Below are 115,343 nucleotides of genomic sequence, written 5' to 3' on the forward strand. Positions count from 1 at the left end.
CTAATGGAAGACTCCCTCCCATAAAGCTCACTCCCCAGCAAGCTGATCAATCAGCTGTTTGGCTCCCATTCGAATCATGCGACGAGCTACTTCTTCCCCCACTTGTTCGGGATTTTTACCTGCCGCCATTTCTTTGTAAACGGTTTTCCCATCTGGTGAGGCAACAAGTGCAGTCAATGCTACTTCTTCTCCTTTTACATGAGCGTAGCCGGCAATCGGCACTTGGCATCCGCCGTCCATTTTTTGAAGAAAAGCTCGTTCAGCAGCGACTGATTGGGCGGTATCTATGCTGTTTAATCCTTGGAGAAGGGACAAAAGCTCTTCATCGTCTTTCCGGCATTCAACGGCTAGCGCCCCTTGTCCAACAGCCGGAAGGCAAATATCCGGATCTAAAAATTGTGTCACGACATCTTTTGTCCAGCCCATGCGCGACAAGCCGGCAGCGGCCAAAACAATCGCATCATAGTCGTCGGTTTCCAGTTTTTTCAGACGTGTGTCAATATTTCCGCGGATCCATTGAATTTTCACATCCGGTCTGTGCGCCAAGATTTGAGCTCCGCGCCGCAAACTGCTTGTCCCAATTTTCGCCCCAGCCGGCAATTGGTCCATCGTGAGCCCGTCTTTAGAAATCAAGACATCACGGTGATCTTCCCGTTCAGGAATACAGCCGATCGTAAGCCCTTCTGGCAAATATGCAGGCATATCTTTCATGCTATGTACTGCCATGTCAATTTCTTTGTTCAGCATGGCCTGCTCGATCTCTTTGACAAACAATCCTTTCCCGCCCACTTTGGATAAGGTAACGTCAAGAATCTTATCGCCTTTTGTCACGATCTCTTTTATTTCGAATTCATAGGAAGGATTTAGCCTTTTTAATTGTTGAATGACCCATTTGGTTTGTGTCAGCGCCAATTTGCTTCTACGCGACCCTACGATAATTTTTCTCATAACGGCCTCCTTCAATCACATATACCAAAAATGAAATGCCGATAAGCGGCTGACTAAAAAGAAGTTGATAAGTACAATGAGAAACGCAGCTGTATTGAATAAAGCGAGCGCTTTTCCTTGCTTGTTTTTCCGAACTTTAAAGTAAAGGAACATGCTGTAAACAATCAATAAAATAAAAGAACTGATAATTTTTGGATCATACCATTCCACATTAGGGAGTTTTGTGAATTTCCATTGCAGCCCTAAAATCAACGACAATAGAAGCATTGGCACGCCAATTGCATTTAATACATAGGACAGCTGCTCAAGCTTCGTCAAATCGCCAATCCGCCACAACCACTGACTCCACTTTTTTTCTTTCAAAAGCCGATACTCCAGCAAATATAACAACGAAAAAATAAAGGACAGTGAAAAAGCCCCGTAAGAAAGCAGCGCCATTATAATATGAATCAGCAAAAGCTCAGAGACTAATCTTTCTGCCATTGCGTCCGATTGCATTTGCATAGGCGCAAATGTATGAATCGCCATAATGGCAAACCCAAGTATATTGGTGAAAAACACCAAAAAATCCATTCGTAAAAACCGATTGATCAATAATGAAAATGTGATCAACACCCATGCATAAAAATAAAGCCCTTCAAAAATGGTCAGGACCGGAAACCTTCCTGTCTTGAACATATAAAGAAACAAAAAAATTGTTTGAAGCACCCAAACAATCGCTAAAGTCCAGAAGGCGAACGAATTCGCCTTCCGATTTCGATGAAGAAAATCGATGAAGTAGAGCAAAATACTGACCGCATACAATAGAATCATGAGTTCATGCAATCTTGTCATACCGTGTACAAAAGCCATAAATGAACCCCTTACACTTGATAAGAAGAAGCCACGATGGCCCCCGTTTTTACGTCTTCTGCTTTCTGCTGATTTTCTGCTATCACTTGTTCCTCAATATTAAAGATTTTTGTGAAAAACTCCAATTTCTCTTTAGCGCCCTTTTGTCCTGCCAATTCTTTCGCTTGCAGGATTGGATCTTTTAACAACTGGTTAATAATGCTTTTTGTATGTTTATTAATAATCTTCCGTTCACGGTCGGTCAAATCGGGTAGCTTTCTATCCAAGCTTTTCATCGTTTCTGCTTGTATGGCAAGCGCCTTTTTCCGAAGCGCCGCAATAACAGGCACCACACCAAGCATATTCAGCCACTCATGAAATTCCGAAATTTCTTCTTCTATCATGATCATGATTTTTTCAGCTGCTTTTTTCCGCTCTGCCATATTCGCTTCTACAATGCCTTCCAAATCATCAATATCATACAAAAAGACATTTTCAAGCTCATGAATTTCCGGATCGATATCCCGCGGAACCGCTATATCGACCATGAAGAGAGGCCGTCCTTTTCTCAAATTAACGACTCCGGACATCATATCCTTCGAAATAACAAAGTCATTTGATCCGGTTGAACTGATGAGGATATCCGCTTCTAAAAGAGCACATTGCAATTCCCGCAGTTCTTTCGCCGTCCCCGAAAATCGCTCCGCTAACGAGGCAGCTTTTTCGAACGTACGGTTGATGACCGTTACTTTCGTCGCTCCGCTTCCTTGCAGATTTTTAAGGGCCAATTCCCCCATCTTTCCCGCACCGAGAATTAATACATGTTTGCCGTTTAAGTTTCCAAATATTTTTTTCGCCAGTTCCACGGCGGCATAACTGACGGAAACGGCATTCGCTCCAATTTCTGTTTTAGAATGAGCTTTTTTAGCCAATGTAACCGCTTGTTTAAATAATTGATTAAAAATCGTTCCAGTCGCTTCAGAACGCTGTGCTTGCAGAAAACTATCGCGTACCTGTCCGAGAATCTGCGTTTCCCCGACAATCATAGAATCTAAACCGCACGTTACTTTAAAAAGATGTTCAACCGCGTCCGCTTCTTCATAAACAAAGAGAAACGGCGCGAATTCATCCATTTCGATATGAAACCATTCGGAAAGGAATTCCTTTATATAATAGCGTCCAGTATGAATTTGATCTACGACCGCATAAATCTCCGTCCGGTTGCAAGTAGAAAGAATGACGCTTTCCAGAATGCTTTTTTTGTTTTTCAGCGTGCGAAGCGCTTCATCCAGATCATTTGCGTCAAAAGTAAGCCGTTCTCTTATTTCGACTGGGGCCGTTTTATAGTGAAGTCCTGCTACTATGATATGCATGGCCGACAGTGACACCCCCAAAAATCAATACTATTTTTATTATACCATGTTCAAAAATTACTGAATCAAAAAATTATGAACATATGGTAACATAGATATTAGTTTTACCCTTAAAATGGCTAAATGGAAAGACATCCATTTTTATAATAATTATCATATTATATTTATTTTTAATTCCAAGTTTACAATACCAAACTATCCCGAAAGAATCAAATCATTGACCTTTTCGAAAGGAATGGATTTACGAATGAAACAACAGCGTTTTTTCCCAGGGATCATTTTAATGGGATTTGGAGCTTATTTTTATCTGCAAAAATCCAATATCCTATTATTCGATGGCTTTTTTACTTGGCCGACCATTCTCTTAATTGTTGGATTGGCTTTTCTTTTTCAAGCTTATGGCGGACAAGACTATCAGTTTATTCTGCCTGGCGTTATTTTGACAGGTTTTGGCATCCATTTTCATCTTGTTCGTCAGTTTCCAAATTGGCCTGATCAGATCGGAATTTTTGTTTTGATCATCGCCATCGGTTTCTTTCTTCAATCTCAAAAAACAAAAGAGGGCTTCCTATACAGTATGTTATTTTTCATTCTTGCCCTATTGTCGCTCTTTTATCAAAATGTCATTGCTTGGCTTGGATTACTGAGGAGCGGGCAAGAAGATTTATGGCATTTTTGGCCAATACTGCTCATTCTAGTAGGAGCTTACTTATTATTTGTAAAACGAAAATAAGGAGGCAATGCATGCCTCCTTATTGACATTTTGAAACCTTTAAACAGAAACACAGCAATGCTAAAATCGCAAGACGCTGCTTATAACGACTCCGAATTAACGCAAATAGGCTTCAAGAAGATTCCAAGTCTTATCTTTTCCTTCTCCGGTCTCCGAAGAAAAAATGATGATTTCATCAGCCGGATCGAATTTCAATGTCTGTTTGACTTGCTTCACATGTTTTTGCCATTTTCCTCTTGGAATTTTGTCCGCCTTTGTGGCAATGACCATGCATGGGATATCATAGTATTTTAAAAAATCGTACATCATGACATCATCATTTGTCGGTGGGTGGCGCAAATCCACTAAAAGCAACACCAATTTCAATTGTTTTCTCGTCGTCAAATAAGTTTCAATCATTTGCCCCCATGCTTCTCTCTCTTTTTTGGAAACCCTTGCATATCCGTAGCCCGGAACATCCACAAAATAAAGCTTGTTTTCGATTCGATAAAAATTAAGCGTTTGTGTTTTTCCCGGATTGGATGACGTTCTGGCTAAACTTTTGCGATTGACCATTTTGTTAATAAAAGAGGATTTCCCCACATTTGAACGACCCGCAAGCGCAAATTCCGGAAGATCCTCTTTCGGATATTGTTCGGGCTTGACAGCACTGATCACTAATTCGGCTTCATGAACGTTCATTGGTTATCACCCGCCAACGCCGTTTTTAGCACTTCATCCATTTGAGAAACAAGCACAAAATGCAAATCTTTCCGAATGCTTGTCGGAATATCATCTAAATCTTTTTCGTTTTCTTGAGGAACGATAATCGTTTTTAATCCCGCTCTATGAGCTCCCAACGATTTTTCTTTCAGTCCGCCAATCGGGAGTACTCTGCCACGAAGCGTTATTTCTCCCGTCATTCCCACTTCTTTATGAACGGGGCGATTCGTCAATGCAGAAACAAGAGCAGTTGCCATCGTAATTCCTGCCGAAGGTCCGTCTTTTGGAACGGCGCCTTCCGGTACGTGTATGTGAATATCATATTTTTCATGGAAATCTTCTTCAATGCCCAGTTCTTTCGCATTGGAGCGGACATAGCTAAAAGCAGCTTGGGCCGACTCTTTCATCACATCTCCTAGTTTTCCTGTTAAAACTAGCTTTCCTTTTCCCGGCGCCAAAGAAACCTCGATTTGCAGTGTATCGCCACCAACAGGGGTGTAAGCAAGTCCGTTGGCTACGCCAATCTGATCCACTTTTTCCGCTGATCCATAACGGAATATCTTTTTCCCTAAAAATTCTTCCAGATTATTTTCTGTCACGATCACACGCCTTTTCTCTCCGGCTACAATCATTTTGGCCGTTTTCCGGCATATGGCCGCCAACTGCCGTTCAAGTCCGCGAACACCCGCTTCTCTTGTATAATAGCGAACAATGTCTTGAATGGCATCGTTTCGAATTTGCAGCTGTCCCTTCTTCAATCCGTTTTCTTTCAATTGTTTAGGAAGAAGATGGTCTTTTGCAATATGAATCTTTTCCAATTCCGTATAACCAGGAATGCTGATAATTTCCATACGGTCTCTCAATGGTCCTGGAATCGTTGATAAATCATTCGCTGTCGCAATAAACATCACGTTCGACAAATCATATGGTTCTTCAATAAAATGATCGCTGAAAGCATGATTTTGTTCCGGATCGAGTACTTCGAGCATGGCCGCGGATGGATCGCCGCGAAAATCGCTCGACATCTTGTCAATTTCATCCAGCAGAAATACCGGATTGATTGTCCCCGCTTTTTGCATCCCTCTTATAATTCGTCCTGGCATGGCCCCCACATAAGTTCGGCGATGCCCGCGAATTTCAGATTCATCCCGTACACCGCCTAAGGAGACGCGGACAAATTTACGATTAAGCGACTCTGCGATGGAACGAGCGAGACTTGTTTTTCCTACACCCGGCGGTCCTACAAGGCATAATATCGGCCCCTTAACGGATCGTGTCAGTTTTCGGACAGCTAAGTATTCTAAAACCCGTTCTTTTACTTTTTCTAAGCCGTAATGTTCCCTGTTTAATATACGTTCGGCCTTTTTTATGTTTAAGTCATCTTTGGTTGCTTTGGACCAAGGAATCGTAATAAGCCATTCTAGATAATTTCTGATCACTGCGCTTTCCGCCGAACTGGTCGGAATGCTTTCATAGCGGCCGAGTTCTTTCATGGCTGTTTCTTTTACATGTTCAGGCATTCCGGCTTCTTCAATTCGTTTCGTAAGCTCTTCGACTTCTCCGGTTTTCCCTTCTTTGTCGCCCAACTCTTTTTGAATAGCTTTCATTTGTTCCCGCAAATAATATTCTTTTTGCGTGCGTTCCATAGATTGCTTTACGCGCTGTCCAATTTTTTTCTCAAGATTTAATATTTCTTTTTCGTTATGGAGAATGTCGATTAATTTTTGCAGCCGTTCCTTGATCGCCACTGTTTCCAATATTTCTTGTTTTTGATGGATTTTAATCGGCAAATGGGAAGCGATTATATCAGCAAGCCTTCCCGGTTCTCCAATGTCTGAAACGGTCGTGAACGTTTCAGCCGTAATTTTTTTTGACATCTTTATGTACTGTTCAAAAGAATCCAGCAACGTTCGCATCAAAGCTTGTGTTTCGATATCTTTCATTTTTTCTTCTTCAAAGGTTTCAACGACGACGTGAAAATACTTTTCTTCATGATAAAACTCTTTAATTCTGCCCCGTCGAAGACCTTCCACAAGCACGCGGATCGTTCCGTTCGGAAGCTTTAACATTTGCTTGACTTTTGTCAACGTTCCTATCCTATATAAGTCCTCTTCAGAGGGATTATCTATATTCATATCTTTTTGGGTCGTTAAAAAAATCAAATGATTATCCATCAAGGCACGCTCCAGCGCTTCAATCGAACGCTCGCGGCCAACATCCAAATGCAAAACCATTGTAGGATAAACCAATAATCCTCTTAACGGAAGGAGGGGGATGGAATAGACCGTTTGTTCACTCATATTGGCACCTCCGTAATCTCTATGTTACTTTCGTATGATCTTTGTACAATTCTAACTTATTTATAAACACCTGTCCATTTGGAATTCTTTCTGATCAAATGCAGCTGAATCAGAAAAATCCAATAGAACCCTTTGGAGGTCTTGAAACTGAATGATCGCTTGCCGAAAACGGATGTTTCTTTCTTCATGCAAGCAGACTTCCCCGCTCCATTTATAGAAATTTTCTTTCCGCCATGCAAAAAGAACAAGATTTCCGAAAAGAGTGCCATTCCGCCTCCTCGTTCGGGATAGCCCATACAATGACACAGATCCTGCCATTATATCTTCACATAAGTACGGATATTCGATTGTATTCCAAAAGCTAAGCCGTTTTCAGAAGGCCATACGAACGACCTAAACAAATTCAGAGCATTTCCTGATTATTTTGCCAATGCCTAATAGTTCCTTCTGCATCCGCTTTCTTTTCAATCGCCTGTTCAATGACTTCGCTAATATGTTCCACAGGAATAATCGTAATACCATCGAATTCTTTGATGATTTCCTGCATGTTCGCTTTCGGAATAAGCACTTTCTCGACACCCGCCAGTTTGGCAGCCCTTATTTTCGGCATAACGCCTCCAATTGGCTTTACTGTCCCGTGAACGCTGATCTCTCCAGTCATAGCAATCTTATGAGAAACGGGCATCTTGTAAATGGCAGAATAAATAGCGGTGGCTATGGCAATTCCTGCGGACGGTCCATCCACCGGAATTCCGCCCGGAAAATTCACATGAATGTCATATTGATGGCAAGGCACACCTATTGATCGTAAAACCGTGAGTACAGTTTCAATTGAGCCTCTTGCCATGCTTTTTCGTCGTATGGATTTTCCTTGACCGCCGATACTCTCTTCTTCGACAATGCCAGTAATCGTCAGTGTCCCTTTTTTGGCTGCCGGGATGACAGCCACTTCAATTTCCAACAAAGCCCCGCTGTTCGATCCCGTGACGGCCAAACCATTCACAATGCCGACTGCAGAATGATCTTTAATTTTTTGCTCATAACGGGGCGTCATTTGGCTAGACTGAACGATCCATTGGATATCCTTGTCCTTAATGGTCCTCCTGCCTTCCGTTATCGCCAAGCCGGCCGCAATTTGAACAATGTTAACGGCTTCGCGGCCGTTTCGTGCATAAGAGCTCAAAATTTTCAATCCACTGTCGCTCATGCTCATTTTGACTTTTGCTGCAGCTTTTTTGGCCACTTGGATGATCTCATCTTGTTCTAATCCTCGAAAAAACACTTCCATACAACGAGAACGAATCGCCGGCGGTATTTCCTCAGGCGATCTGGTCGTCGCTCCAATTAATCGAAAGTCAGCAGGCAAGCCATTTTTAAAAATATCATGGATATGGGCAGGAATTTGTGTATTTTCTTCATTATAATAGGCGCTTTCCAAAAAAACTTTCCTGTCCTCCAACACTTTTAACAATTTATTCATTTGAATAGGATGCAACTCACCGATTTCATCTATAAAAAGGACGCCGCCGTGAGCGTTGGTTACAGCTCCTTGTTTCGGTTGGGGAATGCCTGCTTGTCCCATGGCTCCGGCTCCTTGATAAATGGGATCATGGACAGACCCTATAAGTGGATCAGCTATTCCCCGTTCATCAAACCGGGCAGTAGTCGCATCCATCTCCACAAATACGGCCGATGGAGAAAATGGCGTTTTCGGGTTTTTTTTCGCTTCTTCCAACACCAAACGGGCTGCCGCTGTTTTTCCGACCCCGGGAGGACCATAAATAATGACATGTTGAGGATTGGGGCCGCATATGGCTGCCTTTAAAGCTTTTATACCATCTTCTTGTCCGATGATATCAGAAAAAGAAGTAGGCCTGACTCTTTCCGACAAAGGCTCCGTTAAGGAAATCGACCGCATTTTCCGAAGCTGTTCCATTTCCTTTCTTGATTCACGGTCAATGGATATTTTTTGGGTGCGTTGATTTTTCAACAAATTCCAAAAATACAGCCCTATGACAACACCAAAAAACATTTGAATCATTAAAGCAATACCTGTCCAATTCATATTACATCCCCCTCCTGATTAACCATCGATATACGGCTAGTATCTCCTGGACACGAGGGGAATAAACATAAATAAAAAGCGCCTAGCGCCGACCATTTTCACCGTTTTCACGGTTCAATCGTCGAACAGTTAACAGGTTTGATCAAGTGAAGCGGGGAAGTTTATCTTTTTCACATAAATAGGGGAAAAAGGAGCCGAACATATCGGCTCCTTCGTTATGCAGACGTTTTTCGTTCTTCTGTTTCTTGAATAATTCTTCCGTCCGTCCCGATTAACTTTGGCATGCTGTTATTTAAAACAGTATCTTTTGTAATGATACACTTTGAAATATCTTCTCTTGAAGGCAAATCGAACATTACATCCAGCATAATGCTTTCGATGATGGAACGCAATCCACGTGCACCCGTTTTTCTTTCGATTGCTTTTTTTGCGATTTCAACAAGTGCTTCTTGTTCAAATTCTAATTCAACATGATCAAGTTCCATCATTTTTTGATATTGTTTGACGAGCGCATTTTTCGGCTTCGTCAAAATTTGAATTAACGCTTCTTCGTCAAGAGGTTCCAGACTTGCGATAACCGGTAAACGGCCGATGAATTCCGGAATTAATCCGAACTTCAGCAAATCTTCCGGAACCACTTTGGAAAGCAGATCTTTTTCTTCGATTTCTCCTTTCGTTGGATCCGATCCGAAACCGATCACTTTTTGACCGAGACGGCGTTTGATAATTTGTTCAATGCCGTCAAAGGCCCCGCCGCAAATAAACAAAATATTGGTCGTATCAATTTGGATAAATTCTTGATGAGGATGTTTTCTTCCTCCTTGAGGCGGAACACTTGCCACTGTTCCTTCCAAAATCTTTAATAAAGCCTGTTGAACTCCTTCACCGGAAACATCCCTGGTGATGGACGGATTTTCCGATTTTCTGGCGACTTTATCGATCTCATCAATATAAATAATTCCTTTTTCCGCTTTTTCTACATCATAGTCGGCGGCTTGAATCAGTTTCAAAAGAATATTTTCTACATCTTCTCCGACATACCCTGCTTCCGTAAGAGAAGTCGCATCGGCAATCGCAAAAGGAACATTTAAGATGCGCGCTAATGTTTGCGCTAACAAAGTCTTGCCGCTCCCAGTAGGACCGATTAAACAAATATTACTCTTTGCCAGTTCTACATCGTCGACTTTACTGTTGGAGTTGATCCGCTTATAGTGGTTATAGACAGCAACAGCCAAAGATTTCTTCGCTTGGTCTTGCCCAATGACGTATTCATCGAGAATTTCACGGATTTCACGCGGCTTCGGCACATCCTTAAACTCTACTTCTTCCTCGGTTCCCAATTCTTCTTCCACAATTTCCGTACACAATTCGATGCATTCATCACATATATAAACACCCGGTCCGGCGACCAGCTTACGGACCTGGTCTTGTGTTTTGCCACAGAAAGAACATTTCAGTTGTCCTTTCTCATCACTGAATTTAAACAATTTACTTCACCCCTCAATTCTTCTTAAACCAATTATTGCCGAGTCTTCGCTTTGCCACGTTCCGTTGTTTCAAAGCCCTCAAAGAGTTATGTACAGCATTTTAACACATTTTACACAAGACACGAAATAAAAAGCTTAGTGTTATATATAATGTGCAATATGCCGAGCTCATTACCAAAATATTTTAAAAATATTTTATGTATTGGTGTATAAAACAAGGCACGTATAACCCGCGCCTTGTTTTATACCGTTTTACTACTATTATGCAACAACTTTTGCATTTTCTACAAGAAATTCAACTGCTTTATTGATTCTTAAATCTGCTTTTAAGTTTTCCAGATCGCCGAGTACTTTCTTAATGTCTTCTACTGATAGGTTAAATTGATCGGCCATTCTTTGCAATTCTTTTTCTACATCTTCTTCGCTAGCTTCGATATTTTCTGCTTTCGCAATGGCTTCAAGCGTCAAGCTTGTCCGAACACGAGTTTCAGCATTTTCTTTCATTTGATTGCGAAGATCTTCTTCCGTTTGACCGGAGAATTGATAATACAATTCAAGGTTCATTCCTTGAGCGGAAAGGTTTTGAGAAAACTCTTGCATCATCCGGTCAATTTCATTTTCGATCATGACTTCAGGAATATCGATTTCTGCATTGGCTGTTGCTTTTTCAACCACTGCATCTTGCAATGCATGTTCCGCTTCATGTTCTTTTTGATGTTTCAAACGATCTTTTATTTTTGCTTTCAAATCTTCCAACGTTTCTGCTTCTTCATCCACATCTTTTGCAAATTCATCATCAAGCTCAGGTAATACTTTCGCTTTTACTTCATGAACTTTCACTTTAAACACGGCAGGTTTTCCAGCAAGCTCTTCAGCATGGTATTCTTCAGGGAATGTGACTTCCACATCTTTTTCATCCCCTGCTTTCGTTCCGATTAATTGATCTTCAAAGCCAGGAATGAAAGAGCCGGAACCTAGTTCAAGCGAATAATTTTCCGCTTTACCGCCTTCAAACGGCTCGCCGTCAACAAACCCTTCGAAATCAATAACAACCGTATCTCCTTCTTCTGCTTTGCCGTCTTCTTTTACGACAAGTTCAGCATAGCGTTCTTGCAATGCTTTTAATTCATTTTCAACATCTTCGTCTGTTACTTCTGTATCTACTTTTTCCACTTCTAAGTTTTTATACTCGCCCAGTTTTACTTCCGGTTTAACTGTGACAGTTGCTTTAAAAATTAACTCTTTTCCTTTTTCCAGTTGTTCGATGTCGATTTCCGGACGATCAACCGGTTCAATTCCGGATTCTTCAACCGCTTTTGCATAAGCTTCCGGCAAGATATAATCGAGCGCGTCTTGGTAAAGCGATTCTACTCCGAATCGTTTTTCAAACAGAGGACGCGGTATTTTTCCTTTGCGGAAACCAGGGACATTGATCGTTTTGACGACTTTTTTGAAAGCATAGTCCAATCCCTCATTCACTTTGTCGGCATCCACCGTTACAGTAAGGACACCTTGGTTTCCTTCTAGTTTTTCCCATTTCACTGACATACAATTCCCTCCACAACAAATCTATAAGTTGATAGTTGAAAAATGAATCATTTATCAATTTCGTACTTTTAGTGTACAAAAAGAAAGCCAAGCAGAAAAGTACATATTATAACCATTACATTATAACATACGAACTAAGTCTTTCAATAAAAAGCTAAGAGACGGGAGCAGAAAATTCATCTAACTCTTTCAAATAAGCCATGCATTTTTCTCGACCAGCATCGTCATGAGAGAAGAGCTGCGGACACAAAATTTCAGCTTCTTCCGCTTTCCCGTAATATTCACAGGCCAATTGGAGCGTACAGGCAGCCCAAGTGTCCACGCTGAACTCAGGTTCGAATGGATAAAGAAGAAAAAAGTGGCAATTCACCAATTCTGTTAATTGGGAAAACAATACGGGATTAGATTGAGAAACGGCTTCCCCTAATTTGGTTAAAACTTGTTTGTAATAGGACATTTGAAAAACTTCTTCCAACTGATTTGGAATCAATCGTTTTGAAAAATGAAGCTTTCGAACGGAAATTTCTTTATCCACTCCCTTCTCCCTCAATATATTGAGGAGAAGAGTTTTCAAAAATGGATGGGAATGTGCATCCCCGATGATATCAATCAACTCGTCTAGATACGGAGCAATATTTCGTTGAACTAGTTCCGCCGCTTTTAACGTTTGCTGCTCAATTGATTCATCTTCGTAAAACAATTTAGGTGCACGGTCAGAATCAGACTGATAGTCGTTTTCCTCTGACGTAGAAGCCATTTTCCGGCTTATTTGCAGAAGTTTCTCAAAATGATCTTTTTTATCGGAAGGAATTTGGTTTTCCTCACAGAGAGCAGATAGCGTAATGTAAGCTCGCTGATATTCCTTCATTTGAAAGAGAATTGATATGTATAAATCCATTACATCGTAATAATCGCCGTTTCCCAATTGAAGCATTTCTTCGCACAATTCTTTCGCCTCATCATATTGACCACATTCATAAAGGGCAAGCAACAAGGCCATTTGAATCTCATCGTCACCGGGATCCTCAGAAAAATGCAAAGCCTTTATAAGAAAATCAGAAGCTTCTTCATAATTTTTTTCCTGCAAAGCTTGGATTCCCTTTTCAACCAATCTTTCCCGTGTACCAGGCAATACAACAACATTATCAAATCTTTGGAGATTTTTCTTTCTTCTGCCCATTCTTATATGAACCGCCTTTTTCAAATGGAGTTGCCATAAGTTTAGCACGGAAACGCAGAAAAAACAAAAGAAATCGTTTTCGCAATCGCTTTGGCAAGTTTTCCCCAGCACATTCGACTAAAGCTGACTTTATCAACAAAAGCTTAATGACTTCCATGATCATCCATCCAGTATCTCGCTCTCATATTTATCATACTTTTCTTGTGAATCGGCCACTTTCTTTCGCGTTGTTCATGCCGATAATGATTTTACTTTGAATATGCCCGACCTTGTTTTTCTTAATGCCTGCCAGCTGCACTTTTCTTTCGGATATGATTTTATATAAATTCATATATTTTATCAAAACGAAAAATGGCGTGAAGTCAACAGTGTTTGTCCAACGCCAATCAAAAGTCTAATTTTACCTATGACATTAATGACCCTCTATGTTTGTCCTATATCATTTCATCTTTTCATCATAGGATAAGACTAGCCTTTAAAACGATATGTGTTCATATGCCTATACTTACGGAGATATGACATTTCGAAAAGAGAGGGATCATAATTTGGATTGGTTCACACTTTTTATAATTATCAATCTCATTGGAATCAGTTCTAATTTGGATAACACGACTGTAGGAATAGCGTATGGTCTAAAAAAAATTCGATTTCCTTTTTGGATTAACTTCATTGTCAATTTGATTGGATTTGTCACTGCATTAGTTGGTGTATATTTAGGATCATTTATTTCTAGATATATTTCTTCGGAGGAGGCTGCGTGGGTTTCATTCAGTGTCTTATGCAGCATTGGTCTATTTATTGTTTATAGTGAATACGGTCATCAATTGATTTTCGGTAAAAAACAACATATAAAGATTCAAAATCTTGGAATCCGTCAAGGCATCTTTCTCGGATTCATTCTTTCCTTTTCAAATATTATCACTGGTTTCGGGGCGGCCATTTCCAATCATTTATTTATCTGGCCCACAGTAATCAGCATCACCATATGGGGAATTATCACGATTTGGCTTGGTAATAAAATCGGAAAGGGAACGATCTCCAAACTATTAGGTAAATACTCATCTCTTGTTTCCGGGCTTCTTTTTATCTTGGTGGCATTTTATCAAATTTTGTAATCATGCCGCATCACTTCACTTCCGATTTTGCTCTAATCAATCATTCAAACACTCCAGCCGAAGTTAAATCTTTGTTTCCTTTTATTTTGGTCGCTTCTTTATTATCCGCCGTTTTCCCGGCATACAAAAAACGCCTTGCCATTGTGTGTAGCCTCCTTTAACGGCTACCGTCGAACGATACGTTACATATCGTCCAACGTTCACTAGGCAAGACGTTCATCGTCTCGGCAGCATTTAGCGTTATTTTAACGCTTATGTAAACGTCACAATACCGCATGAATACTGCGTTTATACAATTTTAGCGTCCCAGGAGAGATTCGAACTCCCGACCGACGGCTTAGAAGGCCGCTGCTCTATCCAGCTGAGCTACTGGGACATTTTTTCAATTTCATCAAGGACATTTTTAATTATATTAACATCCAAAATAAATGTCAATCATTTTTTTGTACAAACCGAAAAAATTTTTTCCCGTTTTTATAAAAAGTTGAAAAAGAACATTCGATTATTTTTTCAGATAAAGAAGAACAAAAGGCAAAACCATTGCCAGTTTGTTCTTCTCTATGTATTAAATGCCGCTTGTCAATCCGTTAACAGCTGATGTTGTTCGTTATAAAAATAAACAACCGAATCGTCTCCATCCAATTCCACGATTGCATAGGTTCTTTCTTTTCTACCTCGCGGCAAGAGAATGCTCCCTGGGTTCAAAAACAACGTTTCGCCTATTTTTTCCGCTACCGCTTGATGAGAATGACCGAAAAACACAAAATCAGCTTTGTTTGCTTTTGCTTTCTGTTTCAGTTTCGAGAAAGACGCTTTGACATCGTAGCGGTGCCCATGTGTCATGAATATTCTCTTACCCTTTATCTCTTCCACGATATCATAAGGATAGCGATCATCCATATCGCAATTTCCTCTAACCACAATATAGCCTTTCATTACTTCACTGTCTGCCGGAAGTTCAGAATCACCACAATGAAACATGGCATCCATCTCTTGCTCGTAGCGTGCTTTTAAATCTTTTAAAATTTCCGTGTCCCCATGACTGTCACTTACAACTAGAAGCTTCATAGTACTCTTTCCCTTTCCAATTGTTCCAATATCGTTCTCATTTTTGCCAACGCTTTAGCGCGGTGGCTGATTTTATTTTTTTCATTTGGAAGCAATTCCGCCATCGTACGCTCATAACCTTGGACAAAGAAAATAGGGTCATATCCGAACCCATTTGTCCCTTTTTTCTCAAAGGTGATGAATCCTTCACATGTCCCGTTCACTGTTATGGTTTCTCGTCCCGGAATTGCAAGAGCCAGAGCACAATAAAAACGAGCTGTCCGTTTCGAAAGAGGAACTCCTTCCAATTCCCTTAACACCTTTTGTTTATTGGCTTCATCATCTTTTTCAGGACCTGCGTATCTGGCCGAATACACGCCCGGCCGGCCGTCTAACGCGTCAATCACCAAACCTGAATCATCTGCCATAACCATGGCTTTTGTCTCTTTCATGACCGATTCCGCTTTGATGATCGCATTTTCTTCAAATGTCGCACCCGTTTCCTCGATTTCCGGGAATTCAGGAAAATCAAGAAGCGTTTTTACCTGAATCTGAAACGGTTGAAACATTTGCTCAAATTCAAGCGCTTTCCCCTTATTTTTCGTGGCGATCACAATTTCTCGCATCATCGATTTGCTTCTCCAACTTTTGACATATTTCTTTCTATCTTCACTGCTATTTCGCTTAGCGCTTGCTTTTGAATGTCGATCAATTCTTGCAACCCTTTTTCTGCCAATGTCAATAATTCTTGAAGCTGCGAATGGGAAAATGTGGACTCTTCTCCTGTTCCTTGAATTTCTACAAAATCTCCGGATCCAGTCATGACCACATTCATATCCACCATTGCTTCACTATCTTCTTTATAATTTAAATCTAATACAGCTCCCTCTCCTTGTAAAATGCCTACGCTAGTAGCAGCCAGAAAATTGGTTACCGGAAAAGTCGACATTTCTTTTTGAATAGATAATTGATGCAACGCCATTGCCATCGCTACAAAGGCGCCGGTAATCGAAGCGGTGCGTGTTCCGCCATCTGCTTGTATGACATCGCAATCGATCCATACCGTTCTTTCGCCAATGGATTCCAAATCGACAACCGCCCGAAGAGCTCTCCCAATTAATCGTTGAATTTCCATTGTTCTTCCTGATACTTTTCCCTTGGAAGATTCTCTTATATTTCTTTGCTCAGTTGCCCGTGGCAGCATGGAATATTCCGCTGTAATCCATCCTTTACCGGACCCTCTCATAAAAGGGGGAACACGGTCTTCGATACTAGCGGTGCAAATGACCCGTGTATCTCCAACGGTGATAAGCACGGAGCCTTCCGGATGTTTTAAAAAATCCGTATCGATCTTAACCGCTCTTAATTCATTTTTTTGTCTTCCATCTACTCGCACCATAGATCCTCCTTTTAAGCTGCAGCTCCTGTCCCACGGCAAAATCCCCGCAAGGCCGAAACTTCCACCATTACCGTGAGAACGATTTTTTATTGACTCTTCAGTCGCTTCGCTTTTTCGATATGTCCAATAAAAATGAGGTGGCATTTGCCAACCTCTGTTTTGATCTATTATATAATATACCAAAAAAATTTTTTTAGAAACTACCGGTGTTTACATGCTCGGGCCTTGAAACGGTTTCGCTGATGGGTTTTCCTTTGTCGTCTACTAAGTTCGTCTTGCCATCCACTTCAACGGTTACACTTTTAATCCCTTTCTGTTCTGTCAAAGAAAGCACAAGAGGATTTAATGTATTTTTGGAGATCATTTTTTCCTCGAAACTGCCTAAAATCGATTTATTAAAATTTAATGTGACTTTTCCATCCTTCACCACCGGAGCACTAATCAGTTTCACATCCGGCATAAATTCGCTTACCAGTTCAGACGAAGGGCTTGGTCCTTTGATGAGCTCATTGACGACCGCCGTAACATTATCTTTATTATTGTTGCTCACTCTTTTTGTGACGGGGACGTAATAATAATTCTCTCCGTCTTGAGCTAAATAATAAACGGTGATCGGTCTTGTATTCGTGATGTCGACCACGTTTTCAACATCCCAATTAATTCCGATGTTTCTGGATAATCCATTTGGATCAATCGCTGTCCCATCCACTGGCATTTCTTTTAATGGCTGGCCGTTCACTCTCAGTTCGACTTTTTTCACCGCGTCAAACTGCGTCAACGTCCAAGTAATAGCCTGCAAAATTTTCTTTTCGTCTTCCGCTTTGTACTCTTTAAATTCAGGAGAAAAGTCCGCGATGGCCTTTCCATCTTTAATTTGAACGCTTCGTACTTCCGTGCCGGCCGGCAGCACCGCCCTGAACCCGTTCGGAAGCATATTTGACACCGGCCCGTCGTCTACCAGATATTCAAGCGCTTCTTTGGCGATGCTTTTCGTTTTGGGAAGCGGCAGCGTCTGCGATACTACATAACCGTTTTTATCTATCAGATACAAATCTGTCATCATTACGTCTTCTTTTTTCATGTCCTGAGCAGATTGATGTTGCAATTCTTTTAAGGACCCGTCCTCTTTTAAATAAGTTACTTTTTGCGGTGGATCAATGTTCTCTTTCTTTTCATTGCTGCCGAGCAATCCGCATCCTGTCAAATAAATAGACGATAAAATGACAGCCGCCGCGACGAGAGTTTTCTTTTTGACCATCATGAAACCTCCTCACACAGTTTGTACTACATGTATACGAGCTGGTGAGGAAAATTAGACCGTTTTCCAAAAGAAATTCGCCGCAGTTTAAAAAACGAGTTCATTTTCATCTAAACGAATCGTAGAAACATCTATCGTTGGATCTTGGAGCCAATCGGAAGCGATCTTATAAAACAGCTCTTTAGATCCAGTTGTAAAGAATCGATTAGGGAGACAAGATTTCTCCATGTTTAAAAGTTCTTTATAATGCAATATGGCGCTCACTTCTCTTGCTGTTTCTTCTCCTGAACTAATCACCGCAACATTTTCGCCCATGAATGACGAAATAATGGGTTCAAGAAGCGGATAATGAGTGCAGCCTAATATCAACGTATCCAATTGTTTATCTTTGAGCGGCAGCAATGTTTCCGCTACAATTTTTTTGGCCATGGCACTATGATATTCCCCGCTTTCTACCAAAGGAACAAACTTAGGACATGCAAGCGGAAAGATCTTTACATTCTTATTGATAGAATGAAGAGCTTTTTCATACGCACGGCTTTTAATGGTGCCGATCGTACCTAGAACCCCAATACGAAAATGTTTTGACATTTTAATAGCCGCTCTCGCTCCGGGATGAATGACTCCAATAACCGGAATGTCGAGTGCTTCTCTAATCTCGTCGAGAACAGCAGCCGTTGCTGTATTGCAAGCGATCACGAGCATCTTGATATCATAACGAAGCAAATAGCGGGTCATTTCCCAAGTAAATTGTTTGACCTCTTCCACGGGTCTAGGTCCATAAGGACATCTGGCTGTGTCACCAATATAATATATCGTTTCATGAGGGAGCTGCCTCATGATCTCAATAGCAACTGTAAGACCCCCAACTCCGGAATCTATTACACCTATTGGCCTGTTTATCAATGTATCTCGCCTCATTCTTTTGTATTTTCTGGTTGCATCTTTCTGATCATGTCATCCGTTTTAGATGATCACTCTCTAAATATGCGATAAAAACCATTGCTGCTGAAACACTTTTTTCATTTTTTCTGCCTTAAACGGCACGAACGGATCTTCCGCAATATTTTCTTATTGGCAAATGGCAGCGCCGTTTTACAAACGTTTCGTTCGTTTTTTCAATTTCTGAAAAGAAATGCTTCAAAACTCAAAGACTAAATCCTTTATCTCCATGAGCCATTGAGAATGCCTCTTTGTTCTATTTCTTTATGTATATATGAAAATTTTCATTCCTAAACCGACATTCTTTTCGCTCTAAAAGTTTCCTAGTTTCTTCATTTCTTAACGAACTCTATGAGAAAAGAAGCTTCAGCAGTCTATCAAACATTTTCTCGTTTTTTACTTTGTTTTTCAAGAGTGAAGATTCGCCTATTTTTTCACGGAACAATGCGGGAATATCCTTATTTTTCAAAAAACAACAGACAAGAAACTCACTCTTATGGTTAAAAGCCATCCCGGTTTCTTCCAGATGTGTACAACTTTCTTCCATTTTTAATCACTCATCCGTTCCTCAATCGTTGAGGGACTTCCTTTTGTTAAAAGCGTCTTTACATGACCTTTTTGCTTATTAGAAAAACAGCTGTCAAGATATATCCACATGCTTAAACACAACTTTATGGATTATCCAAAGCAAAAGGCCGATCAGCAAACTAGCCCATGCAGGTATTGGAATGACAGGCAGAATATCTTTTAAGAAAAAATAGATGACGAGCGGTAAAAAATAGGCGATCGTAATAGGAAAAACATATCCTAATAATACGCGGACGCTAAATTTCTTAAACGTGGATTCCCTCAGAAACAAAAAAATAATGTCGGTGACAAGACACATAAAAATAGGTGTAAAGAAATAATCAACAGAAAACCCTTTTACCGGAGGCAGATCGGTAAATTGGTTTAACAAAGGATAAATGATCAATCGGGAAATGCCGTCTATGAAAAAAACAATATACAAGCCGATCCCAAAGATGAAGGCAAAACGACTGAACCTGAAATACGATTGTTTGCCCATTGTTTGCACGACTTCTTTGCAATAGGATTCCGGATTTTTGCCAAATACGTCTTCCGCCGACCGCCCTTCTTCTTGGGCGATCAGCAAATGGTCCAGCATTTCCAGCAGCAGTTCCTCCGTCTTTTTTTCCGGAATGGAACTGAGCCGCAAATAAACAAGCATGTTTTCATAATACTTCCTGTTTTCCTCGTTCAATTGCTTCCGTCGTTCATTGTTTACTTGGATCATCTCTTCTGCTGTCATAGTTCTCACTCCTTTGATTCAAAATATGATCGACTGCAACCTTCAGGTCCATCCAATTTTCTTTAAATTCTTCCAACTGTTGTCGCCCTGAATCGGTCAACCGGTAATATTTTCGTTTTGGACCGTTCGGAGAATCTTTCAGAGTTCCAGAAATAAGATTCTCTTTTTGCATGCGCAGAAGCACCGGATAAATGCTTCCTTCACTCACAAACGTCAATCCATACTCGACCAGCTTCATGCTTAATTCATACCCATAAATTTCTTCACGGGCAATCACCGCCAAAATACATCCTTCTAAAACTCCTTTCAGCAATTGACTTTTTAATGACAAAGATCATTCACCACACATTCCTCTATCTTGCCAAAACTTAGGAAGATCAGAACCATGATCAAACACGGTATCTTGTTAAACAAGTTACCTAACCAAAAAAAGATACTGACTTGCAAAACAAGGTAGTAACTTGAGTATACCAACACAAACGTAAGAAATCAAGATTCATTTTTATTAAATCGGAAAAATTTGTAATCACATGGTTGGATAGTCGGTACCGTCAAGAATTTTGTGTTATGTAAGATAGATAGGGTATCTCTGAAATGGATTTGGAATGGATAGGGGTTCGATTTCCTCCACACAGGAGACTGAATATTCAGTCTCCTGTGTGGAAAGGGAGAATCCCTTTATTTTGTTCGTTTACAATATTTGGTTAGTTATAACGTTTTTCAAACATTTGTTGAAGGGTTTCATAGGCTTCAGCAAAAGTACAGAGTCTTATGCTTACATATCTACTAATTTTTAACAGAAATGATTTTTTGTTAGCGATTACATGCTTATTATTATCAAATAGTTTATATATTTTGAATGCTTCTTAAAAGATGGAGAATGGATAAAATTTCTATCTAATTACCTATGCTTTTATTACTTATTCAGCCAGAAAAATGGAAAAAAATACTGTTAAAATATTGTTAAATATTTGTGTATTTTGTTGAAAATTGGTTATTCAAATGAACAACAGGTCTCAAATTTAACCAAAAAGCCTTACTTTGCAGGGGTTTCTGTCATAAGAGTTATAAATACCCATTTTCACTTTCTATAGGAATATAATGATTTCGATTTCTTATGATGAGCATTTTGCATATTTTTTGACCCAAGAGCCATAAGGATTTCAAAGACATAAAAAAGGACTTCACCCCTAAAATGTAGAATTTTTGAAGTGACGAAACAACAAAAAATTCAAAAGGAGGAAGTCACTTTGTATATTCTACAAGAAAGCCTATTTTCCTTTGAAGAACTGCAAAAATTAGAGTCAAAAGAGAAATTACCTATCTTTTTTAGCTCGCTTGATTTACGCCCTTATGCTAAACAGTTGAGAAGTTCTTCACCCCGAGGGGCTGACGGTCATTCCAGAGAAGGGATTCTAAGGGCTCTCATCGCTGCCCCACTCGAAGGCATCGACACCTTTACCGCCCTTCATCATCGATTGGATAAAGACCTTCGTTTCCGTTATCAATGCGGTTTATCGATTGATCGCCCCGCACCGTCTATCTCCACTCTCAGCCGGGTTTTTGCGGCACTTACCAAAAAAAAGCTGGCTGAAAAGATCTTCCTTGACTTGGTACAGTTAGCTCAGGAGGAAGGAATAATTGACGGCAGCCACCAGGCCATCGACAGTGCCGCCATTGATGCCTATGAAAAGAAACAGCCCAAAAAGCGTAGTGAACAAACGGGTAATGCCAATTGGGGCGCAAAATATGATTCCTTCGGCAATAAAATTACCTGGTTTGGCTATAAGATGCATCTTTCAGTCGATACCGCAAGCGAACTGCCAATGGCCATAAAAGTAACCCCTGCCCATGTGAACGATGGAGAAGTCGCACCAGAATTAATAGAGCAAGTGGCAGAGCGTACCAAATCCAAAATTGAATTTCTGATCATGGATGGCGGATATGACCAACTAAAAAACTATGAATCAGCCAAAAACATTGGAGCGCAAGCCATTATCCCGCTCAATTTGCGCAACGAAAAAGAGCCTCCTGAAGGGATTTCTTCCAATGGAACTCCGCGTTGTTCCATGGGTTATGAAATGACTTATTGGGGAGCTGATAAGGACCAGCTCAAGTTCAGATGTCCTCACGCAACCGGCAAAGTGGATTGCCCATTAGGAATGGCAGCCTGTTCATCTTCCAACTATGGAATGGTGGTAAAAGTCGACATCAAAAAGGATGTGCGCCGATATTCCAATCCGCACCGTGATACAAAACGTTGGAAAGAGCTTTACAACGAGAGGACAAGTGTAGAACGCTGTAATTCAAGAATGAAAAGCTACCTTACGGCGAACTCCCTACATGTATGGGGAATTGAGAAAGTAAAGAGCCATATTTACCTGAACGCTATTGTATTACTTGTTTCAGCGCTAGCGATGGCAAAGGAAAATAAAGGGAAGAAAGCCGCTTAAAAAAATTCAATGTGAAAAATTCTGCAGGTATGCCCAAAAACAGGATTATTGTAATATTTTGTAAAATAACATGCTGGTAGCTATTTGTCGAGTGCTTTATTTTTTATACTTTTATCCAAAAAATCTAATTTTGCAAAATGCTCATGATATTTCTCGTAATTTTTCTCTTGTTTACAAAAAAGCTTTTGAATAAAAATGAATTAACATTTTACGTTTTAATCCGATAAACACAGATCAAATTGGATCGAGAAAGAAGTTTTCTGAATACCAAAGACGATCCTGTTATTTCTGCTTTTACTAATTTGTTTCCATTCATCACAACATCGGGGATTTTAAAACATAGCCAAATCTTATTGAAATTATATAAGTAAGTAACCGCGCAAAAACAAGAGATTGCCCCAAAAGGAAATCCCACCATTTCGAAGCAATCTCTTCATTCTATTTAGGAGACTATATATTCTTTTTAAACAAATCGAGCTGAATGGTTAGACTGATAGCCGCTTACAATTTTGCCATCCACCATCTCAAGCCACAGATCGATTGAAAACGTGATTTGAACATGTGTTTTCCGATCTACGTCACAAATTTCTCCTTCAGTTGTCCCCTTCGCTCTATCCTTTTTCAACCATTCCTCCGTTGTAAGATGGGCTTTTCCTTCAAAAAAATGCACACCTAAACAAAAAGATAGGACTGGAAGTGTTAAAAAATTCCACATAGGCCAGTCCATTGTTCCTCTTCGAAAAAACAGCTGCCATCAGATGCACGGCAAATGAATTCTAAAAGGCTACAGCATCTGAAAGAACTGATTTACTTGAATGCTCCATTCTGTTCACCGGCTCTCAACATCTTTCTAACAAATGTTGATAAAAGGTTCATTTATATTATCCTTATCAACGAAAAGCAGCTGTCCCTCATTTAAATGCAAGTCCTTTGGTGCTTGGATTAAAGCATTGATGTCTAATAAAGATCCAAGATTCATAAAAAGGTATTTGCTAATATTTGGCCTTGTTTGAAATCATTCATCCATGATAAACTCAAAAATTTATGGAATAAACAGCTTCAAAAACTGCGCATTCAATAATCGTTGGTTGTACAGTGTTAAAATCGTTGGGATCATACAGATAGATGAAAGCACAATAATGAACTTATCTGTTAATGATCCGAAAAATCACCTATAGTCGTCCATTGACGCATTTAAGTATGGACAGACAGACAACCGGCATGCCCATTGACACGCCGGTCGCCGCTATAGTTTTAATTCACCCATACGTAGGAGTTCGACTACTGCTTGAGAACGACCTCTGACACCTAATTTTTGCATGGCATTCGAAATATGGTTCCGGACAGTTTTCTCGCTGATGAATAGTTCTTTGGCGATTTCTTTTGTTGTTTTATCTTGAACCAATAGCTCGAAAACTTCTTTTTCTCTTTTGGTCAGCAATGGTTTATGTGAAAATTCGCGATCCTTCAACTATAATTACCCTCCTTGCCTTCGCCAGCTTTAAAACAAAAGGGATGGGTCTAGCGTCGTCATGATATCATATGAAAAATCCAACATATCAGTGACTTCACAAAGGCAAGGGTTGCGAAATAGGCGAAAAATAGTTTTTTCTCCTAAGACATTCGCTTCAGTCTGCCATCATCGTTCTTTTTTAAGAACAGCATGATCGATCACTGTCCGACAAAAATAATACAATCCCCCACCTGACCATTTTTCTTTCATTGTATTCTTATATGCTCATACTGCGTTTTTATGATTCACTTCTAAAATGTGGATTCCATGTAAGGTATTGTTTTAGCTCAAGTGATTAAATATGGTATAAAATCCTTTCCGAAAAATTCTCATCATCAAAAGAAAAGGGCATTCTCATCTCACCATATAAAATTCACATATGAATCTGACTAACTGTCGCTCATTAAGGCAATATGATCTATTCTGGACTTTAGGTCTGTAAAAAAAGCCTCCAACACTTGGTTGAAGGCTTTTGGAAGGATATTACACCATATAATCGCTTCCGAAGAATTTTTTAAAGGAATGGATGGTCGTTTCTCTATTTAGCGCCGCAATGGAAGTTGTAAGCGGGATGCCTTTCGGGCATGCTTGTACACAGTTTTGCGCATTTCCGCAGTTTGCAAGACCGCCATCCCCCATGATAGCATCAAGACGTTCGTCTTTGTGCATAGCACCTGTTGGATGCGCGTTGAATAACCGCACTTGAGATAGCGGGGCAGGTCCCATAAAGTTTGAATGGCTGTTTACATTTGGGCACGCCTCCAAGCATACACCGCAAGTCATACATTTGGATAGTTCATAAGCCCATTGACGTTTTTTCTCCGGCATCCGCGGACCAGGTCCTAGATCCCAAGTTCCATCAATCGGAATCCACGCTTTTACTTTTTTCAACGAATCAAACATACGGCTGCGATCGATTTGCAAATCGCGAATAACCGGAAATGTTTTCATCGGCGCAAGACGAACGGGTTGTTCCAATTTGTCGATCAAAGCAGCACATGCTTGACGCGGTTTTCCATTGATCACCATCGAACAAGCTCCGCATACTTCTTCCAGACAGTTCATATCCCAAGCAACCGGAGTTGTTTTTTCCCCTTTAGCATTGACCGGATTGCGGCGAATTTCCATCAAGCAGGAAATTACATTCAAATTGGGACGGTAAGGGATTTCAAACTCTTCTTCATAAGGGGCTGAGTCCGGATTGTCTTGACGAGTTACAATTAAGCGGATCGTTTTCTTTTCACTCATCACTATGTCGCCTCTTTCTCAATAGATTAGTGTTTTTTCGTGTAGTCGCGAACACGCGGTTTAATCAAAGAAATGTCTACATCTTCATAGTGGAAAGCTGGAGCACTGTCTTCTCCTGTAAATTTCGCCATTGTTGTTTTCAGCCATTCCTCGTCGTTACGATCAGGGAATTCTGGTTTATAATGAGCACCGCGGCTTTCATTGCGGTTATATGCTCCAATCGTAATCACTCGTGCAAGATGAAGCATGTTCTTCAATTGGCGCGTAAAGCTGGCCCCTTGGTTGCTCCACTTAGCTGTATCGTTAATGTTAATGTTTTTCCAACGTTCCATCAGTTCGACAATTTTTTCATCCGTTTTGAGCAATTTATCGTTGTAACGAACAACTGTAACGTTTGCCGTCATCCATTCACCGAGTTCTTTATGGAGAACGTAAGCATTTTCCGTTCCGTCCATCTTCATAATTTGATTCCATTTTTCTTCTTCTCGTTTTCTGTAACGATCAAATACAGTAGAAGAAATAGCATCAGAGCTTTTTTCCAATCCGTTGATGTATTTTACGGCATTTGGTCCGGCCACCATTCCACCGTAAATGGCGGATAGTAAAGAATTGGCTCCTAAGCGGTTCGCTCCGTGTTGTGAGTAATCGCATTCTCCTGCTGCAAATACCCCCGGAATATTCGTTTGTTGTTCATAGTCCACCCATAGTCCACCCATTGAATAGTGAACGGCCGGGAATACTTTCATTGGAACTTTATGTGGATCTTCTCCCATGAATTTTTCGTAGATTTCGATAATACCGCCCAGTTTTACATCCAGTTCATGCGGGTCTTTGTGGGAAAGATCGAGGTATACCATGTTTTCCCCATTGATTCCTAGTTTCAAATCAACACAGACGTGGAAAATTTCACGTGTCGCTATATCACGCGGAACGAGGTTTCCATAAGCCGGATATTTTTCTTCAAGGAAATACCACGGTTTTCCATCTTTATATGTCCATACACGTCCGCCTTCACCACGGGCCGATTCGCTCATTAGACGAAGTTTATCATCGCCCGGTATGGCGGTCGGGTGGATTTGTATAAATTCACCGTTCGCATAATATGCGCCTTGTTGATAAACGATTGATGCAGCAGAACCAGTGTTGATCATGGAGTTCGTCGATTTCCCGAAAATGATTCCCGGTCCCCCGGAAGCCATAATAACGGCATCAGCAGGGAATGATTGAATTTCCATCGTCGTCAAGTTTTGTGCAACGATGCCTCGGCAAATTCCTTCATCATCCAAGACAAGACCAAGAAATTCCCATCCTTCATATTTCGTTACCAATCCCGCCACTTCATGTCGACGAACTTGTTCATCAAGAGCGTATAATAGTTGTTGTCCCGTTGTAGCACCGGCATAAGCTGTGCGGTGATGTTGAGTTCCTCCGAAACGGCGGAAATCAAGCAATCCTTCCGGTGTCCGGTTAAACATAACGCCCATGCGGTCAAACAGCGAGATAATTCCAGGCGCCGCTTCACACATTGCTTTTACAGGAGGCTGATTGGCTAAAAAGTCTCCTCCGTAAATCGTGTCATCAAAATGAATCCATGGCGAATCTCCTTCACCTTTTGTATTGACAGCTCCGTTAATGCCACCTTGAGCACAAACAGAGTGAGAACGCTTTACCGGAACTAATGAAAATATATCCACCGGAGTTCCTAACTCCGCTATTTTCACTGTTGCCATTAAGCCGGCTAAGCCGCCTCCAACTACGATGATCTTTCCTTTACTCATGGACACTCACTCCTTTTTTACCTAATGATGTACATCATCCATCTGCCTATCTCATACAAAAGCGAACAAAGCAGAAAGGCCGACATACGAAAGCAATACGAATACCAACAGTGAAACATACGTGAAAACGCGTTGAGAACGAGGCGTCACAATGATTCCCCAACTTACGCAGAAAGACCATAAGCCGTTCGAAAAATGGAAAATGGCCGATACAACCCCTACTATGTAAAAAGCTAGCATATATGGATTTGATAGAATATTAGCTACCATATCATAGTTAACTTCTTCCCCCATGGCTGCTTGAACGCGTGTTTCCCAAACGTGCCATACAACAAAGATGAGCGTGAAAATTCCTGTTAAACGCTGCAAGAAAAACATCCAATTTCGGAAATAACCGAAATTTCCCAAATTATTTTTCGCCGTAAACGCAATATATAAGCCGTAAATTGCGTGATATAAGAGCGGCAAAAAGATTAACACGATCTCCAATAAATAAAGCAACGGCAAGCTTTCCATAAACTTCGCCGCACGGTTAAAAGATTCCGCTCCCCTAGTGGCAAAATGGTTCACAATCAAGTGTTCAGTCAGGAATAATCCTATCGGAATTACACCTAGTAAAGAATGAAGCCTTCGATTAAAAAATTCACGATTTCCTGCCATACGGTACCCCCCTTGGTTATGAGCCGCCAATCAACATTTCTACAAAAAGAAATGTTTTCTGGCAACTGCCATCATTTTGTAACAATTATTTGACAAGTTCATTGTAACCCCATCACTGGAAAGCGTCAAGAAAACGTCTACATATTTTTCTATATTAATAAAATGACCAATTATAAAAAAAGTCGATCAATTCAACAGAATGTATTTTAGCAGAATATAAATATTTTTCAGCTTAGAGACAAATATTCCACACCTATAAAAAATCGATCGTGGAATGAAAAAAAGTTTTTTCATCTCCATCAGTCTTGTATATAATGGATACAGAAAGTAGGGATTTCAAATGGAGAATCATAAAGACATTATTCCACAAGAGCCGCAATCTGTTTCGATGTTCGCCTATGAGCTGTACCGGGATATTTTGTTACCGGAAATATTCGGCAAAGACACGGCGGACATTTTCTATTGGGCAGGAAAACAGCTTGCAAGAAAATTTCCTCTTCTATCTATAGATGAAATCTGCTCTTTTTTTGAAGAAGCTTGCTGGGGAACGCTCCAGGTGATAAAAGAAGAAAAAAAAGAGTTGCTGTTTGAATTATCAGGTCCTATTGTATTACGAAAATTTGACATATATTCTGAACCATTTTTTTCGTTGGAAGCAGGTTTTTTAGCGGAACAAATTCAAACGCAGAAAAACGTGACTGCCGAAGCGATAGAAGAGGTACATAAACGTTCCAAAAAAGTCCGTCTTCTCGTGAAATGGGAATAACGGCATCTTTTCTCGTCTATTTGCATTAAAATAGTTGTCTTAGAAACTATGGTTTCGAGAATCTGCTTTCCCCAGCTTCTTTCTTTTTTCTACATAAGCCAAAAAGACGGATGGGCAATAAAACATCCGTCTTTTAATCATTTGACAACGATCAGATCGTCGCTTTTGTTTTTTGTTGAGCCAGCCCAAAACCGTCATGAAGGACTTGAGCGGCTTTTTCCATATCTTTTTGATCTATGACTGTAGACACTTTAATCTCCGAAGTGCTGACCATTTTGACAGAGATATGGTTTTCAGCCAAAATGGCAAACATTTCAGCGGCAACTCCTGGGTTGGAAATCATTCCGGATCCCACAATCGATACTTTTGCCAGTCCTTCCTCATATGTAATCGAATCAAATCCAAGCTTTTCTTTATTTCGTTCCAATACATGGATGGTGTCATGCAAATCATCCGTTTTGATAGAGAACGACACACTGCCAGTTTGATCATGGATGCGGCTTTGAATAATAATATCGACGTTAATGCCATGATCCGCCAGAACTCCGAAAATGGAGGATAAGCTGTTGATTTCATCCTTTAAGCCTTCTACGGTAATTCTCGTAATGTCATCTTCAAATGCTACGCCTCTTACCACCAAATTCTGTTCCATCGATATTTCCTCCTCAATGATCGTTCCATTTTCCCTTTCCATGCTCGATCTTACAACAAGCGGGATGCTGTAATTTTTTGCAAATTCGACCGCGCGCGGATGCAAAACACCTGCTCCTAAATTGGCTAACTCCAACATTTCATCATAAGAAATGGAAGAAAGTTTTCTCGCCCCTTTGATATATCTTGGATCTGAGGTGAACACGCCAGTCACATCGGTATAAATGTCGCAGCGTTCCGCTTTCAACGCCGCCGCCAGCGCCACCGCCGTTGTATCCGATCCTCCTCGCCCGAGAGTCGTAATTTCACCGTCTTCTGTGACGCCTTGAAAACCGGCTACGACCACTATCTTTCCTTCCTCAAGCAAACTAGTCAGCTTTTTTGTTTCAATCTTGAGTATACGCGCATTCCCGTGAAGTTTTTCCGTCTGAATGCCGGCTTGCCATCCAGTGAATGAAATGGCCTCAAACCCTTTTTTGATCAAAGCAGTTGTCAAGAGCGAAATCGTCACCTGTTCTCCAGTCGACAGCAACATATCCATTTCCCTTTTGGGAGGATGATCATCGATGGCCTTAGCGAGTTGGACAAGCTGGTCGGTCGTTTTCCCCATTGCGGAAACGACTACCACCACATCATTTCCTCTCTTTTTTTCTTCGATTACACGATTGGCCACATTGAAAATTCTGTCTATATCACCGACAGATGTTCCTCCAAATTTTTGAACAATGAGTCCCAACAAAGATCCCCTGCCTTTTCATTGATTCACTTCTAAAACGCAAACAGGCAATGAGAACCAAATCTCATTGCCTGTGAAGATGTAATAAGAAAATACATCAAGCGTGAGATAGCTCTCCAAGACGATTCCATCTTGACAGTTCTGCATTTCTTAAACACAGAACCAGCAGAAAAAGGAATGAGCCTTTCACTGCTTCGGCGGCCGTCCCCTTTCCAAACTTTTCATGGAAGCTCATTCTTCTCCAAGCTTGTACTCTTGAACTCCGCGCCTCTATCATCACTTTTACGTATGAAAGTGATTTTATTTAATTTTAGGATATTATAGCATAATGGGATTTTTATGACAACGCGCTATTTCAACTTTTCCTTAATGTTGCGGGCGATCTTTTCGGGAATACCGATTTTCGTAAACTCTTCTAATTCTGCTTCTTTCATTCTTTTTAATGATCCGAAATGTTTTAGCAGAAGTTTTTTCCTTTTCGGTCCGACTCCCTCAATATCATCAAGTGCGGATCGAAAAGCTGTTTTTCCCCTCAGCTGCCGATGAAAGGTAATGGCAAAACGATGCACTTCATCCTGAATTCTTTGCAGCAAATAAAACTCTTGACTGTTCCGCTTTAATGGGACAATCTGCAGAGGATCGCCAAATAATAACTCTGATGTGCGGTGTTTTTCATCTTTGGCAAGCCCTGCAACCGGAATCGACAAATTGAGTTCATTTTCCAATACATCTTTTGCGGCTTCGACTTGCCCTTTTCCACCATCGATCAAAATTAAATCGGGAAGCGGCAATTGTTCCTTTAATACCCTTGTATATCGTCTTCGAACCACTTCTCTCATCGATTCATAATCGTCCGGACCTTGAACGGATTTAATCTTATATTTGCGATACTCCTTCTTTTCAGGTTTTCCATCGATAAAAACAACCATGGCGGAAACAGGATCCGTGCCTTGAATATTCGAATTATCAAATGCTTCAATTCGCAATGGGGTGGATATTCCCATCGCTGCCCCTAGTTTTTCAACCGCTTTGATCGTTCTTTCTTCGTCTCTTTCGATAAGCGAGAATTTTTCTTGAAGAGCGATCGCCGCATTTTTTACCGCCATCTTAACTAATTCTTTTTTTTGCCCTTTTTTCGGCTGAATCATTTTGACTTGGATCAGTTGTTCCGCCAACTCGATGTCCACGTTTTCAGGCAGCAAAATTTCTTTCGGCTTAATATGATGGGCTTTGGAATAAAATTGTCCGAGAAAGGTTAAAAATTCTTCCTCATCTTCATTGTAAATGGGGAACATCGAAACATCTCTTTCGATCAGCTTCCCCTGTCTGACAAAAAAGACTTGAACACACATCCAACCTTTGTCAACGGCATAACCGAATACATCACGGTCCGTAAAGTCGTTCGTTGTTATTTTTTGTTTTTCCATCGTCGCCTCGATATGGGCAATTTGATCCCGATATTCTTTTGCTCGTTCAAATTCGAGATTTTCCGCCGCTTCAGACATCTTTTTCATCAATTCATCTTTAATCTCTTGATAGCCGCCATTTAAGAAACGGGTAATTTCCTCCGTCATTTTTTTGTACGTTTCTTCCGGGACATGATTGACACAAGGAGCTAAACATTGGCCTAAATGATAATATAAGCAGACTCGATCGGGAAGAGTGGAACATTTTCGCAAAGGGTATAGCCTATCGAGCAGCTTTTTCGTATCATTCGCCGCTCCCACATTCGGATAGGGTCCGAAATATTTGCCTTTATCTTTTTTTACCTTTCTTGTTGTAATCAGGCGAGGATGCCGTTCCGCTGTCAATTTTATATAAGGATAGCTTTTGTCATCCTTGAGCATGACATTATATTTCGGATCATGCTTCTTTATTAAATTCATTTCCAATATTAACGCTTCAATGTTAGAAGAGGTTACAATATATTCAAAGTCTTCAATCTCGTTGACCAGCCGCTGGGTTTTCCCGTCATGAGACCCGGTGAAATAAGAACGAACCCGATTTTTCAACACTTTTGCTTTTCCGACGTAAATGATCGTTCCATGACGGTCTTTCATTAAATAGCAGCCAGGCTGGTCGGGAAGAAGAGCTAATTTATGCTTGATTATATCGTTCATGATCGCCACCTCCTGGACCACCTGGTGAACCAATTTCACTTTCATCTGTTTGTAGTGAGAGCTTCTTTAAAGACTCGTATATTTTAGCTGAACGATTGCCTATATACAAGAACCATTTTATGTTTTCCCATGTTCAAAAACGTTCATGTTCATACATTGGATCGCCAACACCATTTTCGTTTCTTCTGTATTGATTCGTTTCACCGTGAAAATGGGAGACTTCTCGCAAACGAATGGAGAAAACAATCACGCACCCGCTTTTTTCTTGCTTTGGCTGTTTTGGCATGCATACTCGGCGATTCACCCGCCATTCTTCTCATTTTAAGAAGGCTACCCTTTCCAAATGAAACGGGTCACCCTATTCCATTTGGAAAAAGCAAAACAGCCATTTTCAAGAAAACGGTTGTCATCGTCCTGTTGAGACACTCGTTAATATTCCTTTCATTGAAAAAAGTTAAGTCTTTTCCATTTCATGAAAAACCAAAATCATGCTGATCCAAAATAAAAAGGCAAGCCCTCAACTCAATAACATTGAGATGCTTACCTTCGATTTTACCGCATTCCTCGAAATGACGGAGAATTATGAGTGCGGCAACATTCATTAAGCGTGTTTATTAATGAGTTCAGTTAACGCTTCTTTCGGTTGATATCCGATGACTTTATCCACTATTTCTCCATCTTTAAACAAGAATAAAGTCGGGATACTCATAACACCGAATTTTCTGGCCGTTTCTTGGTTTTCATCCACGTCCAGTTTCACGATCTTTAATTTATCATTCATTTCTGCATCAATTTCTTCCAAAACTGGAGCAATCATTTTACAAGGTCCGCACCACGGAGCCCAAAAATCGGCTAAAACAAGACCGCTGCTTGTTTCAGAATCAAATGTTTGATCAGTAGCTTTAACAATAGCCATTATTACCAATCCTCCTTATTTCCTTTCAGGTACTAGGGACAGTATACCATCCTTTAAATTGGAATGCTAATTTTTTGTTTGCAATTTGCATTTTCCCCGATCTACTTGAATTCTATTCTTTATCTCTATTACAAAAGCAGCGGACGAACGTTTTTAATCAAACATCCAATCAAAAAACGGCCTCGACAAATCCATGGCCGTTTTTTGATTGGCTTACGAAGAAGCTATCTTTAATTTTTTGAATTCTTCTGTCAATATCGGCACTACTTGGAATAAGTCTCCAACGATTCCGTAGTCGGCTACGCTAAAAATATTTGCTTCCGGATCTTTATTAATGGCTACAATCACTTTTGAATTGGACATCCCGGCCAAATGCTGAATGGCTCCCGATATGCCGCAAGCAATATAAAGATCAGGCGTAACCACTTTTCCCGTTTGTCCAATTTGCATAGAGTAGTCGCAATATCCCGCATCACACGCTCCTCGAGAAGCTCCCACCGCACCGCCAAGGACATCCGCCAGTTCTTTCAGCACTTTAAAGCCCTCTGCGCTTTTTACGCCGCGTCCCCCGGAAACAATCACTTTAGCTTCCGTTAAATCTACTCCTTCGCTCGCTTTCCGCACCACTTCTTTTACCACGGTGCGTATGTCTTTAATATCGGCTTGAACAGATGTGACTTCGCCGGTCCGGGATTCATCTTTTTCAAGAGGTATAATATTATTCGGGCGGACTGTAGCAAAAACGATTCCATCCGTGACTATTTTCTTTTCAAACGCTTTTCCCGAATATATCGGGCGAGTAAAGACGATGTTTCCCCCTGCAATTTCGACCGCCGTCGCGTCGGAAATCAGCCCTGTATTCAGTTTGCTGGCGATCTTGGGGGACAAATCTTTCCCCAGTGCCGTATGACCAAAGACAATGCCATCTGGCTTTTCGGATTCGACCACTGCCAAAAAAGCTTGAGCATATCCATCTGGTGTATATTGTTTTAATTGTTCATTCTCAACCACAACCACTCGATCCGCTCCGTAATGGATGAGCTGTTTCCCTAAGCTGTTTACTGAATCACCTATGATGACGCCAACTACTTCTCCGCCTTCCGCTATTGTTTTACCCGCAGACAAAGCTTCAAACGAAATGTTTCTGAGTGCTCCTTCACGAACTTCTCCTAATACCAACACTTTTCGTGCCATATTCGACCCTCCTGTTTCTTGTTCCCTTTCCATTACACTACTTTTGCTTCCGTATGCAGCAATTGAACCAGCTCTTTTACTTGATCACTTAAATCGCCTTCCAATATTTTTCCTGTTTCTTTTTTTGGAGGCAGAAACACTTCAATCGTTTTCGTTTTTGGTTCAACATCCTCTTCTTCAAGATCCAAATCATCCAGTTCTAATTCATCAAGCGGCTTTTTCTTCGCTTTCATGATTCCGGGAAGCGACGGATAACGAGGTTCGTTTAATCCTTGCTGTGCCGTTACGAGCAACGGCAGGAAAGTTTCAATGACTTCCGAATCCCCTTCCACATCACGGATCAATTTTGCTTGCGTCCCCTTTATTTCAATCTCTGTGATCGTTGTCACATATGGAATACCTAATAGTTCTGCTACACGCGGCCCCACTTGCCCGCTGCCGCCGTCTATCGCCACATTCCCCGCTAAAATCACATCCGCCTCTTTATCTTTTAAAAATTCAGCCAAAATTTTCGCCGTTGTAAATTGGTCCCCGTCTTCTAAATCGTCTTCAACATTGATTAAAACCGCTTTGTCAGCTCCCATTGCAAGAGCAGTGCGCAGTTGTTTTTCACTTTCTTCACCTCCGACGGTTACAACAGTCACTTCTCCGCCGTGAGCATCACGGATTTGAATAGCTTCTTCAACGGCGTATTCATCATATGGATTGATGATGAATTCCGCACCCTCTTCATCAATGGATCCATTGGTAATCGTGATTTTTTCTTCCGTGTCAAACGTTCTTTTTAACAACACAAAGATGTTCATTCGTCTCCCTCCTGTATCATAATATTCATCCTTTTAATAATGTTCAGATAATTAAACGGACAAAATGTCTACTCTCCTTTAAAAACAGGAGCTCGTTTTTCGATAAAAGCTTTTATCCCCTCTTGCCCATCTTTCGATTCAAAAACTTTGCCGAACCATTCAGCTTCTTTCTCCATCCCTTTTTGAAAATCGCCTTGCTTGGAATAATTTAATAGTTCAATAGCCGCTTTCAGTGAAAGCGGACTCTTCTTTGCAATTTTTGCTGCTAATTCCCGTGCCCGCGGTAGAAGTTCTTCCTCCTTGCAAACATCGTTGGCAAGCCCCCATTGAACCGCTTCACTTCCCGAAATCGGTTCACTTGTAAAGAGCATCTCGGCTGCCTTTCCGGTACCGACATAACGAGGCAGCCGCTGGGAGCCGGCAAAACCAGGGACTAACCCAAGGCTAAGCTCCGGTAAACCTAATTTGCTATTTTCCGTCACAAGGCGAATGTGGCAGCTCATGGCTAATTCCAAACCTCCGCCCAATGCCGCTCCATGAATAGCGGCAATTACAGGTTTGGAGAAATGTTCAATGCGATTAAACACTTGCTGCCCATGAGAAGCGAGAGAAGAAAATTTTTTGCCATCTTTGACAGTTGCAAATTCCTTAATATCCGCTCCCGCGGAAAAAAATCTCCCTTTTCCGTAAATAAGTACCACTCGGACATTCTGCTCGTTCTCCAATTCATCCAAGAGCAAATCCAATTCTGAAATGACCTCATTCGCTAAAGCGTTTGCAGGCGGGCGATCCAAGATCACTTCCGCCACATTTCCTTGTCGTTGCCATGAAAGATATTCCATTTCTTTACCATCCCCTTATACAACGGAAAATCATTTTTCTCCTAAAAACCCCTTTAATAACAGTTTGGCTACAGTTGGTGCGAGAGCCACAAGGTCATATTTTTGTTTGTTCATGACCCATGTTGTAGCGATTTCATCGATCGTCCCAAACAGCATTTGACGAGCTATGCGAGTATCAAGATCAGGAGAAAATTCCCCGCTTTCCACTCCTTCGCGAAGAATTTGCTCTATAAAATCTAAATATTCTTTCAACACATTATTGATGCGTCGGCGTAATTCTTGATTGGACTGCCTTAGTTCCAGCTGCGTTACTACTGCCAATTTCGGGTTCTGAGAAAGAATTCGAAAATGATTTTCTATCATCATGAATATTTTCTCTGCAGCCGTTTGTTTCCCTGCTATGACTTCTTTAATTTTTTCGATGAAATTCGCCATTTTTTCTTGAAACAATGAAATTAAAATGTCTTCTTTATTTTTAAAATACAAGTAAATGGTGCCGTCGGCTATTCCCGCCTGCTTGGCGATCTTTGAAACTTGTGTTTGATGATAGCCGTTTTCGGCAATCGTAATCACGGCCGCGTCAATGATTTGATGGTATTTCGGTTTGTTTCTTCTCAAGACAATCCCCTTTCAAACTACACATCATCATTTATGAATGATCATTCATTCATAAATGAATCTTATCTTTTTTCTCCCATACTGTCAATAGAAAGGTTCATCATTATTTTTTCTTATTCAGCTTTCTTTTTCGTTTTTGCCTAAATTTTCTTTTTCTTCTTCTGTAAGAGCACGCCGCAATATTTTTCCCATTGCGGTTTTCGGCAATTCTTCCCGAAACTCGTAAATTCGTGGTACTTTGTAGGCTGCCAAACGTTTTCGGACAAAAGCATCCAACTCTTTTTCCGTTGCAACCGCGCCTTTTTTCAGTACAACATAGGCCTTGACAGTTTCCCCACGGTAAGAATCCGGAACCCCGGCTACGACAACTTCCTGAACCGCTTCATGTTCGTACAGAACTTCTTCCACCTCGCGAGGATAAATATTATAGCCTCCTGCAATAATGATATCTTTCTTGCGGTCGACGATGTAAAAAAATCCTTCTTCGTCCATGTAACCGATATCCCCTGTCAAAAGCCAGCCGTTTCGCAAAACAGCCGCTGTCTCGTCGGGACGATTCCAGTACCCTTTCATCACTTGCGGCCCCTTTACAGCCAACTCGCCGATTTCATGAGGGGGAAGCGGATCTCCTGTTTCCAGCGATAAAATAGCTGCGTCTGTATCCGGCCAAGGGAGCCCTATGCTTCCTTCCACCTTTCTGCCCCACAGTAAATTGGCATGGGTAACAGGAGAAGATTCGCTTAATCCGTAACCTTCCACTAATTTTCCGCCTGTCGCTTCTTCAAATTTTTTCTGGACTTCTAACGGCAATGGAGCCGATCCGCTAATGCAGCATTTAATGGAGGAAAGATCATATTTGCTGATATCAGGATGGTTGAGCAAACCAATGTACATCGTTGGCGCACCGGGAAACAAAGTGGGACGTTCTTTTTCAATCGTCTTTAGTGTTGTTTTGACATTAAATTTCGGCAATATAATCATTTTATAAGCTTGCATAACGGATAAAATCATGACAGCCGTCATTCCATAAACATGGAAAAATGGAAGCAGCGCCAATACCGATTCTTCCCCTTTGCGGCACTTGTACAGCCAAGCGTCACACATGGAAGCGTTTGCAACAAGGTTTTTATGAGTCAGCATGACCCCTTTTGGAAATCCCGTCGTTCCCCCCGTGTACTGCAAAAGAGCAAGATCTTCTTCAAAATCGAAATCTTCATCGATTTCGTTCGCTGTTTCGTTTTTTAAAATCACATCAAATAAATGAATGTTCCCTCTATGATGCACTTTTACCAATAGTCCTGTTTGTTTTTTTTGCATTTGAGAATAGATAGTATTTTTAGGAAAGGGTAAATAATCTTTGATAGCTGTGACAATGACATGTTCAATGTCCGTCTTGTCCATGATCTTCGCCACTCGAGGGTAAAGAACATCCAGCGTAAAAATCACTTTTGCACCGGAATCCTCCATTTGGTATGCCAGTTCTCTTTCCATATAGAGCGGATTTGTCTGTACGACGACGCCACCAGCGTATAGTACACCGAAGTATCCGATCACGCTTTGGGGACAATTAGGAAGCATGATCGCCACTCTATCTCCTTTTTGCACACCAATTTTGCGCAAATATCCCGCTAACTTCAAAGCAGATTCATACACTTCTAGAAAGGTCATTTTCTTTCCCATAAACTGAATGGCCGTGTTCCCGGCATATTCTTCGGCTGCTCGAGTTAAATAGGATTGAATCGGAATAGGCTCATATGAAAGTGTAGCAGGAATTTCCTCCGGATAATGTTTAAGCCATGGTTTATCCGTCATCGAACTCCCCCTTCGATATTTTTTGGAAAATTTAAAATATTATATACGAATTATACAATATATTTATCCTATTTACAATCAAAGAAAAAAGATCGAACCTCCCTCCAAAATCGAAAGAGGTTCGACCTTTTTAAGCAAAAAAGACTAAATATATGATTCCAAGAATAAAAAATGCTCCGCAGCAAACAAGCAGCACTTTGGCCAATTTTTCCATTGTTTCATCTCCCCAATACGTTGTGGAGCTTGTTTAAAGAGAAGGAAAAAGGCGAAGACTTGCCAATATGGATTTTACTTCAGTTCAACCACTGTGACGCCGCTGCCGCCTTCCCCCGCTTCTCCGAGACGGATGCTTTTCACTGATCGATGACGCTTCAACAGCTCTTGTACTCCTTTTCTTAAAGCCCCTGTTCCTTTCCCGTGAATAATGGAAACACGCGGATATCCGGCCAATACGGCATCGTCAATGTATTTTTCCACTTTTATCAAAGCATCTTCATAGCGTTCCCCGCGCAAATCCAGTTCTAAGCCCACATGATAATCTTTTCCCTTTACGGTAGCCAACGGTTTCGGATCGACCTTTTTTTGCGAAGGAATGTATTCAAGATCCGATTCATTGACATTCATTTTTAAAATGCCGACTTGAACGAGCCATTCGTTCCCGTCGACTTTTTCGAGTATCGTTCCTTTTTGACCGAAGGACAACACTTTTACTTCGTCTCCCGGCATGAAGGAACGAGTCTTTTTCGCTTTTGGTTGCGGTGTTTTTTTCTCTATCTCCGGCACGGCATCAGATAACCGCTTTCTCGCTTCGATCAATTCATGCTCTTTTACTTCTGCATTCTTTTCCAGGCGCAGTTTTCTTAAATGGCGAATGATTTCTTCCGCTTCTTCTTTCGCCTTTTCGACAATCCTTGAAGCTTCTCTTTCAGCGCGGCTGTACATTTCTTCTTTTTTCTCATAAAACTCTTGCATCTGGTTTTGCAAATCTTTTAAAAGTTTTTCAGCCGATTTTAAATAATCTCTTGCCTCTTGTTCTTCTTTTTCGGCCAATTTTCTGCTTCTCTCTAAAGAAGCAATCATATTTTCTACTTCGTTAGTATCGGCACCCGTATATTGTCTTGCCCGTTCAATGATCTTGTGATTTAATCCTAAACGCTCGGAAATTTCAAAAGCGTTGCTGCGTCCGGGAACGCCGATGAGCAAACGATAAGTTGGGCTTAATGTTTCCACATTAAACTCAACACTGGCATTGATTACTCCATCTCGGTTGTATCCATAGGCTTTCAATTCAGGATAGTGGGTGGTTGCCACTACTCTGGCCCCTACTTCAAGCACTTCATCCAGGATCGAAATGGCCAGAGCCGCTCCTTCCTGCGGATCAGTTCCTGCCCCGAGTTCATCAAACAGAACCAAGCTCTCCCCCGTCACTTCCTTTAAAATATCTACAATATTCACCATATGGGAAGAAAACGTACTTAAGCTCTGTTCAATGGATTGTTCATCCCCGATATCGGCAAATACGGAATGAAAAACGGCCATTTCCGAACCTTCCTGAGCCGGTATTTGCAGACCAGATTGTGCCATTAACGTTAAAAGACCGATGGTTTTCAGCGTAACGGTTTTTCCTCCGGTATTCGGTCCGGTAATGACGATCGCTGTATAATCTTTCCCCAGTTCAATATCGTTGGGTACAGCTTCCTCTATCGGCAGCAAGGGATGACGCGCTTGATGAATCCTTATATATCCTTCTCGATTCATCAACGGTTTAGAGGCTTTCATGCTCTTGGCCAATTTCGCTTTGGCAAAAATAAAATCCAAATCACCCATCACTTGAACAATGACCAGCAGTTCATCGGCATTTTCCTGTACTTTCGCCGACAACTCTCTTAAAATTTTTTCGATTTCTTCCTGTTCTTTCAGCTTCAATTGCTTTAATTGGTTATTTAATTGAACAATCGATTCCGGTTCAATAAAGAGAGTTTGTCCTGAAGATGACTGATCATGGACAATCCCGCCATAGTGGTGGCGATATTCTTGTTTCACCGGGATGACGTAGCGATCATTCCGAATCGTAACGATGGCATCCGAAAGCATTTTCTGCGCATTTTTGGATCGAATCATGCTTTCCAGACGTTCGCGAATTCTTCCTTCATGAATCCTGATTTGACTACGGACCTCTCTTAATGTCGAACTGGCAGAATCCAAGATCTCTCCGTTTTCATCGACAGCGCGTTTAATGTCATGCTCCAGCTCCGTCAACACAGGGATCTGTTCTGTTTGTTCTGATAAAATCGGTAACTTTTCCCCGTTTTCAACCAGTTCGGCGATAAACTTTTTCATCATCCGTCCTGAGTATATCGTTCCAGCAATTTGAATCAATTCTTCGCCATTGAGCAATCCCCCGATTTTGGCTCTTTTCACGTGTGGACGGATATTATGCAGCCCATCTAAAGGAGCATGTCCTGCTACTCGTAAAACGGTTGCCGCTTCATCCGTTTCCTCCTGCCAATGAACCACTTCAGAAAAATCAGCAGAAGGAAAGAGAGCGTCGATTTTTTCAATTCCCAATGAAGAAGAGGCGTGCTGTTCCAATTGTTGCTTAATTTTATCAAATTCTAACGTTGCCAATACTTTCTTATTCAATGAGCAATCTCTCCCATCAAGCATCATTCGATTTGTATAAAGCTATGCTGAAAAAGGTTGATGGATCTCATACCATAAGTATTCTCCAAAATGAACCATCCAAATGACCATATTAAGGGATCTGTAAAAAACGTTTCATCTGTTTTGCATCCAATGTATTCAATATATTTTTCCGTTTGATCCAGCCCTTTCTTGCCGCTTTCACTCCGATTTCCATAAACCTCAATTGATCAACGGCATGGGCATCCGTGTTGATAAAAAATTTTACACCTGCTTCTTGAGCTTTTCGCAAATGATCCACAGATAAATCCAAACGGTGCGGATTGGCATTCAATTCTAAGGCCGTATTCGTTTCTTTCGCCCATTCAATCAATAAATCGATGTCAACATCATAGCCTTGTCTTCTGCCAATCAGCCGGCCAGTCGGATGAGCAATTAATCGGACATACGGATTTTCCAAAGCCGTCCGCAGCCTTTTCATAATAGTAGAACGGGATTGGGAAAAATGCGAATGAATGGATGCAATGACGAAATCCAGCTGCGATAATAATTCATCGTCGAAATCTAGCGTTCCATCGGGTAAAATATCCATTTCAATACCGGAAAAAATTTCAATATCCGAATATTTTTCGTTTAATTTTTTGATTTCTTCTATTTGTCTCTTGAGCCGATCAGGCGTTAAACCGTTTGCCACTTTTAAATATTGGGAATGGTCGGTAATGGCCATATATTGATACCCTTTTTTTCTGCACGCTTCCACCATTTCCTCCAAGGAATAAGCCCCGTCCGACCACGTAGTGTGCATATGCATATCGCCTTTTAAATCTTCCATTCTCACTAGATCCAAGCTTTCACGATAATGGTCGACTTCGGTTCCGTCCTCTCGAATTTCAGGAGGAATCCAAGGCAAGCCAAAATGGCGGTAGAAGTCCTCTTCTGTAGAAAAGGTCACAATTTCTCCTGTTTCCTTGTTTTCGATGCCATATTCGCTAATTCGTTCTCCTCGTTGTTTGGCAAGCTGTCTCATCCGAACGTTGTGATCTTTTGAACCTGTAAAGTGATGAAGCGCCGTGGCAAATTGTTCCGGTTCCACAATTCGGAAATCAACCGAAACACCATATGAATCCTCAAGCACAACCGACACTTTCGTTTTTCCGGCTGCTGTTACTTCTTTGATTCCCGGAAGATGGATCAGCGCATCCGCAACCTTTTGTGGATCAGCCGCAGCGATGATAAAATCCAAATCTTTCACCATTTCCCGTAACCTGCGAATGCTTCCGGCACGGGCAAACTGTAGGATTCCATCGATGTTTGCAAGGTTCTTCTCGATATGTTCGCACAGTTCAAGCATATGCCAGATGGGTAGTCGTTCCGGTCGATCGCCAACTTGCTTTATGGCTGCTAAAATTTTTTCTTCCGTTTTTTTCCCGAATCCAGGAAGATTTTGCACCTCTCCTTTTTCACAAGCGGCCTTTAGTTCTTCTGCATTCGTAATCCCAAGTTCTTGATAAAGTTTGGAAATTTTTTTGCCTCCAAGACCCGGAATCTGCAAAAGAGGAATTAAACCTTTCGGCACTTCCTGCTGCAATTGTTCCAAAACAGAGGAGGTTCCCGTTTCTATAAATTCCTCGATGACACTGGAAGTAGCCTTTCCAATGCCGGGGATTGATGTAAAGTCTTTTATCTCATTTAAACTACGTTCATCTTTTTCAAGGGCGGCCGCGGCCTTTCGAAAAGCGGACACTTTAAAGGAATTTTCCCCTTTCAGCTCCATATAGATCGCAATATTTTCCAGAAGCCGAACAACGCTTTTTTTATTGTTGATCATCCATTCTCACCCGCAATTTTGAAAAAATCGATAAAGATTTCATCTGTCGCCTGTACATATCATGCCATTATGTCTATTGAAAACTTGGTATTCTTCCTATATACTATCAGAAACACAGGAAATGAAAAACTTCTCCTATTCAGAGAAGTTTTTACAACGTTGTTGGGTTGAATGCAATCAGCTGTTTCACATAGTCCGACACAATCGGCGTATGGTTGATCATCGCTCCGGCAATGACAGATTGCTGCAGCTGAGCTTGAATACTGTCAACCGGGAGGAATGTGCCTAGAACGATGAGCACAAGCAAAACAACATATATTTCTAAAAAACCGAGGATTCCCCCGCCGATCATGTTGAACTGACGAATAACGGGCAGATTGGCCACAATGCTGAGCATGGAAGCTAAAAAGGAAAGAGCGATTTTGACAGCAACAAAAATAATCACAAAGGCAATGGCTCCATAAAATAATTTATCCACGTTGACAGCATGGGCAAAAAAGAGAAGGCCGCTGCTGCCGTTTCCATCCAATGAAGGAGCAGGAAATAATCCGGAAAGCCTTGCTGCGACAGCATCATGCGCAGCATAAGCCGCGATTAGAGCGAGAATCGAACTGGTCATATGGAAAAGCTGGCTAATCAAACCTCGTTTTAAGCCGATCACAATACCGCTGATGAGAAAAAGCGCCAGAAGCAAATCAAGCATTGTCATCACCCTTTAACTTATTGAATTTTTCTTCCAAACGGAGATATTCTTCTTGGAGTTTTACATAATCATGTATGGCATTAACGGCTGTTAAAACCGCTAATTTACTAGTGTCAAGGGAAGGATTCTTAGAGTTGATTTCACGCATTTTTTCATCGACCAGCTCTGCGACATGCCGAATATGACTGGCTGATTCCTCGCCAACAATGACGTACTGCTGTCCATATATGTCAACGGTAATTCGGTTTTTTTTCCTTTCAGACAATGTAGAATGCCTCCATTCTAAAAGAATCCTAACCTTTATATTAACATCAACATTCATCATTTGAAAAGAAAAAGGAGAATTATGTTGTCGAATATAGTACTGAAAGTATCTCATTCTGTTCTTTCGTCCATGAAAACACACTATGCGGACGATTTAACTGCGAAACTGCCGACGGGTGCTGTTTTTTGCGCTAAACGAAATGGGTGCACAATCACCGCTTACAAAAGCGGAAAAGTCCTTTTTCAAGGAAACAGCGCCGAGCAAGAATCCAAAAAGTGGGAACAAGACTCCCTTCCATCTGAAAAAAAATCATCCATGAGCAAAGGTTCTGTCTTACCTTCCGGTTTTTCATCGCTTTCCGTTATCGGCAGTGATGAAGTCGGTACAGGGGACTATTTTGGCCCGATCACTGTTGTTGCGGCCTTTGTCCGAAAAGATAAGATCCTTGATCTAAAACATTTAGGTGTGCAAGATTCGAAACAGCTCAGCGATCAGCGTATTATCGATATCGCAAAACAATTGGTCCACACCATTCCATACAGTTTATTGGTGCTGCATAACGAAAAATATAATGAGCTTCAGAAAAACGGAATGTCCCAAGGCAAAATGAAAGCTCTTCTTCACAATCGCGCCCTTTTAAATGTATTGCACAAAATTTCTCCTGAAAAACCGGACGCCATACTGGTCGATCAATTTGCGGAAGAGCCTCTTTACTTCCGATATTTAGAAAAAGAAAAAGAGATTTGCAAGGAAAACGTCTATTTTCAAACGAAAGGTGAAAGCGTCCATATTGCTGTGGCTGCCGCTTCCATTCTCGCCCGCTTTGCATTTTTAAGAGAAATGGAAAAATTATCTAAGAAAGCTGGCTTCACCCTTCCAAAAGGCGCCGGTTCCATCGTCGATGAAGCAGCCGCTCGACTCATCGCCGAAAAAGGCGAAGAAAGCTTGAATTTTTTTGCCAAAAGGCATTTTGCGAATACGGAAAAGGCTTTGCGGTTGATAAAATAAGCGAAACTTCTGTCACCGATAAGAGAATATCCGCTAATAGAAGTTCGCTTTTTTATTTTTCAGGCTGTTGTTTTTCTCGGCGGTGAAATCTTAACCCCTCCGCTTTCAATGCATGATTTTACGCTAACAAGAGAAAATCCTTCCTTAATAAAAGCAGACTCAACATCCAAAGAAACGGTGATGTTGAGTCTGTTTTCATGTAATGATCCTTTTAACTTCTTAATTCTGCTCCTGTTTTTTCTTTTACGGCAGCAAGCACCTTTTCATGGACATTCATGACTTCTTCATCTGTTAACGTTTTATCCGGATCATAGTATTTAAGAGAAAAAGCGATCGACTTCTTGCCTGGTTGTAAATGTTCCCCTTCATATAAGTCAAAAATGCGGACTTCCTTCAGCAGTTTTCCACCTGCTTGCCAAATGATTTGTTGCAATTTTCCAGCTTCCGTGTCTTTGTCCACCACTAAGGCAATATCGCGTGTAATCGAAGGGAAGCGAGGGATCGGATCGTATTGCAGTTCCAGCGCTTGTTCATTTAACAAGATGCTCGCTTTTAATTCAAAAACATAGGTTTCTTTTAAGTCTAATTGTTTTTGCTTTTGAGGATGCACTTGACCAATAAAACCTAGTCTTTTGCCATTTAAAAAGATTTCAGCAGTCCGTCCCGGATGCATATCAGGGAGTTCTGCTTTTTTCCATTCAACGGCATCGCCAAGACCAAGTTTTGCGAACAGCCCTTCTAATATTCCTTTTAAAACAAAAAAGTCTGCCAGTTTTTGTTCTCCTTGCCACTCGTTCGCTTCCCACACACCGGTAATGGCTCCGGCAATATGTTCATCTTCCTGCGGCAGTTCTTGGCCGATTTGTTTCAGAAAAACCGACCCGATCTCATATAACCCGATTGAATCATTTTGGCGAGCGACATTATAGGATACTGCTTCCAACAAATGAGGAACCAAGCTTTGGCGAAGAAGACTTCTTTCCTCGCTCATAGGCATGGCGATTTCGACCGGTTCCGTTTTATCCAGTACAAATTGATGAACCATATCCCGACTGGTCAAAGAATAAGTGATGGCCTGATACAGCCCCGCTCCTTCCAGAAACTTGCGCACGACGCGACGCTTCTGTTGATAAGGGGTTAAACCTCCCGGAGAGGCAGCTCCTACCGGCAACGTTTTTGGCAATTCGTCATATCCATATAAACGAGCTACTTCTTCGATCAAATCTTCTTCAATCGTAATGTCCCCTCTTCGAGTCGGAACGGTGACAGTGAACAAGTCGTCGCTAGTTTCGACAGTGAAACGGAGTCTCCGGAAAATATCGACAACATCTTGACTCGAAAGATTGGTGCCCAAAACGCGGTTGATTTTGGAAAGCGATATCGTTATTTTTTTCGGTTCTGCCTCTAAATCTCCGGCGACAACCGTTTCTCGCAGCACTTCCGCACCAGCATATTTTTCCAGAAGTTCAACAGCTCTTTCCGCCGCAGCTTTGACCCTGTTTGGATCGACACCTTTTTCGTAGCGGGCGCTCGCTTCACTGCGCAAGCTGTGATCCTTAGATGCCTTTCGAATAGTTGTTCCGTTGAAGTAAGCAGATTCGATTAAGACGGTTGTCGTATCCTGCTGAACTTCGGAATTGGCTCCCCCCATCACTCCAGCCAATGCTACGGGTTTGGAACCGTTCGTGATCACGAGATGTTCCGGCGTCAAAGTACGTTTTACATCATCTAATGTCACGATTTCTTCTCCATCATAAGCGCGTCTTACCAGAATTTCTTTAGAACCAAGGCGATCGTAGTCAAACGCATGGAGAGGCTGTCCGTATTCCAGCATGATATAGTTCGTAATATCTACCACATTGTTGTGTGGACGAATACCAGCTGCCATAAGCCGTGCCTGCATCCATAACGGAGAAGGGCCTATTTTTACGTTTTTAACCACTTTGGCGACATAGAACGGATTATCTTCTTTTGCTTCCACTGTCACTTTTATGTAATCACTGGCTTTTTCTGTACTTTCATGGTAAACGGGATGAGGCAGTTTCACATCACGATCCAAAATGGCCGCCACTTCGTAAGCGACACCGAGCATGCTTAAGCAGTCGGAGCGGTTCGGCGTTAATCCTAGTTCGATGATACAATCGTCCAAGTTCAACGCTGCGATCGCATCCGCCCCCACTTCAGCATCATCCGGAAACACAAAGATCCCTTCGGCAAATTCTTTTGGCACCAATTTTCCTTCAATACCGAGTTCTTGTAGAGAACAAATCATGCCGTTCGATTCTTCGCTGCGCAGTTTGGCCTTTTTAATTTTTATGCCTCCCGGAAGGCGAGCACCTGGTTTGGCTACTGCCACTTTTTGGCCTGCAGCTACATTCGGTGCACCGCAAATAATTTGAACCGGTTCTCCTTCACCGATATCTACCAAACATTTGTTCAATTTGTCGGCAGCCGGGTGTTTTTCGCATTTTAATACATGGCCGATCACTACATTTTTAATATGTTCTCCCGGTATTTCCACGCTTTCTACCTCAATGCCGGATCGGGTTATTTTTTCCGCCAGATCCTTCGCGGAAATTCCCGAAAGATCCACGTAATCTTGAAGCCATTTCAGTGAAACCAACATATTCAGAAAACCTCCTTTTCTCAATGAACCATGTTGCCTTTTTACAGGCAATCGTTATCCGTTTATGTACAAGTGCTTTTAAAGCAACAGCACCTTTCGTTAAGATTCATGAATGGAAAATTGTTTTAAAAAGCGAATATCGTTCGTATAGAAATGACGAATATCATCTATTCCGTATTTAAGCATAGCAATTCTTTCCGGACCCATTCCGAAAGCAAAGCCCGTATATTTTTTCGAATCGAAACCGGCCATTTCCAACACATTTGGGTGAACCATACCGGCTCCTAATATTTCAATCCATCCAGTGCCTTTACATACGCTGCATCCTTTGCCATGGCAAATTTTACAGGAAATATCCATTTCCACAGAAGGTTCGGTAAACGGGAAAAAGCTCGGACGCAAACGAATTTCCCGATCCTCGCCGAAAAACCGTTTAGCAAACACTTCAAGCGTTCCTTTTAAATCACTCATGCGTATGTTTTCATCGACCACAAGACCTTCAATTTGAGTAAATTGATGAGAATGCGTCGCATCGTCGTTATCGCGGCGGTATACTTTTCCTGGACAAATAATTTTAACCGGACCTTTTCCTTTGTGTTTTTCCATTGTCCGTGCTTGAATAGGGGAAGTATGCGTGCGAAGCAAAATTTCCTCCGTTATATAAAACGAATCCTGCATATCGCGGGCTGGGTGATCCTTCGGCAAATTAAGCGCTTCAAAGTTATAGTAGTCTGTTTCCACTTCTTGTCCTTCCGCTACTTGATACCCCATGCTGATAAACAAATCTTCTATTTCTTCTATTATTTTAGTCAATGGATGGGCATTGCCGTTTTTGACAGGACGTCCCGGCAATGTAACATCGATCGCTTCTTCTTTTAATTGCTTTTCTATGGCCGCTTCTTCCAGCTGTTTTTGCTTTTTCTCGATTTGCTCGGCAATTTCAGCCCTCACTTGGTTGGCCAAAGCCCCGATTTTTGGACGTTCTTCTGCAGACAGCTTCCCCATTCCACGCAAAACCTCTGTAATGGGGCCTTTTTTACCTAAATAGCTGACACGAATGTCATTTAATTCTTTTAAGTCTTGAGCACTTGCCACTTTTGACAACGCTTCTTGAGCCAATTCTTTTAACTTCTGCTCCACTGTCATGCTCCTCCTTTTACATTATTTTTCCAAACGAAAACCTCGCCCCAAAGGAAAGGGACGAGGTTGGATCGCGGTACCACCCTTTTTAGCATGCCGAACCGTTCGCGGCATACTCTCTTCATACAAATAACGGCTATTGAACCGGGGCGTCTTTACATTTCCTCGGAAATGGTCCAAACGCCGACTCGAGAGGTGAACTTCGTTTGCTCTTCACATAAAAATGCTTTCAGTCACGGCATTTTCTCCCTGAATGGAAGGAAGCAAACTACTTTTCTCTGTCATTGTCTTTAACCCTATTTAAATTTGATTGGTTTCTTTAGAATGAAGTCCTTTAAAAGGATTCGTCTCTCAAAAAAGCGTTATTTTCTCTCCGCCCATTTAAGCTAAGTTCGTATTATAGGTATCATTATAGCAATTTCATTGGCAATTTCAAACCCCTTTTGTCGAATCGAGTCAGTCAAGACTTTGTGGGAATTTTTTTGGTTCGCTGAAAATAGATGTAAGTCATAGGTTAGCGAACCATTTTTTTGAATTTCATCCGTAAGCGCTTTCGGACTCTCATCCCTTGCCATGACAGACGAATATGTATACCTTTTTTTACCATCCCTTGAATTCAGACAGGGCATGATAGATCGGAGTCCCGGACGATTGCTGTAAATATGGCACGTTATTCCGCGTGATCTCCGGCCAAAGACGGCGGACGCGTTGTTTCGCCTTGTTCACGATCGTCTGTTTGGTGGATGCCGTCGACACCGTTTCCTCCGCCGGATGCGACGATTCTTCTCCTAAACGATGTCCGAAAAGACGAATCCCATCCATCCGGGCAATCATTGCCTTGAAAAACGCCCTGAGTCCCTTGTCTGTCCAACTGCGGCGGTATTTCACCCGATACGCCAGCTGGCTCATCACGCTTTCAGCCCTCCCCATCGGATACATGCCCGTTGTGTCCACTCCTTGCTCCTTCAGCCATTCCCGGTAATCACGGATGCATCCCGGCATCGATTCGATCCGGTGGATCAAGGCAGCCAGCTGTTGTTCTTTCGCTTCGTCCCCCAGCGTGCCGAGGGCGCTGTTCAGTTCCACAAGCAGCTTCTCTTCATCCTGCTTCGCCAGCTTTTGCCGAATCGCCTGCCACCGTGGATGGCCCGAGAGGCATTGGCGCAACTCACGCGCCACGTGGAATCGATCCAATTGGAAGCAGACCCGTCCTTTGAAATACTCCCGGCACGCGGTAATCCATGGAGCGCCGTCCCCGTTGATGACAAGAAGATCCCGACACGGATCATAGGCATATTCGTTCATCAAAAATTCCTCGAAGCCTTCCCACACCTCCCCCTTGCCCTCATGGACGTAATGGCGCTGATTCACGAATTCGATCCGTGAGCCGTTGCGCTTCCATCCTTCGTGAACGGTCAGGATTTTGTCTTCCTTGGCCCGTTTTCCCTTCCCTTGGCGAGAGACAAACAGTCCATCGGCCTCCACAAACAGCACCCGTCCATATCGCTGGTCAACCGGGCAGTGCAGCGGAACTTCAGCCTCGAGCACCAACTGGCGGATCGTCTCATGGCTCATCACCGGATACCCGACCATCTGGGCAAGCGTATGAGCCGCTTTGCGATAGGAAGAGCACTCCACAGCCAATCCCATCGCCGTTTCTTCTAGACAAGGGCTGATTGACTGCGATCCATCAAACGCTAAAAAGGAATCAAGCAAAAACGTGTAACGGTTTTGTTCTCGGTCTAAATAGTAGTTTCGCTCAAAGGTAACTTCGCCAAACAAGGTTTGAATCGTGGTGCGTCGTTTGTCTTTCAAGTGGTACCGGCGCTTGTCCCGGGTTTCCGCCAATTGTCGGTCGATGTCCTCCAACAGAGCCGTAAACAGCTCGGTGAAGGCGTTTTGCAAGGCTCGAAACAAATCAAGTTCGATCTCTTTCCATGTCAACGAATTTGTGGTAAGATGTTGTTGAATATTCATAGGACTCTCTCCTCCTGTTTGATGGTGTGAACAATGATCATCTTACCAGGGAGAGAGTCCTTTTTTCATGTTTCCTGCTTGGGATCCTACCGCGCTTTGCTTGGTGGCCCCGATGAGGGGGATTGCGAACCTACGTTCCCAACCCCCTCATCGGGGAATTCTAAGAATTTCTCCCACAAACATTTTACTCACACTGTCGAATCCAAAAAGTGATACAGCAAAATGCCGGCTGCAACTGCTACGTTTAGCGATTCGCTTTTCCCGTAAATCGGTACATATACATTGTGATCGGTTAATGATAATAACTCTTGCGAAACGCCGCTGCCTTCGTTGCCGACCAATACAGCAAATCCTTTAGAAGGCTGGATATCCCGATAATTTTCTGCATTTTGCAAAGCCGTCCCATAAACAGGTACACCCTTTTTTTGAATCAAGCTGATCGCTTCTTCTAAAGGTGACTGTACGATGTCGACATGAAAATGGCTTCCTTGGGCAGCTCTTAATACCTTCGGATTATAGGGATCGGCGCTTCCTTTTCCTAGTACGACCGCATCGATTCCCGCCGCATCCGCTGTCCGTATCATCGTCCCGATATTTCCGGGATCTTGAACACGGTCAATCAGCAAAAAGGTCGTACCTTGTTCAAGAGCGTTTTTCGAATCCCGTTTTTTGCAAACGGCAAAAATCCCTTGCGTCGTTTCCGTCTCAGCCAGAGATTTCGCCACTTCTGCTGTCACAATCGTGATCGGAATACCGTCCATATTCCATTTTGCAGGCAAAACAATGTTTTCCTCCATAATGATTTCTTCTATCTCATTTTTATAGGAAAGTGCCTCTTCAACTAAATGGAATCCTTCCATCATATATCGCCCGGTTTTATCTCGTTCTTTTCTCGTCGCCAGCTTCCTCCACTGCTTGACTTGTGGATTTTTAACGGATTGGATCACTTTCACTTTTTTCTCACCTTTCGACCATAGAATTCAATTACATCATTATAGCATAATGTCCGCGACGCCGCGCATGATCCACGATCAGCTAGATATGATTTTTGCCAATCAACCGCTTTGAAAAGAGAGGACTCCCTTCTTTTCCTATAATCAAATGAAAAGGAACTTACCTTTCAAATGGGCTTTTGGCAGAATGATTTATTTTTCTTACATAGCCTAAGCAATGAAGGGGAAAATAGACATGAAAGTATGTGAAAGGAGAGGAAATGCATGAATTTGGATTTGCGAAAGGCCATCCTTCATAATGTTTCCGGCAATACGCCTGATCAGTTGGAAGATACCATCGTGGATGCCATTCAAAGCGGAGAGGAAAAAATGCTCCCCGGACTCGGTGTACTATTTGAAGTCATTTGGAAAAACGCCAGTGAAAAAGAAAAGCAGATGATGCTCGATACTTTATCCGCGGGACTGAAATAAAACAAAGCTTGAATAAAAAAACTTTACGGGATTTTCCTTACGGCTCATGATCGCCAATCATTCCCAGGGATCCATCTCACTATATTATTCGCTCATTTTCATTGGAACTTAAACATTCTTCTTTTGTGTTCATACTTGGCTTCCAATTGAATCTGAATCGTCTTATCCTTTCATCGCTTATTTCATGATGAAAGCAGCCACCTTTCTAGCAGAAAGGTGGCTGTTTTGCCACTTATACGATCATTTTCTGTCAAATTGATAAAAAGATTAATCAAATGTGATTTTATTGACAGCCTCGCGGTCGAGACGAAGAATCACTTCTCCAATCAACTTCACAGCATTTTCATAATCATCGCGATGCAGAAGCGCGGCATGGGAATGAATATAACGGGTCGCGATCGTAACCGATAACGTCGGTACTCCTTGTCCGGTCAGATGAATCGATCCGGAATCAGTGCCGCCGCCGGCAATGGCATCAAATTGATAAGGGATATTTAATTCATCTGCTACATTGGTGACAAAATCGCGCAATCCTTTATGGGAGACCATGGAAGCATCGTATAAAATGATTTGCGGTCCTTTTCCCATTTTGCTTTGTGCTTCTTTTTCCGAAACGCCCGGAGTGTCTCCGGCAATGCCGACATCAACACCGAAAGCAATATCGGGCTGGATTTTTTGAGCGGCTGTTTTCGCGCCGCGCAAACCTACTTCTTCTTGTACCGTACCTACTCCATACACGATATTTTCATGTTTTTTATCTTTTAAATATTTTAGCACTCCTATGGCAATGGCAAGGCCGATGCGATTATCCCAAGCTTTGGCAAGAAGCATTTTTTCATTGTTCATCACGGTGAATTCAAAATAAGGAACCACCATATCTCCGGGGCGAACCCCCCACTCCATTGCTTCTTCGCGGCTTGAGGCGCCAATATCAATAAACATGTCTTTGATTTCGACCGGTTTTTTCCTCGCTTCCGGCGATAAAATATGCGGCGGTTTGGACCCGATAATGCCGGTAATGTCGCCTTTGTTTGTCACTACCGTCACCCGTTGGGCAAGCATGACTTGGGACCACCAGCCACCGACTGTTTGAAAGCGCAAAAAACCTTTCTCGTCAATTTGCGTCACCATAAAACCGACTTCATCTAAGTGGCCCGCAACCATAATTTTAGGGCCTTTCTCGTTTCCCACTTTTTTCGCAATTAAGCTTCCAAGATGATCAGTGGTAATTTCATCCGATAATGGCTCTATGTATTTTCTCATGACTTCGCGTACTTCCCGTTCATTTCCCGGGATCCCTTTCGCGTCAGTCAACTCTTTTAGCATAATTAACGTTTCATCCAATTTCGGCATGGGACGCCCTCCTTTTTCATAAGCTTTATTCTTTAAATTATATAGAAAAATGGAAAACAATACAAAACTTTTACCTAATATCCTTCGCGCTGCCTTTTATAATTTACTTCATTTTTCTCAATGTATGCACGTTCTATATCTTCTGTTGAAAAGCCTAACATGTTTGCCAACAGAACGTATTCCTCCCACGCTTTTTCATAAGAAGACAATGTTTTTTCCTTTTTCAGATGATGGAAAGCTTCGTAAACTGCCAGAAATTGGTCCGTTAAATCATTGGAAGTAGAAGTGGGATCCTTGATTTGTGTAAAAGAATCAAACTTGAGCTCCAAGCCGATCGATAGCAGAAAATGAATCCCGTCTACATATTCTTCTAAAATGATCTCTTTTTCACTCGGCCCTTTTTTGCTCCAAAATTTAAAACATCTCGTCTCATTTGCAAGCTCTCCCAATTCGACTAAAAGGGCAAGCAGTTTGTGGCTGAGCAAGTTTTCATTCGCGACATGATTTTCTTGTTCAATGTATTCGTCCAGAGCTCTTTGCATGTCATATAATTTTGACAGGTTCATCGTCTGACCCCTTTCTTTTTGTCTTCTTCGCCATTATATCAAAGAAGTGAGTATGACAGCATTTTCGTTTCCAAGCGGAAAGATTGTCTTCTATCCATAGAACAAACGAAAAAGGCTTCATGAAGGGCAACATTCGACATTTTGTCGGTAAAAACAATAACAATAAACAAAACACCCATTCTTTTTTCAGAATGGGTGTTGAATGTTTTTTTCTTATTTTTGAAGTTGTGCTTTAGCAGTATCCGCTAATTGAGCAAATGCTTTTTCATCGTTTACTGCAAGGTCAGCTAGCATTTTGCGGTTTACTTCAATGCCGGCAAGTTTTAAGCCATGCATTAAACGGCTGTAAGAAAGTCCGTTCAATCTTGCAGCAGCGTTGATACGCGTAATCCATAGCTTACGGAAGTCGCGTTTTCTTTGACGACGATCCCGGTAAGCATACATATAGGATTTCATTACTTGTTGATTAGCAACTTTATATAAAGTGTGCTTTGCACCATAATAACCTTTTGCCAGTTTTAGAATTTTTTTGCGACGTTTGCGAGTTACTGTACCGCCTTTTACGCGTGCCATATTATTTCCCTCCTAAAAATTCTTGTCAATCTTATTTAAGGTTGTCAAGCATATGACGAATCCGTTTAAAATCTCCGCTTGATACAATAGCAGATTTGCGAAGTTTCCGTTTTTGTTTCGTAGATTTATTTGCAAATAAGTGGCTAGTGTAAGCATGAGAACGTTTTAATTTCCCAGAACCAGTCTTTTTGAAACGCTTTGCAGCGCCGCGGTGAGTTTTCATTTTTGGCATTGTGAATTCCTCCTATCAAGTTGTTACTTTTCAGATTTTGGCGCCAGAACAATAAACATGCTTCTGCCGTCCATTTTCGGCTTAGTTTCGACTGTCGCCACATCATCGCAGGCTTCAGCAAAACGATCAAGCACCTTTTGTCCCAGCTCTTTATGCGTGATGGCGCGCCCTTTAAAACGAATGGACGCTTTCACTTTATCGCCCTTTTCTAAAAACTTGCGGGCATTACGAAGCTTCGTATTAAAATCATGTTCTTCAATCGTCGGGCTTAGGCGCACTTCCTTGACGTTGATAACCTTTTGTTTCTTACGGGCTTCTTTCTCTTTTTTCTGCTGCTCAAATTTGTACTTGCCGTAATCCATAATTCGGGCAACAGGCGGTTTGGCATTAGGGGCAACCAAGACTAAGTCGAGATTGGCGCGGGCCGCAATTTCCAAAGCTTCATTTTTTGATTTAATGCCCAATTGCTCGCCGTTTTGGTCGATGAGACGGACTTCACGAGAACGAATGCCCTCGTTTACGATCATGTCTTTGCTAATAATGAGCCACCTCCAAAAATTTTTCAGGGAATACACCTTGTAAAAACAAGCTACAGAAAGGGCTTAGGAGTCGGGAAAGCATAAAAAAATGCGGGTATACAGAAAACCCGCATAAAAATGGATCAAGCCATATGATTTCGATTGACTCCGTTTAACCTGCCAACAGCTTATAGGCGTCAGTTCAGGTGAGAAGCGGGCTTGCTTCTGCTTGTTCTTCACGTGTATTCTATTCCATTGTCGCTTCAAAATATATCATATCTTTAAATATTGGTCAAATTATTTACAAATCAATCACGAACTCCATAATAACAAAGACCTTTCACAAAAGCAAGCTTTTTTCAAACAAACAAGAAAAAACGCTCAACTAGAGCTTATGTCGAAGCGGAGGATGCTCCGCTTCGTTTGATGCCATTATTTAGCTGAACGTCGGCTAACTTCTTCTTTAATCATTTGAACAAATTGCTCAAACGGGATGGTTTCAGATTGTTTTTCACCGTACTTGCGGACGTTAACGGTTTTGTTTTCGATTTCTTGATCGCCGACTACGAGCATATACGGAATTTTATGGACTTGCGCTTCCCGAATTTTATAGCCTACTTTTTCATCACGGTCGTCTATTTCCGCACGAATTCCTTCTGCCCGAAGTTTTTCTTGAATGGTTTTAGCATATTCAAAATGCGCATCAGCCGCAACCGGAATCACTTTTACTTGGACAGGTGCGAGCCAAGTTGGGAATGCCCCTTTGTATTCTTCTATTAAAAAGGCGACAAAGCGCTCCATCGTTGAAACGACGCCGCGGTGGATGACAACAGGTCGATGCGGCTTGCCGTCTTCCCCGACATATGTTAAATCAAAGCGTTCCGGCAGCAAGAAATCGAGCTGAACAGTAGAAAGAGTTTCATCTTTGCCTAGTGCAGTTCGAACTTGGACATCCAATTTCGGACCATAGAAAGCAGCTTCTCCTTCTGCTTCATAATAATCCAGACCAAGCTCATCCATTGCTTCCTTCAGCATGCCTTGGGCTTTTTCCCACATTTCGTCATCATCATAATATTTTTCTGTATCCTCAGGGTCGCGGTACGACAGCCGGAAAGAATACTCATTCAGGCCGAAATCTTTATAAACTTCAAGAATGAGGCGAACGACACGTTTAAATTCATCTTTAATTTGATCAGGACGGACGAAAATATGAGCGTCATTCAATGTCATTCCGCGCACGCGCTGTAAACCGCTCAGCGCACCTGAAAGTTCATAGCGATGCATCGTTCCAAGTTCCGCAATCCGGATCGGCAACTCTCGATAACTGTGAATGCCGTTTTTGAAAATCATCATATGATGAGGACAGTTCATCGGACGAAGGACTAACTCTTCATTGTCCATTTTCATGACAGGAAACATATTTTCTTGATAATGATCCCAGTGGCCGCTTGTTTTATAAAGATCCACACTGCCTAACACAGGAGTGTATACATGCTGGTAGCCCAGACTTTCTTCCTTGTCTACAATATAGCGCTCTATTACGCGTCGGATCGTCGCACCGTTAGGAAGCCACAACGGTAAGCCTTGTCCCACTTTTTGGGAATTCATAAACAGATCCAATTCTTTACCTAGCTTGCGGTGATCGCGTTCTTTCGCTTCTTCCAACATTTGAAGATGATGTTCCAAATCTTCTTTTTTGAAAAAGGCGATTCCATAAATCCGCTGCAGCATTTTATTGTTGCTGTCACCGCGCCAGTACGCTCCGGCAATGCTTAAAAGCTTAAATTCTTTGATCTTTCCGGTGGAAGGAACATGGACACCGCGACAGAGATCAAAAAATTCCCCTTGTTCATAAATGGTAACCGTTTCCCCTTCCGGAATGGCATCAATTAACTCTAGTTTATACTCATCGCCAATTTCTTCGTAAATTCGTTTCGCTTCTTCCCGTGTGACTTCTTTGCGGACAATCTCCAAGTTTTCTTTCACAATTTTCTTCATTTCTTTTTCAATTTTTGGCAAGTCTTCAGGAGTCAGCGGCTCTTCCAAATCGACATCGTAATAGAATCCGTCTTCGATAACAGGGCCAACGCCTAATTTCACATTTTTATATAGTCGTTTAATCGCTTGCGCCATTAAGTGTGCTGTGCTATGGCGAAGAATATCCAGCGCTTCCTTCTGATCAGGAGTAATGATTTCAATAGCACCGCTCGTTTTGATCGGTGTACGCAAATCCAAATGCTTCCCGTTCAGCTTGCCGGCGATGGCTTTCTTTTTGAGTCCAGGGCTGATGGAAGCGGCGATCTCTTCCGTTGTAATTCCTTCTGGAAACTCCTTTACAGCCCCATCAGGAAATGTAATTTTCAACATGTTTGACATTTGTCCATTCACTCCTTATTCCCATGATATTTTTTACTAGGATGATTCCATATACCGTATTCATTCTCGTTCATACGGGACGAATGAACGGAGAACATCGGCTTGCTCCTACATTCATTATCCGCGATTTGACTTTTATCCATACCAAGCCGGTGAAAAACGTTCGTCATCAGGCTCAAGCGCCAAAAGATTTTTTTGGCCAACAAAAAACCCCGTCCCTCTCATGAGGGGCGAGGTTGTTCATCGCGGTTCCACCCTGCTTTCCCGAATTTTTGCCGTTATGACTGCAAAAATTCGGCTCCAGATCAGATAACGGCTGCGGCCGTCAAGCCAATACTGAGCAATCTTATTGCCGTTCCTGGCTGCGGTTTAAAGGCGGTAAGCATTCCATTCGTGTTGGAAAAGTTTCAGCCTCGCTTTTCCTCTCTGATAAACCGTAATAGAACGCTCATGTCCTTATCATTACCTTGTGCAGTATGTTCTTGTATGTACAATATTATAGGGGTTTTTCCCGACAAAATCAAGATCTGGATGGTAAATTATTAATTGGCGGCATCTTTTGATCCAATCTTCCATTGCTCTTCCCAAAATTGACGAGCAGGAAGCAAGGTCACTCTCTCTTCAAAAATATTTTGAATCGTTCTGGAAAGCCCTGATTCCCCTTCATCCGTATACAGTCGGATGTGGCCGGGGGCAAGCGATAATAACGGCACCAATGTAAAGCAATCTACCGTCAGCGGACGGTTCACTAATAACCGTTTATCCAAAACTCTTAATAAATCATCTTGATGGAGCCTTTGAAAGCTTTCATCGTAAAAGATCGGTTCGTTTTCGTGTAAATACACTCTTAACATGGGGATTTGTTGTTCTTTCTTCCACAAAAATTCTCGTTGCATATGAATGAATACTTGATATTCCTGCTCCATTTTAAATTCATCAATAGCCAGTTCCACGTATTTGCCCACTCGATCCCAAAACGGTTTAAGCCGAAATTTAGCGAATCCATCAAAATGAACATGGGACTCATTCTCCGGCAAAGAAAGAAAAGAATCCCGCAAGAACGGTACTTCAGGAAACTCTTCCAGCAGTTGGATCAGTTCCTTTCTTTCACCGGAAAACATCTCGCAAATAATCTCCAGAATTCGTTGGCTTTCTTCTTTATCCTTGTACCAATAAGACGTTTCTAATAATTGTTTTGCCCATTGGATTCGTTTCCATTCCAACATAAATTCTATAAACACCGTGCAAATCGAACTCGAATTCCATGTCTTTTGCGGATGGCGAACGAAATACGGAGCGGTTGAAAATCGCTTTTGTTGCAGCTCAACTTTCACATGATTCTTTTTCGAGAACTCGCTCCATTTGAAAGCATCAAGCTGGTTGGAAAATAAAATTTCAATCAAGATGGCCCCCCCTTGTCCGTAAATTTTATATTTCATATATATGGGGGACCCAATGGTTTTAGAATAGACTTTCTTGCTTTGATGTTAGTACCAAATAGACAGAGCTTTGTTTTGGACATTCATTCCTTTCATAAGCATATCTAGCGAGGGGTATTGTTCATTTAGAAAAAAAGAAACCACAAGAAGGAAAGCTCCTTTGCAGCTTGTGGCTTTAAGAAGATGATTATTTGAGAGAGGAAACAAAGCTTGCATCGTTTCTTTTAAAGAGAGATGCCTACGCTTGTCAAAAAATCGTTCCTACCTTTCTCTTCTATTAGGACCATCCAATTTTACAGCGATGGTCAAAAATTTGATTCGTTCCATAATTCTGGCGGCCTTCAACTTCTCTTCTTCTCCTCTTTGCGAATGAGAAAAATGAAACTCCAGTTCATCATAATCAAAATTGGAGCTGAAAAAAGTAGGCAGTCTTTCCAAGCTGCGGTATTGAAGAATGGGGCCCAGAATATCATCTCGCATCCAGCTGGACACGGATTCTGCCCCGACATCGTCCAGCATAAGAACCGGTGTTTTTTTAATCATATCGAGTTTTTCATTGATGGAATGGTCGTTTAATGACTGCTTCATTTCTCTTACAAACTCAGGGAAATAAACAATATACGAGGGAACACCGACATTTGCCAACTCGTTGGCGATTGCTCCTAATAAATAAGATTTTCCAACGCCAAAATGCCCGTACAAATATAAACCCCTCTGTTGCTTTTGAGTATGATAGCCCGCAACAAATTCTTCGGCATATTTTAACGCTTTAATTCTCCCAGGAGTATTGAAATCGAACGTCTCAAATGAAGCCTTCAACACTTCTTTCGGAACATAGATGCTTTGAATCAATTTTTCTGTTTTCCGCTGCTCATCAAAGATGATTTTTCTTTGGCAGCGTCTGTATTCGATATCAATACTGCCCTTTCGCATGACCAGCACAGGTTCATACCCCTGCATCATATTTCTGCAATGGCTTAAATCGGGGCAGCCTTGACAACCTTTACTTTGGGTTATATATTCATACAATTTTCCTAAACTTTTATCCAAAACTTCCGAGTCCACTTCGTCTCGATGCTTTTCCAAAAAGTCGGAAACATCCGGATTTCCCAAGATATCCTTGCGCACCGCCTGGTATCTTTTGTGAAAATCGGGCGAACTGAGCCGTTTTAGCGAATCTTGGATACGTTTCATTTATGTTCACCTCCCGCCGTTTTTCTTTTCTTTAATTTTTCTTCCAGCTTCCGTTTTTCCGCCTCAAAGTCAAAATCTTCGTCCTCTTCCTTCGAGGCCGATTTTTTCGATTCGTATTCTTGAAACCAATCAGGCAGCTTTTCGATACGGACGGGCTTTTTTTTCATTTGGTTCGTTTGGTTCGTTGTCTTTTTCTGATTCGCCCACTCCAAATATTGGCGATGTTCTTTTTTGGCCAATTCCAACGCTTCTTTTACCGTCTTTATCTTCTTTCGCGCCCAATGTGCGGCCACTTTCTCCAAATAAGCCTTTGACAATTTCATATCTGTTTTTAACAATACGTACTGGATCAAAACATTAACGACACCTGGCGAGAGCTTTTGCTGGAACATAATCTCTTCAATCGCCTGCAAATCAGCTTTAGAAGGCATACTTCCCGATATGTCAATCAACAGCTGTCGTGGAGAAGTCGTTTCCAAGTATGCAATCAGCTCATCTTCAGGGCCGTCTCCTTTTGTTTCGGTCCGCAATACGGGAGGCTGCACTAAATCCACTAGTTCCGGAAGTTCAGGATTTACCCTCAACTGGTACCAATCTCTGGCTGATTTTCGTAATTGATCAATATCCACCTCATCGTTCTCATCCAATGCGCTTAAAAGAATATTCTTCATTTCCAATTCATTTATGCCATATAGATGGGATAACTTCAAAATCGTCTCTTTCACTTGCGGAGTAAGCGTTTGTTTCGGCACCATGACACTTTTCAATCCGCTTTCCAAAAGCTGAAAATCGAATTGTTCGTCATTCAGTGTAAGTCCGGGATTTTCCGGTCTTTTTAAAAATTCTTCCCCCGTTTCAGATTGGCTATCGGAAAGTGCTTCCGAATCCATAACGGCAGACGGCGAAGAAGAAAACACTTCCGGCCATGATCTTGTCACTTCTTTATAAGATTCATGTTCAATCGTTTCATTTGAAAAAAATTTCTTCAATCGCAAAAATTGAGAACGGCCAATTTTGCGATATAAAAAGACGTTCAGCATCCCATCTTGAAAAAACTGTTCAGGCGTCAGCGGCGGCAATAACTCATAAATATAGCTTCGGGAGTCTCCCATTTCTTTTACATATGTTTTTAACAATCCGATTCCTTCTAATTTTAATCGTTCATGATAAATCGTTTTTAAATTCATATTTAAAAAATTCATCAAGCCATAATGATTGGAAGTTTTGGACCAAAGCCGATTTTCCTCTGCTTGGGCCCAAAGCGTCATATATAAACTAAAACAAGCAGAGCCGATTAACGGTTGATACAGAAAGGTAAGAATTTTTCGATCGGTGTCATGAAGGATTCCGCTTAATTTGACCGAATACTCATCCACTGGTTGCAATTCATTCCAAAACGGTTTCATTTTAATCGAACCTTTCTAAACTCATTCATGTTTACGTACAGGAATTATGCGTATCTGGGGTCTCTTTTAGCTGCAGGTCGAAACGGAATGTATGCACGAGGCTAGAAGAAAAAAAGCCAGAGATTTGTTCAAACTCCAGCTTTTTATTTTTCTTTTTTGATCAGTTCTTTCAATTCTTCTAAAAATACATTTATATCCTTGAATTGGCGATAAACGGAAGCAAAGCGGACATATGAGACTTCATCCACTTTCGCCAAACGATCCATCACCATTTCACCGATTTTCTCTGAATGAACTTCTGATACACCTTCATTTCGGATTTCTTTTTCGATATCGAGCGTGATCTGTTCCAGCTGCTCAAGAGAGACCGGACGCTTCTCGCAAGCTTTAATGAGACCGCGTAATATTTTTTCTCGGCTGAATTCTTCCCGAGTATTTTCTTTTTTGATCACGATCAGCGGCAGCTCTTCCACACGTTCAAACGTGGTAAATCGATAGGAACAGCTTTCGCATTCGCGCCTTCTGCGTATCGCTCTTCCTTCATCGACCGGCCTTGAATCCACCACGCGGGTGCCGTTGTGCTGACATGCTGGACATCTCATAAAATCACTCCGTCTCATCTCAATATTCCCGCATTCTACCTAGAATGATTATATAATAATGGAGTTTTTGAACGCAATTTTTCTTTCAAAAGAAGCGACATTGCCAGAGATAAGTAAAAGGGTGCATGATTGCCATGCACCCTTGAATTTTACAATGCTTTTATATTTTGAGACTTCACTTGTACCGGGCCCATCCCTCTCGGCAATTCAATGGTTTCACGAGTCTGGGCACCTAATGCTTCAGCTATATAATCAGCAGCAATATTCGGATTCAAATCGCCGCATGTATAAACGTCAATGCTTGCATATCCGTGCTCTGGGAAGCTATGAATCGTTAAATGTGATTCTGATATAATCACTACCCCGCTTACGCCTTGAGGAGCAAATTTGTGAAATGCTACCTCTCTGATTTCTGCACCAGATTTCAATGCGGCTTCCACGAAGATTTTTTCAATTTGTTCCACATCGTTCAGTTTTTCAAATTCACAGCCCCAAAGTTCAGAAATGACATGACGACCCATTGTTTCCATTGATCGTTTCCCCCTTTTACAAAATTTTTTTCGATCAAAAGAATATTTTTAAAAGTTTTATAACTACCACGGGGGAAAGTTAGTCCGAAGAGGTCCTAACCCTTTAAGTAGTTATGATTCCATTATAAGAAGTTCACGAATCATAGTATACTTGGTTTAATATCTTTTTGCAATAATGTTTTTGTCGAATGCAGGCAAAAATCGTTTGTACCGTTAAGAAGGACCAACCCGGTTAAATAAAAAAGCTCCATATGGCATGATTTTCGGTCTCAATGGGATAGAACCTTTAGCTGGATTAAGCAAAAAACGGACTCATCCATATCATAATAAAGCTAAACGTATCCCATAAAAAAAGAGGCTGACTTTATAGGTCGCCGCCCCCTCTCCAAAGCACAAAGAGGGAGCCTGGCCCAGTCAACCCCTGTAAAACAACAGTTTCTAGCTGGAAAACATAACGAAGCTATGGTGCATCTTGTTAAACACGAAAACTAGCTTTTTTCAGTTTTTACGTTTCAACCAATTTTCATTTCAGCTTTTTTTTCCATTTCTTGCGCGACAAAAGTGGCCAACTCCACTACACGGCAGGAATAACCCCATTCATTGTCATACCAAGCCAACACTTTTGCCTTTTTTCCGCCGATGACGATCGTGGATAATCCATCGATTATGGCAGAACGTGAATCGGTATTAAAATCGATGGAAACAAGCGGTTCGGTAGTGAATCCAAGTTTTCCTTTTAAAGGACCTTGGCTGGCGGCAATAAACGCTTGATTAATTTCATCGGCCGTAACTTCCCGGCGCAAATCCACCACTAAATCCACTAAAGACACGTTCGGAGTCGGCACGCGCAGCGCCATCCCATGCAGTTTTCCTTTCAATTGCGGCAGCACAAGCGCCAGCGCTTTAGCCGCCCCTGTAGTGGTCGGTATGATGGACTGGCCGCAGCTGCGGGCTCTTCGCAAATCTTTGTGAGGATTATCAATATTTTTCTGATCATTTGTATAAGCATGAACGGTTGTCATCAACCCATTTTCGATGCCGAATTCTTCATCCAGCACTTTCGCTACCGGCGCCAGACAGTTGGTGGTACAAGAAGCATTGGAAATAATATGATGCTTTTCTATGTTTAAATCGCTTTCATTCACGCCCATGACAATCGTAACATCCTCATTTTTGCCGGGCGCCGTCAAAATGACTTTTTTCGCTCCGGCCTCAAGGTGAAGAGACGCTTTTTCACGGGAATTAAATTTGCCAGTTGCTTCAATCACGATATCTATTTGAAGATCTCCCCAAGGAAGCTCTGCTGGATTTCGGTTGTTTAATAATTGGATTTTTTTGTTGTTGACAATAATGGCGTTGTCTTCTGCTTCGACCTCTCCTTCAAACTTTCCATGATTGGAGTCATATTTAATGAGATGAGCTAAAGTAGCAGCAGGGTAGCTTGCATTAATGGCTACAATATCTAATTTTTCTTCTAAAATGGCTCTTCGTAAAAACATCCTTCCTATGCGGCCAAAGCCATTGATTGCTATTCTCGCCTTCATCATTCCGGCTCCTCCTATATGTTATACTTTTGAGGGAATTAACTAAAATTAGTATAACATATTTCATCTTTAATGGAATGATTATTTTGCATATTTTTTTGACCATCCCTTTTTATACCATCACAAAAGTTCACCATGCTATCCATAAAACAAAAAGGCAGTTCATCTTAAGACAGCCTTTTGTTTACGGGCGGAGGGCCCATATTTCGATGATATGTTCTAACTGTTTTTTTGTTTCGGTAATGGTCCCATTGTTATTGATCACTGCATCCGCTTTGCTGGCTTTTTCTTCAAGAGGCATTTGTGCCAAGATTCGAATCTCGGCAGCCTCTTTATCTAAACCGTTTCGTTTCATCAGTCGTTGAAGCTGTATGTTTTCATCTACATAAACCACGATGGTTTTATCCACCATCCATGTCAGTCCGCTTTCAAAAAGAAGCGGAATATCTAAAAAAATCGTTTGCTTACCATTCCGAATGGCCTGCTCTTTTTCCAAAAGCATCTGTTTTCGAACAGCCGGATGTACAATAGAGTTCAGTTGAAGTCTTTTCTGCTCGTCGCGAAATACGAGGTCGCCAAGCTTAGGTCGGTTAATTTCCCCATTCTCCAACAGAATGTCTTTTCCGAATGTCTCCACTATTTTTTTATAAGCCTCTTCTCCAGGTTGAACGACAATCCTTGCGGCTACGTCGGCATCAATCACTGTAAAGCCCTTTTCTTTCAAAAGACTTGATACCGTGCTTTTTCCACTGGCGATGCCGCCGGTTAAACCGATGATGGCAGCCATTTGCGTCCCCCCTTTTCCATTCTTGTCATCGTATAAAAGATATTAGGTCTCTTTTAACCAATTTTCCAAAATCCAATTAACATTAACAGCAATCCGGGGAGATACGTTAATCTTTGCACCCATTGTCTTTTGGAAAATACGGACCCCATCTTCAGCCCGGCAGAAACAAATATTAGACTCATAATGGCAACGGATGCGGATAATAAAACGGGAGAATAGCCAAGCATGGCCGCTCCCAATCCGACTCCGAAAGCATCAAGGGATAAAGCAATTCCAAGCATGACCGCTTCCAGGCCCGTAATCGTTCCCGATCGATCAAAATCCGCTTTTGTCGGCGTCTTTAAAATACTAATCACTAAACCGACGGACTTTAATTCCAACTTAAAAATCGTCTTTTCATGCGGAAGCTCTTCTTCATCTTTTTGATGGCTGCGAAAAAGCGGAAAAAGCGCCCATGCTCCCAAACCGATCAAAATAATGCCGCCAATCAGCGATGCCAAATGCGGGGACAATATCTGGCCGAATAAGCGGCCGATCATCATTGCCAGCAGCAAAGCCACACCTGAACAGCAAGAAAGAATCACGACAGACTTCAAAGGGAGTTTCATTTGTTTGATGCCGTAGGCAAGTCCCGTACTGAAATTATCAAGACTAACCGCAAACGCAAGTAAGAGTAAAGAAAAGAATGATCCCATTTGTGCAATCTCCTTCCTATCTGCCTGAAAATAATATATGGAAGGAGCTCGCCCATTGTTCATTCGTTTTCAAACGGTCGGCAATGTCAATGCTGACAGTTTGAGCAAAAATGTGTGCCGCGGCCAGCGACTTTTATTTTTTCGATAGGACGCCCACAGATCCGGCAAGGCTCCCCGTTTCTCGCATACACGAACAGTTGCAGCTGGTACGTCCCTTTCTTCCCTTGTGAATTCACATACGAGCGGACCGTGCTTCCGCCTTTATCGATGGCCTCTTTCAACGTAGTGATGATCTCCGCTCTTAGCTTTTCTATTTCCTTATCATTCAAATCCTGTGCTTTCCGCTCCGGATGAATCCCGGAACGAAATAACACTTCATCGACATAAATATTGCCGAGTCCAACCACTACTTTTTGATCCAGCAGAACAGCTTTAATCAATCTGCTGGTTTTTTTCAGTTGTTCTTTTAAAAAGGCGAATGTGAATGCATCAGAAAAAGGCTCCGGACCTAAGTGAGATAAAGGAGGAGCAAAAAATTCTTCTCCCTTTGGAAACAAATGAAACGTTCCAAATTTCCGTACATCTCTGTACAACAGATGCGTACCGTCAGTAAAGTGGAACACTAAATGGGTATGAGGATCCGGCTCTATCTTTTCTTCCACACGATAGCGACCTTCCATCCGCAAATGCGATACAACAGAATAGTCATCAAAATGGAAAATCAAGAATTTTCCTCGTCTGGATATATCATGGATCGTCTGTCCGTTCAACGTTTTTCGAAAAGTGTCTGCGTCTGTATTTTGAATCATTTTCGGCCAACGGATCGTCACGTCTTTTATCGTTTTCCTCGTGGTTAAAGGAAGCAATGTTCGCCGAACGATTTCTACTTCCGGCATTTCAGGCAAAACCTATCACCTCCAAACCGCCTATTTAGCATCATACCAAGTGGGACCATAGGCATAATCCACTTTTAGCGGAACTTTCAATTCAACCGCATGTTCCATTACATCTGGTACGATTTTTTTCATCGTTTCTATCTCATCGGGAGGAACTTCAAAAATCAATTCATCATGCACTTGAAGAAGCATTCTCGATTTAAGCTGTTCTTTCTTCAATCGTTCTGCCATATCAATCATTGCTTTTTTAATAATATCAGCAGCGCTTCCTTGTATTGGCGTATTCATGGCCGTCCGCTCTGCAAAGCTGCGTACATTGAAATTTCGGCTTGTAATTTCCGGCAAATATCGTCTTCTATGAAGCAATGTGGTTACATAACCTTTTCGTTTCGCTTCTCTAACAATCTCATCCATATATTCTTTTACATCCGGATAAGAAGCAAAATAACGTTCAATAAACTGACCGGCTTCCTTTCTCGTAATCCCTAAATTTTGTGAGAGTCCATAATCGCTGATTCCATAGACAATCCCAAAATTAACGGCTTTCGCCTGTCTCCTCATATTGGATGTCACTTCTTCTTTTTGTACATGAAAAACATCCATGGCCGTTTTGGTGTGGATATCCATATCCTCTCGGAAGGCTTCAATAAGCTTTTGATCACCGGATATATGAGCGAGGACCCGCAATTCGATTTGTGAATAATCCGCTGAAAAGATGACCCAATCTTTTTCAGACGGGACAAAAGCTTGGCGGATTTTCCTTCCTTCTTCGAGTCTGATCGGGATGTTTTGCAAATTAGGATCTGCGGAACTCAGTCTGCCTGTCTGTGTAAGAGCTTGATTAAAGCGAGTATGCACTTTATGAGTGTCTTGGTGAACTACTTTCAACAGCCCATCTATATAAGTGGATTGCAATTTTCCTAGCTGGCGGTACTCCAAAATGTAGCGAACGATTTCATGACTGCTTTCCAATTTTTCCAATACATCAGCGGATGTGGAATAACCTGTTTTCGTTTTCTTTATCACCGGCAGCCCCATTTTTTCAAATAAAATATGCCCTAATTGTTTAGGAGAGTTAATGTTAAACTCTTGTCCGGCCAATTCATAGATTTCCTTTTCGATTTCCTGCAGCCTGTTGTGAAGTTCGTCACCCATTTCTGTCAACCGATCCACGTCCACCTTTACGCCTGTCCATTCCATATCGGCCAAAATCAAAGCAAGCGGCATTTCTAAATCGTAAAAAAGAGAGAGCTGATCATTTTCTTTCAGAACATCTCGACATGTTTCCACCAATTTAGTAAGCCCCACCGCTTTTCTTGCAATATGCTCCTCATAAATTTCTCTGTCCGGGAGCTTTAATTTCGCCCCTTTTCCGTAGACCGCTTCGTCGGATTGCACTTCATTAAAACCATGAAGCTTAGCTACATCGGCAAAATCGGAAGGGGATTCAGACGGGTTAATCAAATAAGAAGCTAGCAGTAAATCAAATTCAATCCCTTTCAGCTCAATTCCATGCCTCCGCAAGGCAATGACCGTACGCTTAGCATCAAACACCGTTTTCTTTTTCGTTTCGTCTTCAGCCCATTTTTTAAAAACAGGAGATTTTAAAGTTGATTCTGTCGGCAAATAAAAAATTCCTTTTTCATTTTGAACAGCCATACCGACAATGTCGCTAATGAAATAATTTTCACCAATCATCTCTAAATAAAAAGAATTTTCCTGTTCGAATAAATCCTCCGTGATTTCTTCGACAGTTTGATACTCCAATTTTTCTAATGGCTGCACTTCTGTTTCCTGAGTTTGATCTATTTTCTCCAGCAGAGACTGGAATCCAAGTTCCTTATAAATACTCTGAACTTTTTCCCAGTCCGGTCCTTGATACTCAAGTTCGTCAACCGTAATCCCTAAAGGAGCATCTCTTTTAATGGTTGCTAGTTCTTTGCTCATTAAAGCTTGTTGTTTATGTTCTTGAAGCCGTTCTTTTAGCTTTTTTCCGCTGATTTCATCAATAGAATCGACTACCTTTTCAACGGTTTCAAATTCTTTTAACAGTTTAATCGCCGTTTTTTCGCCGATTCCAGGGACTCCAGGAATATTATCCGAAGAGTCTCCCATCAAACCTTTCATGTCGATAATTTGTTGAGGGGTAAGACCGTATTTTTCTTTTACATGTTCCGGAGTGTATTCTTCAATATCGGTAATTCCCTTTCGACAGAGACAAACCGTTGTTTTCTCCGAAGCCAATTGGGTCAAATCTTTGTCTCCGCTGTAAATTTTGATTTCAAAATCTTTTTTCTCCGCTTCTAATGAAAGGGTACCAATGATATCATCCGCTTCATAATTTTCCAGTTCAAATTGCGGAATGTGAAAAGACTTTAATAAATCGCGGATAAACGGAAATTGCTCCGATAGTTCCGGAGGCGTTTTTTGCCTGCCGCCTTTATATTCCTTGAATGTTTCATGTCGAAAAGTCGTTTTGCCGGCATCAAATGCCACCAACATATGGGTTGGCTTTTCTTCCTCTAATATTTTGTTCAGCATCATCGTAAAGCCGTAAATCGCATTGGTGTGAATACCTTTTTCATTATTTAATAACGGAAGGGCGAAAAAAGCACGGTATGCAATGTTGTTTCCATCTATCAAAATCAGTTTCTTCTTCACTAGGCAACCTCCCTTTGTCTTCTCCTACTTGTTATTCTACCATGCAAAGAACCGAAAAGAAAAAAGCGGTTTTCCATCCGCTTTTTCTTTATGGAGGCCCCTTCGATCATGAAAATGCGCCATTTCTCACTAACCGGGCACCAAGGACGTTCCACCATTAACAAAATTATTTTATATGACAAAAGCTTGTTTTCCAATTGGATTCAATGAGCTGATTTCAAGCGGAGAGATCTATCAGAGGGCGATAAGCGGCCGTCCATCCTTTTTACGATCTTTATGACTTTTATAATGAAATCCGGATAGCAGCTTTTGTTAAACCAATTGTTTATTTTGGCTCTTCAAATTTATAGCCGATTCCTCTGATGGTCTTAATATATTGGGGTTTTTTCGTATTATTTTCGATTTTTTCACGCAAATGGCTAATATGAACATCTACAATTCGCGTATCGCCGGCAAAATCATAATTCCAAACCGCATTTAGAAGCTGGTCTCTTGATAAAACTCGGCCTTTGTTTTTAATTAAATATAGGAGCAGCTCAAATTCTTTTGGCGTCAATTCCAAAAGTTGATCTTTATAATAAGCCTCGTACAGATGTTGATAAATGGTCACATCGCCGACTTGCAGAAAATCAGGCTCTTGCGACTGTTCACTTTGTGGTTCCGTAAGAAACTGCTGTCTTCTTAAGATCGCTTTCACCCTGGCCATCAATTCACGAGGGCTGAATGGCTTCGTCATATAATCATCAGCACCAAGTTCCAATCCAAGAACTTTATCCACTTCTTCATCTTTGGCGGTCAACATCAAAATGGGGGTCATGATTTTTTGCTGTCGAAGCTGTTTGCAAACCTCCATGCCATCCAATTTTGGAAGCATCCAATCCAATATAATCAAATCCGGTTTCTCATTGAATACTTTTTGCAGAGCCTCTTCACCGTCATACGCAGAACTTGTTTGGAACCCCGCTTGCTCTAAATTATATTGGATCAATGTAACGATAGATGATTCATCATCGACAATCAAAATGTTTTTTTTCATGGATATGAATCCCGCCCTCTTTTCATTTTTGCTTCTTCTCTTCCATTATATTAGTAATCGTTCGCTGTCAAAAGCTCTTTTCACGATTATTTGCAAGAGATAAAGGGATTGATTGAAAAAAGGCAAAAAGAAAAGCTCTATGAGAACGATTCGGTAAACGATCGCGCTTCATAGAGCTTTTCCTAACGAATGAAAGTTTATACTAAAGAAGCCATGACGTTGCGTACGGAATCTGCCGATTTAGCTAGTGCAGCTTTTTCTTCTTCCGTCAGCTCCAATTCGATCACTTTTTCAATTCCGTTTGCGCCAAGAATGGTCGGAACTCCAAGATAGATTCCTTCAAATCCGTATTCACCCTCTAAATAGGCAATGGCCGGAAGAATGCGGCGTTGGTCTTTCACGATGGCTTCCACCATTTCTACCAAAGAGGCTGCAGGTGCGTAATAAGCAGACCCATTGCCAAGGAGATTGACAATTTCACCGCCGCCTTTGCGAGTGCGTTCCACAATGGCATCTAAGCGATCTTTCGGAATTAACGTTTCAAGCGGAATTCCCCCGGCATAAGAGTAGCGCACAAGCGGAACCATATCGTCGCCATGCCCGCCCAGAACAAAACCAGTGACATCTTTTACGGAAACATTCAATTCCTGCGCGACAAAAGTACGGAAACGAGCAGTATCGAGCACCCCTGATTGACCAATGACACGGTTTTTAGGGAATCCGGATTCTTTAAAAACCGTATATGTCATGGCATCGACAGGATTTGTCAGCACAATGATGTAGCAGTTTGGAGAATATTTCACCACTTCTTTCGTAACGGCTTTCATTATCTTTTGGTTTGTTTGTACAAGATCATCGCGGCTCATACCAGGCTTACGGGCAATTCCAGCTGTGATGACCACAACGTCTGAATCTTTTGTTTCTTCGTAATTGGAAGTACCCGTAATATTGGCATCGAACCCTTGGACAGGACTAGCTTCCAGCATATCTAAAGCTTTCCCTTTTGTAGGATTTTCCATGTTAGGAATATCGACCAAAACGACATCTCCAAGTTCTTTTTGAGCAAGTAAAAACGCTGTAGTTGCTCCCGTAAAACCGCCACCGATTACAGAGATTTTTTTACGCTTCAACGCCAAGAGAAGTTCCTCCTTATTATGGATTTATATAAAGAAGCAGGCTCTCAACGATTTAAGAGCCCGACTTCTATCCAACAAATGGACATTATTCCATATTCGCAATTAATTGTGACCCAAATTCGGATGTTTTGACTTCTTTAGCCCCTTCCATCAAGCGCGCAAAATCATATGTGACCACTTTGGAAGCAATGGTCTTTTCCATCGATTTGACAATTAAGTTGGCCGCTTCATTCCAACCTAAATGTTCAAGCATTAATACGCCGGACAAAATAACGGATGATGGATTCACCTTGTCCAAATTAGCATATTTTGGAGCCGTACCATGTGTTGCTTCAAAAATAGCATGTCCAGTTTCATAGTTAATATTAGCCCCTGGAGCAATACCGATTCCGCCTACTTGAGCAGCAAGAGCATCAGAAATGTAGTCTCCATTTAAATTCATAGTGGCCACTACATCAAATTCACGCGGACGTGTTAAAATTTGTTGCAAGAAAATATCCGCAATCGCATCTTTTACAATAATTTTTCCGGCTGCTTCTGCCTCTTGTTGAGCTTTATTGGCAGCTTCTGTTCCTTGTTCTTCTTTGATGCGGTCATATTGAGCCCACGTGAATACTTTATCGCCGAATTCTTCTTCCGCCAATTCGTATCCCCAATTTTTGAAGGCACCTTCTGTAAACTTCATAATATTTCCTTTATGTACTAATGTAACAGATTTTCTGCCTTCTTTAATTGCATAGTTAATAGCCGCTCTTATAAGACGCTTAGATCCTTCTTCCGAAACCGGTTTAATGCCGATTCCAGAAGTTTCTGGGAAGCGGATTTTTTTGACGCCCATTTCATTTTGAAGAAAATCAATGACTTTTTTCACTTCAGGAGTGCCTTTTTGATATTCAATTCCAGCGTAAATATCTTCCGTATTTTCACGGAAAATGACCATATCGGTATCTTGCGGGCGTTTTACCGGTGAAGGTACTCCTTCAAAATAACGTACTGGACGCAGGCACACAAAAAGATCGAGTTCTTGTCGTAAAGCAACATTTAAAGAACGAATTCCACCGCCTACCGGAGTTGTTAAAGGCCCTTTAATCGCAATGAGATATTCTCGGATGACATCCAATGTTTCTTGCGGAAGCCATTCACCTGTTTTTTTGAAAGCTTTTTCGCCGGCATATACTTCTTTCCAAACGATTTTTCTTTCGCCTTTATAAGCTTTTTCCACCGCCGCATCTAAAACGCGTGAAGCTGCTCTCCAAATATCAGGGCCTGTTCCATCCCCTTCAATAAATGGAATAATCGGATTATTAGGTACTTTTAAAACTCCGTTCTGTACTGTGATTTTTTCCCCTTGTGACATGCTCTTATACCTCCAATTTCAGAATCAAAGGTTAGAAGCCATCTGCATCTAACCTTTGTGCAACTATTCTTATTACACCAATAATTCACGCATTTGTAAACAATAGATTCACGAACTTGCTTTTCCAAGCAAGCGCTACCAATCGTTCAACGAACGACATTAAACCACTTATAGCCTGTTATCAACGATCTTCCAGCGGAACATACACTTGTTTGGAAGGACCGATGTATTCAGCCCGCGGACGAATTAAACGGTTGTTGTCATACTGTTCTAAAATATGGGCAATCCATCCTGAAACACGGCTGACGGCAAAGATTGGCGTGAAAAGATCATGATCAATTCCCAAGCTGTGGTAAACAGATGCAGAATAGAAATCGACATTCGGCGGCAAACCTTTTTCAGACGTCACAATTTCTTCAATTCGAGTAGAGATTTCAAACCACTTTGGTTCTCCTCTGAGAGCTGTTAATTTTCGGGACATTTCTTTCAAATGTTTTGCACGAGGGTCGCCTTTGCGGTATACTCTGTGACCAAATCCCATTATCTTTTCTTTGTTGGCCAGTTTTTTCCGAATATATGGTTCCACGTTTTCAACGGAATCGATTTCCGTCAACATTTTCATTACTTGCTCGTTTGCACCGCCATGAAGAGGTCCTTTTAAAGCACCGATCGCTGAGGTAATACCAGAATAAATATCTGACAAGGTGGCTACACATACACGCGCAGTAAAAGTAGAAGCATTCAATTCATGGTCGGCATGTAAAATCAATGCTTTATTAAATGCTTCTTCTTCAATACTTTCCGGTTCTTTTCCGTTCAGCATATAAAGAAAATTCGCTGCAAAGCTTAAATTTTTGTTTGGCGCAATTGGTTCAAGCCCTTTACGAATGCGGGCAAATGTTGTGACCAATGCAGGCATTTTTGCTTGCAGACGGATTGCTTTTCGATAATTCGCTTCCTCGCTCATATCGTCAGCTTCTTCGTCATACAATCCTAAGAAAGATACTGCAGTGCGAAGCGCAGCCATGGGATGAACTTTATCAATTGGATACATTTTAAAATGGTCAATAATTTTTTGAGGAATTTCGTAGTTATCAGAAAGCTGATTTTTTAATTCGTCTAATTCCGTTTTTGTCGGCAAACGGCGATGCCACAGCAGATATATCACTTCTTCAAACGAAGCATTTTCCGCTAAGTCATCAATGTTATAACCCACATATGTAAGGGTATCATCAATAATAGAACTTACAGAAGTAGAAGCGGCAACTACTCCTTCCAGACCACGAGTTGCAGTCATACCCATCTCTCCTTTGTCTTAAATTTCCCCATTACCCATTTTTTCGCAAATAATGAATAAATAGTAAAAAAATTTCTTATTCGCTCGCTCAACTAGCGGACAAATTCCTTTATATTCAATCCATACTAAAGGATGCGCTTACACGTCTTATTATAACTAATTATCTGACTTTTGTGAACCAAAAGCGTTTAAAATTAAAAAAATTATTTTTTTAGAAAAATGACTTTCTTTATTAAGCTTTCTTTATTAAAAATGACTTTCTTTATTAAGCTTTCTTTATTAAAAATAGTCGGATATTTTTTTCTAATGAAAAAAACTAAAGATTCTCATTGCCGTATAAGCTATTCCCGCCCCAATAAGAGGACCGACAGCCACTCCTTTAAAGAGAGCAATCGCCAAAACCGTCCCCAACACAAGTGACGTCGTGATATGAGGAGATTCGGACAGTAAAGATACCCCATGCTTTCCTAAAATGGCAACGATAATACCGGAAATTAACGCAATCCATGCATAAGGAGATTTTAAGGATTCCGTTAAATCTTTGAAACCGATCTCGCCTGTTGCAATAGGCACCAGGACAGCCACTGTAATGATGGTCACTCCCCAATTGATCCCTTTTGAGTGGATCAATGAAAAAATTTTATCATCCGTACCGATGACTTTTAAAACTAATAATACAGCTATCGCCACCATTAAAGATTGGTTTTTGGAAATAAAACCGATCGCTAATAGCAGCAGTAAAAATAAAAAAGGTTGTTGTGACATCATGATGCATTCCTTTCTTTAAGATTTAATTCAGGATAAGAATATCATTTTCCATGCCCATATGGAATGAATGGTATTCTGCCATCCTCTCTTTGATTAAAAAATCGACTGTTATTCATCCGAATCATGCAAAGGGGCCTTTATGGATTCTAACACGCTATAAAAAAAGATAACACTTTTATTCTCACGGGGTAACTGCTACAATACAAATAGATTGCAAGATCTTATTTGGTATAAGGAGAGAAAAGTCGATTGAATCCTGAAAAGCTATATCGTGTTTTGCGCTTTTTTATTGTGGTTGGAGCTGTTTTGCTGTTGTTGTACGCGCTCTTTGTCGTGTCAAAAGTAACTTATCCGTTCATTATTGCGCTGGCGATCGCTTTTTTGATTAACCCACTCGTGAATGTCCTCGAAAAGCGCCTGAAGTTTCCGAGACCCGTTGCGGTAATTGCCTCAATCCTTATTATTTTTGCTATTTTTATCGGCATCATTTCCTTGCTGATAACAGAAATTGTAGCGGGCGCGAATTATTTGGCAAACGTAGTCCCGGGACATGTGGAAACGATTGTCAAGTACACGGAAAATTTTATTGCCGGCCAAATCATCCCATTATATGATCAAGCTTCAAAACTGTTCAAAAATTTGGGCGCCAACCAACAAGAAACCATTTTGAACAATATTCAAAATGTCGGCCAAAAAATTGCTACAAGTGCCGGAGAGTTTTTAAAAAATTTCTTCTTAAAGCTTCCTGATCTAATTTCTTGGATTCCTAATGCAGCTACTGTTCTAATCTTTTCATTACTAGCCACTTTTTTTATCAGCAAAGATTTGGACAGACTAAAAGATCGATTTGAAAAATATATGCCCAAAAAGGCACGTTCAAGCAGCGAGCAGGTATTTGTGGACCTCAAAAAAGCACTTTTTGGTTTTGTCCGTGCTCAACTCACACTCATTTCGATGACGGCCGTGATCGTGTTAATTGGATTGCTTATTTTGAGGGTTAAATACGCCATCACGATTGCATTAGTCACAGGACTCGTGGATCTTATGCCATACCTTGGAACGGGAGTCGTTTTTGTCCCGTGGATTATTTATGAATTTATTTCCGGGGAAGTTTCGCTCGGAATCGGTCTTTCGGTTCTTTATATAATCGTCATTGCGCAGCGACAATTCATGGAACCAAAAGTTCTTTCTTCCAGCATTGGCTTGGATCCTTTAGCCACATTGATCGCCTTATTTGTCGGCTTCAAAGTCGTCGGATTTCTTGGCCTCATATTAGGGCCGGTCGTTCTTGTCATCATCAAGACCCTCCACCAAGCCAATGTATTTCAAGATTTATGGAACTATATCATCAAAGGAAGCTCCTCAGATAAAAATGTCAGCTGATAAAGCTGACATTTTTTTATGATAGGACGGATCGTTCCATCTTTCTTCTATTCACAAAAGACGATTCTTAACATTTTCCCGCTAAAAACGAAATGAAAACTTGAACGTAATTCACCAAGAGCGAAGCGTCACCAGAGAAACGAAAAATTCATTGGTTTTTTAAGGACTCCAATCCAAAAACCTTTCTGCATCACGTTCATCTGTGACTTTATCCCATGATCATATAAGAAGAGAAGAAGCTGGGAACCCAGCTTCTTCTTATTCGTTAAAGCACGCTGGCACGTCCGTTATAAACCACACCGCAGGCGGCATCGACGGTGACTTCCTGTCCTTCTTTTAAATTTTTCATGGCATCTTCTACTCCCACTATAACAGGAATCCCTAAATTCAATCCTACAACAGCCCCGTGGCTGGTTATTCCGCCTTCTTCCGTTATAAGAGCCGCACATTTTTCAATAGCTGGAACCATGTCTTTATCCGTTCCTATTGTGACTAAAATGGAATTCTCTTGCACTTTTTCTAATGCTTCTTTTGCATTTTTGGCGATGACTACTTTCCCTACAGATGATTTTCTTCCTATTCCTTGCCCTTTTACAAGGATATCTCCCACAACGTGAATTTTCATTAAATTGGTCGTACCGGATTCACCTACAGGAACCCCAGCCGTAATCACAACCAAGTCTCCTTGTTTGATCATGCCGGAATCTAATCCTGCAAGAACGGCCAACTCCAACATTTCATCAGTGGATTCAGCTGCTTTACTTTTTTGCGGATAAACTCCCCACACAAGGGCAAGACTGCGGCAAACTTGCTCACTAGAAGTAACCGCAATAATCGGCGCTTTCGTTCTGTAGCGTGAAATCATTTTGGCTGTATGGCCGCTTACGGTTGGTGCGATAATCGCATGAACATCTAAATTAAGAGCCGTATAGGCAACGGACTGTCCAATGGCATTGGTCATATTATGTCCTGTGTTCTTGCTTCTTTCGGTCAAGATCGCAGGATAGTTCAGAGCTTTTTCCGCTCGTGAAGCAATCCGGTGCATCGTTTGTACAGCCTCAAGCGGATACGCTCCCGCTGCGGTTTCTCCTGACAACATGATCGCATCGGTACCATCAAAGATGGCATTGGCCACGTCACTCGCTTCCGCACGGGTAGGACGCGGATTTCTTTGCATGGAATCCAGCATCTGTGTCGCAGTAATAACCGGTTTCCCCATCTCGTTGCATTTTTTGATCAGTTCTTTTTGGACAAGCGGAACTTCTTCAGCTGGAATTTCCACTCCCAAATCGCCTCGTGCCACCATTAACCCATCGGATACTTCCAAGATTTCATCGATGTTTTCAACGCCCTCTTGGTTTTCGATTTTAGGAATGATTTGAATATGTGTCGCATTATGTTCCTCAAGAATTTGTCGGATTTCCAAGACATCGGACGCTCTTCTTACAAAGGAAGCAGCAATGAAATCAATCCCTTGCTGGATTCCAAAAATGATATCTTTTGCATCCTTTTCGGTAATACCAGGCAAATTAACCGAAACGCCAGGAACATTTACTCCTTTTTTATTCTTAAGAATACCGCTGTTTAATACTTTCGTATGAATTTCTCCGTTTTCTTTGTCGATTGAAACAACTTCCAATCCTATCAAACCGTCATCCAGCAAGATTCTCGATCCTATTTCTACATCATCGATTAAGTTTGGGTAAGTAACAGAAAATTTTTCTGCCGTTCCTGTTACTTCTTTCATTGAAACAATGACGTTTGTGCCTTTTTTCAGTTCGACAGCACCGTTCTCCATATTATGTGTGCGAATTTCCGGTCCTTTTGTATCCAGCAAAATGCCTACCGTTTTGCCGGTTTGTTTAGCAGCCTCACGAATATTTCGAATCCGAACAGCATGTTCTTCATGATCTCCATGAGAGAAATTTAATCGTGCGACGTTCATTCCTGCTTCCATTAATTTTGCCAACATTTCTACGCTTTCGCTTGCTGGCCCAATCGTACATACAATTTTCGTTTTTCTCACGGTTTGCCACCCCATATCCACAAATTAAATAGAAAGTTCTTTTGAAAGCTTGTACATGTTTAGATCCAATTGATGCTTTCTGCCAAGTGCTTCTATAATGTCATAATCGACAAGTTGATTTTTTTCAATACCGACAGCTCGTCCGCCTTTTCCTTCGATCAACAATTCCACTGCTCTGGCTCCTAGGCGGCTTGCCAACACACGGTCTGTAGCTGTCGGCGATCCTCCACGCTGAATGTGCCCAAGCACAGAAACCCTAACTTCTATATCACATTCTTTTTGGATCAATTTCGCAAACTCTGTCCCGCTCATAACACCTTCCGCTACTACGATAATACTATGCTTTTTGTCGCGTTTTTGACCATTCTTTAACCGTTCGATGATTTCATCCATATTGAAAGGTTCTTCCGGAATCACAATCGTTTCAGCTCCGCCGGCCAATCCAGCCCACAACGCTAAATCACCGGCATCTCTTCCCATTACTTCAATAATAAAGGTTCTTTCATGGGAACTTGCCGTATCTCTGATTTTGTCAATAGCATCAATCACTGTATTGAGAGCCGTGTCAAAACCGATCGTAAATTCCGTTCCCGGGATATCATTGTCAATCGTTCCCGGAACTCCGATGCATGGAAAACCAAGTTCCGTTAAAGCTTTTGCCCCGCGATAAGAACCGTCTCCGCCAATCACGACCAAACCGTCGATCCCATGTTTTCTTAACTGTTCCACCCCTTTTTGCTGACCTTCCGGGGTTTTAAATTCCGGGCAGCGTGCTGATCGTAAAATCGTTCCTCCGCGATGAACAATATCACCAACAGAACCTAATTCAAGTTTTTCAATATGTCCGTTAATTAAACCAGTATAGCCTTGATAAATCCCAAAAACTTCTAAATTATGAAAAATTCCCTTCCTTACGACCGCCCGAATCGCGGCATTCATTCCCGGAGCATCGCCCCCGCTTGTTAAAACGCCGATTCTTTTCATCATCATCACCTCTACAAAGTAATTTGCACTGCCACTCATTTTATTCTGTTTTCTAAAGTCCAAGTGTAGAAATCCTGTTTCCTCATGCGGGCAATCCTCTATTTTTGATCGAGGTCTACAGCATTTCTACAGTTCTGCTAGCAATATCCCTCTTTAAAATACCACGAAGGAAAGGTGTTCACAATATACCTAACAATCCTTTCAAAAAGACAAAATTGTCGGTGAACTGGAAGCGTTTTTTATTCTCTTCGACAAACAAAATCATTTCAATTTATTTCCTAATAAAGGACTTAAGATACATAATGTGAAAAAATTACCATACCATCGAATGTTTATTCTTTCCAATTTCAGAAACAATTCCAAACGCTGATCTGATCATACCTGCAAAAATCGAGCGGCCAATCATAGAAAGGTTCATGCTCAGGAGGATGACGCCAAAAGGAAAATCCGAGGATGGATGTATATGAAAAAACGCGCTCCGTTAAGAGAAGCGCGTTATTTATGAGTTCCTATATATTCGTTTAAAACGGTATATTCACCAATAGCTCTATATTTTTCGTAGCGCTGATTCACCAATTCTTCCTCGCTCAACGAAATGAGCTGTTTTAAAGAACGTTTCAGCGTTTCGTCAATAAATTCGGCTTGTTTTTTAGGATCGCGATGCGCGCCGCCGCGCACTTCTTTAATCACATCATCAATAACTCCCAATTCTTTCAAATCAGGAGCCGTAATTTTCATCGTTTCGGCCGCCAATTTTGCTTTTGAAGCATCCTTCCATAAAAGAGCTGCTGCTCCTTCAGGCGAGATGACAGAATACGTAGAGTTCTCAAGCATAAATAAATGATTGCCGATCCCTAAAGCTAGAGCCCCCCCGCTTCCGCCTTCACCGATCACGATGCAGACAATCGGCACTCTTAATCCGGCCATTTCAAACAAATTTCTGGCTATCGCTTCGCTTTGTCCGCGTTCCTCTGCCGCTTTACCCGGATAAGCACCTTTTGTATCAATAAAACAAATAATGGGACGGTGAAATTTTTCCGCTTGCTTCATAAGACGAAGGGCCTTTCGGTATCCTTCCGGATGAGGCATGCCAAAATTCCGACGGATGTTTTCTTTCGTATCTTTTCCGCGTTGGTGTCCAATTACCGTAACCGGCAAACCGTAATATTTGGCCACTCCGCCGACAATGGCTTCATCCTCCCCAAAAAGGCGGTCTCCATGAAGCTCGATAAAATCTGTAAATAAATGTTCAATATAATCAAGGGTAGTTGGCCGTTGCGGGTGTCTGGCCATTTGCACACGATCCCAAGGTTTTAAATTGTCATAAATATGCTTTTCCAATTTTTCCAGCCGATTCTCCAACGTTTCAATTTCATCTGATAAATCCACATCCGATTTGGCCGTGAATTCTTTCAATTCCGCGATTTTCTCCCGTAGTTCAATAATCGGCTTTTCAAATTCAAGACTGTTTACCACGCCAGCTCACCCCTTGGCTGATGAATATCTAAAAGGACAGTTAATTTATCCTTCAGTTCATTTCTTGGAATGACGTCATCCAGTTGTCCATGTTTCAACAAAAACTCCGCTGTTTGAAAATCTTCCGGAAGCTCTTCCCGAATGGTTTGCTCGATGATTCGGCGTCCGGCAAATCCAATCAGCGCACCAGGTTCCGCAAAATTATAATCTCCTAAGGAAGCGAAACTAGCAGAAACCCCTCCTGTCGTTGGATGGGTCATCACGGAAATGAAAAGCCCACCGTTGTCACTGAATCGCTTCAAGGCAGCACTCGTCTTCGCCATTTGCATAAGAGATACTATACCTTCTTGCATTCGTGCACCGCCAGAAGCAGTGAAGATGATAAACGGAATCCCTAAACGATCGGCTTCCTCTACCGTTCTGACGATTTTTTCCCCGACAACGGATCCCATGCTTCCCATGCGAAATTTAGCATCCATTACCGCAATGGCAGTCTTATATCCGTTTATTTCTCCAATACCCGTCACAACAGCCTCATTTAATTTTGATTTTTGGCGGTCTTTTTCAATTTTTTCCAGGTAATGAGGAAAGTTCAAAGGATTTTCTGTCATAAGTTCGGCATTGATTTCTGTAAAAGTTCCCTCATCTATCAACGACTCAATCCGTTCATAAGCAGACATTTGATGATGATATCCGCAATGAAGGCATATATGGAGATTTTTTTTCAACTCTTTCGTATACATAATTTTCTTGCACTGGGGGCATTTTGTCATAATTCCTTCCGGTACGTCATGCTTCGGTGCATCAGAAGGAACGGTGACATATTTTCGCTTCTTTGGCTTATTAAAGAAATCTTTAATCAAGGTGAATCCTCCCTTGTTAGGCTTCGCTTCTAAAGATTGTCTCCACTTTACACAAATTTTTTTAAAAAATACGCAAAAGTTTGTCACCTTCCATTCGACAACTTTTGAATTTCTTGATAAACACGATAGCAAGCAAAGAAATCTTGTTTTTCCATTGCTTCTAAAAGCTTTAAATAATAGGGTTTGTATTTTTCAATTGTCCAATGTTGATTTTGAATGGAAGTTGCATAGTCTGAGACAATCAGCCAAATCTTTTTTAATAAATGATTTTCTCCTAAATCCAAAATAAAAGAAAAAAAGTCATATTCCGACCATTCTTCCTTTTCAAGACTTTCCCGAGCCTTTTTTATCTTTTCATGGAGAGATCGATGTTGAAGAGCCAATGACAGCCCTCCGACTTCCATGATTTCTTTTGCTTTCACGACATCGTCTTGTATCTTTGGATCTTGCAAAATAAACATGCCAAGAAGTTCAACAAGACGATGGTCATGGAAATGACGCAAAAAAGTTCCCTCTCCTCTTCTTGTTTCAATCAATCCCAGAAGTTCGAGGGCTCTCAGCGCTTCCCGGACGGAGGAACGCCCAACGTCCAGGTGTTCCGACAATTCCCGTTCAGATGGAATTTTGTCTCCGGGAAGCAGACCATCTTTTTCAATCATCTTTCTAATTTCTTGTACGATTTCCACAAACTTGGATTTTGGAAGAGCGTCTTTCACAGCTCGTTTCACTCACCTTTTCCAATAGCCGCCAATCTCATGGTCCGTTCATATACTTCTTCAGGATCTACCTTTCTTCTTGCCACTCCTGTTTCCATCGCCGCTTTGGCGACCGCCGCCGCTACCCGCGGTGCAACTCTCGGATCAAAAGGGCCGGGGATACAATAGCTTGTATCAAGTTCTTCATCTGAAATGAGACTCGCAATGGCTTCCACCGCTGCTTGTTTCATCTTTTCATTAATATGAGTTGCTCGCACATCCAACGCTCCCCGAAAAATACCCGGGAAAGCCAACACATTATTCACTTGGTTTGGAAAATCGGATCGGCCTGTCCCGACAACCATCGCTCCGGCCTCTTTCGCTTCATCCGGCATAATTTCCGGAACAGGATTCGCCATCGCAAAAATAATCGGTTGATCGTTCATGGAACGAACCATTTCTTTTGTCAGTGCACCGGCAACGGAAACTCCTATAAATACATCAGCGCCTTTTATCACATCTGCCAAACTTCCCTTTTTGTGCTCGCGGTTGGTGTACTTGGCTACCTCTTCTTTTACCTTATTCATGCCTTCCGGACGGCCTTCATAGATGGCTCCTTTGGAATCGCACATGATAATGTCCCTTACACCATAATGATACAAAAGTTTAATAATAGCAATTCCAGCAGCTCCCGCACCGTTTGCCACTACTTTAATCTCTGTCATTTTTTTATTGACAATTTTAAGGGCATTCAGCAAGCCGGCAACGGTCACGATCGCCGTTCCATGTTGATCATCATGAAATACCGGAATATTGGTCTCTTTTTTCAGTCGTTCTTCAATGATAAAACAATTCGGGGCCGCAATATCTTCTAAATTAACGCCCCCAAATGTTGGCTCCAATAGCTTCACTGTCTCGACAATTTTTTCCACATCATTCGTATGTGAACTACCCTCCACTTATCAACCTTACGGTTTGATTGAAGTGGGGGCTTCTCGGGTAATCCCGTCTAATGACAGAAAATTGACCGAGCTAACCCTCTCGTTCCGAAAGTTATTATTCTTTATGCTAATAAGCGTAATCCCTCATTTTTGATATTGATTGCTGAATTGTGATCGCGATCTAATACAAAGCCGCAAGAACATTTATATACACGTTCAGATAATGGCATTTCTTTTTCCTTGCCGCAACATGAACACTTCTTAGTGGAGGGAAACCACTTATCAATTTTCACAAGTTGTTTCCCCTGTTCTTTTAGCTTATACGCTAAGAAAGTAGTGAACATCCCCCAGCCGTTATCATGAACGCTTTTTCCAAAGTTGAGGGCTTGAGACATGCCTTTCATGTCTAAGTCCTCAATAATCACAGCGTCATAGTTTGTTGCTAATTCTTTTGACTTATGATGAAGAAAGTTTCTGCGCTGATTCGCTGTCTTTTCATGTAGCTTAGCCACTTTCAGGTGTTGTTTTTCCCATCTTGCAGAACCTTTCTTTCTTCGAGAAAGAATTCGTTGTGCTTTTGCTAATTTATCTAAGGCTTGCCGATAGTAACGTGGGTAATTGGCTTTCTTACCCTGTTCACTCTCGACATATAGACCATCCATAGCAAAATCCAAACCAACAACTTTCTGTATTTTAACTGGACGAATATCTTTCTCATATTCTGTCAAAATTGAAATGTAGTATTTGCCTGTCTTTGTTTTAGAAATAGTGCAAGATTTGATTTTATAATCAGCAGGTATCTCTCTATGCTGTTTCATTTTTATTGGCTTTTTGATTTTTGGCAGTTTGATATGACCATTTTCTAGCTTAATATTTCCGTTGACCATATTAGTTGTATAGGATTGTTTTGCTTTACGATTTTTGAACTTTGGAAAATCCGCATTTCCTTCAAAGAAATTCTTATAAGCAGTCTGTAAGTTCATTTGTGCATTTGCCAAAGCTAAAGAATCCACTTCTTTTAGGAATGGAAATTCACTTTTATATTTTGCAGGGGTCGGAAACTTTTGCTTTTTAAGCAATTCTTTATCATCCTTGAACTTTTCATACGTTTCTTTGCGTTCAGCTAACATCTTATTGTAGACAAAGCGAACACAACCAAATGTCTTAGCTAATAATGCGGATTGTTCTTTGTTTGGTAACAAACGAAACTTGAAAGCTTTGTTTTGCTTGGCCATATCAATTCACCTCACTTTGTGCGGAAAAATTTCGTATATATTGATTATACCGTAAAAAATCCGTACAATCAATATGAGGTGATAATCATGAGAGAAGAGAAAGAACGTGTAGAAATTCGTATGCCTAAGACGATATTAGAAAAATTGGAGCAATATCAAAAAGAAAATGGGATTCCAACTAGAACAGCCGCAATCTTAGAATTGTTGAGAAAGGGATTGGAAAAATAACTTTGGCTAAAGCCAACCGAAATTCATCTCCCACCTACTCATTGGTGCTATTCACACCTTCACATTCCTAGAGGATGGGAGACTTCTTTCGGAAAGACGTTAAACAAATTGGAAAAGCATCAACGCCGGCAAAACTTTTAAACAGCACTGCTTTTCCTTCCATTACGGGAAGAGCCGCCTCCGGACCAATATTTCCTAATCCAAGAACCGCCGTTCCATCGGAAACGACGGCTACTGTGTTCCCTTTCATTGTGTAATCATAAACCGTTTCCGGCTTTTCGTAGATCTCTTTACACGGCTCAGCCACTCCAGGAGAATAGGCAAGACTTAAGTCTTTTTGATTCATGACCTGAACTTTTGCCACGGTTTCCAATTTTCCTTGATTCAACTTATGCATGTGCAAAGCTTCTTCTCTTAATGACAAAATATTCACTCCTTCATCCGTACTACGCCGGCATTCCATCGATTGGAGAAAAAGGGTTCGTCATTTGTATTCTCTCGGCTGTTGAACCTTCGTTGAACCGTCTCCTTCTTTTCCGCCTGGCCGTGACTTCTTTTCCGAAGCGCCATCTCCATTCTGGCAAGGCCAGCTATAAACGATGGCGCTATCGTCTGTATTGTCTAACCTTTTGTTCCATGATCTGTCCTAAACAACGAACTAGCTCTTATTCTTTAAACCAATGTTGTGATTCTCAAATGCATGATTTTTTGTGGTCAGACCAATTTTCAATGTCTATTTACCACTATACCATAAGTCAGTTGGTTGGAAAACTATATTCTTTTTAATACAACGTTTTCGCTTCCCAATACCGTTTTAAGCTCCGCTATGCAAGCTTCTGTCGGATTGACCCAGCGGTCCTTTAGAAGCTGAATCGTCCGATGCTCATCCTCATAATGAACCCATACCGCCGTTTCCCCTTTGTATTTTTTTAAAATGCGATACACAGCTTGAAGCGTTTCTTTCTCTTTTTTTTCTTTCGTAATTTTTAAGTAAAGGCGCTGATTCATTCTAGCGGCCAGTTCTTCTGCTTCTTCTATTCCGTATGCGTTTGAGACAATAAATTGTTCATTTCCGTTTCTTTCTTCATTTGTCCCTTCCATTAAGACAACGGTCCCTTTTTCGCATATTCCGAAAAATTTACGGTAGATTTCAGGAAACAAAACGGCTTCCATTTCTCCGCTTTCATCCGAAATGCTCAAAAAGGCCATTTTTTCTCCTTTTTTCGTTCGAATCACTCGAAATTCATGAATATAGACACCGATGATCATTTTTTTCCTTTGGCTTTTCAAATAAGCGATATCAACGACTCCAAGCTTTTGAAACAATGACTTATGCACAGAGACCGGATGGCTGGATAAATACAGGCCAAGCACTTCTTTTTCATATTTCAGGCGCATATCATCTGGCATTGGTTCCACTTCTGTATATTTAGGTTTTGGAAAAAAACTCTCATCTGCAAACAATTCGAAATGGCCGTTTTCATTTGGATCAGGTCTCATAAATTCCGCATGGTCTATCGCTGCATCCACACTTGCAAGCAATGTCGCACGGTCTTTTCCAAAATCATCAAATGCCCCGGCTAAAATAAGAGATTCTATCGTCCTGCGATTCACAGCCTGCGGTGAAACACGCAGACAAAAATCAAACAAATCTTCAAACATCTTTTCCTTGCGGGCTCTTAAAATTTCCTTAACGGCGGCCGCACCCACTCCTTTAATCGCAGCAAGACCGAAGCGAATTCCTTCTTTTTCGGCTTTGAAAAAAAATTGACTGCTCTGAATCGAAGGCCTCAAAATCTGAATTCCCATTTCTTTTGCTTCTCTCACATATTGGGCTATTTTTTTTTCGCTTCCAATCACCGATGTCAAAAGGGCGGCCATAAAGTATAACGGATAATGCGCTTTTAAATAAGCGAGCTGATAAGCAATTTTGCTGTAGGCGACCGCATGGCTGCGATTAAAACCATAATTGGCAAATCGCACAATTAAATCGTAAATTTGATCGGCCGTTTCCTTGCTGTAGCCGTTTCGAACAGCGCCCTCAATAAAATGTTTTCTTTCTTCCGCCAACACTTCTTTTTTCTTTTTCCCGACAGCTCGACGCAGCAAATCGGCTTCTCCTAAAGAAAATCCCGCCATTTTGGAAGCGATTTGCATAATTTGCTCTTGATAAATGAGAACGCCATATGTTTGTTTTAAAATTCCTTCCAAGTCGGGGTGGGGATACGCGATTTTTTTCAACCCGTGCTTCCGTTCAATATAAAGAGGGATATTTTCCATTGGTCCCGGACGATACAAAGCATTAACGGCCACAATATCTTCAAAATCGCTCGGCTTCAGCCGCATGAGCACTTTGCGCATCCCCTCCGATTCCAATTGAAAAACACCCGTTGTTTGTCCTTTGCCAAGCAGTTCAAACGTTTTGCGATCATTGAGCGGAATCTCGCTGAGATCCATTTTTTCTCCTGACGAGTATTGAATCGAATCTAAAATTCTTTCTAAAATCGTTAAATTACGGAGTCCGAGAAAATCAATTTTCAAAAGGCCTAATTCTTCTAAAATATCCATTGTAAATTGTGTCATATACATTTCATCATGACCTTGTTGAATGGGTATCAATTCCACAAGCGGCTGTTCCGTGATCACCACGCCGGCTGCATGGGTGGACGCATGCCGCGGCAGCCCTTCAAGTTTTAATGCCGTTTCAAATATTTGTTTATGCACCGGATCACTTTCTACCCATGTTCTTAACATCGAAGAATCCTTGTAAGCATCCAATAAAGTCAGGCCGAGGCGAGATGGTAGCATTTTGGAAATTTGATCCAATTCTTTCGTTTGAAATCCGAACACTCTTGCAATATCCCTTATAACCGCTTTCGCCGACAATGTTCCGAATGTGATGATTTGAGCGACATGAATGTTTCCATATTTCTTGGCGACATACCGTATGACCTCATCCCTTCGATGATCCGGAAAATCAAGATCAATATCCGGCATTGTCACCCTTTCCGGATTTAAAAACCTTTCAAATAATAACCCGTATTTTAACGGATCAATATCCGTTATTTCCAACAAATAAGCCACCAGCGAGCCAGCTGCTGACCCCCGTCCAGGCCCCGTCAAAATAGCTTGCGATCTTGCAAACTTCATAAAATCCCAGACAATCAAAAAATAATCGTTAAATCCCATTTTATCGATAACCGCTAATTCATAGGAGAGCCGTTCCAAATAATGAGGATCTTCTTTCTTGCCTATTTTTTCAAGACCTTGCATACACAGCCGGTAAAGAACCTCTTTGGCATTTTCATTGTCCGGAAGCGGATATTTAGGAAGCAGCTGCTGGTGAAAATGAATTTCAACCGTACATTGCTCCACAATCTTCAGCGTATTTTCCAGTGCATCAGGATAAGCGGAAAAACGCTTATACATTTCAGCAGGCGACTTTAAATCATATTCATCATTGGCAAGCGTCTTCCGATTTTCATCTGCCAGTTTGGCTCCGTCTCGTATCGCCAACAAACATTCATGAGAAAAAGAATCGCCTTTATCCAAATATTGGACATCGTGAGTGACGATACAGGAGATCTCCATTTCTTTGCTTAAAGCCGTCAAACCGGCGCGAATTTCTTCTTCCTGGGAGAGCAAATGGTCTTGAAGCGAAAAATAAAAGCTTTCCTGTTCGAAAATGTTCTTGAAAACGTGGGCGACTTGGCCCGCTTTTTCAAGTTCTCCGTTCAGAATGAGCTGTTCAATTTCCCCTTCCATCCCCGGAGTAAAAGCGAAAAGTCCTTTTGAATAAGCTTTTAGCCACTTGATAGGAAGTCCTTGCGGTGACTTTGTTTGGATCAAGCTGGAAATCTTCAGCAAATTTTGATAGCCGGTATTATGTTTTGCGAGAAGGACAAGCGGAAACGATCGTCCTTGTCCAATAGGAGATTGGATGTCAGCCGTCAACCCGATAATCGGTTTAATTCCGTTTGCTTTGCATGCTTTATAAAATGGAACGGCTGCGTACATGACGTTATGGTCCGTCAACGCCAGCGCTTTTAGTCCTAGTTTTTTACCGTACTCCGCTAATTTGTCAGGCATAATGGTGCTTGATAACAAACTGTAACCCGTTTTAATTTGCAAATGGGCAAACAACAGCTTGTCCCCTCCTTTCTGACCTGTTTCCCGCTTCTTTTTCCATCCTCAACGCGTACCTCTAAGAATGGATATTACCTTACAGCTTATTATATAGGGAAAATTCCATACGAACAATTGTACGGATGAAAAGGAAACCATCGATGTTTTACATACATGAATCGGTATGTCCATATACATAATGTAGCAAACTTTTAATAGCGGGAGAGGATAAACGTGAATGAAGCATTTTTCCCGGAATTTTTCAAATGTTTTTTTATTGCTCTTGGTGTTCTATTAGGGGGATCCTTGATTGGCGGTTTTGCGTCCTTTATAACTGGTAAACCACCCATGACGGAAATCTATAATATTTCCAACAATGTCCGTATATGGGCGATCATCGCTGCGATCGGCGGAACATTTGACACTTTGTACAGCTTTGAAAGAGGCTTTTTGCAAGGTGAAACAAAAGAACTCATCCGTCAATTTCTTTTGATTTTGTCGGCAATGGGCGGGGCTCAGACCGGCGCTGCCATTATCCAATGGTTGACCCAGGAGCATATTTAAACGATGAGAATTCCGCCTCTTTATCACAAAAAGAATTGGCAAATATTTATAGCAGGAACCGCCATCGGAGCATGCGTCGGCTGGCTTGTTTTTTTGTACATGTTCGGCTCTCTTCAAGAAAAACAAACGAATACGATTGAAAGGCAAAAAGAAGAGATCAGCGATTTGAACGATCACCTTTCCATTTGGCAGGAAGAGTTTAAGAAGCTGAACAAGAAAAATCAAGAAATGCTAACCGTACAAAACATTGATGTAGAAATCATAAATTTCGAAAAATATGGAATCAAAGATTCACATAGTCAATTTGAAGCGGAAGAGCTAATCAAAAAAGATTTGGACGCCTTATTAGCCAAAAACTTAGAAACCGTTTTCGCCAATAAGCAAATCATTAAGGAGCTTATCGAAAACAAGATGTTAAAAATTCAAAATAAAAGATTTCATCTAAAAGTAAAAGAAGTGTATTTTTACACGACCGTTGAAATCTACTTGGAATTGGAACTGGCCAAATAAGAATCGGCGCCTTTTAAGCGCCGATTTATGCTTATTTTCTGCACAGTTCATCCAAATCGTGAATCACTTGTTCCACATCGTCCCATGAATAAACGGAAGCTCCCGCAGCCAGCGGATGGCCGCCACCTTTGTACTTTTTCGCCAATCCATTGATAATGGGGCCCTTCGAACGCAATCGCACTCTGATTTGATCTCCCTCTTCAATAAAGAAAGCCCACGCTTTGATTCCCTTTACGTCTCCCAAAACGCTCACCAGTTGTGAAGCTTCGGAAACGCTGACTTGGAACTGCTCCAAGAGATCTTTTTTAATGATGACACTGCCGGCGCCGCTTGGACGGAGTTCAAAGTTTTGCAAGATAAATCCTTTTAATTTTAATAAGTTGAAATCCATTTCATACAACTGTGTATAAAGCAAGCTGCGGTTAAATCCATATTGAATCAACTCGGCAGCGTATCGAAACGTTTTTTCCGTCGTGCTTGGATAAAGGAATCTACCCGTATCTCCGACAATGCCGGCATAAATAAGTCGAGCGGCATCGTTGGTCATCTTTAATCCTTCGTCTTTGCATTCCAAGTAAAATTCGTAGATCATTTCACTGACCGAACTGGCCGACGTGTCCACCCAAAGCAAATCGCCATAAGGATCTTCATTAGGATGATGGTCGATTTTAATGATAAAATCTCCGAGTTGATAACGTTCATCACTGATTCTTTCACGATTGGCCGTGTCGCAAACGATGACAAGCGCCCCGTTATAAACTTGATCTTCAATTTGATCCATGCGGTTTAAAAAGTGCAAAGAAGGATCTTCTTGTCCGACCGTATAGATATGTTTATCCGTAAAGGAAGCGCGCAAAATTTCCGCTAATCCTCCTTGAGATCCGTATGCATCGGGATCGGGGCGAATATGCCGGTGGATAATAATGGTTTCGTACTGTTTGATTTTTTCTAGTATCTCTTTTTTCATCATAAATTCCCTTCTTTATTCACGATATTTCCTTTTTTTTCCGTTCGTAATTCGATACAATGGAATGAGAATGTACTAGTGGAGGAATGCAAATGCCCGTTTTTGTTTTTTTCATTGTTTTATCGCTGGCTTTTTATCTTTTCTATAAAATTCAGTACGTAAGAAGCAACCGTCCAATGGAAAGAAAATGGCTCTCCGCAAAATCAAGCATGATGCTGGGTCTTTTTGTAGGTTTGTTCGGCATCAACACGTTTTTCGTTCAGCAATCGACAGTGGCCTACGCGATAGCGACGATCTTTATAGTTCTTGGATTTTCCAGCGTATGGGCCGGCTTCAAAGCTTACCGTCATTTTACCCCGTATGTCAAACAAGAAGCAGCAGAATGGGACAAATCCTCTTGAAATTTCTTTCGACAGCTGCTCGTTTTGGCGGACAGCTGTCATCTATCGATCATTTGAACCATCAACAGAGCTTTTCCGACCAGTTTGTTCTCATTGAATACTTCAATATCAATTTTCCCAAATTTTCTTCCAGCCTCTAATACTTTCGGATGGATTTCGATCATGCTTTCTAATTGGACAGGCTTAAAGTAGTAAATCGTCATATTTTCCACAACGTGATCGCCTTTTTTTTGCGCTTTTAATGCCCGATTGGCTGCTTCCGTCACTAATGTTGTAAAAACTCCATAGGAGATAGTACCCAGCTGGTTTGTCATTTGGGGGGTGACCTCAAATTTATACACGTTCGACTGTTCTTGATTGGAAGTGGAAATATCGAATTGCTTCGTAATCAGATCATCAATCGTTTCCCCTACTTGAGGTTGGCGCGAATTCATCTGCAGGGCCTTCAATACATCTTGTCTGCTGATAATCCCTTGCAGCTTATTCTGATCATCGACGACCGGCAATACTTCGATTCCCTCCCAAATCATCATATGGGCAGCCGAAGCGACACTCGTCCGTTGGCTTACGGTCAAAGGCTTTTTCGTCATGACTTTTTCAATCGATACATCCGATTCATATCCCATAATATCTTTCGTTGTGACAATGCCTACCACTTTCAATTGTTGATCCACAACAGGAAACCGTCCGTGGCCTGTTTTCTTATTCTTTTCATGATAGTCGCCAACGGTGTCGGATAACGTTAAGTACGCTGTTTTTTCAACGGGAGTCAAAGTATCTCCGACTAAAATAATTTCCTTTTTGATCAGCTGGTCGTAAATAGCACGGTTGATCATGGTAGCCACTGTAAATGTATCGTAACTGGTCGATATAATCGGCAGTTCTAATTCATCAGCTAATTTTTTCACATGGTCTTCTGTGTCAAATCCTCCGGTAATCAGCACACCTGCCCCCGCCCGCAGCGCCAATTCATGAGCTTGGGTGCGATTGCCGACAATCAACAGATTGCCCGCTCCCGTATACCGCATCATGGCATCCAGCTTCATCGCTCCGATTACAAATTTGTTCAACGTTTTATACAACCCGGCACGACCGCCCAGCACTTGACCGTCAATAATATTGACTACTTCCGCATAGGTAAGTTTCTCGATATTTTCTTTCTTCTTTTTCTCGATGCGAATGGTTCCTACCCTTTCAATGGCGCTGACGAATCCTTTCGTTTCCGCATCTTTAATAGCCCGATAAGCCGTTCCTTCGCTTACATTTAACGCTTTGGCAATTTGTCTTACAGAAATCTTTTCACCTATAGGAAGTCCTTCTATATACTCTAAAATCTGCTCATGTTTGGTCGCCAAGTTTTTCACCTTTCCCTTTCATCATCTATTCCCATTATAAAGTGAAAAACAGAGCGATTCAATTAGCATGGAGACCGTTAAGAAAACCATCTAAAAAGAGCTGAACCGAAACAAGGTAGGCATTTCCCTTGATCAGCCAGCTCCTTACTGTCATTTGATTACAGCTCGATGCTGTCACCCGGCTCCAGAATTTTGCCGTTTTGATCTTCCAGCAATTCAATAAAGCGGGCGGGATCTTGTTTAATAACCGGGAACGTGTTGTAATGAATCGGTACGACTGTCTTAGCTCCCAAAAATTTAGCTGCAATCGCCGCATCTTCCGGTCCCATCGTAAAGTTATCTCCAATGGGCAAAAACGCAATATCGATCGGATGTCTTTCGCCGATCAGTTTCAAATCAGAAAATAACCCGGTGTCTCCCGCATGGAAAATCGTTTTTCCTTCAGCCATGACCAGTACGCCTGCCGGCATCCCCATATAAAGGATCTGTCCATCTTTTGTTTCAAACCCGGTTCCGTGAAACGCTTGTGTGAATTTGACTTTTCCAAAATCAAATTCATAAGCTCCCCCAATGCTCATGCCATGGGTGTTCAGTCCTTGCTTTCCTAAATAAACAGCCAGTTCATTAATGGCAATCACTTGTGAATGATTTCTTTTGGCAATCTCAACCGTATCTCCTACATGATCCGAATGACCATGCGTTAAAATAATCGCATCCGCTTTTACCTCGTCAGCCTTCAAGTCCGTTAATTCGTTTCCGGTGATAAATGGATCAATCAGAATCGTCTTTCCATTTGTTTCAATTTTAACGATAGAGTGGCCGTGGTAAGAAATTTTCATATTTCAATCTCCTTTCTTACACTATTCATATTTCTCATTTTTGCATATTTCGTTGGCAACGTCCAAAAATCCTGCCTTATAAGATTTCTTTTTGAGATTCCATCATTTACTGTATTGTCAAAATTTCCTAAATTTTATCAAAAAACACTCTGCCTACATCTTTGTTTACTTTCCTATATTTTGCTGTTACGCTTATATTTAAGGAATCAATGAGGGGGATATAACCATGAACAGCCGATTGAGAAATTTGATAGATTGGATGAAAGAAACAGAGATTGACTTTTCTTTCATCACATTGCCTGATAATGTTTTTTATTTTACGAATTATAGAAGCGATCCTCACGAACGTGTTTTAGCCGTTGGCGTTTTTCAACGGGAGGAACCTTTTTTGATTTGTCCGCAGATGGAAGCGAAAGAAGCGAAAAAGGCCGGCTGGGAGCATGAAATCATCGGCTACAGCGACATTGTGAATCCGTGGGAAGAAATCGAAAAAGCCGTCAAGTCACGGCTCAATTCCGTACGAAAAATCGCGCTGGAAAAGGAACATTTAAATATTAGCCGATATGAACAACTGGCTTCCCGATTCTCTGATGCGTCCTTTACTGGATTGGATGATACATTAAAACAACTGCGAATGATCAAAAATGAGGAAGAAATACAGCTGATGAGAAAAGCGGCAGAATATGCTGATTACGCTGTTCAAGTGGGAGTTTCAGAATTAAAAGAGGGAAAAACCGAGCTTGAGATCATCGCCGTGATTGAATATGAACTCAAGAAAAAAGGAATTTCGGAAATGTCATTCGCCACGATGGTCTTAACAGGAAAAAATGCTTCATCCCCGCATGGCACTCTTGGGGTCTCTAAGGTGAAAAGAGGCGATTTAGTATTATTTGACTTAGGAGTTGTTTATAAAGGATATTGCTCAGACATTACAAGAACCGTCGCCTACGGGGATATAACAGATGAACAAGAAACCATTTACCAAACGGTTTTAACAGCCCAGCAAGCGGCAGTCCGCGCAGTCAAACCGGGCGTTCCATTGAAAGAACTGGATTTGACAGCGAGAAACATCATTGCACAAGCTGGATACGGAGAATATTTTTCCCATCGCCTCGGTCACGGATTAGGAATCAGCGTCCACGAGTATCCATATGTGACGGAGACAAACGATTTAGCCTTAAAAAAAGGCATGGTCTTTACGATTGAACCTGGCATTTATGTCCAAGAAAAAGCCGGTGTCCGAATCGAAGATGATGTTGTCGTGACTGACAAAGGTGTGGAAGTGCTGACGAAATATCCGAAAGAATTGCAAATTATTAAGTAAATAGGGAAAGCGGAATAAAAGCAATACATTCGGGGATTAGAGTGACAAAAGCCTTCCTCTTAACAGACTGGCTGCAGTCGCACGAGAGCCGGCTTTGCGCTTCCCCTGAGATTCCGCGATGTCGCCTCCATCCTGTAAATAAAAGAACTTGTCCGTTTTATAGACAAGTTCTTTTTCACTAAGAAAAAAGACTGATAAAAAGGATTTTTCAATGATAACTCTTCTGTAGCGGCCTGCTCTTCCCTTTATGAGAAATACGTTATAGGATCACTTTCGACCTTGCCAAAAAAGATTTTCAAATGTACATTTTCTCCTTTTTCACACATATGATAATGATATTGCAACATTTTTCGAAAAATTTCCACACATTTATACTCCTATTTGTTTTACAATGAAGAAAAAGGAGGTATAAGAAATGGATACCCAATATAAACATATTCTGGTAGCAGTCGACGGTTCTCAAGAGGCGGAATGGGCCTTTAAAAAATCCATCGAAATCGCCAAGCGCAATGAAGCCACCATCTACTTGGTTCATGTCATCGACACCCGAGTATTTGCAGGCGTTGAAGCCTATGACTACACTATCACCGCACAAGCTGAAAAATACGGACAGGAGCTTCTGGAAGACTACAAAAAGAAAGCCGAAAAAGCGGGTGTAAAAAATATCGTTACGTTTTTAGAACACGGTTCTCCTAAAGCGGTCATTCCCAGAGATGTCGCTAAAAAAGTCGAAGCGGACTTGATTATTTGTGGAGCCACAGGTATGAATGCTGTTGAACGATTCTTGATCGGAAGCGTTTCCGAACATATCGCACGATCATCCCGATGCGACGTTTTAATTGTCCGCACAAACAAATCATAATCGGTAAAATTTTCCAAAGATTTTCTTGACCGAATATCTGAGGCTGACCCAAAAGGTCGATAAAATCGACTTTTTAGGGCTCAGCCTTTTTCTTTAGAATGATTTATTGGATATTATTGGTTGTAATTCGTGCACAGAAGATCATTCCCCTGTTTTATTCCCTCACTTTTTGTTGTTTTTCAGTGTATGTTGCCCACTTTTTCAAATTGTGGGCAACACAAATAAGACCCCATTCCACCGTTGTTTTGGAAAGGCCTCTTAATGTAAATCGTTGGAAGTGGCTGTTGTGCTTAATTTGAGCAAATACTGGCTCCACTTCTATTTTTCGTTGTCTATACTTCTTTTTCGCTTCCTCCGAGGTTAATCTTTCACGGACTTCTTGGCGCTGCTTCTGATTCTTCATGGAAACACTGATGCTTTTTGTGTTCTTTCCTTTTGCACAAGAAGATTGAAAAGGGCATCCATAGCAGTCTGTGCACATGTAAGTTCGTTTCACCGATTCATACCCATTTTCTGATTTCCGTTTTCTTTCGTAACTAAAGGTAAGTCGTTTATTATTTGCACAGATCCATTCGTCTAATTCCTCGTCATAAGTCATGTTCTCCAATTTACCGATTTGATTTTTCCAAGCTTTTGTTTGTTCCTTATCGAATGTGTTGTATTTAACCAGTGCTTCCATTTCTTCCTTTTCACAATAATCATAGTTTTCTTCGCTACCATAACCAGAATCGGCAATGAGTGTCTTTGGTTTTGGCCGATTATACTTTTTCATTAATTCAAAGTGAGGAATTAGGCAGCCGGGATCTCCGGCACGTTGATGTAGACTGAACCCTGTGATAAATTGTCCTTCCGTTCCGATTTGTACATTGTAACCAGCCTTTAATTGACCGTTCTTCATGTGGTCTTCTTTCATGCGCATGAAAGTGGCATCTTTATCCGTTTTTGAATAGCTGTTTCGGTCGCCAAATGTTGCTTTTTGTTCTTCATATTTTTGCTTTCTGGGCAAAAGATCCTTTTCCAATTGTCGTTTTGCTTTTTTCAGGGTTCGATTTGTAGGTTCCTGTTCTAATTTTTTCTCTACCTTTTTGATGGTCTCTTGGATTTTCTCGGAGGTAACAGGAGCTGCCTCCAATTTTTCTTGAAAATCCATTTCTTTTTCAGCTTGCTCATCTTCTTTCATTACTTCCTCAATCGATAAGACGATCTGTTTGTATTTCTCATCCAGCTTTGTATCGAACTTTTCTGTCGCCTTCCTCCAAACAAAAGTATATCGATTAGCGTTAGCTTCAATTTTCGTTCCATCAAAATAATAATCTTCAAGCTTTACTAACCCCTCCTGGCATAAAAGATCCACAATTCCGAAGAAGGTTTCATAAATGACATCCTTCATACGATTGGAGCGAAATCGATTGATTGTACGAAAATCAGGTTTTTGGTTTCCCGAAAGCCACATAAAATAAATGTTTTCTCCCAGTTGTTTAGCAATTTGCCGGGAAGAATAAATTCGATTGACGTAGGCATAAAGGATAATTTTTAACATCATTTTGGGATGGTAAGGCGGGCGGCCGCCACCAGGATGAAGAGAAAGAAGGATGTTTGGATTCATCTTTTCTACTGCCAAATCCACAATTCGGCAAAGATGATGTTCGGGGATTAGAACTTCTATATCCATTGGTAGAACTAATTGTCCTGTCGTGGTATAATTTATGTACATAAGAAAATCGTTCCTTTCCGGTAGATTGGTTGTAGTGACTAAATTATACCAAAAAAGAACGATTTTCTTTATTTTTTTGTACAGAGTTTCAAGATTAATTTTTCACTCTGTTGATTGGAGTGGAAGGCGCGAAGACTCCTGCGGGAGTACGGGACAGGGGAGACCCCGCAGGAGCGTAAGCGACGAGGAGGCTCCCCGGCACGCCCGCGGAAAGCGAAGCGCCTGGAACGGAAATCAACAGACCAGGTTCAAAGAACCATTCACAAAAAATGGGTGTCCCTAAAAGCTATACTTTTGGGACACCCTCAGGCACCGTATTCAGCCTTTATTAGGAATGAAGCCTTTACACCGGGAGATCCATTTGTCTTTTATCTTTAGATAACGGTTGTGAAAGAAGCTCTTTCGCATATTGTATTTGCTGCTTCACTTGTTCAAACCCGGTCCCGCCTAAAGAATTTCTTCTTTTGACTGCTTGGTAGGGTGAGAGAATTTGATAAATATCCTCCTCAATGACCGGAGAGGCTTCCTTCAAATCTTCCAATGACAAATCGGCCAAATAACATTTCTTTTGGATACAATGGAGAACTAGTTTTCCGACAATTTCATGCGCCTCTCGAAAAGGAATTCCTTTTGCCGCCAAATAATCGGCGAGTTCCGTCGCATTCGAAAAATCATGATGGACAGATTCCGTCAGCTTCGATTCATTCACCTTCATCGTCCGTACCATTCCGTTAAAGATTTTCAATGAACCCATAACCGTATGGACAACGTCAAACATTCCTTCCTTATCTTCCTGCATATCTTTGTTATAAGCTAACGGCAATCCTTTTAATACCGTCAACAAAGAAATTAAATGCCCGTAGACTCTGCCCGTTTTACCACGAATCAATTCAGCCATATCCGGATTTTTCTTTTGAGGCATGATGCTGCTGCCGGTTGAAAACGCATCATCCAATTCAATGAATTGAAACTCTTGGCTTGACCATAAAATAAGCTCTTCTGCAAATCGCGAAAGATGCATCATTAAAATAGAGGAATCATTTAAAAATTCGATGATAAAATCGCGATCGCTTACTGCATCCAAGCTATTTTGATAAATGCTTGAAAATCCCAATAAGGCGGCCGAATATTCCCGATCAATAGGAAAGGTGGTCCCGGCAAGCGCCCCGGCCCCCAACGGAGAAACGTCAATACGTTTAAACGATTCTTGATATCGTTTTTTGTCCCGCTCAAGCATCCAAAAATAAGCCATCAAATGGTGAGCAAAAGAAATCGGCTGCGCCCTCTGTAAATGTGTGTACCCGGGCGCCACTGTTTCCACATGCCTCTCCGCTTTTTCAATAATCGTTTCTTGGAAAGAAGTAATCAATTGGATAATCGACTGAACTTGTTTTTTTAAATAAAGATGCATATCGGTGGCCACTTGGTCATTTCGGCTCCGCCCGGTATGAAGTTTTCCACCAACAGGTCCGATTTCTTCGATCAGCATTTTTTCTAAATTTAAATGGATATCTTCTTCGGAAATCGAAAAGGTGAGTTCGTCTCTTTCCGCTTTTTCTTTTAAGCGGAGCAACCCTTTTTTGATCTTATCCGTCTCTTCTTGGGAAAGGATGCCGCACTTTCCGAGCATGGTGACATGTGCAAGGCTTCCTTCTATGTCTTCAAGAACGAGCTCTTGGTCGAACGAAATGGATGCGCCAAATTCGTCTACCCATTCTTCTGCTGATTTTTGGAAGCGCCCGCCCCATAATTTTTTCATGCTTGAACCTTCTCCTTTTCTTGATGAACCATCGCATTCACTTTCGTCGGCAAGCCGAACAATTTAATGAAGCCGACTGCTGCTTGATGATCAAATTCGTCTTCAACCGTATACGTTGCCAGTTTTTCGTTGTAAAGAGAATAATTTGATTTTCTTCCTTCTACAATGGCATGGCCTTTAAACAGTTTGACACGGACAGTGCCGGTGACAAATTTTTGCGTTTCTTGCAAAAACGCCTTTAATGCGTCTTTAATGGGGGAAAACCATAAGCCTTCATAAATGACTTCCGTTAGTTTCTTTTCAATAACAGGTTTAAAATGAGCCAATTCTTTTACAAGCGTTAAATCTTCCAATTCTTTATGGGCTAAAATTAATGTCATCGCGCCTGGGCATTCATACACTTCTCTTGATTTGATTCCGACAAGTCGGTTTTCAACGTGATCAATACGACCCACTCCATGCTTTCCTGCGATTTTGTTTAATTCCAAAATCAGTTCCGAAAGCGGGTAACGCTTGCCGTTTAAAGCTACAGGCACTCCCTTTTCAAAATCGATTTCTATGATTTCCGGAGTATCCGGCGTAAACTCAATACTTGTGGTCAATTCATATGCTTCTTCCGGCGGAGCAGCCCAAGGATCTTCCAATATCCCGCATTCATTGCTTCTTCCCCATAAGTTCTTGTCAATGGAAAAAGGACTGTCTAAATCAACCGGAATAGGAATTCCTTTTTGTTTGGCATATTCAATTTCTTCTTCACGCGACCAGCTCCATTCACGGACAGGAGCCAACACTTCAAGATCCGGATTTAAAGCGTTGATCGAAAGTTCAAAGCGAACTTGGTCATTCCCTTTGCCCGTGCAGCCATGCGCCACCGCCACGGCACCTTCTTTTCCAGCTATTTCCACCAATTTTTTGGAAATGAGCGGTCTTGACAGAGCTGAAACCAGCGGATATTTTCCTTCATAAAGAGCATGAGCTTGTAAAGCCAACAGAGCGTATTCATTAGCAAACTCTTCTTTTACATCGAGGACATAGCTTTCCACCGCTCCGACTTTCAACGCTTTTTCTTGAATAAATTTCAAATCTTTTCCTTCCCCTACATCAAGGCAGCAGGCAACAACATCATACCCTTGATCTTTCAGCCATTGGATGGCCACCGATGTATCTAAACCGCCCGAATAAGCGAGCACAACTTTTTTACCCATCATGGATCCCCCTTTTAGTCGTATAAATATTCATCAATAGTTATTTTTATTCCTTTTTTATATGTCTATAAGAATATCATTTTCCGTTTCTTCTTTCAAGGGCCATTGAATAAAAATTTTCTAATTTTATTTTTTATTCAATACTTTTTCAAACAATGCTTTGTTTTAGCGAACACTGGCTGTATACAATAAATATCTTATTGAAAAGAAGGAAGAACGTTCGGGATTGAAAAAATATTTTCGCGACCAAATGGAGGTGTATAAGAATACGAGCATATTGAAAACAAAAAAGGGATTGTTTCAAAATGACATAGGTGCTTTCCGCGGGCGATCCGCAAACCTCCTCGCTCGTCTCTCGCACCGCTGGAGTCTCGCTGGTTTCAAGATCATCACCTAAAATTTCACGTAGTCCGGTGCAAAAAATCGTCCTTTCATTATCATGTAATCGCCAAGCTGACATTGAATGAAGTGATTTTTTCAAGTCACTTTTCAGCTGCTTTGATTAAATACAACCTGGGATCGGCTAAGGCAACGATCGAATTCGGGTCAATTGCCATCGCCCATAACTTTTGAAACAAAGAAACCTCGACAAGATAAATTGTTTTATCTCGTCGAGGTTTCTTGTTTAAAAGGAGCTTTTAGGACAGCCCCTACTTGCGAATTTCATTTACAATATGGCGAATTTCAGGTAAGATCAATTTTTCCATCGCCAGCTTCACTGCCCCGGTCGATCCAGGCATGGAGAAAATAGCGACACCGCCGGATACACCTGCTGCTGCTCTCGATAAAATAGCCGCAGAACCGATGTCCTCTGTGTAGCTGAGCATTCGAAACAATTCTCCAAAACCTGCCAATTCCTTTTCAAATAGCGGCTTAACGGTTTCAATTGTTACGTCTCTCTTTGAAATACCGGTGCCTCCATTTAAAAGAATACAATCCGCTATTTTTTTGCGAATAATTTCCGTTACAAGACGGCGAATGGATAGACTGTCATCTTTGACAATTTCATATTGAACCACTTCATGATGATGTTCCAACAATAGTTTTTGAATAAGCGCTCCGCTTTTGTCGTTTTCTTGAGTCCGAGTATCGCTAACGGTAATGACCGCAGCCTTCACATGTTGAGGCCCTCCCTTTTTGTGGTCTGACGCACTCATTTCATATCTCCTTTCTTATCCAGCAACAAGCGGTATTGGTAGTACTTCTCTGCATACTCCGTTACTTTTTTTGTGAATTGATAATTGAAATTGGCACCGATAGCCATCCGGATGAGAGGAAATTTGTCATTTTGCTTCTTTTTAAACAGGTTGATGGCCATCAGCTTCATCAGCTGTTTCACGATTTCATTCAACCACAGGGGGTCCGCAAGTTGTTCAGAATCATCGTAAAAATAAACATCTTGTTTGTTTTCCAGATCTTCCAATAATTTTTTCCATCCGTAAATTTGAACCTGTTTCGGCAACACTGCTGCATGGAAGACTTTTAAGGAGATCATCGTTTCATAAGGAGATTGAACATCGAATCCGTAAGTCATAGCCGTTAGTTGAATAGCCCGAACATTAATGGCAATAAGAATGGGAAAATCGGAAACGGCCGACAAAAAGCCGCCTTTTCCGGTCATTCCGCCTTGAATAAACGAATACAAACGGTGCCGAGCCGAATGTTGTCTGTTTAAATAATGGAGCTGATCAATCGTCAATTTCCGCAAATCCGGAATATCTACGACGGAATCATCAAAAGCGCGAGCTGAAACGAGGATTCTTTCCCGAGCTTCTTCTTGAATTTGCGATCCTTGAAGCAGCCATTGAACTTGAAACATCCATTGATCCAGTTTGGTTAAAAATGCTTCCTGCCACTCCTCAGGAAAAGAGGCAAAGGTACGTTCAAGCCATTTTATGTACGTTGTTTGGAGATCATTTCCTCCATATTCCAATAATGTTTGTTCCCATTTCAGAATTTCTTCCCAAACGGCTTCGTCTCGCTCGGTCCAATTCATCATTATTCGCACAGGGGACTCCAACTTTATGCATCCAGGAAGATGATGAAAGAAAAACATGTCCAAACCGAAATGATTTTCATTCATCATCTTTTTGTCTTTAGACACATGGACAATGAAAACCACCGTACACCGTCCGTCGATGGTATACCCCATTGTCCCAACACTCGCTGGCCTTTGAACCCCTATGCTCCCTCCTTTCGAATTTGTATAGGAGCGCTAAATGCTGATGTTGGCCTTAAACAGGCAAATGTCAGTCTTGAAACAAAACATGGTAAAAGTTTGATCTCAACATGATTCTATTGCAGCCAATAAGGGGGGATTTGAACGGCATCGCTTCTGCAAGCCCTCTCCATCTGAACGAAGTCAGCTTATTATTGACCGCGTTTTTTCTCTAAAAACCAGCTTTCAATTTTCGCGATCATTCCTTCCATCGCTTTTTTATTGGTCAAAGATGGCAAGTCTGCTAATAACACTTGTTCAGGTGCTTTTACATCTTCGCTTTTCTTCTGCAAAATCAAAATGCTTTTGGCCGCATTTTTATTTTTAAAAACGGAAAGAGGGAGCTGTATCACTGCCTGTATATATACTTCATCTTTCAAAAAGCCTCTCAATTGATCAGCCTGAGGCGATTCAAAAAGAAAATTTGGAATCAAAAAAAATAAAAATCCGGCGGGTTTTGTATAGCGGATGCTTTGCTCGATAAAAAGATGGTGAGCATAGGAATGGCCTTCCTTCGCTTTTAACCGATAATTTTGGGCTTGATCGTCATTTGGATAATAGCCGACAGGCAAATCGCACACCACTGCATCTGCCAAATCAACAAAGAGCGGTTCCAAAGCGTCCTGATTATAAAATTGAATCGGATGCTTTAACAGATTGGCCCCTGCATAGGCAAGCTTTATTAATAAATCATCTACATCAATTCCGGTTGCATGGATGTTTTGATCAGATTGCTGATTCAAGATGGTCGTCAGCAAATTTCCGGTTCCGACCGCAGGATCCAAAAGACTGTATTGATCGTAGTCTGCCATAAATTTTTGCATGAGATAACTGACAAACAAACCAATGGAGTCCGGCGTCATTTGGTGATTTGGCTGAACGTTTTTCTTCATTCCTTTTAGGATGGCCAGTTGATAAGCTTTTCGAATATGTTCTTTTGACATCGAATCTAATGAAATACGATCGTATTGCGTTTGAAGCTCCTTTTTTGTCTTTTCGCTGATTTCTTCTTGCAACACCATACCTTGAAACAAGTTGTCGGCACTTTCCGCAAGAGCTTCCAGATAGGTGCAAGAAAGAGCCTTTTGCAGCATGTCCGTTGTTTGATCTAAAACATAGAATAACGATTCCATGGAAGATGTTGTATTGGTACTCACCGACATACCTCCTTTATCTCTCAGTGAACTACCCACCACCTACGCTTCGCTTAGAGGCGGGGGCTTCAAGCGACTTGTGCGTGTTCGCTGAACGGTAAGCCACACACAAGAACCCTTTACGCTTCCCTTCGTTCCGAAGGTGTCCGTTCTAGCTATATTCTATCCTATTAGTTGGCTAACGCCAACCGAAATTCATCTCCCACTTATCGTTGGGCTATCGCCCTTCACACGCTTGAATTGGGAGACTTCTTTCGGAAATAATGTTAAAATACAGAGCCCATTCAATAAAAAACCGAACAGAGATCGCATCCCTATTCGGCATGTTTTTTCCGTTTCTTCCTGATTAGCGTCCGTAAAAGCTGCATTCCGTTTCGGACGATCGGCAAAATTTCAACTGTTTGCTCACAAAAGCATGATACCTTTTCACAGGCCGTCATGTCGTTTTGTTTTTTATGCAATAAACATTGTATGATGAACGTCCTATTGCGGAGATACTCTTTCGCTAAAGACGTTAGCCATTATTTTGCTTCCTTAGCAGCCTGAATGGCAGCTTCGTAATCAGGATGATTGGTTCCTTCGCTCACATATTCAACATAGGTAATTTTATCATTACTGTCAACCACAAAGACAGCCCGTGCTAAGAGACGAAGTTCTTTCATCACGACTCCATAGGCATTGCCGAAGGAAAGGTCGCGGTGGTCAGAAAGCGTAATCACATCTTCCAATCCACTTGAAGCACACCAACGTTTTTGGGCAAATGGCAGATCCGCTGATATCGTTAAAACTTTCACTCCATCCAATTTGGCTGCTTCTTCATTAAAACGGCGGGTTTGAGCATCGCATACTCCCGTATCCAAAGATGGAACAGAGCTTAAAATCCGCACGCTTCCTTTATAGTCGGATAATTTGACTTCTGACAAATCATTGGCAAGTACGGTAAAGTCCGGCGCTTGATCTCCTACTTTTACTTCATTTCCTAAAAGAGTAACGGGATTTCCCTTAAATGTAATTTTCGCCATATCTTTTCCTCCTATTTAAGGTCTACAACTTCATCATAAAGAAATTCGGCAAAGAAATGCAAATTTCCTGTTTTTTATCCCCTATTTTTCGAACAGGGCTGCCTTATATAGGAAGATGGATTTCATTCATTTTATAAGATGAGGCAGGCCTCATCACAAAAAAGGCAGCTTCCACGTAGAAAGCTCCCCTTTGTTCCTTAAATATTAAAGTCCAAATTTTGTGATTGCTGTCCATTATTTTGACCGTTGTTTTGACTATTCGTTTGGCTGTTGTTTTGGTTTGCGCTTCCCCCATCTTTGTTTTTAAACATCCCTTGGATTTTCTCCATTGCATTGGGCGCTACATCCAAAATCCGCTCCATTAAATGGGTGTTTTCATCTACATGAAGCATCTTGTAGCCTTGGGAGTTGACGATTAAAAAAGCGATGGGTGTGATGGAAACACCGCCGCCGCTTCCCCCTCCAAAAGGAAGGCTCTCTTCTTGGCTGTTTTGCTCATTTTGATCCAGTTTGAATTCACTTCCTCCTGCCGCAAAACCAAATCCAACTTTTGAAACTGTCAATATGACACTGCCGTCCGGTGTTTCAACAGGATCTCCGATAATGGTATTCACGTCAATCATTTCTTTTAAATTTTCCATAGCTGTTGTCATTAAACCTTTAATCGGATGTTCCGACATGGGAATCCAACCTCCTGTTAGATAGAATGATGTTTATTGTTTGCGAAAGAAGACTCACGTTCTGATAGTTTTCCCTTCCAAAAACGGACTATTTTCAATCCGGCAATAATAGCATATCCTATTCGAAAATGAAGCATACACTCAAGTCGTGTCTTTGTGTAAGGAGATTGAAAAGTAGGAACAACATTTAATCTCGGTATCGTCTTTAATCGTATCCACTTACTCAATAAACCGATGAATTCACCTTTGACTGCCCATAGTGTTCCCGTTAATATGCCGGTCCATGCAGCGTTTTTTACACCAACAGCCGATTCCCACACCAATGAATCAACTGATATATGACGGCAAAAGTGTTTCACAATCTCCTGGAGATCCTTTACTTTTTTTAAAAATTCTCTTCCCTTATGTATCATTTGTACCAGTTCTTCAGGAGTCAAGTTGTTTCGGGAGTGGTGCTTCGTCCTTTTTTGATTTTTAGAAGAGACGTTGGTTTCATATTGTAAATTCCATTCATTATTTTCGGGGTTTTTTACCAACTTTAAAAACGGCACTTTAATCGTATATCTTATAAGGCCAAACCAAATCTTGAATTGGATCTGAACGTAGTCATTTTCTTTCTCATGGCAAAAAACGATGTTGATATGAAGCACCGCTGCCGAAATAACGATGATCAATACGACGATCGAGATCAGTATTGTCATGACAATTGCCATACTGCAGCCCCCTTGCCTTTCCACCATTATCGACAAAACCCCAAAAAAATAAAGAGGGTGTCCCAAAAGGTCGATAAAATCGACTTTTTAGGGCTCAGCCTTTTTCTTTAGAATGATTTATTGGATATTATTGGTTGTAATTCGTGCACAGAAGATCATTCCCCTGTTTTATTCCCTCACTTTTTGTTGTTTTTCAGTGTATGTTGCCCACTTTTTCAAATTGTGGGCAACACAAATAAGACCCCATTCCACCGTTGTTTTGGAAAGGCCTCTTAATGTAAATCGTTGGAAGTGGCTGTTGTGCTTAATTTGAGCAAATACTGGCTCCACTTCTATTTTTCGTTGTCTATACTTCTTTTTCGCTTCCTCCGAGGTTAATCTTTCACGGACTTCTTGGCGCTGCTTCTGATTCTTCATGGAAACACTGATGCTTTTTGTGTTCTTTCCTTTTGCACAAGAAGATTGAAAAGGGCATCCATAGCAGTCTGTGCACATGTAAGTTCGTTTCACCGATTCATACCCATTTTCTGATTTCCGTTTTCTTTCGTAACTAAAGGTAAGTCGTTTATTATTTGCACAGATCCATTCGTCTAATTCCTCGTCATAAGTCATGTTCTCCAATTTACCGATTTGATTTTTCCAAGCTTTTGTTTGTTCCTTATCGAATGTGTTGTATTTAACCAGTGCTTCCATTTCTTCCTTTTCACAATAATCATAGTTTTCTTCGCTACCATAACCAGAATCGGCAATGAGTGTCTTTGGTTTTGGCCGATTATACTTTTTCATTAATTCAAAGTGAGGAATTAGGCAGCCGGGATCTCCGGCACGTTGATGTAGACTGAACCCTGTGATAAATTGTCCTTCCGTTCCGATTTGTACATTGTAACCAGCCTTTAATTGACCGTTCTTCATGTGGTCTTCTTTCATGCGCATGAAAGTGGCATCTTTATCCGTTTTTGAATAGCTGTTTCGGTCGCCAAATGTTGCTTTTTGTTCTTCATATTTTTGCTTTCTGGGCAAAAGATCCTTTTCCAATTGTCGTTTTGCTTTTTTCAGGGTTCGATTTGTAGGTTCCTGTTCTAATTTTTTCTCTACCTTTTTGATGGTCTCTTGGATTTTCTCGGAGGTAACAGGAGCTGCCTCCAATTTTTCTTGAAAATCCATTTCTTTTTCAGCTTGCTCATCTTCTTTCATTACTTCCTCAATCGATAAGACGATCTGTTTGTATTTCTCATCCAGCTTTGTATCGAACTTTTCTGTCGCCTTCCTCCAAACAAAAGTATATCGATTAGCGTTAGCTTCAATTTTCGTTCCATCAAAATAATAATCTTCAAGCTTTACTAACCCCTCCTGGCATAAAAGATCCACAATTCCGAAGAAGGTTTCATAAATGACATCCTTCATACGATTGGAGCGAAATCGATTGATTGTACGAAAATCAGGTTTTTGGTTTCCCGAAAGCCACATAAAATAAATGTTTTCTCCCAGTTGTTTAGCAATTTGCCGGGAAGAATAAATTCGATTGACGTAGGCATAAAGGATAATTTTTAACATCATTTTGGGATGGTAAGGCGGGCGGCCGCCACCAGGATGAAGAGAAAGAAGGATGTTTGGATTCATCTTTTCTACTGCCAAATCCACAATTCGGCAAAGATGATGTTCGGGGATTAGAACTTCTATATCCATTGGTAGAACTAATTGTCCTGTCGTGGTATAATTTATGTACATAAGAAAATCGTTCCTTTCCGGTAGATTGGTTGTAGTGACTAAATTATACCAAAAAAGAACGATTTTCTTTATTTTTTTGTACAGAGTTTCAAGATTAATTTTTCACTCTGTTGATTGGAGTGGAAGGCGCGAAGACTCCTGCGGGAGTACGGGACAGGGGAGACCCCGCAGGAGCGTAAGCGACGAGGAGGCTCCCCGGCACGCCCGCGGAAAGCGAAGCGCCTGGAACGGAAATCAACAGACCAGGTTCAAAGAACCATTCACAAAAAATGGGTGTCCCTAAAAGCTATACTTTTGGGACACCCTCTTTTAAAGCTTCCACCGTTTTCTCATGAATAACGGCTGTATCAGCGAAATAATCGTGCAATCCTTGTTTTTTCGGCATAAAAGCGACCATTAAATACAGAATGACAATAGTGGTTACAATAAAGCGCCCGATCAATTCCCGAAACAAAACAACAGTCCAAGTTAAACGTTCTTCTGTCAGCGGGACGACTTTTAAGCCAAATACCATTTTTCCAACCGTTTGTCCGGTGAATTTCGTGAATAGAAGAAAATAGCCGTAAAAGAGAACGGCACTCGCCACATGGATGGGGGCAAACAGTTCATGGGCAAAAACGGGTAGATCAAGCCAGCGGAAAACCGGCAAAATCAATATCCGTTTAAGACTTCCAATCACGATTAAGTCAAGTAAATACGCCCAAAAACGCATCCAAAAGCCAGCATAGTGAGGGCCGTACAAAAAAGACTTTGCGCCCTCATGATATCCGTCATCCGCCTCTTTTTTCGTTTCAGCGGCTATTGGCTTTTCTAATTCAGGATCGTGCCTTGATTCATTCATAACGATCCCTCCTCAGAATATAAATACATGAGCCGCGGAGACTGTGAGTGAGTCAAAAGATTCATCAGCACGTTCCATTCGCCGTCTTTTTGAAACATTTTTTGCGCGCTGGCTGCAAAAAAGGAAGAAAGCCCGCTGTTTGTTTCATAACGAAATACTTCGGCACCGCTCAAATGTTTATCTTTTTTCAATTGTTTGATTGTATCATCCAAATAACCGAATTCATCAATTAAGTGAAGCTGCTTCGCCTGCCTGCCATCGTACACACGACCGTCAGCGATTTTTCTGACTTGTTCTTCCGGAATATGCCGCCCCTCTGAAATCACTTTTACAAATTGTTGATAAGAGTTGTTAATCATCGTTTGCAAAATTTGTTTCTCTTTCTCTGTCATCGGGCGGGTAGAACTGCCGATATCCTTGAAAGGACCGCTTTTAACAGTCACAAAATCCACACCGAACTTTTGCGCCAATTTGGAGTAATTCACAGTGTTCATAATCACTCCTAAAGAGCCCGTTAAAGTTTCAGGACTGGCAAAAATTTTATCTCCGGCAGTTGAAATATAATAGCCACCTGAAGCCGCCGTCGGGCCCATAGAAACATAAATCGGTTTTTTTGCCTTTTGCTTAATCTCCATTAATTTATCATGGATTTCTGCACTTTCGGCCACCCCGCCGCCCGGGGAATTGACTCTCAATATAATCGCTTTGATGCTCTTATCATGCTCCACTTTATCAAGCATTTTCATAAAATTTTCGTGGTTGTATCCCGTCTCAAAAAATGAGGCAGTCGAACCCGTATCTTGAATCACACCATTTACTTCCAAAACCGCAATTTTCTTCAATGTGTTTCCTTTCTCGATGACATCTTCATTGAAATTTCCATCTTGGTTTGTCAGTCCTTCAAAAAGGTTTTCAACGTCTGCAGTCAGCGTGATGCTGGCTAAATTGACAATGACAGAAACTGCGAACAATATAGCCGCAATAGCCAAAGCTATTATTCTTTTCCTATTCATCCATCCTGTCCTCCAATTCTAAAATAAAGAAATTCCATTCCTGTCAATTATTGTAGCAAACCACTTGAACCTACCAAAAGCCTTTTTTGCTTTTTCGCCCCATACAGCCTTTAGTCCATTTCACTGAATTTGCCAACACATAAATCTGAGTTTACGGATTTTATGAAGCTTTTATGCATCGTTTCATTTAAAATAGTACACATCAGGGAATAATTAGAATAGAAAGAAGGAATCACAATGGATCATCAGTCCTCAAAATTGTGGACAAAACAATTTATCGTCATCTTATTAATGGCATTTCTCTTTTTTATTTGCCTCCAAATGCTGACAGCAGGCTATCCCGCCTTCATTTCGGATATTAAACATAACCCTGCACAAGGAGGCTTGATGACCACTGCCTTTATGGCAGCGGCGATTGTAACACGCCCGTTTATCGGAATACTGATGCATAAACTGAATGTGAAGCGGATGGCGATTTTTTCGCTCATCTTCGTCCTGTTGGCAATCGCATTAAGCTATAAATTGGAATCCGTTCCGATCCTTCTCCTTTTGAGAGTTTTCCATGGCATCGGTTTTGGAATCATCACAACTCTGTTGTCCACCATGGCAACCAATATTATTCCGAATCATCGTCTTGGAGAAGGGATTGGCTACTACGGGCTTTCCACCAGCCTAGGAACAAGTTTGGGGCCTATGCTGGCATTGTCATTGATGGCAGCCTTCTCATTTCATGTTCTTATCCTTTTATCTGTGTTGTTTACAGCCATTATTCTCATTCTCAGCTTTTCAATCAAAAGCTCTTCAAAGACGGACGGCAAACCGACAAATAGCCAAGCACAGTCACTTATTCAATATGCTTTCGACAAACAAGCCTTTTTGCCTTGTTTATTAATTGTTTGTTACTTTATTTCTCTTGGCGGTGTCGGGAGTTTCATGAATGAATTAGGAAAAGAAGCGAATCTGGGTGGAACGGTTTCTCTTTTCTTTCTGACCAATGCCATCGTTATGACTGTGATACGTCCCATTTCGGGCCGCCTGTATGATCATTTTGGACATAAAGTACTTATTTATCCTGCCGCCATGGCAGGCATTATCGGTCTAATGTTATTATATTTCACTTATAATACGGCGACCTTATTAATGGCAGGTTTCTTTTACGGCCTTGGATATGGAGTTATTCAACCTTCCCTCCAAGCACTGGCTGTGAGCAGAGTGGCGCAAGACAAAAAAGGGACTGCCAACGCCATGTTCTTCTCTTCCATGGATCTTGGTATAGCGATTGGCTCCTCCGGATTAGGGGTTGTGGCCAACTCAACCGGATACCACACCATGTATGCATATAGTGTTCTTCCTATACTTTTGTTAATCATGATATATACATTTACTTTTGTCATAAATAAACATAGGGATAAAACCATCAAAAAAGCTTCCTAAACGATACAGCCAATTTCACAACGTCCGTTAATGAAAAGGATTGGCCCAAAATCGCCAATCCTTTTTGCGTGATCACTTTTCCAAGAAGAAAAAATTGAATAGAACAAGAGGTGGAATCTTTTCGGTCCACCCTCCTGACTGATCATACCTTCTCATGATGTTCCTTTGTTCCGTTCTTTTTAAAAAAGTTCTTTCGACATAATCGGAAAGAACTTTTGGATTTTATACGAAAATGTAGACTTCTCTATTTAATACTTAGATGAATGTCAAAAAAGAAGCGCCAAGGCTCTCCTTCATTGATTTTCTAGTTTTCAACAGGAATCTCACTTTTTCTTTTTGGATTCTTTCCATTTCTATGAAAGAAGCGAATTTGTGATAATGAAAAAACAAAAAGCGCCGCCCATATGAATGTAAAGGAAATGAATTTGATCGTCGAAAATGGTTCATGATAAATAAAAATCCCTATCAACAGAGACATTGTGGGCGTAACGTATTGCAAAAATCCAATCATATATAAAGGAATCCGCTGAGCACCTTTGGCAAAATACAAAAGAGGAACTGCCGTGACAATTCCACCGCCAATAAGCAAAAGATCGGTCGCCACACTTTGGTGGAATAGCATCAATTCACCATTGCTATTTAAATACAGTAAAAATAGCAGCGAAAATGGAGTAATCAACAGCGTTTCAAGCGTTAACCCCGTTGCGGATTCGACTTTGACTACTTTTTTGGCCAAACCATACAATCCAAAGGTGACAGCCAACCCAAGGGCCACCCATGGAAATTTTCCATACGAAATCGTAAGGATTAAAACGCCAGTAAGCGCCAAAAGAAAAGATACTACTTGAGCTTTTGACAGTTTTTCTTTTAATATCAAAACGCCTAACAGTACGCTCACAAGCGGGTTAATGTAGTACCCTAAACTTGTTTCAATGATATGATTTTGATTGACGGCCCAAATGTATAAAAACCAATTGGCACTGATCAGCACGGATGCGAAAAATAATGTCAGCCCCATTTTTGGCTGTTGAATAAGCTGCCGGAACGTTTGACGAAACAACGACCATTTCTTTGTGACCAATAGAAAACCAAGCATAAATAGAAAAGACCAAAAAATCCGGTTCGCTAAAATTTCATAAGCGGGAACTTGCTTCAGCAATTTCCAATAAAGAGGGAACAATCCCCATAGTAAGTACGAAAGCCCTGCGTATACAATACCCAATTTCTCGTCTTTTTTCATCCCTGTCTCCCCCTTCTGTCCAATGATAATATCGATGTTTATTTTCCCAACTGATAAATTTCCTAACAAGACTTGGGCGAATCAGTTGATTTTCACTAAAAAGCCGTTCACTCGTTTGAATATAGGTCTAGTAAGCAGTATAAACGATCTCATCGTCTATCACCGTCATTACTGCTTTCGTTTTTGAAATCTCCTCTTGAGAAATATGGAATACATCACGATCCACAATGGTAAAATCAGCTTTGTATCCTCTTTGTATCTTGCCTCGATCGTGTTCGTGATGACAAGCAAAAGCACTTCCTTTTGTGTAAAGCGAGATGGCTTCATAGACAGTTAGATTCTCATCCGTACGGCCATCAGCTCTTTCTACGACAGCGCCAATGTGCTTAAAAGGATTCACGTCTTCAATAGGAGCATCCGAGCCGCCGGCACAATGTATCCCTTCTGTTAAGATCGTTTTCCACGGAGATACGTACTGCTGCAGACATTCCGGCAAACGTCCTGTATAGGAAACATCGGAACGAATAAAACCAGGCTGAATATCGAGTATAAGATGGTTTTGTTGTTTTAGTCTTGCGATTAAATCATGTCGCAAAATATTTGCATGAATAATCCTGTCTCTTTTTCCTTTCGCCGATGGATATTGTTCCACTACATCCAATACCCGCTCCACAGCTAAGTCGCCAATGGCATGAACAGCAACCGGCAGCCCCATTTCTCGCGCTTTTTTTACCAATTCGACCAACTGGCCATTTGGAAGGATTTCCAAACCGTTCGTTTCCGGATCGTCTTGATATGGCGAACTTAATAAAGCGGTTCGGCTGCCCAGAGAGCCATCAGCAAAAATTTTCATAGCACCGAATTCCAAAAATGGAGTGCCAAATAAAAAGTCAAATCCCGCTTTCTTCCATTCATCTATAACTTCATGATGCACTAATAAATGGATCCGGAATTTCCGGTTGCTTCGATGAATCACGTGCTCAAAAGCGCGATACGTCCGCCAAAAATCTCCATAATAATTCAAGTCTTCCGTGTGGGCTCCTGTCAATCCATTCTCCCAACAATGTTGAATCCCTGTTTCCAAAATTTTCTTCAAGTCGTCATTTGTATACTCGGGAAGCGTCTGAAACATTCTGTCAATGGCGCGATCTTTTAAGATTCTTGTTAATCGTCCGTCCTCATCCCGTTCGATTTTCCCACCTTCAGGATCAACAGATGTTTCATCAATCCCCGCTTTCTTTAAAGCTGGGGTATTCGCTACAACCGTGTGTCGGCACACCCTTTTTAAAAGAATTGGAATCGTGTCTGAAATTTGATCAAGATCGTCTTTTGTCAATATTTCGCCCGTCGACCAGCGACTTTCATCCCATCCTTCACCGATCAGCCATTCGCCTTCTTTTAGAGAAGAAATTTTTTCTTTGACAGCAGCTAAAACGTCCCTCTTGGATTTCATCTCGGTGAAATCAAGTCGATCGAGTTTTTCTCCCAGACCCAGCAAATGCATATGGCTATCGACAAATCCCGGAAACATTACGGCACCATCCAGTGAAATGGTGCGGTCAAAAGGGGCATAACACAACTCCGCTTCCTTCTTTGAACCGGCAAATAAGATCGTGCCATTTTCTGTCACAACTGCTTCACATGTTTCGTTTTCTTTATTCATCGTATAAATCTTTCCATTATGCCAAAGGGTTTTCATATCGGATTCCTTCCTTTTGAACAAAATGGAAAACAGGCAGCTTGTGCCGCCTGTTTTTCTTCAAGCTTAGCTCAATGCTTGTAGCTCTTTGTTTCTTAACTCCACCCGTCTGATCTTGCCTGAAGCCGTTTTAGGCAGTTCATCCACAAATTCAATTTTTCTCGGATATTTGTATGGAGCCGTCACTTTTTTCACGTGTTCTTGCAACCGGGGAATTAAGTTAGGATCGTTTTTGTCCACTCCTTCTTTTAAGATGACAAAAGCTTTTACTACATTCCCTCTTACCTCGTCAGGACTCGCCACAACAGCGCATTCTTTGACATACGGATGCTTAACGAGAGCATCTTCCACTTCAAACGGGCCAATGGTATAGCCGGAACTGATAATAATGTCATCGCCGCGACCCTCGAACCAAAAATATCCATCCTCGTCTTTTTTGGCTCTGTCCCCGGTAATATAGTACTCGCCTCGAAAATGCTTAGCCGTTCTTTCCGGATCTTTATAATATTGTTTAAACAAAGCCGGAGTTGACACATGGACGGCAATATCGCCTACTACGCCAGGTGGACAAGGATTCCCGTCGTCATCAATAATTTCCACGTGGTTTCCAGGCGTTGGTTTTCCCATGGATCCCGGACGAATCTCCATGTCCTTCGTCACACCGACGAGAAGAGTGCTCTCCGTTTGTCCATAACCATCGCGGACATAAATTCCAAATTGTTTTTTAAAGATATCAATGACTTTTCTGTTCAAAGGCTCTCCTGCAGAAACAGCACTGTGTAGATGATCAAGACGATAATCGCCCAAATTGTCGACTTTCGCCATTAATCGATACTCAGTCGGTGTACAACATAGCACATTGACTTTATATTTTTCCAAAAGGTGTAAAAATTTCTTCGGATTGAATCGGCCATTATAGACAAGTCCTGTTGCTCCTGACCCAAGAACGGACAAAAATGGGCTCCAAATCCACTTTTGCCAGCCCGGTCCGGCTGTAGCCCATACTATATCGTCTTTTCCAATGCACATCCAATTAGGAGCTGCCGTTTTTAAATGCGCATAGCCCCATCCATGAGTATGAACAACCCCTTTAGGATTTCCGGTCGTTCCCGAAGTATAAGGCAAAAAGGCCATATCATCACTTCGTGTATCGGCCATTTCCAATGAATCAGACTGTTTTTCCGCTTCTTCTTCTAAAGACAGCCATCCTTCGCG

100 protein-coding genes, 1 tRNA gene, 2 pseudogenes, 1 riboswitch and 2 other annotated features (2 of these 106 cut by a window edge) are annotated in these 115,343 nt (G+C 41.4%); of the genes and pseudogenes, 14 read left to right on the forward strand and 89 right to left on the reverse strand.

Annotated elements, in window-relative coordinates; translation table 11 throughout:
• The 4 genes in view from N1I87_RS12940 to hemA are tightly spaced (at most 15 nt apart) and all read right to left on the reverse strand, a layout consistent with a single transcriptional unit that may run on beyond the window.
• On the reverse strand, positions 1-22 hold the beginning of the coding sequence (locus tag N1I87_RS12940; RefSeq protein ID WP_341102145.1) for a uroporphyrinogen-III synthase. The gene continues 770 nt to the left of window position 1, outside the view; only the first 22 of its 792 coding nucleotides appear in the window; it begins with the start codon at positions 20-22; its stop codon lies beyond the left edge, outside the window.
• 5 nt (positions 23-27) lie between these two features.
• The gene (gene hemC, locus N1I87_RS12945) at positions 28-948 is read right to left on the reverse strand and encodes a hydroxymethylbilane synthase (RefSeq protein WP_341102147.1); all 921 of its coding nucleotides are present in this window, start codon (positions 946-948) and stop codon (positions 28-30) included.
• A gap of 15 nt (positions 949-963) precedes the next feature.
• Positions 964-1,800 (reverse strand): cytochrome c biogenesis protein CcsA, encoded by an 837-nt coding sequence (ccsA, locus tag N1I87_RS12950; RefSeq protein ID WP_341102151.1) that lies wholly within the window; start codon positions 1,798-1,800, stop codon positions 964-966.
• A gap of 11 nt (positions 1,801-1,811) precedes the next feature.
• Positions 1,812-3,152, reverse strand: coding sequence for a glutamyl-tRNA reductase (gene hemA / locus N1I87_RS12955; RefSeq protein WP_048623781.1), 1,341 nt, complete (start codon positions 3,150-3,152; stop codon positions 1,812-1,814).
• Positions 3,153-3,399: 247 nt separating this feature from the next.
• Here hemA and N1I87_RS12960 point away from each other — a divergent pair, with 247 nt between their 5' ends.
• Positions 3,400-3,885 (forward strand): LiaI-LiaF-like domain-containing protein, encoded by a 486-nt coding sequence (locus N1I87_RS12960; protein ID WP_003355546.1) that lies wholly within the window; start codon positions 3,400-3,402, stop codon positions 3,883-3,885.
• Positions 3,886-3,981: 96 nt separating this feature from the next.
• Here the strand turns inward: N1I87_RS12960 and yihA are convergent, their stop codons facing one another.
• From yihA to N1I87_RS12995, 7 genes are all read right to left on the reverse strand, one after another.
• The gene (gene yihA, locus N1I87_RS12965) at positions 3,982-4,566 is read right to left on the reverse strand and encodes a ribosome biogenesis GTP-binding protein YihA/YsxC (RefSeq protein WP_003355547.1); all 585 of its coding nucleotides are present in this window, start codon (positions 4,564-4,566) and stop codon (positions 3,982-3,984) included.
• Positions 4,563-6,887 (reverse strand): endopeptidase La, encoded by a 2,325-nt coding sequence (gene lon / locus N1I87_RS12970; protein WP_270583087.1) that lies wholly within the window; start codon positions 6,885-6,887, stop codon positions 4,563-4,565. The genes yihA and lon overlap by 4 nt, the downstream gene beginning before the upstream one ends.
• 403 nt (positions 6,888-7,290) lie before the next feature.
• The gene (gene lonB / locus N1I87_RS12975) at positions 7,291-8,952 is read right to left on the reverse strand and encodes an ATP-dependent protease LonB (protein WP_341102155.1); all 1,662 of its coding nucleotides are present in this window, start codon (positions 8,950-8,952) and stop codon (positions 7,291-7,293) included.
• A 215-nt stretch (positions 8,953-9,167) separates the two neighbouring features.
• The gene (gene clpX, locus N1I87_RS12980) at positions 9,168-10,439 is read right to left on the reverse strand and encodes an ATP-dependent protease ATP-binding subunit ClpX (RefSeq protein ID WP_003355551.1); all 1,272 of its coding nucleotides are present in this window, start codon (positions 10,437-10,439) and stop codon (positions 9,168-9,170) included.
• Between the two features lie 261 nt (positions 10,440-10,700).
• On the reverse strand, positions 10,701-11,987 hold the full coding sequence (tig, locus tag N1I87_RS12985) for a trigger factor (RefSeq protein WP_341102159.1): 1,287 nt from the start codon (positions 11,985-11,987) through the stop codon (positions 10,701-10,703).
• A 154-nt stretch (positions 11,988-12,141) separates the two neighbouring features.
• Positions 12,142-13,167, reverse strand: a complete 1,026-nt coding sequence (locus N1I87_RS12990) for a tetratricopeptide repeat protein (protein WP_341102162.1) — start codon at positions 13,165-13,167, stop codon at positions 12,142-12,144.
• Positions 13,133-13,324, reverse strand: a complete 192-nt coding sequence (locus tag N1I87_RS12995) for a hypothetical protein (protein WP_341102165.1) — start codon at positions 13,322-13,324, stop codon at positions 13,133-13,135. Before N1I87_RS12995 ends, N1I87_RS12990 begins: the two co-directional genes overlap by 35 nt.
• A gap of 388 nt (positions 13,325-13,712) precedes the next feature.
• Here N1I87_RS12995 and N1I87_RS13000 point away from each other — a divergent pair, with 388 nt between their 5' ends.
• A complete protein-coding gene (locus N1I87_RS13000; RefSeq protein WP_341102166.1) occupies positions 13,713-14,282 on the forward strand; it encodes a manganese efflux pump MntP in 570 nt (189 codons plus the stop codon).
• Between the two features lie 302 nt (positions 14,283-14,584).
• Here N1I87_RS13000 and N1I87_RS13005 read toward each other — a convergent pair.
• The 8 genes from N1I87_RS13005 to N1I87_RS13040 form a co-directional block, all read right to left on the reverse strand.
• Positions 14,585-14,658 (reverse strand) — tRNA-Arg (locus tag N1I87_RS13005).
• Positions 14,659-14,861: 203 nt separating this feature from the next.
• Complete coding sequence (locus N1I87_RS13010; RefSeq protein WP_048623786.1) at positions 14,862-15,350, reverse strand: metallophosphoesterase; 489 nt, start codon at positions 15,348-15,350, stop codon at positions 14,862-14,864.
• On the reverse strand, positions 15,347-15,955 hold the full coding sequence (locus N1I87_RS13015; RefSeq protein ID WP_341103391.1) for an XTP/dITP diphosphatase: 609 nt from the start codon (positions 15,953-15,955) through the stop codon (positions 15,347-15,349). Before N1I87_RS13015 ends, N1I87_RS13010 begins: the two co-directional genes overlap by 4 nt.
• Positions 15,955-16,725, reverse strand: coding sequence for a ribonuclease PH (gene rph, locus N1I87_RS13020; RefSeq protein ID WP_341102168.1), 771 nt, complete (start codon positions 16,723-16,725; stop codon positions 15,955-15,957). Before rph ends, N1I87_RS13015 begins: the two co-directional genes overlap by 1 nt.
• A gap of 196 nt (positions 16,726-16,921) precedes the next feature.
• On the reverse strand, positions 16,922-17,989 hold the full coding sequence (locus tag N1I87_RS13025) for a GerMN domain-containing protein (RefSeq protein WP_341102171.1): 1,068 nt from the start codon (positions 17,987-17,989) through the stop codon (positions 16,922-16,924).
• Between the two features lie 84 nt (positions 17,990-18,073).
• Entirely contained in the window at positions 18,074-18,889 is an 816-nt protein-coding gene (gene racE / locus N1I87_RS13030) for a glutamate racemase (RefSeq protein WP_048624508.1), read from the reverse strand.
• 679 nt (positions 18,890-19,568) lie between these two features.
• On the reverse strand, positions 19,569-20,237 hold the full coding sequence (locus N1I87_RS13035) for a hypothetical protein (RefSeq protein WP_341102174.1): 669 nt from the start codon (positions 20,235-20,237) through the stop codon (positions 19,569-19,571).
• Positions 20,203-20,568, reverse strand: coding sequence for a PadR family transcriptional regulator (locus tag N1I87_RS13040; protein ID WP_341101333.1), 366 nt, complete (start codon positions 20,566-20,568; stop codon positions 20,203-20,205). The genes N1I87_RS13035 and N1I87_RS13040 overlap by 35 nt, the downstream gene beginning before the upstream one ends.
• A gap of 919 nt (positions 20,569-21,487) precedes the next feature.
• Here N1I87_RS13040 and N1I87_RS13045 point away from each other — a divergent pair.
• Positions 21,488-22,690, forward strand: a complete 1,203-nt coding sequence (locus N1I87_RS13045) for a transposase (RefSeq protein ID WP_096550413.1) — start codon at positions 21,488-21,490, stop codon at positions 22,688-22,690.
• A 463-nt stretch (positions 22,691-23,153) separates the two neighbouring features.
• Here N1I87_RS13045 and N1I87_RS13050 read toward each other — a convergent pair whose 3' ends face one another.
• The 5 genes from N1I87_RS13050 to N1I87_RS13070 all read right to left on the reverse strand — a co-directional run bounded on the left by N1I87_RS13050 (position 23,154) and on the right by N1I87_RS13070 (position 27,889).
• Positions 23,154-23,315 (reverse strand): hypothetical protein, encoded by a 162-nt coding sequence (locus N1I87_RS13050; RefSeq protein ID WP_327805421.1) that lies wholly within the window; start codon positions 23,313-23,315, stop codon positions 23,154-23,156.
• Positions 23,316-23,936: 621 nt separating this feature from the next.
• Positions 23,937-24,161 carry a helix-turn-helix domain-containing protein gene (locus tag N1I87_RS13055; RefSeq protein ID WP_270583742.1) on the reverse strand — a complete coding sequence of 75 codons (225 nt, stop codon included), beginning with the start codon at positions 24,159-24,161 and terminating at the stop codon, positions 23,937-23,939.
• A gap of 525 nt (positions 24,162-24,686) precedes the next feature.
• On the reverse strand, positions 24,687-25,451 hold the full coding sequence (gene sdhB, locus N1I87_RS13060; RefSeq protein WP_003355568.1) for a succinate dehydrogenase iron-sulfur subunit: 765 nt from the start codon (positions 25,449-25,451) through the stop codon (positions 24,687-24,689).
• 26 nt (positions 25,452-25,477) lie between these two features.
• Positions 25,478-27,229, reverse strand: coding sequence for a succinate dehydrogenase flavoprotein subunit (gene sdhA / locus N1I87_RS13065; protein ID WP_341102176.1), 1,752 nt, complete (start codon positions 27,227-27,229; stop codon positions 25,478-25,480).
• 51 nt (positions 27,230-27,280) lie between these two features.
• Positions 27,281-27,889, reverse strand: a complete 609-nt coding sequence (locus N1I87_RS13070) for a succinate dehydrogenase cytochrome b558 subunit (protein WP_003355571.1) — start codon at positions 27,887-27,889, stop codon at positions 27,281-27,283.
• A gap of 340 nt (positions 27,890-28,229) precedes the next feature.
• On the opposite strand from N1I87_RS13070, the gene N1I87_RS13075 reads away from it, so the two are divergent.
• A complete protein-coding gene (locus N1I87_RS13075) occupies positions 28,230-28,655 on the forward strand; it encodes a YslB family protein (protein ID WP_003355572.1) in 426 nt (141 codons plus the stop codon).
• A gap of 151 nt (positions 28,656-28,806) precedes the next feature.
• Here the strand turns inward: N1I87_RS13075 and N1I87_RS13080 are convergent, their stop codons facing one another.
• The 13 genes from N1I87_RS13080 to zapA form a co-directional block, all read right to left on the reverse strand.
• Complete coding sequence (locus N1I87_RS13080; RefSeq protein WP_341102178.1) at positions 28,807-30,042, reverse strand: aspartate kinase; 1,236 nt, start codon at positions 30,040-30,042, stop codon at positions 28,807-28,809.
• A 101-nt stretch (positions 30,043-30,143) separates the two neighbouring features.
• A riboswitch (Lysine riboswitch) is annotated at positions 30,144-30,323 on the reverse strand.
• Positions 30,324-30,392: 69 nt separating this feature from the next.
• The gene (gene uvrC, locus N1I87_RS13085) at positions 30,393-32,162 is read right to left on the reverse strand and encodes an excinuclease ABC subunit UvrC (RefSeq protein WP_327805422.1); all 1,770 of its coding nucleotides are present in this window, start codon (positions 32,160-32,162) and stop codon (positions 30,393-30,395) included.
• Between the two features lie 133 nt (positions 32,163-32,295).
• On the reverse strand, positions 32,296-32,466 hold the full coding sequence (locus tag N1I87_RS13090; protein ID WP_156179253.1) for a hypothetical protein: 171 nt from the start codon (positions 32,464-32,466) through the stop codon (positions 32,296-32,298).
• Positions 32,467-32,763: 297 nt separating this feature from the next.
• Positions 32,764-33,078, reverse strand: a complete 315-nt coding sequence (trxA, locus tag N1I87_RS13095; protein WP_003355576.1) for a thioredoxin — start codon at positions 33,076-33,078, stop codon at positions 32,764-32,766.
• Between the two features lie 213 nt (positions 33,079-33,291).
• On the reverse strand, positions 33,292-34,272 hold the full coding sequence (locus tag N1I87_RS13100) for an electron transfer flavoprotein subunit alpha/FixB family protein (protein WP_270583739.1): 981 nt from the start codon (positions 34,270-34,272) through the stop codon (positions 33,292-33,294).
• Positions 34,273-34,304: 32 nt separating this feature from the next.
• Complete coding sequence (locus N1I87_RS13105) at positions 34,305-35,078, reverse strand: electron transfer flavoprotein subunit beta/FixA family protein (RefSeq protein ID WP_270583738.1); 774 nt, start codon at positions 35,076-35,078, stop codon at positions 34,305-34,307.
• Positions 35,079-35,146: 68 nt separating this feature from the next.
• The gene (locus N1I87_RS13110) at positions 35,147-35,920 is read right to left on the reverse strand and encodes an enoyl-CoA hydratase (RefSeq protein WP_003355580.1); all 774 of its coding nucleotides are present in this window, start codon (positions 35,918-35,920) and stop codon (positions 35,147-35,149) included.
• A gap of 30 nt (positions 35,921-35,950) precedes the next feature.
• Complete coding sequence (locus N1I87_RS13115) at positions 35,951-36,538, reverse strand: TetR/AcrR family transcriptional regulator (protein ID WP_341102184.1); 588 nt, start codon at positions 36,536-36,538, stop codon at positions 35,951-35,953.
• A gap of 117 nt (positions 36,539-36,655) precedes the next feature.
• Positions 36,656-38,350, reverse strand: coding sequence for a long-chain-fatty-acid--CoA ligase (locus tag N1I87_RS13120; protein WP_341102188.1), 1,695 nt, complete (start codon positions 38,348-38,350; stop codon positions 36,656-36,658).
• 288 nt (positions 38,351-38,638) lie between these two features.
• Positions 38,639-40,993, reverse strand: coding sequence for an endonuclease MutS2 (locus tag N1I87_RS13125; RefSeq protein ID WP_341102191.1), 2,355 nt, complete (start codon positions 40,991-40,993; stop codon positions 38,639-38,641).
• Between the two features lie 112 nt (positions 40,994-41,105).
• Complete coding sequence (polX, locus tag N1I87_RS13130) at positions 41,106-42,821, reverse strand: DNA polymerase/3'-5' exonuclease PolX (protein ID WP_341102193.1); 1,716 nt, start codon at positions 42,819-42,821, stop codon at positions 41,106-41,108.
• A gap of 151 nt (positions 42,822-42,972) precedes the next feature.
• On the reverse strand, positions 42,973-43,524 hold the full coding sequence (locus N1I87_RS13135; RefSeq protein ID WP_003355585.1) for a CvpA family protein: 552 nt from the start codon (positions 43,522-43,524) through the stop codon (positions 42,973-42,975).
• Positions 43,517-43,789, reverse strand: a complete 273-nt coding sequence (zapA, locus tag N1I87_RS13140) for a cell division protein ZapA (RefSeq protein ID WP_003355586.1) — start codon at positions 43,787-43,789, stop codon at positions 43,517-43,519. Before zapA ends, N1I87_RS13135 begins: the two co-directional genes overlap by 8 nt.
• 84 nt (positions 43,790-43,873) lie before the next feature.
• On the opposite strand from zapA, the gene rnhC reads away from it, so the two are divergent.
• Positions 43,874-44,797, forward strand: coding sequence for a ribonuclease HIII (gene rnhC / locus N1I87_RS13145; RefSeq protein WP_341102198.1), 924 nt, complete (start codon positions 43,874-43,876; stop codon positions 44,795-44,797).
• A gap of 211 nt (positions 44,798-45,008) precedes the next feature.
• Here rnhC and pheT read toward each other — a convergent pair whose 3' ends face one another.
• The 4 genes from pheT to N1I87_RS13165 all read right to left on the reverse strand — a co-directional run bounded on the left by pheT (position 45,009) and on the right by N1I87_RS13165 (position 51,493).
• Entirely contained in the window at positions 45,009-47,423 is a 2,415-nt protein-coding gene (pheT, locus tag N1I87_RS13150) for a phenylalanine--tRNA ligase subunit beta (protein ID WP_341102200.1), read from the reverse strand.
• 99 nt (positions 47,424-47,522) lie between these two features.
• Positions 47,523-48,563: a phenylalanine--tRNA ligase subunit alpha gene (pheS, locus tag N1I87_RS13155; RefSeq protein WP_003355591.1), complete on the reverse strand. Its 1,041-nt coding sequence runs from the start codon at positions 48,561-48,563 to the stop codon at positions 47,523-47,525.
• Between the two features lie 53 nt (positions 48,564-48,616).
• Positions 48,617-48,857 (reverse strand) — a binding site (T-box leader).
• A gap of 306 nt (positions 48,858-49,163) precedes the next feature.
• Entirely contained in the window at positions 49,164-50,540 is a 1,377-nt protein-coding gene (locus N1I87_RS13160; protein WP_341101318.1) for an ISLre2 family transposase, read from the reverse strand.
• Between the two features lie 188 nt (positions 50,541-50,728).
• Positions 50,729-51,493 (reverse strand): TrmH family RNA methyltransferase, encoded by a 765-nt coding sequence (locus N1I87_RS13165; RefSeq protein WP_341102203.1) that lies wholly within the window; start codon positions 51,491-51,493, stop codon positions 50,729-50,731.
• Between the two features lie 264 nt (positions 51,494-51,757).
• On the opposite strand from N1I87_RS13165, the gene sspI reads away from it, so the two are divergent.
• Positions 51,758-51,964, forward strand: a complete 207-nt coding sequence (gene sspI / locus N1I87_RS13170) for a small acid-soluble spore protein SspI (protein WP_048623804.1) — start codon at positions 51,758-51,760, stop codon at positions 51,962-51,964.
• 267 nt (positions 51,965-52,231) lie between these two features.
• Here the strand turns inward: sspI and N1I87_RS13175 are convergent, their stop codons facing one another.
• From N1I87_RS13175 to N1I87_RS13275, 21 genes are all read right to left on the reverse strand, one after another.
• The gene (locus N1I87_RS13175; RefSeq protein ID WP_003355594.1) at positions 52,232-53,317 is read right to left on the reverse strand and encodes a M42 family metallopeptidase; all 1,086 of its coding nucleotides are present in this window, start codon (positions 53,315-53,317) and stop codon (positions 52,232-52,234) included.
• A 74-nt stretch (positions 53,318-53,391) separates the two neighbouring features.
• Positions 53,392-53,883, reverse strand: a complete 492-nt coding sequence (locus tag N1I87_RS13180) for a dUTP diphosphatase (RefSeq protein WP_003355595.1) — start codon at positions 53,881-53,883, stop codon at positions 53,392-53,394.
• 213 nt (positions 53,884-54,096) lie between these two features.
• Complete coding sequence (gene rplT, locus N1I87_RS13185; protein WP_003355596.1) at positions 54,097-54,456, reverse strand: 50S ribosomal protein L20; 360 nt, start codon at positions 54,454-54,456, stop codon at positions 54,097-54,099.
• Between the two features lie 31 nt (positions 54,457-54,487).
• On the reverse strand, positions 54,488-54,688 hold the full coding sequence (rpmI, locus tag N1I87_RS13190; protein WP_048623805.1) for a 50S ribosomal protein L35: 201 nt from the start codon (positions 54,686-54,688) through the stop codon (positions 54,488-54,490).
• A 23-nt stretch (positions 54,689-54,711) separates the two neighbouring features.
• Positions 54,712-55,230 carry a translation initiation factor IF-3 gene (infC, locus tag N1I87_RS13195; RefSeq protein WP_169799153.1) on the reverse strand — a complete coding sequence of 173 codons (519 nt, stop codon included), beginning with the start codon at positions 55,228-55,230 and terminating at the stop codon, positions 54,712-54,714.
• A gap of 73 nt (positions 55,231-55,303) precedes the next feature.
• Positions 55,304-55,443, reverse strand: a sequence feature (ribosomal protein L20 leader region).
• Between the two features lie 195 nt (positions 55,444-55,638).
• Positions 55,639-57,582: a threonine--tRNA ligase gene (thrS, locus tag N1I87_RS13200; RefSeq protein ID WP_341102206.1), complete on the reverse strand. Its 1,944-nt coding sequence runs from the start codon at positions 57,580-57,582 to the stop codon at positions 55,639-55,641.
• Between the two features lie 542 nt (positions 57,583-58,124).
• The gene (locus tag N1I87_RS13205; RefSeq protein WP_341102209.1) at positions 58,125-58,985 is read right to left on the reverse strand and encodes a putative sporulation protein YtxC; all 861 of its coding nucleotides are present in this window, start codon (positions 58,983-58,985) and stop codon (positions 58,125-58,127) included.
• Positions 58,986-59,282: 297 nt separating this feature from the next.
• Positions 59,283-60,215 carry a primosomal protein DnaI gene (gene dnaI / locus N1I87_RS13210; protein ID WP_328202697.1) on the reverse strand — a complete coding sequence of 311 codons (933 nt, stop codon included), beginning with the start codon at positions 60,213-60,215 and terminating at the stop codon, positions 59,283-59,285.
• The gene (locus N1I87_RS13215) at positions 60,212-61,621 is read right to left on the reverse strand and encodes a replication initiation and membrane attachment family protein (RefSeq protein ID WP_003355603.1); all 1,410 of its coding nucleotides are present in this window, start codon (positions 61,619-61,621) and stop codon (positions 60,212-60,214) included. The genes dnaI and N1I87_RS13215 overlap by 4 nt, the downstream gene beginning before the upstream one ends.
• 143 nt (positions 61,622-61,764) lie before the next feature.
• Positions 61,765-62,223, reverse strand: coding sequence for a transcriptional regulator NrdR (gene nrdR / locus N1I87_RS13220; RefSeq protein ID WP_341102213.1), 459 nt, complete (start codon positions 62,221-62,223; stop codon positions 61,765-61,767).
• Between the two features lie 149 nt (positions 62,224-62,372).
• The gene (speD, locus tag N1I87_RS13225) at positions 62,373-62,753 is read right to left on the reverse strand and encodes an adenosylmethionine decarboxylase (RefSeq protein ID WP_003355605.1); all 381 of its coding nucleotides are present in this window, start codon (positions 62,751-62,753) and stop codon (positions 62,373-62,375) included.
• Positions 62,754-63,265: 512 nt separating this feature from the next.
• Positions 63,266-64,297, reverse strand: coding sequence for a glyceraldehyde-3-phosphate dehydrogenase (locus N1I87_RS13230; protein WP_040342004.1), 1,032 nt, complete (start codon positions 64,295-64,297; stop codon positions 63,266-63,268).
• A gap of 184 nt (positions 64,298-64,481) precedes the next feature.
• Positions 64,482-65,084 carry a dephospho-CoA kinase gene (gene coaE / locus N1I87_RS13235; RefSeq protein WP_341102216.1) on the reverse strand — a complete coding sequence of 201 codons (603 nt, stop codon included), beginning with the start codon at positions 65,082-65,084 and terminating at the stop codon, positions 64,482-64,484.
• Positions 65,085-65,137: 53 nt separating this feature from the next.
• Positions 65,138-65,842, reverse strand: coding sequence for a sporulation membrane protein YtaF (ytaF, locus tag N1I87_RS13240; protein ID WP_341102218.1), 705 nt, complete (start codon positions 65,840-65,842; stop codon positions 65,138-65,140).
• 23 nt (positions 65,843-65,865) lie between these two features.
• Complete coding sequence (gene mutM, locus N1I87_RS13245) at positions 65,866-66,684, reverse strand: DNA-formamidopyrimidine glycosylase (RefSeq protein ID WP_003355610.1); 819 nt, start codon at positions 66,682-66,684, stop codon at positions 65,866-65,868.
• A gap of 21 nt (positions 66,685-66,705) precedes the next feature.
• On the reverse strand, positions 66,706-69,336 hold the full coding sequence (polA, locus tag N1I87_RS13250) for a DNA polymerase I (protein WP_341102219.1): 2,631 nt from the start codon (positions 69,334-69,336) through the stop codon (positions 66,706-66,708).
• Between the two features lie 325 nt (positions 69,337-69,661).
• Positions 69,662-70,372, reverse strand: coding sequence for a response regulator transcription factor (locus N1I87_RS13255; protein ID WP_003355612.1), 711 nt, complete (start codon positions 70,370-70,372; stop codon positions 69,662-69,664).
• 197 nt (positions 70,373-70,569) lie between these two features.
• Positions 70,570-71,508 carry a malate dehydrogenase gene (gene mdh, locus N1I87_RS13260; protein ID WP_003355613.1) on the reverse strand — a complete coding sequence of 313 codons (939 nt, stop codon included), beginning with the start codon at positions 71,506-71,508 and terminating at the stop codon, positions 70,570-70,572.
• 85 nt (positions 71,509-71,593) lie between these two features.
• Positions 71,594-72,865: an NADP-dependent isocitrate dehydrogenase gene (icd, locus tag N1I87_RS13265; protein WP_003355614.1), complete on the reverse strand. Its 1,272-nt coding sequence runs from the start codon at positions 72,863-72,865 to the stop codon at positions 71,594-71,596.
• Between the two features lie 181 nt (positions 72,866-73,046).
• Entirely contained in the window at positions 73,047-74,162 is a 1,116-nt protein-coding gene (citZ, locus tag N1I87_RS13270) for a citrate synthase (RefSeq protein WP_341102221.1), read from the reverse strand.
• 303 nt (positions 74,163-74,465) lie between these two features.
• Positions 74,466-74,927, reverse strand: coding sequence for a DUF441 domain-containing protein (locus tag N1I87_RS13275; RefSeq protein WP_341096594.1), 462 nt, complete (start codon positions 74,925-74,927; stop codon positions 74,466-74,468).
• Positions 74,928-75,179: 252 nt separating this feature from the next.
• On the opposite strand from N1I87_RS13275, the gene ytvI reads away from it, so the two are divergent.
• The gene (ytvI, locus tag N1I87_RS13280) at positions 75,180-76,313 is read left to right on the forward strand and encodes a sporulation integral membrane protein YtvI (RefSeq protein WP_341102224.1); all 1,134 of its coding nucleotides are present in this window, start codon (positions 75,180-75,182) and stop codon (positions 76,311-76,313) included.
• 265 nt (positions 76,314-76,578) lie between these two features.
• On the opposite strand, the gene pyk is transcribed toward ytvI, so the two are convergent.
• From pyk to N1I87_RS13315, 7 genes and pseudogenes are all read right to left on the reverse strand, one after another.
• A complete protein-coding gene (gene pyk / locus N1I87_RS13285; protein ID WP_341102226.1) occupies positions 76,579-78,339 on the reverse strand; it encodes a pyruvate kinase in 1,761 nt (586 codons plus the stop codon).
• A 24-nt stretch (positions 78,340-78,363) separates the two neighbouring features.
• Positions 78,364-79,323, reverse strand: coding sequence for a 6-phosphofructokinase (gene pfkA, locus N1I87_RS13290; RefSeq protein WP_003355620.1), 960 nt, complete (start codon positions 79,321-79,323; stop codon positions 78,364-78,366).
• Between the two features lie 495 nt (positions 79,324-79,818).
• A complete protein-coding gene (accA, locus tag N1I87_RS13295) occupies positions 79,819-80,799 on the reverse strand; it encodes an acetyl-CoA carboxylase carboxyl transferase subunit alpha (protein WP_003355621.1) in 981 nt (326 codons plus the stop codon).
• The gene (accD, locus tag N1I87_RS13300) at positions 80,793-81,662 is read right to left on the reverse strand and encodes an acetyl-CoA carboxylase, carboxyltransferase subunit beta (protein WP_003355622.1); all 870 of its coding nucleotides are present in this window, start codon (positions 81,660-81,662) and stop codon (positions 80,793-80,795) included. The genes accA and accD overlap by 7 nt, the downstream gene beginning before the upstream one ends.
• Positions 81,663-81,745: 83 nt before the next feature.
• On the reverse strand, positions 81,746-82,390 hold the full coding sequence (locus N1I87_RS13305) for a FadR/GntR family transcriptional regulator (protein ID WP_003355623.1): 645 nt from the start codon (positions 82,388-82,390) through the stop codon (positions 81,746-81,748).
• Positions 82,387-83,301: pseudogene (locus tag N1I87_RS13310) on the reverse strand (NAD(P)-dependent malic enzyme); the annotation flags it as partial. The pseudogene N1I87_RS13310 and the gene N1I87_RS13305, both read right to left, overlap by 4 nt.
• A 119-nt stretch (positions 83,302-83,420) precedes the next feature.
• Positions 83,421-84,533, reverse strand: coding sequence for an RNA-guided endonuclease TnpB family protein (locus N1I87_RS13315; RefSeq protein ID WP_003353982.1), 1,113 nt, complete (start codon positions 84,531-84,533; stop codon positions 83,421-83,423).
• 87 nt (positions 84,534-84,620) lie between these two features.
• Between N1I87_RS13315 and N1I87_RS13320 the strand changes: the two genes are divergently transcribed.
• Positions 84,621-84,761 (forward strand): ribbon-helix-helix protein, CopG family, encoded by a 141-nt coding sequence (locus N1I87_RS13320; protein ID WP_003352379.1) that lies wholly within the window; start codon positions 84,621-84,623, stop codon positions 84,759-84,761.
• Between the two features lie 94 nt (positions 84,762-84,855).
• Here N1I87_RS13320 and N1I87_RS13325 read toward each other — a convergent pair.
• A pseudogene (locus N1I87_RS13325) lies at positions 84,856-85,185 on the reverse strand (NAD-dependent malic enzyme); the annotation flags it as partial.
• Positions 85,186-85,532: 347 nt separating this feature from the next.
• Positions 85,533-88,904, reverse strand: coding sequence for a DNA polymerase III subunit alpha (gene dnaE / locus N1I87_RS13330; protein ID WP_341102228.1), 3,372 nt, complete (start codon positions 88,902-88,904; stop codon positions 85,533-85,535).
• 216 nt (positions 88,905-89,120) lie between these two features.
• Here dnaE and N1I87_RS13335 point away from each other — a divergent pair, with 216 nt between their 5' ends.
• Positions 89,121-89,450 (forward strand): YtrH family sporulation protein, encoded by a 330-nt coding sequence (locus N1I87_RS13335; RefSeq protein WP_270583973.1) that lies wholly within the window; start codon positions 89,121-89,123, stop codon positions 89,448-89,450.
• A 3-nt stretch (positions 89,451-89,453) separates the two neighbouring features.
• Positions 89,454-89,960, forward strand: coding sequence for a sporulation membrane protein YtrI (gene ytrI, locus N1I87_RS13340; protein ID WP_003355630.1), 507 nt, complete (start codon positions 89,454-89,456; stop codon positions 89,958-89,960).
• Between the two features lie 31 nt (positions 89,961-89,991).
• On the opposite strand, the gene N1I87_RS13345 is transcribed toward ytrI, so the two are convergent.
• On the reverse strand, positions 89,992-90,927 hold the full coding sequence (locus N1I87_RS13345; protein ID WP_341102230.1) for a DHH family phosphoesterase: 936 nt from the start codon (positions 90,925-90,927) through the stop codon (positions 89,992-89,994).
• A 92-nt stretch (positions 90,928-91,019) separates the two neighbouring features.
• Between N1I87_RS13345 and N1I87_RS13350 the strand changes: the two genes are divergently transcribed.
• Positions 91,020-91,328 carry a YtpI family protein gene (locus N1I87_RS13350; protein WP_003355632.1) on the forward strand — a complete coding sequence of 103 codons (309 nt, stop codon included), beginning with the start codon at positions 91,020-91,022 and terminating at the stop codon, positions 91,326-91,328.
• Between the two features lie 38 nt (positions 91,329-91,366).
• Here N1I87_RS13350 and N1I87_RS13355 read toward each other — a convergent pair whose 3' ends face one another.
• Positions 91,367-92,683, reverse strand: coding sequence for a DRTGG domain-containing protein (locus N1I87_RS13355; RefSeq protein WP_040341853.1), 1,317 nt, complete (start codon positions 92,681-92,683; stop codon positions 91,367-91,369).
• A gap of 158 nt (positions 92,684-92,841) precedes the next feature.
• Complete coding sequence (locus N1I87_RS13360) at positions 92,842-93,522, reverse strand: metal-dependent hydrolase (protein ID WP_003355634.1); 681 nt, start codon at positions 93,520-93,522, stop codon at positions 92,842-92,844.
• 226 nt (positions 93,523-93,748) lie between these two features.
• Here N1I87_RS13360 and N1I87_RS13365 point away from each other — a divergent pair, with 226 nt between their 5' ends.
• Both N1I87_RS13365 and N1I87_RS13370 read left to right on the forward strand, forming a co-directional pair.
• Positions 93,749-94,846: a M24 family metallopeptidase gene (locus tag N1I87_RS13365; protein WP_341102233.1), complete on the forward strand. Its 1,098-nt coding sequence runs from the start codon at positions 93,749-93,751 to the stop codon at positions 94,844-94,846.
• A 415-nt stretch (positions 94,847-95,261) separates the two neighbouring features.
• Positions 95,262-95,708 (forward strand): universal stress protein, encoded by a 447-nt coding sequence (locus N1I87_RS13370; protein WP_341102236.1) that lies wholly within the window; start codon positions 95,262-95,264, stop codon positions 95,706-95,708.
• 154 nt (positions 95,709-95,862) lie between these two features.
• On the opposite strand, the gene N1I87_RS13375 is transcribed toward N1I87_RS13370, so the two are convergent.
• From N1I87_RS13375 to sppA, 12 genes are all read right to left on the reverse strand, one after another.
• Entirely contained in the window at positions 95,863-97,422 is a 1,560-nt protein-coding gene (locus tag N1I87_RS13375; RefSeq protein ID WP_270584763.1) for an IS1182 family transposase, read from the reverse strand.
• A gap of 343 nt (positions 97,423-97,765) precedes the next feature.
• Positions 97,766-99,181, reverse strand: coding sequence for an argininosuccinate lyase (argH, locus tag N1I87_RS13380; protein ID WP_341102238.1), 1,416 nt, complete (start codon positions 99,179-99,181; stop codon positions 97,766-97,768).
• Complete coding sequence (locus N1I87_RS13385; RefSeq protein WP_341096585.1) at positions 99,178-100,389, reverse strand: argininosuccinate synthase; 1,212 nt, start codon at positions 100,387-100,389, stop codon at positions 99,178-99,180. Before N1I87_RS13385 ends, argH begins: the two co-directional genes overlap by 4 nt.
• Positions 100,390-101,036: 647 nt before the next feature.
• Positions 101,037-101,543, reverse strand: coding sequence for a MogA/MoaB family molybdenum cofactor biosynthesis protein (locus N1I87_RS13390; protein ID WP_003355641.1), 507 nt, complete (start codon positions 101,541-101,543; stop codon positions 101,037-101,039).
• Entirely contained in the window at positions 101,540-102,385 is an 846-nt protein-coding gene (locus N1I87_RS13395; protein ID WP_341103396.1) for an EcsC family protein, read from the reverse strand. Before N1I87_RS13395 ends, N1I87_RS13390 begins: the two co-directional genes overlap by 4 nt.
• Before the next feature lie 371 nt (positions 102,386-102,756).
• Positions 102,757-103,767, reverse strand: coding sequence for a class I SAM-dependent methyltransferase (locus N1I87_RS13400; RefSeq protein WP_341102241.1), 1,011 nt, complete (start codon positions 103,765-103,767; stop codon positions 102,757-102,759).
• A 512-nt stretch (positions 103,768-104,279) separates the two neighbouring features.
• The gene (gene tpx, locus N1I87_RS13405; RefSeq protein WP_048623825.1) at positions 104,280-104,780 is read right to left on the reverse strand and encodes a thiol peroxidase; all 501 of its coding nucleotides are present in this window, start codon (positions 104,778-104,780) and stop codon (positions 104,280-104,282) included.
• A gap of 197 nt (positions 104,781-104,977) precedes the next feature.
• Positions 104,978-105,460 carry a GerW family sporulation protein gene (gene ytfJ, locus N1I87_RS13410; protein WP_341030058.1) on the reverse strand — a complete coding sequence of 161 codons (483 nt, stop codon included), beginning with the start codon at positions 105,458-105,460 and terminating at the stop codon, positions 104,978-104,980.
• A gap of 17 nt (positions 105,461-105,477) precedes the next feature.
• Entirely contained in the window at positions 105,478-106,173 is a 696-nt protein-coding gene (locus N1I87_RS13415; protein WP_341102244.1) for a DUF2953 domain-containing protein, read from the reverse strand.
• 168 nt (positions 106,174-106,341) lie between these two features.
• Positions 106,342-107,901 (reverse strand): IS1182 family transposase, encoded by a 1,560-nt coding sequence (locus tag N1I87_RS13420; RefSeq protein ID WP_270584763.1) that lies wholly within the window; start codon positions 107,899-107,901, stop codon positions 106,342-106,344.
• 286 nt (positions 107,902-108,187) lie between these two features.
• Positions 108,188-108,742 (reverse strand): RDD family protein, encoded by a 555-nt coding sequence (locus N1I87_RS13425; RefSeq protein ID WP_341102248.1) that lies wholly within the window; start codon positions 108,740-108,742, stop codon positions 108,188-108,190.
• Entirely contained in the window at positions 108,739-109,755 is a 1,017-nt protein-coding gene (gene sppA / locus N1I87_RS13430; RefSeq protein WP_048623829.1) for a signal peptide peptidase SppA, read from the reverse strand. Before sppA ends, N1I87_RS13425 begins: the two co-directional genes overlap by 4 nt.
• Before the next feature lie 237 nt (positions 109,756-109,992).
• On the opposite strand from sppA, the gene N1I87_RS13435 reads away from it, so the two are divergent.
• Entirely contained in the window at positions 109,993-111,189 is a 1,197-nt protein-coding gene (locus tag N1I87_RS13435; RefSeq protein ID WP_341102250.1) for an MFS transporter, read from the forward strand.
• Between the two features lie 304 nt (positions 111,190-111,493).
• On the opposite strand, the gene rarD is transcribed toward N1I87_RS13435, so the two are convergent.
• The 3 genes from rarD to mbcS form a co-directional block, all read right to left on the reverse strand.
• Entirely contained in the window at positions 111,494-112,429 is a 936-nt protein-coding gene (rarD, locus tag N1I87_RS13440; RefSeq protein WP_340396336.1) for an EamA family transporter RarD, read from the reverse strand.
• A 127-nt stretch (positions 112,430-112,556) separates the two neighbouring features.
• Entirely contained in the window at positions 112,557-114,128 is a 1,572-nt protein-coding gene (locus N1I87_RS13445) for an amidohydrolase (RefSeq protein ID WP_341102253.1), read from the reverse strand.
• A 66-nt stretch (positions 114,129-114,194) separates the two neighbouring features.
• Positions 114,195-115,343, reverse strand: partial view of an acyl-CoA synthetase MbcS gene (mbcS, locus tag N1I87_RS13450; RefSeq protein WP_341102256.1) — the 3' portion only. Its footprint extends 438 nt past the window's final position; the window shows 1,149 of its 1,587 coding nt (coding positions 439-1,587); its start codon lies beyond the right edge, outside the window; its stop codon occupies positions 114,195-114,197.

The sequence above is a fragment of the Bacillus sp. FSL W8-0102 genome, assembly GCF_038007225.1.
In the GTDB taxonomy this organism is placed as follows: domain Bacteria; phylum Bacillota; class Bacilli; order Bacillales; family DSM-4216; genus Bacillus_O; species Bacillus_O smithii.

Excerpts from the sequence above, each read along its gene's own strand:
- lon (WP_270583087.1), bottom strand. The coding sequence starts at position 6,887 with ATGAGTGAACAAACGGTCTATTCCATCCCCCTCCTTCCGTTAAGAGGA.
- nrdR (WP_341102213.1), bottom strand. The coding sequence starts at position 62,223 with ATGAGATGTCCAGCATGTCAGCACAACGGCACCCGCGTGGTGGATTCA.
- tig (WP_341102159.1), bottom strand. The coding sequence starts at position 11,987 with ATGTCAGTGAAATGGGAAAAACTAGAAGGAAACCAAGGTGTCCTTACT.
- N1I87_RS13360 (WP_003355634.1), bottom strand. The coding sequence starts at position 93,522 with ATGAAAATTTCTTACCACGGCCACTCTATCGTTAAAATTGAAACAAAT.
- N1I87_RS13010 (WP_048623786.1), bottom strand. The coding sequence starts at position 15,350 with ATGAAGCTTCTAGTTGTAAGTGACAGTCATGGGGACACGGAAATTTTA.
- rarD (WP_340396336.1), bottom strand. The coding sequence starts at position 112,429 with ATGAAAAAAGACGAGAAATTGGGTATTGTATACGCAGGGCTTTCGTAC.
- N1I87_RS13445 (WP_341102253.1), bottom strand. The coding sequence starts at position 114,128 with ATGAAAACCCTTTGGCATAATGGAAAGATTTATACGATGAATAAAGAA.
- N1I87_RS13415 (WP_341102244.1), bottom strand. The coding sequence starts at position 106,173 with ATGGCAATTGTCATGACAATACTGATCTCGATCGTCGTATTGATCATC.
- N1I87_RS13110 (WP_003355580.1), bottom strand. The coding sequence starts at position 35,920 with ATGGAATATCTTTCATGGCAACGACAAGGAAATGTGGCGGAAGTGATC.
- polX (WP_341102193.1), bottom strand. The coding sequence starts at position 42,821 with ATGATCAACAATAAAAAAAGCGTTGTTCGGCTTCTGGAAAATATTGCG.
- rplT (WP_003355596.1), bottom strand. The coding sequence starts at position 54,456 with ATGGCACGCGTAAAAGGCGGTACAGTAACTCGCAAACGTCGCAAAAAA.
- N1I87_RS13345 (WP_341102230.1), bottom strand. The coding sequence starts at position 90,927 with ATGAAAAAAGAGATACTAGAAAAAATCAAACAGTACGAAACCATTATT.
- hemA (WP_048623781.1), bottom strand. The coding sequence starts at position 3,152 with ATGCATATCATAGTAGCAGGACTTCACTATAAAACGGCCCCAGTCGAA.
- ytfJ (WP_341030058.1), bottom strand. The coding sequence starts at position 105,460 with ATGTCGGAACATCCGATTAAAGGTTTAATGACAACAGCTATGGAAAAT.
- N1I87_RS13100 (WP_270583739.1), bottom strand. The coding sequence starts at position 34,272 with ATGGCACGAAAAGTGTTGGTATTAGGAGAAGTTCGTGAAGGAGCACTC.
- N1I87_RS13015 (WP_341103391.1), bottom strand. The coding sequence starts at position 15,955 with ATGCGAGAAATTGTGATCGCCACGAAAAATAAGGGGAAAGCGCTTGAA.
- N1I87_RS13255 (WP_003355612.1), bottom strand. The coding sequence starts at position 70,372 with ATGAAAAAAAACATTTTGATTGTCGATGATGAATCATCTATCGTTACA.
- N1I87_RS13035 (WP_341102174.1), bottom strand. The coding sequence starts at position 20,237 with ATGACAGCAGAAGAGATGATCCAAGTAAACAATGAACGACGGAAGCAA.
- N1I87_RS13105 (WP_270583738.1), bottom strand. The coding sequence starts at position 35,078 with ATGAACATCTTTGTGTTGTTAAAAAGAACGTTTGACACGGAAGAAAAA.
- N1I87_RS13315 (WP_003353982.1), bottom strand. The coding sequence starts at position 84,533 with ATGGCCAAGCAAAACAAAGCTTTCAAGTTTCGTTTGTTACCAAACAAA.
- N1I87_RS13160 (WP_341101318.1), bottom strand. The coding sequence starts at position 50,540 with ATGAATATTCAACAACATCTTACCACAAATTCGTTGACATGGAAAGAG.
- N1I87_RS13425 (WP_341102248.1), bottom strand. The coding sequence starts at position 108,742 with ATGAATGAATCAAGGCACGATCCTGAATTAGAAAAGCCAATAGCCGCT.
- N1I87_RS13365 (WP_341102233.1), top strand. The coding sequence starts at position 93,749 with ATGAACAGCCGATTGAGAAATTTGATAGATTGGATGAAAGAAACAGAG.
- sdhA (WP_341102176.1), bottom strand. The coding sequence starts at position 27,229 with ATGAGTAAAGGAAAGATCATCGTAGTTGGAGGCGGCTTAGCCGGCTTA.
- N1I87_RS13135 (WP_003355585.1), bottom strand. The coding sequence starts at position 43,524 with ATGCTTGATTTGCTTCTGGCGCTTTTTCTCATCAGCGGTATTGTGATC.
- sspI (WP_048623804.1), top strand. The coding sequence starts at position 51,758 with ATGAATTTGGATTTGCGAAAGGCCATCCTTCATAATGTTTCCGGCAAT.
- coaE (WP_341102216.1), bottom strand. The coding sequence starts at position 65,084 with ATGGCTGCCATCATCGGTTTAACCGGCGGCATCGCCAGTGGAAAAAGC.
- tpx (WP_048623825.1), bottom strand. The coding sequence starts at position 104,780 with ATGGCGAAAATTACATTTAAGGGAAATCCCGTTACTCTTTTAGGAAAT.
- N1I87_RS13070 (WP_003355571.1), bottom strand. The coding sequence starts at position 27,889 with ATGGCAGGAAATCGTGAATTTTTTAATCGAAGGCTTCATTCTTTACTA.
- uvrC (WP_327805422.1), bottom strand. The coding sequence starts at position 32,162 with ATGAACGATATAATCAAGCATAAATTAGCTCTTCTTCCCGACCAGCCT.
- N1I87_RS13180 (WP_003355595.1), bottom strand. The coding sequence starts at position 53,883 with ATGAACCTGTCAAAATTATATGACATGCAAAGAGCTCTGGACGAATAC.
- pfkA (WP_003355620.1), bottom strand. The coding sequence starts at position 79,323 with ATGAAAAGAATCGGCGTTTTAACAAGCGGGGGCGATGCTCCGGGAATG.
- citZ (WP_341102221.1), bottom strand. The coding sequence starts at position 74,162 with ATGACTGCAACTCGTGGTCTGGAAGGAGTAGTTGCCGCTTCTACTTCT.
- dnaI (WP_328202697.1), bottom strand. The coding sequence starts at position 60,215 with ATGAAACGTATCCAAGATTCGCTAAAACGGCTCAGTTCGCCCGATTTT.
- N1I87_RS13435 (WP_341102250.1), top strand. The coding sequence starts at position 109,993 with ATGGATCATCAGTCCTCAAAATTGTGGACAAAACAATTTATCGTCATC.
- N1I87_RS13275 (WP_341096594.1), bottom strand. The coding sequence starts at position 74,927 with ATGTCACAACAACCTTTTTTATTTTTACTGCTGCTATTAGCGATCGGT.
- N1I87_RS13395 (WP_341103396.1), bottom strand. The coding sequence starts at position 102,385 with ATGATGAATTGGACCGAGCGAGACGAAGCCGTTTGGGAAGAAATTCTG.
- N1I87_RS13350 (WP_003355632.1), top strand. The coding sequence starts at position 91,020 with ATGCCCGTTTTTGTTTTTTTCATTGTTTTATCGCTGGCTTTTTATCTT.
- ytaF (WP_341102218.1), bottom strand. The coding sequence starts at position 65,842 with ATGAACAATGGGCGAGCTCCTTCCATATATTATTTTCAGGCAGATAGG.
- pheT (WP_341102200.1), bottom strand. The coding sequence starts at position 47,423 with ATGTTGGTTTCACTGAAATGGCTTCAAGATTACGTGGATCTTTCGGGA.
- N1I87_RS12960 (WP_003355546.1), top strand. The coding sequence starts at position 3,400 with ATGAAACAACAGCGTTTTTTCCCAGGGATCATTTTAATGGGATTTGGA.
- N1I87_RS13175 (WP_003355594.1), bottom strand. The coding sequence starts at position 53,317 with ATGCCGAAATTGGATGAAACGTTAATTATGCTAAAAGAGTTGACTGAC.
- N1I87_RS12990 (WP_341102162.1), bottom strand. The coding sequence starts at position 13,167 with ATGGGCAGAAGAAAGAAAAATCTCCAAAGATTTGATAATGTTGTTGTA.
- N1I87_RS13025 (WP_341102171.1), bottom strand. The coding sequence starts at position 17,989 with ATGATGGTCAAAAAGAAAACTCTCGTCGCGGCGGCTGTCATTTTATCG.
- N1I87_RS13230 (WP_040342004.1), bottom strand. The coding sequence starts at position 64,297 with ATGAAGGCGAGAATAGCAATCAATGGCTTTGGCCGCATAGGAAGGATG.
- hemC (WP_341102147.1), bottom strand. The coding sequence starts at position 948 with ATGAGAAAAATTATCGTAGGGTCGCGTAGAAGCAAATTGGCGCTGACA.
- N1I87_RS13370 (WP_341102236.1), top strand. The coding sequence starts at position 95,262 with ATGGATACCCAATATAAACATATTCTGGTAGCAGTCGACGGTTCTCAA.
- icd (WP_003355614.1), bottom strand. The coding sequence starts at position 72,865 with ATGTCACAAGGGGAAAAAATCACAGTACAGAACGGAGTTTTAAAAGTA.
- trxA (WP_003355576.1), bottom strand. The coding sequence starts at position 33,078 with ATGGCTATTGTTAAAGCTACTGATCAAACATTTGATTCTGAAACAAGC.
- N1I87_RS13320 (WP_003352379.1), top strand. The coding sequence starts at position 84,621 with ATGAGAGAAGAGAAAGAACGTGTAGAAATTCGTATGCCTAAGACGATA.
- thrS (WP_341102206.1), bottom strand. The coding sequence starts at position 57,582 with ATGTCAAACATGTTGAAAATTACATTTCCTGATGGGGCTGTAAAGGAG.
- yihA (WP_003355547.1), bottom strand. The coding sequence starts at position 4,566 with ATGAACGTTCATGAAGCCGAATTAGTGATCAGTGCTGTCAAGCCCGAA.
- N1I87_RS13420 (WP_270584763.1), bottom strand. The coding sequence starts at position 107,901 with ATGTACATAAATTATACCACGACAGGACAATTAGTTCTACCAATGGAT.
- N1I87_RS13390 (WP_003355641.1), bottom strand. The coding sequence starts at position 101,543 with ATGAGTGCGTCAGACCACAAAAAGGGAGGGCCTCAACATGTGAAGGCT.
- N1I87_RS13075 (WP_003355572.1), top strand. The coding sequence starts at position 28,230 with ATGGAGAATCATAAAGACATTATTCCACAAGAGCCGCAATCTGTTTCG.
- argH (WP_341102238.1), bottom strand. The coding sequence starts at position 99,181 with ATGAAAAAATTATGGGGCGGGCGCTTCCAAAAATCAGCAGAAGAATGG.
- ccsA (WP_341102151.1), bottom strand. The coding sequence starts at position 1,800 with ATGGCTTTTGTACACGGTATGACAAGATTGCATGAACTCATGATTCTA.
- N1I87_RS13215 (WP_003355603.1), bottom strand. The coding sequence starts at position 61,621 with ATGAAACCGTTTTGGAATGAATTGCAACCAGTGGATGAGTATTCGGTC.
- N1I87_RS13120 (WP_341102188.1), bottom strand. The coding sequence starts at position 38,350 with ATGACGGATAAACCATGGCTTAAACATTATCCGGAGGAAATTCCTGCT.
- N1I87_RS13400 (WP_341102241.1), bottom strand. The coding sequence starts at position 103,767 with ATGTCGGTGAGTACCAATACAACATCTTCCATGGAATCGTTATTCTAT.
- N1I87_RS12995 (WP_341102165.1), bottom strand. The coding sequence starts at position 13,324 with ATGGAAGTCATTAAGCTTTTGTTGATAAAGTCAGCTTTAGTCGAATGT.
- N1I87_RS13385 (WP_341096585.1), bottom strand. The coding sequence starts at position 100,389 with ATGATGGGTAAAAAAGTTGTGCTCGCTTATTCGGGCGGTTTAGATACA.
- rpmI (WP_048623805.1), bottom strand. The coding sequence starts at position 54,688 with ATGCCAAAAATGAAAACTCACCGCGGCGCTGCAAAGCGTTTCAAAAAG.
- sdhB (WP_003355568.1), bottom strand. The coding sequence starts at position 25,451 with ATGAGTGAAAAGAAAACGATCCGCTTAATTGTAACTCGTCAAGACAAT.
- lonB (WP_341102155.1), bottom strand. The coding sequence starts at position 8,952 with ATGAATTGGACAGGTATTGCTTTAATGATTCAAATGTTTTTTGGTGTT.
- sppA (WP_048623829.1), bottom strand. The coding sequence starts at position 109,755 with ATGAATAGGAAAAGAATAATAGCTTTGGCTATTGCGGCTATATTGTTC.
- ytrI (WP_003355630.1), top strand. The coding sequence starts at position 89,454 with ATGAGAATTCCGCCTCTTTATCACAAAAAGAATTGGCAAATATTTATA.
- speD (WP_003355605.1), bottom strand. The coding sequence starts at position 62,753 with ATGGAAACAATGGGTCGTCATGTCATTTCTGAACTTTGGGGCTGTGAA.
- N1I87_RS13375 (WP_270584763.1), bottom strand. The coding sequence starts at position 97,422 with ATGTACATAAATTATACCACGACAGGACAATTAGTTCTACCAATGGAT.